Origin of the sequence: Paenibacillus sp. FSL K6-1558 (assembly GCF_038002565.1) — a bacterium.
GTDB lineage: Bacteria > Bacillota > Bacilli > Paenibacillales > Paenibacillaceae > Paenibacillus > Paenibacillus polysaccharolyticus.
The window spans coordinates 115,344-230,686 of record NZ_JBBOCV010000001.1 but is presented as its reverse complement, the minus strand read 5'-3'; the positions used below and the strand labels follow the sequence as shown (position 1 = coordinate 230,686).

Genomic DNA, 115,343 nt, shown 5'->3' with positions numbered 1-115,343 from the left:
AACATACAATATATACCCATAAGGAGAGCATATGGATATTTTATCTTTAGTAACGTACGCAATGATTTCTTCTTTTACACCCGGTCCCAACAATATCATCTCCATGACCCGTGCGAGGGAGCATGGATTCAAGAGCACGTTTCCTTTTATTCGTGGAGTCGCTGCCGGATGCCTTCTAATCATGATGTTATCCAGTTATTTCAACCTTGCTCTATATCAATACATTCCGGCCATCACCCCGGTCCTCAATGTACTCGGCTGTATTTACTTGCTCTATCTGGCTTTCAAAATCATGAGGAGCACATCTTCCAAGAGTGAGTCTGAGCACCATTCGAAAAAGACCCGTTATTCATTTTGGTTCGGATTCAGCCTTCAACTGATTAATCCGAAGGTTATTCTATACGCGCTTACAGCTTTATCCGTGTTTGTCCTGCCCCACGCGCAGTCACATCATCAACTCTTAGGGTATTCGTTACTGCTCACCCTGATTGGAATAATTGCGAATCTGACATGGGCATTGGGTGGACGTTTATTTCAACGGTTCCTGTTAAAATATGAACGCCCTTTTTATATCGTTATGGGTCTTTTATTGATCTGGACCGCGGTTTCGTTGATCACATAAAACTAAAACAAAAGCGTCCACTCATCTAATGAGCGAACGCTAGCTTTGTTTAAAAACGTTACTCCTGATTCCTTCTCCACCATGACCGAGTAGCATGAGCTACATTACTCAACGCAACCGTCTCGCCTATGACCGGTGTAATGACAGATACATTCAAGGCTCGTGCGGCACGAGTTACCCGTTCAGCTGGTTCGTTCCAGGCATGATAGGCGAGGGTGAATGCCCCCCAATGAATCGGAATCAATACATTTCCGCCCACATCCAGATGGGCTTGTACCGTTTCTTCAGGCATCATATGAATGTTGGACCAGCGTTCGTCATATTGCCCGCATTCCATCAAGGTCAGATCAAACGGTCCATACTTGCTTCCAATCTCCTTGAAGTGTGGACCGTAACCGCTGTCTCCACTGAAAAACACTTTCGTTTCCTGCCCAACAATAACCCATGAGCACCATAACGTCGAATCCCGATCAAATAATCCTCTGCCTGAGAAGTGACGAGCAGATGCACAAGCGAATGTTAAACCCTTGAAGGAGAATTCATCACCCCATTGATGCTCCGTAATCTGGCCAGCTGGCACTCCCCATTTGATTAAGCGTTTGCGTACACCAAGAGGAACGATAAAACGATTGGTCTTGCTTTTTAATTTTCGAATAGAAGAAGCATCAAGGTGATCATAATGATCATGAGAGATCACAATCGCATCCAAAGTAGGAAAGTTTTCAGGCTGCATAGGCAGATCCTTGCGGAAACGTTTCGTTCCAACCCACGACACGGGTGACGGCCTGTCACCCAACATGGGGTCAAAGAGTAGTCTGTGACCTTCGATTTCGAGCAGAAAAGCCGAATGTCCAAACCACGTCACCTGTGAATGTTCAGACACCCCCTCTGTTGTAGCAGGTTGATAGTGTTCCATAGGTATATTCCCTGACGGCCTCCGTTCTACATGTCTGCGCATGGAATCTCTCAATATACTTGTGAGTGACTTGATGCTCATTCCGGCGGTCGTTGGAATCTGATTTTCGTATTTCGTCATATTTCACCCTTCTGTTCTCCATACTCCATGGCTAGTCTTGTGGAGAAATGCTAATCTTACTTCATCTTAATTCAACGCTTGCCGATATTCAATTTTGTATGAACCAGAGGAACTACGATGCCGTTAAGCTAGAATTAAGATACTGTTTCCACTCGTATAAGACTGGGCTTATATGATATAGAAAAAACAAGAGAGAGTGTGAGCTATCATGAGCAAAAAATGGCGTAAAAGACTTGTTAAATTTCTGATATTCGACCTGTCACTGATTATTATTCTATTAAGTACCGGATTGATCTATCAGCAGATCAGTTCTTCACAAGATGAAAAAACATTTACACCTCCGGGAAAACTGTATGAAGTACATGGAGATAAAATGCACCTGTATACAGGGGGAAAAGGTGATGTGACCGTCGTTCTTGCCTCAGGTTGGGGAACAGCCGATCCTTATGTAGACTATTATCCTTTGTATGAAAAGCTTGCCCCTAACACGAAATTCGCTGTATACGACCGCTTCGGTTATGGATACAGTGACAGAACCGATAAGAAACGGGATGTAGACACGGTAGCGGACGAATTGCATGAACTGCTACAGGTTTCTGGCCAAAAACCTCCTTACGTGCTCGTTGCTCACTCCCTTGGCTCGTTAGAGACTCTTCGATTCGCGCAAAAGTATCCTGACTTGGTTAAAGGTATTGTGATGATTGACGGCGGAAGTCCTGAATTCTACGAAACGGACCAGGATAACCCGGCTGACACACTTGCTGGTTTTGCGAATCAATTCCGTATCAAATCCGGACTTTTCCGGCTAAGTATGCAAGTCCCGGCGGTCGTTGATGCTTCTAATGCCAATCGCAATGAGCTAAAGCTGGTACCAGAGGATTTGAGAAAAGTAGATAAAACGGCGCTGCTTCTGAACTATAGCAATGCCAACACGATTGATGAGTTACGTAAAATGAAGGAGAATGCCAAAGTCGTTCTAGATCATAAGCAGCCTTTTCCATTCCCTCTCACGATTCTGACCGCAGATTACTTTGGCAAGCCGGAACCGGATTGGGTGAAGACACAGAGTGAATTCAAATCCTGGTCAACGTTGTCCAAACAAATTACTGTCAAAGATACGGAGCATTACATTCATCAATACCACCCGGACATTGTAGCTGATGAAATCCTTCAGATTGTTAAGAAATAATTAATCCGGTGGAATATCAGTAATCATCCGAAAAGGTAGTTCCGGAAAGTAAACAAAAGAGCGATGTTCCCTTACATTAGGGAACATCGCTCTTTTCAAATGATTCATTTCATTTTAGTGCATCGGACTCTGTTGCTTGTCAGCCGAGCCAACCTTCACTCTTCTTACAAATAAAGCAATGACAAAACCAACAAGAGCCAAAATCAACGCAAAGACAAATGCATTCTGTACACCAGATGTGAATCCTGCAAGGATATTTTCCGGACTTTGCGGATTCTCTACACTGCTCAGAAACCGCGTCTGTCCAGCACTCAAAATACTTACGGCAACAGCTGTACCAATCGCACCGGATACCTGTTGAAGTGTGTTCATAATCGCCGTACCGTGAGGGTAAAACTCACGCGGCAACTGATTCAATCCGTTCGTCTGCGCAGGCATCATCACCATTGAAATACCAATCATCATGAACACATGCAACATAATAATCTGGATCAGAGGTGTTGTTGCTTCGATACCTGTGTACAGGAACAAGACCACCGCAACGACCGACATCCCGATAATAACGAGCCATCTTGGACCAAACTTATCAAACAATCGTCCCATCACCGGAGACAAAAATCCATTCAGCAAACTACCTGGCAATAAAACGAGTCCGGCAGTAAGTGGTGTAACAGCCATTCCCTGCTGTAAATACATCGGCAAGATCAGCATGGACGACAGAATCATCATCATACAGATGAAGACTAGAAGCAGTCCCGTCGTAAACATCGGATATCTGAACGCTCTTAGATTCATCACTGGCTCTTTCATACTTAATTGACGGATACTGAACAAGAGCAATGCAACGATACCAATGGCCAACGTGGCAATAACAACCGGGCTGGTCCAGCCTCCGCCAGATTCACCATGTCCACCTGCACTACTGAAGCCATAAACGATGCCACCAAAGCCAAGAGTGGACAGAACAATCGACAACACATCAATCTTAGGCTTGGTCAACTTGGAAATGTTCGGCAGGAACAACAACCCACATACCAAGGAGATTAGGAAGAACGGCAAAGAAATCCAGAAAATCCAGTGCCAGCTCAAGTTAGCCAGAATCAGTCCTGAAATACTCGGGCCGCTTGCTGGTGCAAACATAATAACGAGACCAATCAAACCCATCGCCGCTCCACGCTTTTCAATAGGGAAGATCACCAGTATCGTATTAAACATTAACGGGAGCAACAGTGCCGTTCCCACCGCTTGTAACACGCGGGCTACGAGCAAAATTTCGAAGCTGGGTGCCAGTGCAGCAACCAAAGTTCCTGCAATCGAGAAAATAAGTGACGTTGTAAACAGCTGTCTGGTCGTAAACCATTGCAATAACAATCCTGAAACTGGTACCAGAACACCTAGGACGAGCAGGTATCCTGTAGTTAACCATTGAATCGTAGTTGGTCCAACCTCAAGCAGACCCATTAGTGGTGTCAAAGCGACATTCAAAGCCGTTTCACCAAACAAACCGATAAACCCGCTCAGTAGCATGGCAAACAAAATCGGAAATACCTTATATTGCTGTGTTTCTTGCTGGTCTTTTGCTGTACCAGCCTTCATGGAAGCCTCCACGATCCCATCCTCCTCAAACATATCCTGCGATTTCTATTTTCTCTTTCTCTTGGTACAACTATTGATGCTGCTGGACATTCTTCGCTACAACTGACAAATAATCCGCAGCCGTCAGCATCGGCTGTTTATCCTGATTGGTCAGCGTAATGATCAAAGCGCCTTCCATCAGAGAAATTACGAGCATTGCCGTCTCACGAGCCTTCTCTTCACTAATACCGTCCAACATGAGATGCCTTGCGATAATATCCTGCCACCCTGCAAATACGTTCTGTGAAGCCGTACGCAGCTGTTGACTGATACAGGAAGTCTCTACAGCAGCCCAGAAGCTGAATGGCAGAAAACCCGTATAACCACAGGCTTCGGCTTCATTCGCTGTTTCATAAATGAATTGCCGAATGCCTTCTGCAGTCGTCTCATGGGCTGCAAAAATTTCCTCGAACCTTTGCAAGATATGGGCATTGGCTGATTGAATGCATTCGAGAGCCAGCTCTTCTTTCCCCTTAGGAAAATAATGATATAACGAACCTTTCGGTGTGTTACTCTCCTTAATGATCTGATTCAGACCGGTCGCATGATACCCTTGTGAAAAAAAAAGTCTCGCTGCTGTGCCAACAATAAGATCTCTGGCATTCGACTTTTCACTCAAAGAAAGCCACTTCCTTCAATAAATTATAACAATCGGTCTATATAATTAAAGTCGCTCGCGGGCAACATGTCAATGCTTTTATTTTAAATTTCACGAAAAAATAACACTTCCCTACTATATAGAGACATAAGTAAAACCGTCAGCCTTATCGACATGTAATCGAGAATCAGCTGGCGGTTTCACTTCCTATTGTTACGCTTTATTTACAATCCCAAGTTTCAAGATTTAACTCATTATTAATACTAACTGCGGTTAACGCTCCTAACGATGCTGCCGTGATCGCCTGATACAGTTCAGATGCGGCATCTCCAGCACTAAACACACCAGAGACAGATGTTCTTCCCTGTGAATCAACGACGATGGTTCCTGTCTCCGTCATCTCACAACCGATGATTCGGGGCAAATCTGAACCCGTCTGAAGCTTGGGCTGGAAGAAGATGCCCGTACAAGGAATCCATGTTCCATCACTCAGTTCAACTGCGCTTACCATTCCATCCTCCGATCTGATCGATTGAATAGGAGCTTCGTAAACCTGCACCCCATGACGTGAAAGTTCTTGCTTCTGTTCTGCTTCCAAAAGATTGGTATCCTGGATGCACAGCGTAAATTGACTTGTCCAGCCAGAGATTAGTTTAGCCATATGTAATGCGTGGTTGGCGCTGGTAATGATGACAAGCTCCCGATTCCTGAGTTCCCATCCATCACAGTACGGGCAGACAAATGCGCTTTTTCCGTAGACTTCAGATAAACCTGTAATCTCCAAAGGTAAATCTCTTTTACCAACAGCAAATAAAACCTTTTTCGCGTCATACTGCTTTCCCTCGACTGTTTGAACAACAAAATCGCCGTCATTTCCAGTGATTTCTGTTACCGTATCTGATGCAAATTGCACCGAAGGATACGCAGCGATCTCTTCTTTTGCAATTCTGCGGAATTCCTGTGGACTCACGCCATCTCTAGTTAAAAAGCCGTGTGTCTCTCGGGTAACCCAATTACGAGGTTTCTGATCATCAATAACAAGCACCTGTTTTCGGGCTCTCCCGAGTACCAGTGAAGCGTTAAGTCCAGCAGGCCCTCCCCCCACGATTACGACATCAAATGCATTACGATCTTCATTCATATATAACATCCTTTCCAGACATTTAATATCTCTAATAGTAACAAAAAAAATATTCTCTCTCTTCTGCACACTTGGTACTTAAGAAGCAAAGACATGTGAAATATCTAATAGCGTCCCTTCTAACAGATAGTGGAATCCAGACTTTATGTCTCTTGAACAAGACCATTAGAGATATCTTATATCTACAATACAGTTATTATTTCGTATTTGCAATATCTTTGTTTCATTTCTACAATTAAACGATGACAATCTTTCGAAAATACGCGCGTAGCACAGAACTGTTGTTTTAACAATTAAAAAAGTTCTTGTTTTTAAATTGTTCACAATCAAATGACATTATTATAAATACTAGAATGTAATTTAAATCACAACGCGAATTGAATGATATAATGGACACATATTATATTAAGTACAAACAATAGGAAGTGAGTATTTGAAAACATTAAATAATGAATCACAAGCCAATATCAGCCTGGAGTACAGCTCGATTCCAAAAGTATTTTTAGATACGATCAAAATTGGAATCATCAAGTCCAACTTGATCGCCATGTTTGCAGGTTTAAGTTTAGCTTTATATGTATTTGATGCATCTATCGTTGCTAATATTGTTCCGATTTTACTTTCATTTCTCGGTTCTTCATTAATCATCGGAGCAGCTGGGGTGTTCAACAATCTGTATGACCGTGACATTGATGCGATTATGGAACGTACGAAGAAACGTCCTACCGTCACAGGGCGGGTCGATACCAAGTCTGGTCTGATTCTAGGGTTTACGATTACGTTGATTGGTGCGATTATGCTGTACATTGCATCTCCATCGGCCGCTTTTTTTGGCCTTCTTGGTTTGTTCCTTTACGTCATTCCATATACGATGTGGACCAAACGTACAACGATTTACAACACTGAGGTAGGTAGTCTGTCAGGTGCTGTTCCTCCGCTGATTGGATGGGCAGCCATCTCTCCGGAACTTGGACACTTTGAAATCTGGGCACTGGTCGTAACGATGTTACTATGGCAAATGCCCCATTTCTACGGTATCGCTATTCGTCGCTTCGATGAATACAAGGCGGCAGGCGTTCCGATGTTGCCTGTGGTAAAAGGGATTGGACGTACTTATGTACAAACAAACGTTTATCTGGTATTGCTGTTGCTTTCCAGCTTCCTGTTCTGGCCAATGAGCCCGTTTGTTGCCATCGTGGCTTTTCTGGTAAGTCTGGCTTGGCTTATTCTTAGTGTGGCTACGTTTGACAAGAAAGAAACCAAAAAATGGTCACAGCGTATGTTTATTTTTTCCATTAACCATATCACTATCATTTTCTTGGTTATCATTGCGTATTCCTTGATTGCTTAAAGAAAATAAGACAATAGACATTTCTACCGGGCTTTATTAAAAGTGAAGAAACCGTACAGATCCTACGCCTGCATTCAGGCATGATCTGTACGGTTTTTTGTCATTTTTTTATAACATCTGAATTATCACATTGCTGCTCTATCCGTTTCGTTAAAACCTATACTACCCTGCCTTCACTGGCACCTGCTCTCCCTGCCATAGCAACTGCATTTCTTCATTGCTTTCAAGTAAATCGGCCAGGTTTCCTTCAGCTTCAATACGACCATCTTTCATAACGATAATGTGATCTGCCTTGGTAAGAGCGGCCTTGCGGTGAGATACGGCAATACATGTGACATCTCTCTCTTTAAAGAGTCCGTCCCATACCAGCTGCTCTGTTTCCACATCAAGCGCACTGGACAGATCATCAAAGATAAACAGATCTGCCTCGGTCATCAGCATTCGCGCTGTTGCTGATCGCTGAATCTGACCTCCGGATAACATAACACCTCTTGGTCCTACAGGTGTTTCCAATCCTTGATCCAATTGTCTGATGTCTTTATCCAAAACAGCCAGTCGAATGGCTTTGTCCAGCGCTTGATCTACATTCCCCTGTTTACCTTGAACGATATTTTCTCTGAGCGTGTCACTGAACAGCCTTGGAACTTGAGGCGTATATGCAGCTCTAGGTGGCATAAGAAATGTTGCCGGATCTACGTGCTCTCCATTCCAGAGAATTTCACCCTGTTGCTTGGGCAGAAGTCCAAGCAGTGTACGAACCAGTGTTGATTTACCAGAACCGATGCGTCCTGTAATGACAAGAAATTGTCCCTGTTTCAGCTTGAAGTTGATGTCTTGTATACCGTTTGAGGATTGCTCATAGCGGTAGCTAAGACCATTCACTTCAAGTTCACGCAATTTCTCCTTCGGATTTCTTGCTTCGTTTACTGGCTCTGGCGGCTCTTCATTAAGATAGATTTCCCGTTTCTCCATAATCCGATCCTCTTCACCTGGACGAAAAAGTGTTCGCATCCGATCATAAGACACTTTGAGTCTTTTATGCTGGAATACCATGTATCCGAAAAGTGAAATGCTGAACCCGATATTAACGAGATAACTCGTAAATAAAGCAAAATCACCCACCGTAAAGTGACCCGCCTTCATTTCGGCAGCACACATTAACAAAATAAGCCCGGTACATATACTTAGTACATGCTGATTAAGTGACTTCATCCATTGCTTGAACAGATTGTCTCTTAAGGCAGCCTGGCGCCGTTCTTCATTCAGCCGGTTGAACCGTGTGGAGACATGTTCTTCTGCCTGACCCAGCTTCAGTGCCTGCACAGCCCCAAACGTCTCGGCAATAAAACTGGTAATGCGACCTGTGGCTTCACGATTAACCTGTGCATACTTTCTTGCACGATTACCTGAGAGATTATTCAGAAGCGTTACCACCAAAAGCGGTAAAACAGCAACAAGTGTAATCTTCCAGTTAATGTTGGCCATGATCGCAATGGATACCACTGCAAAAACCAATCGACCCCAAAAATCCACCCATGATTCGATATATTCAACCACTTCATCGACGTCATCCCGGAAACGACTCATCGCTTCACCCGGAGATGCAGGAAGATTCCTTCCCGGCCAGCGCATAATGCCAGCCAGCATATTCGTCCGCAAAATGGCCTGAATATGATACATATAGGTCACCCAAGCATGGAATGCGACAAAGAACGTGCCTACACGGGTCAAGCGGAACAACGCGATAACAATGAGCGGTACAGCAAGCCACATATAGTCAGCCCTTCCTGTTGACGTCCGGTCAAAGAACCACTGCATCCCAAGCCCCATTGCTAGGGGAAGCGAATGAAAGATACACCATAACAAACCGTTAATAAGAAACAAATAAGGCTTAAAGCGAAACAAGCGCCCTATAAATCCTGTTACATTCATGCCAGTTCCTCCTCTTGGCCCGTGACCAGAAGTCGTGCATAATGGGAGGACGGATTATTCGCAAGCTCCACTCTTGATCCGAATTCCAGCAGCTTGCCTCCACCAAGAACCATAATCTTATCCACCTTCTCCAGCGTGGCTAATCTATGCGCAATAATGATACCTGTTGATCGTTTCATTAATTCATCAATAGCAGATTGAAGTAAATTCTCGGTCGCTGCATCAAGCCGTGAAGAAGGCTCATCCAGTATGACCAGACTCGGCTCCGTTAGAAATACACGGGTCAAAGCAAAGAGCTGCGCTTCCCCTGCGGATAATGAAGCACCTCCTGCAGTTAGATGTGTATCCAAGCCTTCCGGCTGTGTATCAATCCAGTGATGTAACCCCAGTCGCTCTGTTGTTTGCTTAATCATGGCATCCGATACTTCTGAATTAAACAAAGTCAGATTGTCACGTAGCGTACCATCAAACAACTGCACATCCTGTGTCACCATCCCCACTCTGCGATACAGAGCCTGCATGGATAACTTCGTAATATCAGTTCCACCGATACGAATCGTGCCCTGATCCAGATTGTACAGACGTAGAAGAACACGGCTCAGACTTGATTTTCCACTTCCCGTTCGACCGATGATGCCTAGCCGTTCTCCCGGTTTCACCGCAAAGGTGATATCCTGAAGCACAGGTTTATCCTCATTGTAACTGAAATACACCTGATTAAACTCCAGTCCAAGCGGGCCATCAGGTAACCTCTCTTCGCTTCCGTCCTCAATCTCGCTTCGTAAAGACAATAATTCGCGTGAACGAAGCATACCTGATTTTGCCTTTTGAAACTCCTGTACCTGATCGCCAAGCAACTCGATAGGTTCATTCAACATCTGGCTGTATTGATAGATCAAAAACAAGGTTCCAATGCTGATCGCACCTTCGATATAGTAGTGCACACCCAGAAGCAAAACGACCGTAACGGATACAATAAACATGACCACCGTGGTGTTCCAAGGGATAACCCTGAGCATCCATGCCTTCCGGCCTTTGAGGAAAACGGTGCGCATCGTACGAAAGAATCGGTTCATCACATATGGTACGTGTCCATTCGCCTGCACGTCCTCAATACCGGCAATTCGTTCCTCAATCAAGCTGAACAAGGAAGCACTGGCGGCGCGCTCATTTTTGGAAGACTCCACTCCAAGATTGCGAATAATGACCATGAACAGAATAGATAATAACGTAAATACGGTCATAACCAGTGCGATTGGCACATTAATCGTAAACATGAATCCCAGAATACCTGCGAGCAGAACAAAACTGCCGATGACCTGTACGATAAACATAGCGAAGAAGTTCGAAATGCTCGTTACATCGCCATCCACGCGTTCAATCATCTCTCCAGGTGTTTTGACGTTATGAAAACGCATATCCAGCCTCAGGCAATGTTTCAGTAAATCTCCACGCATCCGGTTGGTTGCCCGCCAGGCTACATCGTTTCCTAAATAACTGACCGCGATCGTGATCAATTGATTGCTCACGGCAATGAGCAGGAAAAGCCCAGCAAGCTGTGCCAGATCACCCAGAATCCCGCCGCTTGCAGCCGTATCAATGAAACGTTGAATAATCTGTGGATTGAGAAGCTGCAGCCCTGTTGATGTTAACAACATGATCAGCAACACGGCCAGCTTTCCTTTCACCGGCTTTAAATATCGTAGCAGCCATGACATGGAGCGTTTTTCTGTTTTGGGCACCAGCCCCACCCCTTTAATTAAAAATTTCACTCGGATTTATACTTTTTCGCGCGCATAATTATCATTTGAATGTTGAATCTTCCAACTACACTTTTGATTACCTTCGCTATGACGAATCATGTATGAGCGTATTGTAATCAGCAAGGCCTCCCGAAGAAACACATTGTTTGCATGCATTAACCATAGTTTATTCTTCCTTTCTTATGGATATAGATCGAACTTAAGTAACAACTTGGAATCGATTTCAGTTCTTGCTTTTTTCCTTTCACTTTTACTCTTACTCATGCTCCTTTCCATGTGAACCGTCTGGTGGAATGAAAAAAAGCCATAGATGAACGAAGTTCATCTACAGCTTGATTGGATCGAAAAGCCAGCCAGAAAATGTGACATTTCAGCTTCTTCTCTAACATCGCAGTATGAATGAGCGTCCAGACAGGATTGCAGTAAGCTGGACTGTCCAAACATGGTCAATACTCTACCTGGATAATGTCACTATGCTCATGCATATTTAATTATTGGTTGAAGCACCTGCGCTGGCTGATCCATCATTGTTTATCCCACCCGTTCCACATATTTGTTGTTTATTGTATTCGCTCATTCTTTATACGTCAACATAATTATTAACTTAATTGTTATTTACTTCATCTGTTAGATTCCAATTTGTACAGATTCAGGTGTTTGCTTTTCTCTGCTGACAAGTCGCTTATGTGCTATCAGTAGAAAAGGAACCCCGAGTGCAGTCGTTATAGCAATGGGAATAAAGACGGCTAGTCCATTTCCCGCACCAAACTGGCTTAACAGCAACCCACCAATGACCGGAGCCGCAACATTTCCAATATTGTTGAAACCGATTGTACCAAAATACGTTCCTTTCCATTCAGGCTTTGCAATTCGGTCGATAAGCATATCCATCATGGTAAAGAGCAGCACTTCCCCTACTGTAAACAAGATGACACTGATCATCATCAGTACAATCCCTTCGGCTAGACCAAATAACAACAGACTTGCTGCAACAAGCAGATTCCCCAAAATAAGCGGTACAAGCGGCGGTGCATTCCGGAAAGTACGAACGAGTGGATACTGGATGATGAGCACGGTGATTGCGTTGAGTGAAAGCATATACGAGAACATCTGACTTCCATTTTCAAAGATTGGACTTCTCGCCAAATACTGCGCTAACGTAGAGCTGAAGTGGCCATAACCTAACACACAAAACGTCGTCCCAATCAGCACAGGCAAGAATACCCGATCCCGTCCGGTGGTCATGAGGGCTTCGCGCAGACGAGGTGCAATAACCTCTAGACGTCCGGGCAAATTGGCGTGATGCAGTTTAAATTGAAGTCCCAGAATCAGACCATACGCAATATAAACGAGCCCCGAGATCACAAAAGGAAACGTCGATTCCGATGATCCCAGCTGAAATCCGATAATTGGCCCGAACACAACCCCCAAGTTAATCGCTGCATATCTCAGATTAAACACTAGCAGTTTGTTCTGCGGTGAAGTTATGTCAGATAACAACGCTCTTGAGGTTGGCTCAAACACAGCCCGGCACAAACCGTTTAACGTGTTTGCAACAAAGAACACCCATAGATGTTCAGCTGCCGCAAAAATGAAAAATACAGCGGCCCAACTAAATACCGAGACGAGCATAACGATTTTGCGACCGATTCGATCAGAGATATATCCCCCGTAAAAGCTGACGAGCACTCCCGCCAGCGAGCTTACCGCAACCGTGATTCCCGTCTGGGTCGGCGTGGCTTCAAGCACACGTGTCAGATAGATGGACAGAAACGGAATGCTCATCGACGTTACGAGGCGCCCGAACATCGTCCCAATAATAATGGTCCAGGCCAGCGGGTGAATTTGCTTCAAAATATGCTTCATCTTTCATTCTCCTATCTTGCTGCGTTCTCTATCTATCCTGTTGCTGCGAAAAATGGATGAATTCTCTCATCCTCATAGGTATAATTGTAAAGATAAAAGGGGGAAGTAAAAGTGTAATGTTTCATTCTCACTTTTCACCTTTATGGAGGATCTATACACATGGATACGATATACACTCACTTTTTAAGACTTGCTGGCTCTGATATGCTCTCGATTAAGATCAATGAACCTGTACCCGTAACGATTGAGAATCTGTCCTCCATCCTCTGTTGCACTCCACGCAATGTAAAATTCATTCTACGAAAGCTGGAAGATCAGAATTTTATCCATTGGAAACCTGGACGTGGACGAGGCCATCATTCCGAGCTTACACTACTGCGAAGTCTGAATGATGCTTTAGAATCCAACTTTACTGAACTGTTATTCAAAGGCAAACTGAAAGAAGCCATCGAGTTGATTGGAAGTGTGCAAATCGATGACTTGATGCGGGAAAAACTAATGCTTGCTCTTCATGAGCAGATGGGATTTCGCAGTTACACCGAAACCGCCTCTGGCCAGGATACACTTCGCATGTTGAGATCACGTCAACTGGGTGATCTGGACCCGGCTTCGGTTTATACGGCTTTTGAAACCTATCTTCTTGGCCAAATATGCAACACACTGATTACTTACAACGCCCACACCGATACCTTCTTACCCGCACTTGCACATACATGGGAATCTAACAAAGACCATAAAGAATGGGTATTTTATTTGCGAAAAGGGGTTCGTTTCCATGACGGACGTGTGATGACATCTCATGATGTTCAGGCTTCATTAATGCGTTTGTTTGATACAAATTGTTCGTCTTTGTGGCTGTACCGTGATATTAAGCGAACAGAAGTGAAAGGCGATTATTGCATCAGGTTTATATTGCATCGGGCGAACCGTTTTTTTCTGCATCTGTTCAGTTGTATTCGGATGACGGTACTGCCCGCGGATTATGACTCGAACCAGACTTTGGTCGGCACAGGCCCGTTTCAGATCACCGAGATGAATGAAGATGTGATTAAATTGAAGGCATTTGATGCTTATTTTGGTTTCCGTCCTCATCTCGATCAGATCCACATCTGGTTTCTCCCTGAGCCGGCTTCAAGCGACGGTTATTATGATATGTCTGGTACTGACCGGCTTAGTCTGCCTGGAAGCAGTCATGAGCGACCTCATTATATCGACTATCCTGCACTGGGATGTCAGTATATGCTTTTCAACTTCAATGTCCCGGGTTGCCATCATACACTGCCTTTCCGTCAGGCCATGCGCATCGTCTATGATCCGGTCAACCTGGTGAACGATTTGGGTGAAAATCGAATTACACCCGCCAGCAGTTTTCTCCCCTGGAAAAGCGCTGCACAGAGCTGGGAAGCCACATCACTCGTCGATGCCCAAGCATTGCTTGAACAATCGGGTTATCAAGGGGAATCCTTCTTGTTATCTTATAAGAAGAACAAAGATTCCGATGTGGCGGAGTGGATACAACAACGCGGACGCCAAATTGGATTACGGATTGACCTGGAGCCTTTTGACGATTATCTGGATGTCGTGAAGACCTCAGATGCACCTTTGATTCTCAGAGAAGAAATACTGGAGGACGACTGGCAGTATGGCATGATTCACTTTTTCAAAAACCAAAGCAATACGCTCCATGAGTACATGACTCCCGAGCTTCAATCCATATTGGATTCCCTGCTGGATCCCTTTCCACAGCTTCCTCACTCCGAGCGTAGCGATCTTCTGGAGCAGGCTGAAGAATTACTGCGGGAAAATAGCTGGATGTTGTACGGATGTCATATGAACAAAAAAGCGGAATTGCACCAGAGTTTCTACGGCATGCAAACTTCAGAGTTTGGATTCCTGGATATCTCGAAGCTATGGATCAAAAATGCGTAATAAAATAACCCTCAGCCCCGTTAAAATACGGGTGAGGGTTTTATTGAGTATACATCGAATAACAGTTATAAGTTCGGTAAATCCGTTAAAGCCTCAATGTTAGCCTTACCGTTCACGGCCGACGAGATAATCCAGCAGATGTTTTAAAAATGGAATCGGTTTAGGCATTTGACGTAATGCATCCGTAGCAAGACAGTAATGCTCCCACATCGCTTTTTGAGCACCTGTCTCTCCCAGAATGGATACAAAGGTTGAATTGTTATTTCGCTCATCCTGACCGGCAGGTTTGCCAAGGGTTTGTTGATCTCCTCCATAGTCCAGCAAGTCGTCCCTGATCTGAAAAGCAATGCCTGCATGATACGCAAACGCTTTTAGCGCGTCAATCTCTTCTTCCTTTACTTCTGCCAAAATCGCTGGCATAACCAGCGCCGCCTCAAAGGCAATGCCTGTTTTGTAAAAACAAATCGTGTTTAGCTCCTCCAGCGAGAGCAGCTTCCCTTTCGAATCAAGATCCATCGCCTGACCCATACACATATCTTCAGCTTTTATAGCCGAATATTGAATCAGCTTCAGCACCGTTTGCGCATCAAATCGGTTCAATGAAGACTGCTCACGAATCGCTCGCTGAATCAGGAATAGTCCTGTGAGTTCTGCCGTCGCGCTATTATGCAACTGATGAAGCGTCGAACGTCCACGCCTTACCTCGGCATTATCCTGTGTGGGCAGATCATCAAAGATGAGTGAAGCGGTATGCATATATTCCATGGAGCGTAACAACGGCATGATTGCCGACTCGCTAAGCCCGTACTCCTGAACACCCATGACCCAAGTCAGGATCGGACGCAGACGTTTGCCATCCCCTTGCAGACTGTAGTTAGCCGCGTCCATCAGCTTCCCCTTCATTTCGAGCTCTTCAGTAGCTTTGTTAATCTGCAGTTCTACATTGATCTGCTCACGTACCGTTCGGATCGTCTGCTGGAACGACTCTTTCTCTTGTTTATCATTACTGAGCTGCGAAACAACCTGATCCCGTAACAATTTATCCAGAAAGTCCACGTCATCTGCTTTTCGCACCATTTGTTGTACTACTTGATTAAGTCCCGGTTGGGCTGAAGCAAAGATCGTCATGACCTCGTCATACTTCGCCTGACCGAGCCGCTCTCTGCAACGCTTCAGCCCGTTAATCGCACGATCCAGTATAACTTCCCTCGCCTTGGCATTGGAATGGTAGACATCATGGATTAGAAACGAGATGACTGCCCAGTACAGCTCATACGGGTTAATCAAATCCGGACGCAGGTCACGATATTTCAAATAATACGTGTAAGGTGTCACGGCCTCGTCCTGCATATCATCGAACATATCCGCAAAATCATCCGCAAGTTGATTATAAATCCCGTAATGGAAGGTGCGCAGATCAAACCCTTCATCTTCCGGTGCGCTCAGAACAGAACGAACAATCAATCGCGACGACGCCGACTTGATAATGATCGGAATGTACAGCTCTTCATTCGTATAATGCGCATTGGATAACTTCTTGCCACGATCGATCTCCTGCGATTGAAAGAACACATAAGACTGTTCAAAAAAAGTGTGTCGCATCTCTTCATGTTGATAGTTCCGAATATATTCAAAGGCCTCTCGAAGCTCGGAGTGTACATACCGAATCACTTCAAGCTGAGGTCCCTTCCATTCTCCAAGATCAGGCACAATGCCGGTAAGCAGAGCTTGTTGTATCATCGCCGAATACTGTTCCTTTTCCTGTGTAGTCAGCGCCTGAGAATCGAGAAGATCATCCACAAAAGGGTATGTTAAACCGTAGGAATAACCCAGCCTGATGGCTGCATCAAGCTTTGCGATCCGTTCCTCCCGCGGCGTGTCCTCTGTAAGCTCATCATCGACGTGAAGCACGACACCCAGAATAATCTTGATCAGTTTACGTTGAGCCTGTGCCGCATCGAGTTCTGGTGGGATGTTTGCTGCAACATGTTTTAATTTGTCCATCACCCAGATGACTGCCTCTTCAATCTGTTCTCGCTGTCCCCACCGATATAATGCTGCCGGGCTTATGTAGTCAGCCTGACGTTGTTGTTCACTTGCGACACGCATAAAATATGCTTGGGTATCCTTAGCGATACGCTGAATCTTGTCTTTTGTTTTCGGGTTATCCAGCGCCTGCCCCAGATCGCGCATGTAGATATATGAGATGCTGCGATCCAGATAATCATCGATCTTGCCTGTCGCATTGAGCCAATGCATATATTTCTGAATATCAGTGGCATCCGGTTTTCTTTTGCCAGCGAACCAGGATAACCAGCTCCAACGATGGATATGTTTTTTTTGCCAAATTCTAAAATCTTTCGTAAGTGTATCTATATGAGTATTATTCAGCAGTTGCTGAGAGAGTGTCACAAAATACTGAGATGCTTTCTGCTCTGCGTGACGATAAGCTTCATCCGCATTAGCCTCGGCTTTCGTCTGATTCATAAGTACGTTGTTCATCGGTCGATCCCTCAACTTCAGTTAAAGTTAAACATGGTCCGCTCATGTTCATATCCTATATACGGCACTTCGGCCGTTTGGTTACGAAATCGCTAATGTCTGAGAGATAAGAGCGTTAAATTAGAATATCGAAGACCATACTTTAACCGCAGTAATCGCGATCAGAAGAAGCAACCCATATCGAAGTAGCCGCACATTAACCATTGAACTTACTCTCGAACCAATCGAAGCACCAATCAAACTTCCCAGCACCGTGTAAATAATCGGCTCCACCGGAATGTCTCCCGCAGATAACTTCCCAATAACCCCTCCTATTGCAGAGATGAAAACAATCGCAAGGGATGAGGCAATCGTTGTCCGAACCGGAATCTTCAGAACAGTCAACATAACAGGGATGAGTACGAATGCACCTCCAGCCCCGACAATTCCTGAAACGATCCCCACAGCAAGCGAAGTACTTGAAGCAATCATTTTATTAAACGTTAACGGTTGGTCCAGATCCAGCCGCCCCTTGCTCGGTATGAGCATTAAAACGATCGCTATGATCGCCAGAATGCCATAAACCAGATGAATCATACGTTCAGCCAGCATGCCTGAGATAAAACCACCAATTAAACTGCCCACCAGAATACTGCTTCCCATGTACAGTACCAGTTTGGAATCGATCACAGCGCCGCTAGTTTTGCCTGCTTTTGCTTTTCTGCGAAATGCAACTACGCCCGCAAGCGAAGCAAAGAACACTTGAAACATGCTGATGGCTGACACCTGATGAGCCGTGAACGGTTCGAGCCCTGCCATTTCCGGCACATACAGCAGGAGAGGGAAATTGATGATCGCCCCACCAATGCCAAGCAATCCGGAGAAAAATGAACCGATTAGACCCAGTATAAACATGATGAAGAACAGCAAAAGATCCATCGGCTATAACCTTCCTTTCATGAAGATAATACGAAGATACGAAATCAAAAAAAAGATAAAATTTCATTCCAAAAAACATATACAGGACACTTGGATTCGGGTATAATACTTTAAAACCAAGTAATTTAATCAGAAATGAGTGATTAAGCATGTTGAATGTGTTGAAGGCACTTTTTGTGAATACATGTCCTCGCTGTAACGAAAAATTACAAACACATCATGATGAATTATGCTCAGTCAAAACCTGCACTCATTGTCACTATAAAGAAGAAAGTTATGGCTCACTCGGAGTCCGTATTGTGTACGACACCACAAATGGATAAAACGAGTAGCCCTTATATTGTATCATGAACTCCTAAATTTCGGGATGATTCGACACTATTGTATGATGAATTTATTACAAGAATGAACATGAAAAGGCACAGGATGATTACATCCTGTGCCTTTAGTTCATTTTAAATGCAATATGATTTAGAGTTAGATAACCCGTTATTTCGTTTTGAAACTCAGGAAGCCATCATCAACTGCCACTGTTGTACCGTTCATTGCATTCGCGGCATCACTGAACAGGAAGGTCACCACACTTGCTACTTTTTCCGGCTGGATCAACTCTCCGCGCATATGTTGAGTGGCCAATGCATCCTTCATGGCTTTGTCATTTCCCAGAATGGGAGTTTCGATGAACCCAGGCGCCACACCCAACACGCGAATTCCATGCTCGGCCAGTTCAAGTGCACCCGATTTGGACATCATCACTACTGCTGCTTTCGCCGCATTGTAGTTGAAGCTACCTACAGCTGCCACGCTTCCATAGATCGATGCTGTATTAACAATTGTGCCCCGTACGTTTAATTCAACCATTTTCTTCGCGCCATAATACATACCGTAGTATACGCTGTGTTGGTCTACATCAATAACTTTGTGATAGGATTCCGGGTCCATCTCCAGAAACGGCTTTACAAGACCGATCCCAGCGTTATTGAAAATTCCGTTGAATGTTCCATACTTTTCGACAGTCCAGTCAATCAAAGCTTTAATCTCATCACCTTTGGATACATCTACTTTATAAGCTCCGGCTGTGCCACCGGTTGCTTCAATCTCGGTCGCAACCTGTTTGGCTCCTTCTTCGTTAAAATTCGCGACAACGATTGTTGCTCCCTGTGCAGATAGTTGCAGTGCTGTTTCTTTTCCGATCCCGCTTGCTCCACCTGTGATAACAATGACTTTTCCCGTATGTTCGGACATAACATAGATCTCCTTTGCTGAATAAAATTGGTTTCAAGTAACTAAACTAATGTTAGTTACTATATATATGTTTATATTTTAACCATACTAGTCTATCACCTTTTTGTCAAATGGGTCGATCATACGATGCGATTACGATCGACCAGCTTGTTACTAACAAACAATTAATCACCATCTTGGTATTCCCGATTGATACACGGCCAGCATTTTGGATCTTTGTCGTAATTCATATAGTTTTTCTTTCTACAAAATAAATATGCAAAAAAGACGAGCAGCCCTTCCAGATCACCCGTCTTCTGTAACTTTCCTGTTCAAATGCTCTTCAAGGAGAAGGAAAGATTATTCTTATTTTTAATTTAAACTTATTATTCCCTTTGTAATCCGCTCAGCGGTTCCTTGAGGCTGTTGATGTTGTTGATTAATTCCGGAATACCTGTTTTCTCCCAATTCTCAGCGGTAATCCCTTGCTCCGCGATGGAAGTTTCGAATTGGTTCATAACTTCTGTCAGCTGATTGTTATAACTAACCAAATTTTCATGGATGTTTTCTCCAATAGCAGGCGCACTCATCTCCGAAAACTCAGCCGCTTCTGCTTGAATTAAATCAATCTTCTCTTGAATCTGACCCGTTACATCCGGGTTATTGATGGCATCCGTTGCAAGTTGTTGTAACTCGGTTCCAGCACTCGATACCTGATTAATATAATCCGTAGCACCGCTTACATAACTCAAACTTTGATTGGCTTGCTCTACAATCGAACAAGCGGATAGCATCAACATACTGGAGGCCACAATGGCTGTGATCATCGTCCTGTGTCTTCTTTTTCGCCTTCGCATGATTATCTTCCTTTCTTCATCTCAGAATGATGGTACCTTACTTCATGATACTTGTTCACAAAGCTACATTGCAAATCAGCCTGCATAGCCGGACATTCCGATGTATAATAGGAGAATCACACAATAAAGGGATGTCGACATTATGCTTCAGGCCTTGAATCAACGCTTGAACCGCATCATGCCACTGATTACCCCCGCTAGTATTATCATTGGTGTTTTATGCGGCAGTTTTTTATCTTCTTACACGTATTTATCGCCTTGGCTATTTGCCTTCATGACGTTCGCGGGCAGTATTAGTCTGAGCGTACGAGACTTTGTAAATGTCTTGAAAAAGCCTTTTCCGCTGTTTGTTTGCCTTCTGATCTTGCATTTGGCCATGCCTCTTATTGCGCTGGGCATGGGTCATCTTGTGTTTCCAACCGATGCTTATACTATCACAGGACTTGTTCTCGCTGCGGTCATTCCGACGGGTATTAGCAGTTTTATATGGGTAAGCATCTACAGGGGGAATATTGCGCTTACGCTTTCGATTATTCTGATTGATACCTTGCTGGCTCCGTTTGTTGTGCCCGGCGTGTTATCCCTGCTTGTTGGCACAAGCGTCACACTGGATACGGCAGCGATGATGAGCAGCCTATTCTGGATGATTGTTTTCCCTTCACTGCTGGGTATGCTCCTGAATGAATGGACTAAAGGTGGGATCGTTCCTGTATGGGGACCTCGGCTTAATCCATTATCCAAATTGTTTATGGCTTCGGTCGTTGCCATTAATGGCTCGGTTGTCGCACCCTATCTGGCTGACTTCAACTGGCGCTTGGCTGGGCTGGCGGTAATTATCGTTTTTCTGGCATCCTTCGGCTATGCACTCAGTTATTTCATTGCGAGATGGCTAGGTTGGAATGAAGCGGATCAAGTGGCTCTTGTTTTTAACGGAGGAATGCGTAACATTAGCGCTGGTGCCGTTCTTGCAGTTACTTATTTTCCGCCGCCCGTTGCTGTCCCCGTCGTACTTGGGATGGTATTTCAGCAAATGCTTGCTTCCCTTTCAGGGTACTTACTCGGCAGACGTTCTCAGCTATTGCGCAACTCGGATAAAACCTCAGCAGCTTGATATCGATTTTACTTGCAGAAAATGGAATAAAAAAAGGCTCCTGAACTGTCACTTGGAGATGACAGATTCAAGAGCCTTTTCACATTATATAAAAAAAATCGCTTATTTCGGTTGAATATATCCTTCTGCTTTGAGCAGTTCAGCAATCAGTACGGCTCCACCAGCTGCTCCGCGCAGTGTGTTGTGGGACAATCCAACAAATTTATAGTCATAGAGTGAGTCTTCACGCAAACGGCCTGTAGAAACGCCCATGCCACGCTCGATATCACGATCAAGCTGAGTCTGCGGTCTGTTCTCTTCCTCAAAGTACGTAATGAACTGCTTCGGCGCGCTTGGCAGAGCCAGCTCTTGAGGACGACCTTTAAACTGAGACCAACGCTCCAGAATTTCATCTTTGCTCGGTTTTTTCTCGAAGTTCACAAAAACCGTTGCCAAGTGTCCGTCTGTTACCGGCACACGAATACATTGTGTTGTAATCAATGGTGCAGATGCTTTAACGATCTGATTATTCTCTACACTTCCCCAGATACGCAGTGGCTCCTGCTCACTTTTTTCTTCCTCGCCACCAATGTAAGGAATCACGTTATCTAGCATTTCAGGCCAGTCCGTAAAGTTTTTGCCTGCTCCCGAAATCGCTTGATATGTGGAAGCTACAACCTGTGTCGGGTTAAACTCACGCAATGCATGTAGAGCCGGCACATAACTTTGGATGGAACAGTTTGGTTTTACAGCGATAAAACCTGTCGTTGTACCCAGACGTTTTTTCTGAGCTTCAATAACTGCCAAGTGGCCCGGGTTAATCTCAGGAATAACCATGGGCACGTCTGCTGTCCAGCGGTGTGCGGAGTTGTTGGACACGACAGGGGTACCTGTTTTGGCATAAGCCTCTTCCAGCGCCTGAATTTCATTCTTTTTCATATCCACGGCACAGAAAATAAAATCAACCTGGCTGGCAAAAGCTTCAACCTGAGATGCATCTTGCACCACAATGTTTTTCACAGGCTCAGGGATTGGAACCGCTAGTTTCCATCTTCCCTTTACAGACTCTTCATACGTTTTACCTGCCGAGTTGGCACTTGCTGAAATCGCTGTTACTTCAAACCACGGATGTTGATCCAGCAGGTCTACGAAACGTTGACCTACCATTCCTGTTCCTCCGACAATACCGACTTTTAATTTTGCTGACATGGAATCATCATTTCCTTTCGATTTAAGTTAGAACATCTGTTACTGTCATCGTACATGGGATATTTGAAACTTGATTACCCTATCATTCACACTATTCAGGTCCATCCAAAGCGTGTAATCCCAGCTCCGAAAAAACCAAAAAATCCCATCCCCAAGACAAAAGTCTCAGGGACGAGATTGAACACTCGTGGTACCACCCAGATTCGCAAATATGTCGCCATATTCACCTCTTCAAGTATGTGAAGAATAACCCAGCCCCTATATAAGTTAAAGTAGTTATTTACACGAACACTTCGATGACAGAATAACCTTCCAATCGCTGTTATCCCCAGATTTCTTGATTCCCTTTTAGTAAGGGAAAATCCGGTGATAAAGGCGAACGCTTCGCTTCTCCAGGTTTTTTCTGCCCTCTCCGTTTTTGTGTAAAATAAAAGTTCAACTAATCTAGATGCTGTCTTCATCCGTTTATACTCTAGCTCTATAACAGGAGCGCCTGTCACACCATCCTTCAGCGTAAGCCAATTCCGATGTGCTGCTCAGAGTCTTTATTCGATAAAAGGTTCTTTGCTCCTTTTCAGCTACCGGAGCTCTCTGATGAAAGAATGATTTTTATCTACTCGTCTCGTCGTTGCATTTGATATTGCGATTATAATATCAAAATTCCAGTACGGAAGTAAACACATTTTTTAAATTTGCTTGAATTGGATGTAATAAGACAGAATGAAAAACAGCCCTCGCACGAACCGTTCACGCCGAAGGCTGCGTATATGGATTTCAATTGGACAAAAAACGTTATTACATTTTACCCGGGTATTGAGGTTCGTGCACATCATCTGGCACCGTTTCATCAAAGACATCTTGACCCGGATAATCCCGCACTTCACCCTCGTGCAACTCATGGTTCTCATAGTCAAAACGGTGTGCGGTTCTCTGATCTGCTCGCCACGGAGAGCTCTTCCCAAGCGACTCAGACAGCAAGGTTGAACCGTAAGGACCCTCCGGAAATTCTTCAAGCGTAATGTCATTCCGCTGCGACTCTACAGTGGACACGTCTGTGTATTCTCGTCTATCTTCCTGCAAAAACTTCTCTTCCATCACTCGTCCCTCCTGATCGTCTTGAGATGATCAACGCACCTTTATGGTGAGCGAAACGTAAAGTTTTTATGCGTTTTCAATGGAAAACACTGCGTTTCTGGTGCTAATACGACAAGCGAAATCAGCACCTTCATCTACGCCACTTACCAATGGCGCAACGATACCAGCACAACAAACACAAGCAGTCCAAGGATACTGATCCAGGTATCCCGCCTGCTCCAGGACAGAAGTGAGGAACGAGCGCCAAGCGCGCCGTTTTCTCTCACCTTGCGCATCTCCATCGCAATCGTCATATCCTCAGCGCGCTGAAACAACGCCATGATCAGAGGAATAACCATAGGTCCTAAATCTCGTACCCGAACCGTATTTGGCTTCAAAGCCGCTTTTCCGCGTGCCCTTACGATCAGTGAGAACCGTTGCCACTCACTCCAAATCATTGGAATAAATCTAAAAACCAAGGATACAGCCAGTGCAAACGAAGCTACAGGCAGCTTGATTTTTCTCCCGTAAGCCAGCACCCAGTTCAGTCCTTCAACCATGCGTCCATATGGCGTCGTAAGTGAGAACCACAGACTTGCAAGGGTTACGATAAACAAGCGGTAGAGATTAAGTAATGTTCCCTCGGCCTGAGTCAAGGAAAATCCCAGTTGAATCCCGATATCTCCTGTGGTTAAGGTACTTCCCGATAGTGCTGTAGATAGAACAAAAAACAAAACAAGTGGTTTCATCAACTTGATACATCCCATCAGCATTTGTCGAGGCAAGATAGCCAAAGCACCAGCCACAGGAATCAGAGTTAACGTTAGTCCTCCCCAATGATGCTGAAGCATCGCCGCTGTAACAAGCAACATATACAATATCCATTTCAGACGCGGGTCCATTATGCTTTTCAGACGGCTGGAAGAACTGAATGAACTCGAAGAAGGGACCGTTCTTTCGTTACCGCTCAACAATGAATCTGTTACGGCAGAAACAGCAGCTTCAAGTCTATCTGCTTTGGAAATAACCGTTCCAGATGTCCTTGTACATGTCTCTTGTGTCATCGCAACGGTGTCATGGTCATTCTCCGCGTTGAGAGAAGTATCCGTCATCTCCATCCCGGATCTTAACATGGATTCCGCCATTTCTTCAGGAGTCATGGGTTGAGAACTAATCGGTATGCCTGCCTCCCTCAGCTGCGCCGCTAGTCGCATGGATGGAGGCAGACCGATTCCCGCTTGCACTAATATCTCCGGCTGCTGATGCAGTTCCAGCGGCGTCAGGTCTGCTTCCAAACGCCCTTCCCTTAATAATAGTACACGATCTGCATGCGGCAGGAATGTATCCAGGTCGTGCGTCGCAATGACCGCTCCTCCGCCTTCCACACGATGCTCATGCAATGAATCAAGCAGCAACTTGATACTCTGTGCCTCAAGCCCTGCGCTAGGTTCATCTAACAAAAGCCAGTCTGGCTGGGTCACATAACCAAGTGCAAGTCCTAATCTGCGCTTTTCTCCACCACTAAGCGCAAAGGGCGACCTGTCCAAGTGAAAACGTCGCTCTGCATCATCTCCTCTATGCGGGTCCCAGTGTGCCAAGGTTGCTTCGATCCGCTGTTCTTGCTCAGCTTCACTCAAACGATAAGGGCGAAGGGAATATAACAGCTCTCGCTTAATATTTCGGGCAAACAATTGTTGCTCTGGAAACTGGAACACAAGTCCCATCTGAAACAAAACGGACTTAGGTACCTTGCCGTCATGCCACATCGGCTCTCCTGCAAGCGTAATGTCCCCGGAATCCGGCTGCTTAAGACCAGCTATCGTCTGCAGTAGCGTTGTCTTGCCAGAGCCAGTGCAGCCCAGAAGCAGTGTGATTTCACTACGGTTCATTGTTACCGAAATATGATCAAGTAAGGTTCGTTTCGTCTCATCATGAACTCGCACGTATATATTATTAAGTGCAATCACCAACGCGCAGCCTCCTTCGCAAGCTGCTCAGGCCGGAGGGGGTTAACACCCTTCAGTCTTCCCCGCTGTTTCAAGATCAGGCATGTCTTCACTGTGAAAGGCGGTTCCTGCCCGACCTTTTCACAAGGAGATTCAAGCCTTTCATACGGGTTCGTATCTGATGATGCCTCCATAGCTGTGACCTCTGGATAGAAAAAAGTCTCCGGCATGCCGTCATAGACACATTTACCCTTACTCATAGCCATAATCCTATCACATAAGGTCGCTTCTTCTAGGTGGTGAGTAATCCAGATTACTGCCGTACCGTTGCTGGTGACGGACTGCACAATACGTTCTATGCGGTCTCTCGCATCTGGATCAAGCATCGCTGCAGGTTCATCCATAATCAGTACATCCGGCTTGGCCGCAAGGGCTGTAGCAATGTTAAGTAACTGTTTCTGTCCACCGGACAAACGGGCGATCACCATATCCAACGGGTGGTGAAGTCCCACAAGATGTAGCGCTTCTTGTCTACGTCTAGCTTTCTCTTCGCTCGATATATGTAAATGCGATAAAGCAAAATGAAATTCTTCTTCAATCGTATCTCCCAGCACCTGTGCATCGGGCTGCTGTAACACACCGCGAATGGTCAGGTTTGCAGGCACATTTCGCTCTCCGGCGGATAAGGGAATGAAACCAAGCAGCAATCCGGCTAACGTGCTTTTCCCACTGCCATTAGCGCCCACGATACTTAACCACTCTCCCGCTTTGAGATTAAGCGAGACACCGTCCAGTGCCTTTTTAACTTCACCGCCTTCAGTAGCGTAGTGAACACGGACATCTAGCAATGAAATGATAGGTAACTTGTCTTGCATTTCGAAATTAGTCCTTTCACATTCTGAAATTATATGATAATATCCTAATCGTCAACCAAATATAAATAATAAGTTAACAATTATTCTATCAAAATCGAAAGGATTGTACAAACATGAAATTATCTTTGCGAGGTATCGTATTTAGTGCACTTATGGCTGCCATTCTCGTTATTTTCGGATACATAAGCATTCCTCTTGGCTTTTCACCTGTACCCATCACGTTACAAACTTTAGCTGTGATGTTGGCTGGTGGACTGCTTGGGCCACTCTATGGCTTTCTCAGTATAGCCCTTGTCGTTGTACTTACTGGTCTTGGTTTTCCTCTATTACACGGTACAGGCGGTCTTGGTGTGCTACTGGGGCCAACCGGAGGATACGTAATAATATGGCCGTTTGCCGCATTGCTCATGGGTCTATTCCTCTCCAAAGTGCAAATTCGGGGATTCAAAGGATTTTTGTTTGCTTTTATCATTATTGAGTTGTTTGGTTCCCTGTTAATCTATGTTACAGGTGTTCCTTGGCTCGCTTACCGGTTCAGTATGTCATTATCCGATGCCATGATTCAAGGGTTCTACCCTTATATTATCGGGGATCTGATCAAAGCCATCTTTGCCACAATTATCATTGCTCCAGTCCGCATCGTATATCCACCTTCGCGGCTGACAGGTCACATGCACTCTAATGTAGTAAAAGCAAGCTAACAGCAATCTTCCTTCCATAACCAACTATTTAGTATGAACGAACCACAAACAACCGCTACATTTTTCTTGAGCGGTTGTTTGTTTAATATGAAGATAAATTATTGCAATTCTTCCATTAGTAAATCATCGAAATGTGTATCGTTAAGCTAGACTTAGGCTTTACTTGCTTCTGTTCCGACAATTTTCAAAAGCATATCCTTATTGCTTACTTGTCCAGTAGCTTGCGGGATAACATCATTGTAATCTGCTGAATTCGTTACAATAATTGGTGTTACGGTATGATAACCAGCCGCTTTAATTTGTTCAATATCGAATTCCAGCAGCAGATCACCTGCCTTTACTCTATCGCCTTCCTCAATGTAAGAGATAAAATGTTCTCCATCAAGTTTGACTGTGTCCACACCCACATGTACCAGAATCTCCGCACCGGAATCCGAAACAACAGCAAGCGCATGTTTCTTTTTAAAAGCAACGGTTACCGTCCCATCAAAAGGAGCAACAACCCGTCCAGTTGACGGCTCGATTGCAATCCCTTTACCCATTGCGCCTGAAGCAAACGCCGGATCTGGAACCTCGGCCAAATCAACAATTTTACCTTCAATCGGGCTTAATACCGCTTGATCGGAAGTAGCTGTAGCCTGAGCAGATGACTTCGAAGAAGCATCTTTACGAGGTGTAGCCGCTGCTCCAGCAGATGGTGCGGAATCTGCCTTTTTCTCTTCATCATCGACAGGGTCTTTGAAGCCCATGATATACGTTAATACTGCGGAAACAATGAACGATGCCACGATACCGATAATCAAGCCTGGAAAACCTTGACCACCCGGTCCGTAGAAGATTGGCAAAGTCAGCAATCCAGGCGCACCGGAAGCAAAAGCTTGCGTACCTGCCTGACCGATAATGGCACCACCGACGGCACCACCGATAACCCCTGCAATAAACGGACGTTTTAGCGGCAACGTTACACCGTAAATAGCTGGTTCTGTAATCCCGAACAGAGCTGTAAGTGTTGAAGAACCAGCGAGTGTTTTCAATTTTTTATTTTTTGTTTTGAGCATGACACCAAATGCTGCACCCGTTTGAGCAAAGACAGAAGCTGTCGCTGCTGGCTTCACACCGTCCTGACCGTGTACGGCAATGTTATTAATAAATACAGGCACCAGACCCCAGTGTACACCGAAGATCACGAGCAGTTGCCAGCTTGCACCCATTACCGCTCCGGCAAGTAGCGGGCTGAATCCGAATGCAGCCACCATCGCCGATGCAATGCCGTTACCGACATATACACCGAATGGTCCGAAGACAAGCAGTGTGAGCGGCACCATAATAACAAGCAAAAATAGCGGTGTAATAAAGTTTTTGAGACTTTCATGAAGAAGCTTGTTGAAGAATTTCTCCAGCTTGCTCATCACAATAACGGCTAGAATAATAGGAATAACAGTCGAAGCATAACTCATTAGGACTACGGGAATACCGAAAAAGTCTGTTGGCGTTCCGTCCGTTTTCAACTGAATAATCGTTGGATAGATCAATGCACCTGCTATGGTCAATGCAACAAATGCATTACCTTGGAACTTACGTGCTGTTGTAACCGCTAACAGCAACGGCAAGAAGTAGAACAAACTATCTGCTGCTGCATACAGAATGATATAGGTCGTGTCTGTCTTTTCAAGCCAACCGACATTGTTGGCAATCAGCAACAGCCCTTTTAAAATACCTGCTCCCGCCATTACACCAAGGAGCGGTGCGAAGATGCTGGAGATGACGTCAATGATACCGCCTAACCCCTTAACCTTTTTGCTACTTTTTTCTTTACTCGATGAATCATCCAAAATATTGCTGATCTGACCAATCGCCTGGTAGACTTCAGGAACCTTGTTGCCCACGACAACCTGGAATTGTCCACCGTTTTCCTTAACGGCAATGACACCTTCCGTTTTCTCCAAACCTGCTTTGTCAGCCTTGGAATCATCCTTCAATACAAACCGCAACCGAGTTGCACAGTGTACCAGTGATTGTACGTTTTTCTCACCGCCAACCCGTTCAACAATCTCTCTAGCTAATTTCTCTTGACTCATAATTTGCCCTCCTACGTTGTGTCTATAAAATTGAACTGAAAGTCTTTTACACGGTCACTCCGATGACAGAATAACCTTCCAATCGCTGTTATCCTCAGATTTTTTGATTCTTTTTAAAATGGGAAAAATCCGATGATAAAGGCGAACGCTTCGCTTTTCCAGTTTTTTTCTGTCCTCTTCGTTGATGTGTAAATGATAATTCAATTTATATAACAGGCTCCTACCGATTTTTTTGCACACAAAAAACCTAAGCCTTGCGTAAATGGACATAAAATGCCGAAATACACATGACTTAGGTTTTGCCTGCATAACCAGTAACAATCCCAGTTAAATCGTATTCAATTCCTGTTACAAACATAATATTATAATATACCCATTTATGTCAATAATTAAAATGTTAACGGTTCACAACACGTTCGATGTGTACCGTAAGATATAACTTTTCCTCATTGGTGAGTTCATGATCATACTCTTTTTTGACAAACAATGCGATTTTCTCTACACATGCTGCTGCTTCGGGATGTTTCTCCTTAATCATGTCGTAAAAATGATCATAATTGTTGTCATAATGAGTCCCGCTAAGCACTCGCTGGGAGAAAAACTTCAGATGAGTGATAAAACGGAAATAGCTGAGAGACTCCTCATCAAACTCCATTTTGAAATGATACTTGGCGATATTAATAATCTGCTGGATAAACTTCGTGATATTCATCGTCGTAATCACTTCTTCGTTCATTTCCGCATTCACAATATGTAGCGCAATAAAAGCCGCTTCATCTGGTGGAAGCTCAATATTCATCCTACTGTTAATCTGCTCCAGCATGCGAAGTCCCAGCCCAAACTCGGCCTTGTACAACTGCTTGATCTCCCACATCAAAGCATTTTTAATTTCGATTCCCTCATGATAACGCTCGATGGCAAAATGAATATGATCTGTAAGCGAAACATAGATGTTCTCATTCAATTTACGTCCCAAATTGTCACGCGCATGGGCAATCATTTCCTCCACAATCTCAACAAGCTCCATCGGAACTTCACGCAAAAGCGTTTTGAAATTATCGGATGTCTGTTTATTTTTCAAGGCAAATACTTTCTGAATGCGGGTCTCGTCTACTTTATCCCCCGGCTTCTTCTTAAAGGCAATCCCACGTCCCATCACCACAAGCTCTGCCCCGTCGGCCTGATAGATGCTAATGACGTTATTGTTGATAACCTTTGCTATTTTCACTTCAATCCCCCCGTCACGTTCCACTCTCTAGTCGCCAAGATATATCCAATTATGGGCATGCAAAAAAAACCTGGAGCATCACAAAATAAACAAGACGTGGCGGTCTGCTTTTTTTGGTGCTCAGGTTTTGCCTACGCGTGTGATGTAGTAACAATCCCAGTAACGATATATTTGCGTCAAGTATAGCGTGAACTGCGTCATATGTCAACGCTTTCAACGGTCAGACACGAGGAAGTTACATGAATCATGCAACTTCCTGATGCTTGAAGACAGCTGTTTTAAAAAACACTGAGATTAATTGTTTCCCAGGTCTGTACCGCCAGACGCAATGACATTTTTATACCATTCGAAGCTTTTCTTTTTGATCCGAGTCAATTCGCCCTTACCTTCATTGTCACGATCCACATAGATGTAACCGTAACGTTTTCTCATCTCCCCGGAAGAAGCACTGACGATATCGATAGGCCCCCAGCTGGTATAACCGATGATGTTACATCCATCCTGAATGGCTTCACCCATCTCAGCTACATGGCGTTTCAAATAATCAATTCGGTACGAGTCATCGACTTCACCCTCAGGGGTCACCTCATCATGTGCACCAAAGCCATTTTCCACCACAAACAGCGGTTTCTGATAACGGTCATGTAGCTGATTCGCCGTAATGCGGAAACCTTTGGGATCAACCGTCCATCCCCATTCCGATTTGGCCAAGTATGGATTCGCTATGGAACCGAACACGTTGCCACTGGTCATATTTTTGTTCACTTCTGGGTCAGTACTGGTTGTCCGACTGGAATAATAGCTAAATCCGATATAGTCTACCGTGTGGTTTCGCAAAATGTCAGCATCCTGCGGTTCCATCACAATGTTCAAGTTGTGATCCTTGAAGAAACGTTTAGCATAACCAGGGTACTCCCCACGTGATTGCACGTCGATGAAGAAATAGGACTCTCTGTCCTTCTCCATGCCCTGGAATACATCTTCCGGGTTACACGTGTAAGGGTAGAAGCTACCTGCTGCGAGCATGCAACCAATCATGGCATCAGGGATGATCTTATGACAAGCTTTAACGGCAAGCGCACTTGCAACGAGTTGATGGTGTGCCGCTTGGTATTGAATTTCTTTGATGTTGTCACCTTCCGTAAACGCCAGTCCGGCACCAAGGAAAGGAAGATGAAGCAACATGTTGATCTCATTGAACGTCATCCAATATTTCACCTTGTCTTGGTAATGCGTAAATACCGTTTTGGCGTAAGTCTCAAACAAATCAACTAGTTTGCGACTTCTCCAGCTACCATATTTCTCAATCAGATGTACAGGCACATCGAAGTGAGCAAGCGTAACCACCGGCTGGATGCCATGTTTCAACAGTTCATCAAATAGATCATCGTAAAATTGCAAACCCGCTTCATTCGGCTGCGCATCCTCACCTGTCGGAAAGATCCTTGCCCAAGCGATCGATACACGTAATGCTTTGAACCCCATTTCGGCGAAAAGAGCGATATCTTGCGGATATCTGTGATAGAAATCAATCGCTTCATGTGATGGGTAAAACTCGCTAGCGAGCGGTGTAAACGCTGGAACGTTGCCTTTCATAATGCTTCTACGGTTTTCTCCCGTCGGCAACAGGTCAACGATGCTCAGCCCTTTACCGCCTTCAAGGTATGCTCCCTCTGCCTGATTGGCCGCAATCGCTCCCCCCCACAGAAAGTTTTCAGGAAATTTAAATGTTGTCATTTGTATTCTCCTTTCAAATATGTAACTCCATGATCCGCCCCTTTTCTGCCCTCCAGATCTGCCACTTGGAAAATAGAAAAAACCCGAACCAGCCTGTATACACGATAGCGTGTATCACAAGCCAGCTCAGGTTATGCCCGTATTCGGTAACATTCCCAGAAAACATTATGCGGATTAGATAAAACATTACCAAGAAACAGGAAATATGTCAACGCGCGCATTTTAATTAGACATACCTGTTGGCTCATCAAAGGTTTACTCTTTTATGTCAGCCCCGTTTCTCAAATGCTTATAATTTGTAAAATGTAGCACAGTTATCACCAAAAATCAGCTGCCGCTCCGATTCTGGCAAGCTCTGAACATGCGTTTGCAACAGATTGAAAACCTGTGCGTATGTACCAGCTACGGTACATACCGGCCAGTCTGATCCATACATCACTCGCTTTGGTCCAAAGGCTTGAAGCACGGTATTTATATAAGGCGCAAAGTCTTCCTGTGTCCACTTTTTCCATTCCGCTTCGGTGACCATGCCAGACAATTTGCAATAGACATTTGGATATGCCGCAATCGCTTCCATGGTTTCCTTCCAAGGCGAACCGATTCCAGCCTTAATGTCCGGTTTAGCCAGATGGTCAATGACAAAGCGCTGCTGTGGGAACTTTTGAACCAATTCTACCGCATAAGGAAGTTGCTCCTTCGATACGAGCAAATCGTAGGCTAGATCGTGCTGTTCCAGCAGGGCAATGCCTCGTTGGAAGTCCTCACGCAACACGAACTTTACATCAGGCTCGTCCTGAATGACATGACGAACCCCCTTCAGCCACGGGTTAGCCGCAAACTTTTCCAGTTGAGATGATGCTTCCTCAGAGCGTAGATCTACCCAGCCAACTACGCCTTTAATGAAACCATGCTTGTCCGCAAGTTCGAGAAGCCACTCGGTTTCTTCAAGAGTTTGGCGCGCTTGAACAGCTACACAGCCCGAGACGCCGGAATCCGTAAGTATTGGCTCTAGGTCTTCTGGCAGAAATGAACGTTGAATCACACTCATCTCTTCACCGATCCATCCATAATCACGAATGTTATAATTCCAAAAATGTTGATGTGCATCGAGTTTCATCATCAGTGCCCTCCTGTGTTGTCCACGTTAGTTCAGTCTACTAACATTCATATTAATATAAATCAAATGCAGCAGATAAGCACTAATTTTCGAATGAATTTTATTCCAATTGTAATGGTATTTCCTTCCTGTTAACTGTGATATATTTACTGTTCAGAAAACGCTTTCAGTATTTTAGGTTCATCATCTTGATTTTAAAAAAGGAGATGTTATTGATGCCAAAAAAACGAAAGTCCATCCTCTCGATCACCGTTGTTGCCGCCTTGGTTCTGTCTATGTTCTCCACGGCCATGGCCTCTGCTGCAACAAGCTCCCACGAACCCGACAGTAAACCAGCCCCCGTAAGTAAAATGCAAACTTATGTTAATGCAATGGAACCAGGCTGGAATCTGGGTAACTCGCTGGATGCAGTTGGGGATGATGAGACGGCTTGGGGCAACCCGCGCATTACGAAAGAGCTGATACAATCGATTGCCGATCAAGGGTACAAAAGCATTCGCATACCCGTTACCTGGGAAGCGCACATCGGTGACAAACCGGATTACAACATTGACGCGGCTTACATAAATCGGGTTCAGGAGGTCGTAGGCTGGGCGCTTGATGCCGACCTCTATGTCATGATCAATCTGCATCATGATTCCTGGCGCTGGATCAGCACCATGGAGAAAGACTATGATCACGTTCTTGCGCGTTACAATGCCATTTGGACACAGATTGCAAACAAGTTCAAGGATGCACCCGAGAAACTGATGTTCGAGAGTGTCAATGAACCCCGCTTCACCGAAGGTGGCACTACGAATGCAGATACCGGATACCGCATGCTGGATACGTTAAATACTTCTTTTCATCATATCGTAAGATCGTCCGGCGGTAACAATGTTACCCGTCCACTTGTACTGCCTACCATGCATACTTCATCGGCTCAGCCTGATCTGGATGCGTTGAGTCGGACGATTCAAAAGCTGGATGATCCTAATCTCATCGCTACCGTACATTATTACGGGTTCTGGCCTTTCAGCGTGAACATTGCGGGATTTACCAAATTCAACGACGAAGTACAAAAGGACGTTACCGACACGTTCGACCGCGTTCACGATGCCTTTACAGCCAAAGGTATTCCAGTCATCATCGGTGAGTACGGTTTGCTCGGATTTGACCAGCATACAGGTGTGATCGAACAAGGTGAAAAATTAAAGTTTTTTGAATTCGTTGGGCATTACTCACGTCAAAAACAGATGACCACCATGCTTTGGGACAACGGACAACATTTTGGACGCACTAGCTATACTTGGTCAGATCAACAACTGTTTGATATGATCCGGGCGAGCTGGAACGGGCGCTCATCCACCGCAGAGACCGATCAGGTTTATCTAAAACAACATGAACCCGTTCAGGATGTGAAAATTAATCTCCATTTGAATGGAAATCGCTTCTTTTCCCTGAAAAATGGCACAACTGCACTGCTACGAGGTAAAGATTACTCGATTCGAAACGGTGTACTCACTTTAAAATCAAGCCTGCTAACCCGATTAACCGCTGAAAGCAAGCTGGGGGTAAATGCCACACTGACAGCCGGGTTCAGTGCAGGTGCAGACTGGACGTTGAATATTATTCAATACAACACACCTGTTTTAAATGATGCGCAGGGTACAACCAGTGCTTTCGCTATTCCTGTCACATTTAGTGGCGATCAGCTCGCAACGATGGAAGCGACCTATGCCAATGGAGAAAATGCCGGCCCTCAGAACTGGACGTCATTTAAGGAATTCGCCTATACGTTTAGCCCGGATTATGATCGTAACGTCATTGAACTGAAACCTAACTTTTTTAACGAAACCAAAGATGGCGAAATCCAGCTCAAGTTCCATTTCTGGAGTGGTAATGTGATTGAATATACCCTTACGAAAAAAGGCTCCATCGTAGAGGGCGCAACATTAGATTGAATAACGTACAAGTCAACCTTCATACCTTGATTGTAATGAGGATTGAGGAGGAATTGACATGTTTAAACGTGTAGATCGTCTTGCCATTGAATTGCCTATATCGAATAATCCCGACCCCAACGGAGCCAGTGCCGTACAGGAATTGCTTGGTGGAAAATATGGCGAGATGTCAACGCTGAACAATTACATGTATCAGTCGTTTAACTTCAGAGGCAGATCCAAGCTACGTCCCTTCTATGACATTGTTGCCAGTATTACAGCAGAAGAATTCGGTCATGTCGAACTTGTCGCGAACACGATTAATTTGATGCTTGAAGGTTCAACGTCACCTGGCGAACCAGACTCCATACCGCTTCGCATAGCCAAGGATTTACGTATGACTTCGCATTTTATTGAATCCGCGCAGACGGCACTGCCCTATGATTCCATGGGAAGACCTTGGAATGGCTCGTATGTTTTTAGCAGTGGTAACTTGATTTTGGATCTGCTGCATAATTTCTTTTTGGAATGTGGTGCAAGAACACACAAAATGAGAGTGTACGAAATGACCGACAACAATACGGCTCGTGAGATGACAGGTTATCTGCTTGTCCGGGGCGGTGTGCACATTCTGGCATACGCCAAAGCGCTGGAGATTGCGACCGGGGTTGATGTGACGAAGCTGATTCCCATCCCCTCTCTTGACAACAAAGCGTTTGAGACCACCCGCAAATGGGAAGCGATGGGTGAACAAAGACGATTGTACACGTTCAGTGACAAGGATTATCAGCAGATTGCCCAGATATGGAAGGGTGTGCATCCTACCGACGGAGGTAAACTGGAGGCCTTTGCAGGTTTACCGGGTTACGGAGGGCCCATTCCTGAGCTTCCTGATCTACCGGAAGAATTTGCTCCTGGAATATCGCCGGAGGACTTTCTTCAGATTGCAGAACGACTTAAGCGGAATGCCGGATTATAATAGGATTAGAAAAAAGGGAAACCTGCGGAGGATGAATCCACCCGGTTTCCCTTTTTTTGTAGCTCTTATTTTACATGATATCTCCTATTGCGGCTCCGTAAACTCCACCGTCAGTACCTTTTTCTCATTCGCCTGCACGATACCACTTGTTATCGCTCTCACAGAAGCAATAAACTCATTCCCGCTCGGGATCAGCACAGGAGTAATCAACGGCAGTCCAGCCTCCTCGATGATATCCATATCAAATTCAATGAGTAGTTGTCCAGCAAGCACGGAATCCCCGCTTTTCACATGAGTAACAAAGCCTTTTCCTTTCAGACCGACGGTATTGATACCGATATGAACCAGCAGTTGAACTCCTGTCTCGTGCTCTAAAATAACCGCATGTTTACTCTTATCCATGACATGGGCAACAACGCCATCAAACGGAGCATATACTTTGCCTTCGGAAGGCTCGATGGCGAAGCCCTCTCCCATATGTTTTTCCGCAAATGCCGAATCAGGTACCTGCTCCAGTTCAACGAGTGTACCATGGATCGGGGATGCAATCTCAAGTAGTTTCACTTTGGGACGAGATGCGGTGTTGACCGATTCCGTTACCGTTGCCGAAGATGTAGAAGAAGCTATGCCTGATGTGGATGAAGCAGTCGTTGATTCCACCGACGAACTGTTACCGGAAGCTGTCTCTACAGCTTGATCTTTATAACCAAAGAACCATGTCAGTGCAAAAGCAATCGCCATTGCCGTTACGTTGGACAAAATGTACAAAGGCAATTGACTATTCAGATATAGAAGTGTTCCGGGAATTACCGTTACTGCCATACCCGTACCTTGCAGATGAAAGAGTGAAGCGATGAAACCACCAACGGCTCCCCCGATCAGGCCCATTACAAATGGTTTCATATAGCGCAGATTCACACCAAAGATTGCGGGTTCAGTGATACCCAGGAATGCAGATAACGATGAAGGAAGCGCGAGTGCTTTGAGCTTCATATTTTTGGTTTTCAGACCCACCGCAAGACATGCCGCTCCTTGTGCAGCCATTGCACATGTAATAATCGCGTTAAACGGATTGAAGCCCGTTTTTTCAAGCAATTGAATCTCAAGAAAGTTAAAGATATGATGTACACCCGTAACCACAATGATCTGATGGAAAAAACCGATAATAATGCCTGCGATTCCGTAAGGCAGATCGAGTACAGCCGTTGTTCCATGCAGAACCCACTCTTCAAGTGAGTGAAATACAGGACCAATAGCGAATAGTCCTAGCGTAATCATCACCGTTAACGTAATGAATGGAGTCAAAATCAAATCCAGTGCCTCAGGCACACGTCTACGCAATACTTTTTCAAACTTCGCACCGAGTAAACCTACAAAAAAGGCAGGCAGTACCGATCCCTGATACCCTACGACGGGGATAAACCCGAACATATGCAAGGGTTGCGCCGAGCCATCAGCTACAGCATAAGCATTCGGCAGCGCTGGATTCACCAGCATCAGACCAAGTACAATCCCGAGCACGGGGCTCCCGCCGAATACGCGGAATGCAGACCAGGCGACAAGCGCAGGCAGGAATGCAAAAGCCGTATCCGTTAGAATCTGCGTGAACAGCAAAAAGTTTGGCGATATGTCATCAGGCGTTGCGCCGAACCATGCCAGAATTTCATTTTGCGTAAGCAGACCGCGCAGCCCCATGAATAGCCCTGTCGCTACCAGCACAGGAATAATCGGAACAAAGACATCACCAAATGTGCGAATAGCCCGCTGGAATGCATTGCCTTCCTTTTTCCCCTGACTCTTCACATCTTCTTTCGATGTCCCTTCAATCCCCTGCTTCTCCACCTCTTCAAAAATTCGGTTGACCGTACCTGTGCCGAAAATAATCTGATATTGGCCCGAGTTGAAAAAGGCACCCTTCACCTTGTCGATATTCTCAACTTGCTTCTGATCAATCTGCTCTTTATCCTTCACCATAATGCGAAGCCGTGTTGCACAATGTGCAAAGGAGGCGATATTGTCTTTTCCCCCGACAGCCTGGATGACCTCTTTAGCAATACGCTGATTATCCGACATGTTGTCTCATCCCTCTCTCATTCAATCTAAACATTCCACATAACCGCTCTGAAATCCGCCTTGCCTCCGTGTGCAAAAAATCGAATATCCATACTGTCTCGGCTTGGGAAGATTCGGCTAGTGAAGACTTCCTGTCCATCGTTGACAAATATCTCAACCGAGGACGAATCCACAAACATATGCAGCTTGATTACAGCATCTACATCTATATCTTCATCCAAAGTACAGGTGCGAATGGTGCCATTGGCTTCAGATAGTGTCGCACCAGACTGACTGCGATCCAATATAAGTTTGCGCTGAATGCGATCATACTGAATGACCGTTTTCTCCGTATCGCTCGCCCGGAACTCAATGCCCACAAGGTCTGCATCGTTCTGGCTAATCTCACATTGGAGTTCGTAAGCGATACCATTAAAGCCTGCAAAGGATCGGCTTTCATTGCTAAGCGAGTCCTGAGTCCGAATACCTTGCTGATCCTTGCGCAGCTGAGCCATTTCAGGAACAGGTTGCTGAATAAGCTTGCCGCCTTGAATCGATAATTGCCGTGGAATCGTTAAACAATGAGCCCAGCCACTGTCATCTGTGGGATACGCCAGATCAGGAAGTCCCATCCATGCAACCAGGATTCGTCTTCCGTCTGGAGATTGCATCGTTTGCGGCGCATAAAAGTCAAATCCACGATCCAGTTCCTCAAACTCCCCATGTGTGAATTCTCTCGTATCCAGGTTTAGAGGTTCACCAATGAGGTATCCCGATTGATAAATGTTTTGGTAGCGGTCTGATTCGGCCGGAATGCCTTGTGGTGAGAAGATGAGTACTCCTCGCCCTTCAAGCTCCAGATAGTCGGGGCATTCCCACATGTAACCGAAGGAAGACAATGTTGTGCCGATCTCCCCAAGAAACTGCCAATGTTTCAAATCTGCCGAGCAATACAGAACCGTGCATCCTGTCTCATCCGTACGCTGGGCTCCAATGACACCATAATAGACATCTTCGTGTAGCCACACCTTCGGATCTCGGAAATGTTCGGTATATCCAGTCGGTACGTCAGAAATGACAGGATGCTCGAATTTTGTGACTACATTGTGCTCATCCATGAACGCCAAGCACTGAAACGGATGTCTAATCCAATTCTCATCTCGCGTATTGCCTGTGTAGATCAGGTTTAACATGCCATCTTTTTCAATCGCACTTCCGGAATACGCTCCGTGGGAGTCATAAGGAGTTCCGGGTTCAATCGCAATACCAACATTCTCCCAAGTCACCAAATTTTTAGAACGGTTATGATACCAGTATTTCATGCCGTGCTCCGTTCCAAGAGGGAACCATTGATAAAACAGATGGTAGTAACCTTCATAAAAGGAAAATCCGTTCGGATCGTTGAGCAAACCGGTTACGGGCTGAATATGGTAACCCTGTCTCCATGGACATGCAGCGATCTTAGCTTCCAGTGCAGCAATCTCTCCCGGTTCAGCTTGCTCAATCCGCCGATAGAGCTGCTCTCTTGTCATTTTCATACGTCATATCAATCTCCAATCATGATGCAAAATCAGAAGTTCCACTCTTAGAGGAACCGGTTCCAAAGCAGACAAAAAAATAATTCCATACAACCATTGTTGCTGACCGGTGTCATCATTCTCGAACTAAACACTAGAATGGAACCGGTTCGATGGAATTATCATAAAGGATCAATTTATATTTTGTCAACGCTTTCTCGGGGAATTAATTCAACATCCATAACGGTGTGCTGACTTACACGCTCCCCTTTAACCAGCTTGCTAATATGACTTGCGGCGAGTTTTCCGGCCTGCAAATAATGATATTTTACCGTCGTCAATGTCGGATGAATCATTTCGGTGATATCGTATCCGCCGAACCCGGCTACTGACATTTGCTGGGGGATGCGAATTTTTTGAAAGGACGCGGTTTTCATGACGCCCATCGCAATATTATCTGTCGCTGCAACGATAAGAGAAGGTCTGTTTTCTTGCAAAATCTCCGCTGCCGTAAGCACTGCCTCTGACATTTTAAAGCTCGTTTCATAATACCTCACCGTACAATCACTGCACTCGTCAATGGCACGCTTAAACCCTTGTTTACGATGGATACCTACAGCCTGGTCCTTCTCGCTTACCCCCATGTACACGATGTCCCGGTGTCCTTGTTCCACAACGTATTTGCCCATCAGATACCCGGCTTGTTCGTCGTTGTGAATGAGACTATGCAGTAGCTCATGCTGCTGTCCTACCAGTAACACGGGAAGCTGGATGTCTTCTATGGCCTTCAGGTGTGCATCCGTCATTTCAGCGGCAAGCAGAATGATCCCGGACACTTTTTGTCTGGCAAAATCATAAATAGCATCAATCTCACGCTGCATATCCTGACTCGTATTGGCAATGAGCATCTGATATTGCAACCCTCTTAGCTCCTCATCAATGCCGATTAGCGTCTGTGATGTCGCATAGGAATCCAGCCTTGGAACCACTGTACCGATAATGCTGGTCTTTTTTGCTTTGAGACTCTGCGCAAAGGTATTCGGAACATAATTATATTCTTTAATAATACGCTCAATCTTCTGACGGGTATCTTCGCTGACCGAGCCGCCATTTAGGAAACGGGATACGGTACTCTTCGCCACGCCTGCCATTTGAGCAATATCTGAAATCGTTTTATTCATAAGAAACTCCTCTAGTGTCAATAAAATCATCCATTTATGTATTATAACTCGAATCGCGATCCTCAGCGAACATGAGTAGGATAACATAGCAAAAAAGCCCGGTTCACGCAGAAGCACACGACGTCGTGTGCTCCATACGAATCGAACCCAGCTTGGTAAAGTCATTTTGTAAACACATACGTATAAAGAGATCAGGAACGGATAACTTTCCGTTCTGCCAGCAAACATTGAGTTCAAACCTCAATAATAATCGGTAAAATCATCGGCCTGCGCTTGGTTTGTGCATAAATGTAATGACCAATCTCATCCTTCAGCTTCCGTTTGATTACATTCCATTGATTAACCCCGGCACCTGTTAATTCATCCATGCGGTTAACGACCCGTTCATGAATCTCCTTCATGAATTGTTCTGAGTCCTTCACAAAAACAAAACCTCTGGAGATGATCTCCGGGGAGGCAACCATTTGTTTTTCTGTTTTGCTAAGCGTGGTTACAATGACTAGCATCCCATCCGATGATAGCTGCCTGCGATCCCGAAGCACAACATTGCCAACGTCACCGATAATAAGCCCGTCCACCAAGCTGTTACCTGAGGCAATCTTCGGACCCAATGAAGCTGTTCCGTCTCTGTATTCCACCATATCTCCATTATTAACGATAAACACATGACTTTGCTCAATCCCAACAGATTCCGCAAGCAACCTGTGCTGATACAACATTCGGAATTCACCGTGAATGGGTACCAAATAATCCGGCTTCATCAGCGTAAGCATCAGCTTCAGCTCTTCCTGACTGCCATGTCCTGATACGTGCATGCCCGCCGCTCCGCTGGAGCCATAAATCACACGAGCGCCCAGAACATACAAGTTGTCGATGACATGGGCAAGGTTTCTTTCGTTGCCAGGTATAGCTCCTGCTGCAATGATAACCGTATCTCCCGATTCAATGCTAACTTGAGGATGCTTGCCCGCAGCCAGCCGGGACAAAGCAGCCATCGCCTCCCCCTGACTTCCCGTACATAACACTACCACCTGCTCACGCGGAAACTGTCCTGAATCAACGGCCTCAATCAATAGCCCGTCAGGAACATCGAGATATCCGAGTTCACTTGCAACATTCACGACGTTAATCATGCTTCGTCCAAGCAGTGCAAGCTTGCGGCCAGTCTGAAATGCAGCATTCACGATCTGCTGAACTCTGCTGATATTGGATGCGAAGGTAGAGATAAACACTTTTTGCTTCGCACGAATAAAGGCATCCAGAATATGATCTCCGACAACACGTTCTGAAGGAGTGAAACCCGGTCTTTCGGCATTGGTACTCTCGGAAAGAAGCACATGCACCCCTTGTTTCCCAATCTCAGCCATGCGGTGTAAATCCGGGAAAGGGCCGTTTACAGGGGACATATCAAATTTGAAATCGCCCGTGTGAACCACATTGCCTGCCGGCGTCTGAAAGAAAATACCCAGACAGTCCGGAATACTGTGACTCGTTGCGAAAAATGAGACGGCGATGCTCCCTAGCGTGATCTGAGAGTTTGCGTCAATGGTGTGCAGTTCAGATTGGCGCAACAAGTTATGCTCTCTTAATTTCAACTCAATTAGACCTCGTGTTAGCCTGGAAGCATAGACGGGGATATTGATTTGTTTTAAAAGATACGGAATTCCACCAATATGGTCTTCATGTCCATGCGTGACAACAAGGGCCTTTACTTTATCCTGATTTTCGAGCAAATACGTCACATCCGGCACGATGAGATCAATGCCCGGCATCGTTTCATCGGGAAACTTCGAACCACAGTCAATCACAATGATGTCTTGATCATATTGAATCAAATACATGTTTTTACCGATTTCATTCACGCCGCCCAGTGCAGCTATATATAGTTTGTCATGAGCAAACTTCAAAATGCTTTCACCCTCCTCTGTATAGTGATTCTCAATTTCTTTATGTGTATTCCTAGTATGGAAATAAACGCTTTGGTTATGCACAACAACGGATATATGCCAAAAAACCACGTACGGAATTTTCGTTCCGACGTGGTTTATGAGAGTTAGTTAATTTATATGACCAAATGAGAATTTAAGTTTGTTATTAAACAAGAAAAAAAATTCTTGAAACAAGGCTTAATTAGCAACTACTCTGTATTTTATATTCGTTTATTATCCTTCTTTTTTCTCTTTAAAACTAACCATGTAATAACAACGACTAGTGCAATTAAAAAAATAACGGCTCCAGATACACCCACTACAATTATCGTATCTACACTAGAGATACCAACCCCACCTCTCCCTTTAAAGACCTCTTTGATCATTCATTAAGGACCTAGTTATAGTATGACAAATATTGGGCTTGCAAGCTACCATTCAGCTGTCGACAAATAACATCGATCAAGCTGTATGATCAAAATATTTTATATGTAAACAAAAAAACCCTGTAATAACAGGGTTTTCTCAATATTTTACCTTATTTGAAGTATATCCTGCTCATAGGATTTAACTTCTTTAATCCACTGCTCACGGACAGGCACACCTTGCTGAGCACAATAGTAGTCCCATACTGCGCCAAATGGATAGGATTTGAACTCCTCCGTCAAGGCCAGGCGTGTCGTGTAATCTCCATCCAGTTCCGCCTGTTTTAAAGCGTCTACCGGTTCCAGCATAGCTCGCAGCAAAGCTTTAATTGTATTACGGGTGCCGACCACCCATGCTGCCACACGATTAATACTGGCGTCAAAGAAGTCCAGTCCGATATGGGTTGTGCCGAGAAGCTCATGACGTACCAATTCACGGGCAATTTCAAGCAATTCGTCATCCATAATAACGACATGATCGCTATCCCAGCGCATCGGACGACTAACGTGAAGCAGAATACCACTCGTAAACAATGCCAGAGAGGACAGCTTGTTAGATATCACTTCTGTTGGATGAAAATGACCAGCATCCAGGCAGATTAACGTATCATTTTGCAAACCGTATCCCATATAAAACTCATGTGAGCCGACAACGTAAGCTTCAGAACCAAGACCAAACAGCTTGCTTTCAACCGCATCCAGATTATGCTTCGGATTCAGTGGTTCTGCAAATACTTCGTCCAAGGATTCCTTCAAACGTTTGCGGGGAGCCATCCGGTCAACAGGGGTGTCCTTGAATCCATCCGGTACCCATACGTTGGTCACACAGGTTTGGCCCAATTGTTCGCCGAAATACGCACCAATTCGCCGTGAAGCTTTGCAGTGATCAATCCAGAATTTGCGAATCTCCGGATCAGGATGACTAAGTGTGAAGCCGTCGCTTGATTTTTCATGTGAGAAACACGTTGGGTTGAAGTCCAGTCCAAGCCCGTGCTCTTTCGCCCACTTTACCCAATTTTCGTAATGTCTTGGCTCGATCTGATCCAGTTCCACTTGTTCGTCTGTATCCGCATAGATCGCGTGCAAATTGACTTTATGTTTACCGGGAATGAGAGCAAAAGCTTTCTCCAGATCCGCACGAAGCTCCGCAGGGGTTGTTGCTGCGCCCGGATAGTTTCCCGTAACCGATATACCACCCGTCAGTTCACCTTCCTGGTTGAGGAAACCTCTGACATCATCTCCTTGCCAGCATTGTACGGATACTTTAATATCTGCAAGCTTATTTAATACATCGTCTGTATTGATGCCGTGTTGTGCATACAAAGTCTTCGCAGCTTGATACGCTTGTTCCACTTGATTTTGCATCAATCTAACCTCCCTTAACGTGTAAATGCTGCTGGTACACCACCATCAATGGTCAGCATACAACCTGTTGTTTTCTCCGATTTCGATGAAGCGAAGAAGGCGATACCTTCCGCGATATCTCTCGGATAGATGTTAACGAGCAATGTCGTGCGTTTGCGATAATATTCTTCCAATTGATCCGGTTCAATGCCATATGCGGCCGCACGCTCGTTTCTCCATGAACCGTTCCAGATCGCGGAACCTTGCAAAATGGCATCCGGCAGAATAGTGTTGACACGAATACCATATTCACCGCCTTCTGCTGCAATACAGCGCGCCAGATGGGCTTCGAGTGCTTTCGCTGAGCTGTAAGCAGAGGCACTTTTACCTGCATATACCGAGTTTTTGGAGCCGATGAAGACCATGCTTCCACCGATGCTCTGCTCTTTCATTAATTTGAACGCTTCGCGAGCGACCAGGAAATAACCTGTGCCCAGCACACTCATATTCAGATTCCATTCCTTCAATGAAGTTTCGTCAAATGGACTGGATGTGGCCAGGCCCGCATTATTCACGATGATATCCACACCACCGTATTGCAGAGCCGTTTCTGCATAAGCTGCCTGTACCGCTTCTTCATCTGTCACGTCCATCTTGAGCGCGTATGCACGATTGGCACCATATTGATCGTTAATTTCCTGTGCTACCTTCTGCGCGCCTTCCAAATTCAAATCTGCAAGCACAACATGGGCGCCTTCCGAAACGAGTCTGCGTGCTGTTTCACTACCGATACCACCTGCACCACCCGTAATAAACGCTACTTTGCGAGAAAACTCCGTCTCTGCAGGAGCCAGCGACAATTTATATAACTCCAGCGGCCAGTATTCCACATTGTAAGATTCATTCGCACTGAGCGAAACGAATTTACCGAGGCTTGTTGCCCCACGCATAACTGCAATTGCCCGATGGTACAGCGCACCGCTTACTTGTGACAACGCCCAGCTTTTGCCGGTATTAATCATCCCTACGCCCGGAATGAGAATAACGCGAGGAGCGGCTTCGAACATTACGTCGCCTTCATTTTTATTCTCCTCAAAATATTGCTTGTATTGCTCTTTGTACGTAGCAATGCCTTCCGCCAGCTTGGCTTTCAGTCCGTCAATATCATCCGCATTCGGCGTCCAGTCAATGAACAGCGGCACCACTTTGGTATGCACCAGATGATCCGGACAAGCCGCGCCAACCTGAGACAACTGTGGAGAATCCGTTCCACCTGCAAAAGCAAGCACATCATCCTGATCGTCAAAGGACAAAATCATTTTTTTGCTGTCCGACACCGCTCCGCGAATGACAGGCATCACCCGAGCAGCAATCTGACGACGAACTTCAGCAGGAAGTGCAGGATGCTTCACGCCGCCAAACAGATTAGCTTCATTGACACGTGCCTCGATGAATGCTTCCGCTTCATTAATGATTTTGATCGTCTGAGCGTAACATTCCTCAGAGGTCTCTCCCCAAGTCACCAGACCATGTTTCTCCATAAGTACAAGCTCGGCATTCGGATTGGCGAATACGCTTTCAGCAATCATCTTGGACAGTGTAAAACCTGGGCGCACATAAGGAACCCATACAAAACGATCGCCATATATTTCACGTGCCAGCTCTTTCCCGTTATCCGCACAGCAGAGGCTGATAATTGCATCCGGGTGTGTATGATCCACATGTTTGTACGGAAGGAACCCATGTAACAACGTTTCAATGGAAGCTCGCGGATGTTTCGCATCAATCATGCAATGCCCAAGGTATTCAACCATCTCTTCATCCGACATCGAGTCACGTTCCATGAGGGGGCCGATATCTTCAAGCGCCAGTCCGGTAAAATGTTTTGCTTCCATGGAACCGAGATCCGATCCGCTCCCCTTCACATACATCACTTCGACATCACGACCACGAAAATCCTTTACTGTTGTTTTAGTAGATGTGTTACCCCCATAAATATTGCAGACCCGACGATCTGCTCCGATCAGATTAGAGCGGTAGACTAATTGTTCAAGCCCTGTTGTTTTCTCTGATGCCTTCGCTGCATTCCATAAACTCTGTACCATTTGTTCCCCTCCGATAATGTTTGTTTTCTTCCTAAAACGAGTTTATCATCTTTGTTTTGTTTTGAAAACAAAAACTTTATCAGGAAAAACAAAAATATACAAAGAATCTAAATAGATATCTCCTTCAACGGTGTTCCTTCTTTAGAAATGTGCAAAAAACAAACAGGACATCGCACTATAGTTCATGCTTTGTCCTGTTCTTTGCCGATCACATTTTGTTTTATTTTTTCATTAAATTTGTTATCTATTGAAATATCCCTGCTTTTTGGGACGTATTTTTGATTCCGTATGTGTCATTAACTACCGTATTGCCATAACTTGTGAGACTTCCGTTCGGACCGGTAGCCAGATCCAGATAACCCAGACCGGAACTGTTGCCGTACCATGACCATGCAAGCCAGCCTACACCCTTCTCTTGTCCATATCTCATAATGGCATATTCATCCACATCACCATTTGTGTGATATCCACCGAACTCACCAATGATTACTGCAAGTCCTTTGTTCAGCACATTCTCCATATTAGCTTTCACCGTTGCCGCATCCTTACCTGCATATTCATACATATGAATGGAAAACACCGTATTTTTGAGCGTATCTGTTGCGAATACGCTTTGACCATAATCGACAATCGATTGTGGATATTGACCCCAGCCTGCAGCATCAACAATCAAGGTATTTTTGATGCCTGCGTTTCTGAGCTTCGGAATAGCCTTTTTGTAACCGTCTGCCCAAGCGCTGCCGTTCCAGGTTCCATACCATTCGTTGGCGATATTAACGATCACTCGATCTTCCTTGCCAATCAACGCTTCTTTGATGCTGATCCAGTAATTCACGGCTGCATCCAGCGAGTTATAATCGTCTTTGCCTGTTGCATCATGAACTTCAAGCACGGCGATCATCTTATTCTGATTGACCAGATTGATTATGTTTTTAACTGAATTCAGATCATCTTTGGTGTACAGTGTTCCATTCGAGAGAACAATTCGTACCGTGTTGGCGCCTGTTTTCGCAATAGCAGGTATGGCTGTATTCAGATCATTTTTGAACCAGGAATGGCCGTGATTGATTCCTCTCATGACAAAAGGCTTGCCCGTCGAGTCATATAACTTGTTCCCGCTTACATAAAAACCGGATGCAGCAGCTGCCTTGGGCGTAACACTCCCCAGAGCCATGAACATGAGCGCAGCAATCAACGTAAAGATCGTACATTTCTTCAGATTGACCATTCGTTTGAAACCTCCTGTTATGTTTTTATTTTAATTCACTTTGCACTAACAAAGCGAATCAAAACCATGAGCGTATTTGCACCTTCGCTGAACAAAATCTTTTCAAATTAACTTTAGAAGCAGAATCAATATAAAGTTTTTAAATTAAAAAAATTACTGTCTAAATAAACTTATCGTTAAAGTAATATATTTATCTTAAAATGAAAACGCTTACCAGTCAATTGTTTTTTCCATTTTCAGGTTTTTGTTTGAACAATAAAAAGACTTTTACTCCATACGGACAGAGTAAAAGTCTTTGGAACACACTCAGGAAAACTTTAGAGCCACTCGGTAATGCGGTACAATTCGAATGTGCTCAAACCTGCCCAGTTCTACACCGTGGAACCTCTCCACATACGCTTGATTCACAAAATGCTCTGTCTTTCCCTTACGAAGAGGTGTTATTAATAATCTCAGAGCGTGGTCATGTAATAAATGCCGGGATTGCTTCAGTCCAATGTTCCAAGTGTGACCATACTGGATATGATCCGTCAATAACTGTTGTTGAATGTAGGCTGCCGCCACATCCCCTTCATAATCAATCTCCACAAACAGGTCATGAACCTGTTCAGGCCAGCAGGTATTTATTTTTAAAGAAGCTGCATGCTCTTTCGGATAATTGATCTCCACTTCCGGCTGATATACAGGTACCTGCAAAGTATAGGTTACAAACCACTGTTGCTGCTGCATCCGGGAGATGATTGTATATTCAGGGGCCGTTATCCTCTCAGGTGCAGGATATATGGAAACCTCGATCTCACTCTGTTCAACAGACGTGCTTATCAACTGCTCATTTTGTTGGTATATATGACTGCTACTGATCACCAATCTTTTTTCTCCACCTAGTTCAAAAAGATAACTTTGCAAGGCTTCCTCACGCGTTAACGTAACGATACGAATCACTTTCCCATCCATCGTGCTAACACTAAAGCCATCATTTTTGCCAGCCACCGGATGAAGGACGTACTTCCCATCCTGTTCACGGACTGTACCTGCTGTCATTTGCACACTTTCTACAGAGGATGCATCAATTACATATTCGGGAGTCATGCCTTCATGAGCATAAAAGACAGCCGTAAGCTCCTCTTTTACCAGAAATTTAGTCAAAGGTTGAACCGTAGCACTTATAAGCTTTATCTCCCCGAGATCCAGATGAAAAGGCAAGATTACTGCTTTGCCAGAATTCAATTGCATGGTGCCCTCTTCATAAGGATACACCGCATATCCTTGAGAGGTAAGAAGCTCCAGTCGAATGTCACGCGCCGGCATATGAATATGATCCTGATAGTTATTTATAAAAAGAAATCCTGCTCCTGACCGCTGGCGGACCGACCAACGCAGATCCATCGTATTTTCTGGCGCAATAGTCAACTGATCCTCAGAAATGACACACCCCATAGGTGCCAACTGCTCCCCATATGCATCCAAGAACATGGACAAACTTCGGATTCGATCATACGATTCTCCGATACGTCCAAACTCTCCAAGGGGTGCTTGATAGTCGTATGTCACCTTCGGTAATCCACGTTCGTTCATGTACGTTTTGCGACCAACGGGATTGGAACCTCCGTGATACATATAATAACCCACCATATTGCTACCATTCGCCAGCTTAACAATAGTCATCGCCTCTACACTGTCTGCATCGACCACAGGGCGGGCATGATAACTAACCTGCATTCCGCCGGCAAGTTCGCAATAGGCCGCTGGGTAGTGTTTACTATCATAATCCACTTCTTCTGCAGGATTCAGATGCAAGTCACGAAACAGATACTCTTTGCTGGGAGGCTGATTAGGTATCCATGGCGTATATGCATATCCTGCAAGCATAGGGAGCGTTCCTTGCTCAGGTACTGCCGCTTTGCCCCATGCTGTTGCTGTGTAGAATATGGGATTCATACCCGCGTTTTCCGCAATACGGCGAAGCAGCTCCATATGTTCTTTTCCATCACGTCCTGAAGAGATATATTTATCCTGCGAATAACTCCACGAATCCATTGGCGCACCAGCATGCATATATTCATTCTCCAGCTGAATACCGATAATCGGCCCGCCATCTTGATAAAAACAGCCTTCAATCTGACGAGTAATCTCCTGATATAACCGTTTCGCATAGAATAAATACCCCTCGTCATTAGAACGGACCTCAAATGCATAGTTGAACAGCCAATCCGGCAAACCGCCATTCCGAACTTCTCCGTGACAGAACGGACCAATCCGAAGAATTAAAGCCAGCTCATGTTTACCACATAACTCCACAAACTGCCGCAAATTCAAGTTACCCGACCAATTAAACTCTCCCTCCTGCTCCTCATGAAAATTCCAAAAGATATAGGTTGCTACGATATGCACTCCCCCTGCTTTCATCTTCAACACTTCTTCTTCCCATTGAAGATAAGCAAATCTTGAGAAATGAAATTCCCCGACGACCGGAATATACGGTTTATCATTATGCATCATATAAAAATTAGTGAAATCATAGGACTCTCCGCGCGTGTTGTAACCTCCATAGCCTTCCATGTGACCCGGTTGGATCAGTTTATCCTCGGCTTCCAATGTGTAGCGAATACAACGATGTGAACAAAACTTGTCGTCTGGTTCGTTGATGTGCTTACACATATCGGCGTTTATCTTATCTTTCATTTTGGGAGATCAACTCTTTCTTCAATAGAATAGGCAGGATGTCACGATGTGAAAATCCAATTTAAATCCCTTTTGCCAAAAGTAAAAATGCCTGCTGATGATTTGCATTGTTTTCCAGCACTCGTTGCAATTCCTGTGAAGCTTCCTGTTTCTTACCCAGACCGAGGAGGCCTAAAGCCCGCATATAATGGCAGTGCTCTTTGTTTCGCTGATCCAGATCATCATCGAATACAAGGAAGTCTGGCAAAGATACGGCAAAATAATCGATCTGAATGGAGTCATGCATATGCCGTTCGGCGTAATCAATCAGTTTGTTAAAACGTCTGTTTGTTTCCTTGATATCGCCCAGTTTCTTCCAGGCAAGTCCCTGATAAAATATAGATTCTGGTGGCTGGTCGTTATAAAACATCGCACTTGCTGGTTCATGCAAACCTGTGCAAGCTCTGCGGAAGCTCTCTTCAGCGGCAGCAGTCTGCTGCATCTGTTCATATGCACAGCCCAGAACATAATAAAGTGCATTGTCTGCACTGCCTTCAAGCTTGCCTTCCCCCAGATTTTCAGGATACTTCTGAGCTCGAAGCAACAATTCTATAGCTTCTTCTGGATGCTTTTCCGTGAGTTTTTGCTTAGCAAGTTCCGTCAGAGCCGTCACATACTGACCCGTAACTTTACCTTCTCCGCCCTCCCATGGATGAAATGTTCTTGTTTGCAGTGCATTGTAAGCCTCCTGATGATGACTTAACATATTCAACAACGTAACCCACTCGATGTATAAGTCATCCCGTTGATGTACCAGCTCCATCTGAGCCTCAAACCGCTGCAATCGTTCTGCTGGAGGGCATCCAAGCTTCTTCTGTAATTGATCCAACTCGTAGAATACACGGGCATCCTGCGGCTCCAGCCGAAATGCTTCCTCCAGCGAGATCAACGCTTTATCAGGCTGATTCATCTTGTTGTAATAAGCCAGACCTAGATTTCGGTGTACCGTAGGGAAGGCCGGGTTTATTTTACAAGACATCTCCCAGTGGTTTATCGCATCCTCGTAACGTTTGTGGTCGTAGAGCCAGTTACCCATATAATAATGTGCATGTGCATCCTCTGGGTCCGCTTCAAGCGCATCTTGAAGAATCATGCATTCGAACGGTGTATTCGGAAAACAATACTCCGTCTCTGCGGCACTCGCCTGTGCCTGACATTGAGATGCCTGATCCAGTTGATCCAACTGCCGATACAGATATGCCTGAGCATAACCAAGCATCGGGTATGGTCTAGTCAAATCGGATTCAATTGTGGAAAGTACACTTCGTGCTTCCTCCCACATGCCACTCTCTGCATAATCTGCAGCCAAGTGCAAGTAATTGTGAACATCCCCGCTCATCATCCGCAAGAAATACTCCTTCGCCTGCTCCGCAGACAATAACATCAGTTCATATGCCGTGCCATATTCCATCGGGTCTATATCCAGTGTTTCACGAGCAAACGAAATGGCTTGTGAGTTACACCCCCTTTTTCGAAGCAATGATGTCTTCAAGTGACGTGCTTTGAGATTTCTACTGTTTCGAATTAGCGCACATTCAATGTGTTCGAGTGCCTGTGCATACTGATCCTGAGCTACATCAATCTGGGCGAGAGTAAAATATCCGATATCCTGAAACTGTGCCGACCAAACGGATTTATATATTGCATCATAGGCTTCTTTCATCTTTCCTTGAAGCTTCAAACTCAAACCAAGCTGGTAATAAGCCTCACTATCATACGGATTGGTGTTTTTCCATGTGAGGGACTGAACGGCCTGTCTAAAATGAGTCTCTGCCTCCTGAAATAGGCATCTTCGTAAGAGTAAAGTCCCATATGCAACATTCAAGCGGATGTCAGTACGATCACGTTTCAGTCCTTCTAGATAATATAATTCCGGTTCATAGGTTGCATGTCGATACTGCTCCAGATGAAGACCTGCGAGATAGAGCTGTTCGTTGGTCTGGATCTCTGAGGGGAGCGGTAGCGGCTTCGCAGGATCAGGCACTTCCTGAATGCGCGTCTGTTCTGGCTGATACGCCACAAGTACTCTTCCCTCTTTTGTACATACACTCAGTTTTAATTGATGCCATTCTTCCTCTTCATTCCATGGGAATGTACCTGTATAAGATTGTGTTGGCGAGATATCGCATATGTCTTCAAAATAATTCCCTGCAGCACCCTTTACTTTAATAGAGACTTTCTCATAATTAGCTGTCGCGTAAACCAGAATCTTGGCCGTTCCCGTCTGCTTATCCAGCGCCAGATTAACCGCTGCGTCAATCGTTGCATTTTTTACTACACCGACATCTTTGTAAGGCATGAAATATTGAGTAAAAGACTTGCTTTCATATGGCTGTAGCCAACTAAAATCAGGCTGATTATCCGTAAAAATGCCTGTCATCAGTTCAATATACGGCCCATCTTCATCCGTCAATTGCCTGTCCCATGCTTTGCCGAAATCCCCATTACCCCAGGTCCATTGTTTCTTGCCTGGAGAGATATGATGATTGGCAACATGTAACAGCCCTGCCTGTAAACGATGATCATATCCACCTACAAAGTTATATTCGGACTTGTATGCCATGTAGGAAGTAGGCACCGGAATATTCTTGTACCGCGAAATATCCACCCCCTCCGAATAATCCATCTTATAATACGTTCCTGTAGCAATGGGAAATCGGGAAACATCACGTTTACCATGATCCATTACGGCGTTTACATCTGGTGGAAACACAGATTGCGTATCATCGTTCGCAGCGACCGCTGGATTAGCCCACCATAGAAACGTCTGGGGTTCACTTGTCCGATTGTATACTTGGGAATGAATCTCCAGGTAAGCTCTCCCGGGATACAAAGTAAAACCAGTCGTCACCTTGGTACCGTACATTCGATCGATCTCACCCACCCATACAGTAGCGCTTCCGTCCTTATTGCTACTATAAGTGCAATCTACTTTGCCAAATGTGTTTGGCCTATGGTGCTGTGGCCAGTTGAACTCAATGCCTCCTGATATCCAAGGCCCAGCAAGACCAACCAAAGCAGGTTTGATCACTCGGTTGTAATAGACGAAATCATACTGGTTTGTCAGATCCAGCGCACGATAGATACGGCCACCGAGTTCTGGCATGATCTCGATGCGGACATATTCGTTTTCAAGAATAATCAATCGATACGATTGCAGTTTCGCCTCATTCTCGATTCGATCAATGACGGGATAAGGATATACCTTACCCGAACTGCCCTGATAGATTCGTTTTTCAAGAAACATTGGATTTTTATCGGGTTTACCTGTGCTATACGTTGGAATGTCTCTATTCTCTTCCCAGATCCGAACGGACGTCTCTGCACTAACCTGCTTCAATTCCAAATTCGCTCACTCCTTGCTTCGAGATAGGATGATCATACGCTTAGATAAGCGAGACTGACATTGACATTTAACGGTTAATGATGGACGATCTTCGGATCATGACTGGAATGTTGCATGGCAAAAAGAGTACCCGATCACCTCTGATTACAGTGACCTGATACTCTTTTCTTGTCGACATTAGGTTATGGGTTCAATTACTGAATTCGCATTACATATATTCTACCTTTCTACCCCGTTTACTTGCGTCTGGCAAAGTCCACAAATGTGAACTTGTCCGGTCGATGCCGTGATTCCGTATACTGGAACTGGCTAGTATCTTCTAAATACACCTGACTTCTCACGACAACAACATTGTGAAAACCGTCAAGATCAAGTAACTCGCGATCCTCAGCCGTAGGCTCCTCCACCAAAATTTCTTTCTTGGCATAAGAAATCGATAGCCCAAGCTTCTGTTCAATATACTCATAGATGGAGTCATTACAGATTTCCTGGTTCAGCCCCGGAATTAAGCGCTGACTGATGTAGTCTTTGTCCAGAATGACATGTTCTCCATCCACAATGCGAACACGATTGATCTGCCACACTTGTTCATTCAGACCAAAGCTGGTCTTTTGGCTGAGCGTCTGATCAATCCCTTGTTCCTCAAACAGCTTCACAACCGTTTGTGCGCGGTGTCCCATCTTTTGTGCGAGCTCCTTAAAGCTAACGAGACCTGACACGGGAAAATCAATTTTACGGATATCCAGTACAATGGAACCCTTACCTTGAATCTTCTGAATGTAACCTTCTTCATATAGCATTTTCAGTGCTTTACGTATCGTTTCTCTGGATGTTTGATATCGTTCTGATAAATCCAGTTCTGATTGAAGCAGTGTGCCCGCTTCGATGTCTCCGTTCCGAATACGTCCAGCGATATCTTCGTATATTCGGATAAATTTATTATTCATTTTTCATCACCATAATTCATTACCTTTTTTGAAACCAATCATAACATTAAAACCAATTCAAAGGGAATCTGCGTCGCTGGCAATAACCTGCATCAGTTTATTCAAACGGAATATTAACGCGGCCGCTTCAGCTCTACTCAACGCTTGTAATGGGCGGAAACTGCCGTCCTCGTATCCGTTAATCATATAAATACCTGCTAACTCCGCGACCTCCTCCCTGGCCCAGTTGGAGACATCGACCTGGTCAGTGAATGTCTTATGTGAGGTGATCGGCTCGCTTCTAATCTGATGAACCACATTGGCTATAATTTTGGAGGCTTGCTCGCGAGTCACCAGAGCATGTGGAGCAAATTTTCCATTCCCCATACCTTGTACAACATCACGCTCGGCTGCTGTGTTGATCTCAGGTGCAAACCAATCCGTGTCATTCACATCCTGAAAAACATGTGATGGTTTCAACGAGATATCCAGCCTCATTAAACGCACAATAAGTGCTGTAAACTCTGCTCGAGTAATGGGGCGACGCGGTTCGTAACGCGTTGAGCTTACCCCCTGTATAATATTGTGCTCAGCAAGCCAAGTAATCTGGTCTTTATTAAACGTTTGGTCAATATCTAAAAAAGCAACTCGCCTACTTGTTATTCCTCCAGGCTGAGTATTCGTTGTATCCTTATCTTTTTCCTCATTCTTGTCCTTGGAATCATTATCATTGGTACTGGTGTTATTTCCTGCACTTCCACCGTTCGATGAAACTACTGGAACCGAAATGGTTACTGCTGCTACGCTTTTCTTCTCACTTGCCTCACCAGCCGTATTTTCCGTCCACGCTGAAATCTCGTAATGACGTTCTGCATCTAAGCCTTTCCAGACATATTCTCGCTCTTGACCGCGATAAATCTCCTGATCCTTATAAGCAACTACAACAATCTCATTTTGGGTTTCCAATCTCCACGTAAGCAGGATACGATCAGGCCCTTTTGCGGTGGCTGTAATCGATTCAAGCAACGAGGGTAACGTTTCAAATTCCAGCACCTTCATGCCTTCACCTTCACCGGCCTCATTATAAGGAATAATACTAAAATCATCATATTTTGCAGCACTAGTCAATCCGGTAATTTGAAGTGACGTTTCAGCTGTTGTTCCGACTACTTCTTTATTTTGATAAATCCGATAACCCTCTGCACCGGGTACAAGTTCCCAAACCAGCGTCGCACCAGATACGGAGCGGTCCTGCACAATTGGCGGTACATTTAACTGACCAGGTAAAGTCACAGCTTGCAGCATAAATCCGTCATCACTTGTGCCCGAAGCGTTGATCGCTCGAATAACATAGTTGTATCGTGTTCCGGGCTCAAGATCCGTATCTTCATACCTTGTCTCCTTAGCGCTAATACGGGCAATCTCCAGGCCATTCCTTTCAATTGAAAACTGCTCGGCACCAGCCGCACGTGTTTCTTCCAATAGAAGATGTACTTGATCCTTGGTGGCTTTATATGCAACTTTTATCGGGAAACCCGGCTTGGTTAAGAGGGAATAGCTTCTTTTGTCCGATGCAGTCTGCTCACCATTTTCCGTGTATACCTCAAGCTGATATTGTTTGCCCGCCTCCAGTCCATCAACTACATATTCTTGATTCCGTCCCCGATATCGCTCCACACCATCCAATACAATCACAAACGTTTCGTTAGGATAGGAAAAGTCCCACTCCAGTTTGATATGATCAGATTTTGGAAAGACTCTCATATCGAGCGAATCAATGCGAGGCAATGTATAAAAAGGGGCAACCAAAATTGCGGCGCCTTCTCCTGCCGAGTTGATCGGAATGACTTTAATTTTCTCGTACACGTCCGCACTACTCATGTTCGTTAACCTGAACTCAGTCGTGTTAGCGTCATCTAATCTAGTAACTTCCTCATCATTAATGCGAACAATGTAGCCTTCTGCCCCCTGTATCTTAGGCCAGACCAGTACTGCATCTTCTTCCCCAATCTCTTGTGCACTCAACACTTCATCCACCGTTGCTGGCAAGGTTCTCACATCAAGGTTAAATCCGGTTTCACTCTCACCCGATGTATTAAATGTATGAATGGAATAAGTATAGTGCTCTCCAGGGACGAGCCCACTGTCTTCAAACTGCTTCTGATCTGTCTGATTTGCAGAAATTCTGGCAATCTCGACACCATCCCGCCGAATGATAAATTGCTCCACACCTCGAACAAAAATTTCTGATAAATCCAGCTTGACTGACCGATCTGTGAACTGCTCTACACTGGCAGTCTGCGGCGCTAAAGGCTTCGTTAACGTTTCAATCTGAACAGGTTTGGAGCGCTGTCCCTGCTCATTTACAGCCACAATTTCTAATCGATACAACGTGCCGTCCTCCATACTCACGAGATGTGCATGAGGCTCAGATACACTTGTGACCTCACCTGTGGCCTGGTTTCGAATTTCATAGGCAACAGCCCCAGTGACCGCTTCCCAGCTTATGTCTTGTGAATAGGTTCCTGAAATCACTTCAATCGTGTCTGTTGTGAGCGGTAGCGTTTGTGTCATCGTTCTGATCGTCAACGGTGCACCGGTACCACTTGCATTCACTGCACGGATAACGTAAGTGTACATTGTGCCCGGTTTCAAATGTTCTTCTACAAACTGAGTTTCGCTTGCTTACATACGAGCCACTTCTCGCCCATTACGTTCAATGATATATTGATCAGCTCCACGTACACCCGTATGAGTAAAATCGAGTGAAAGCCCATTCTCGGTTACGTCACGTACATCCACCTTCTCCGGTTTAATCGGCAAAGTCAGAAACGATACTTCTGCTGCTTCAGAACGGGAGGACTGCCTGTTGACCGCAAATAGCCTATAATGATGCCATCGCCCAGCTTCAAGCCCTGTAATTACGGCATCTGTATCCATGCCTCTGTATACTTCTTTATCCTCTTGCAATATGACATATTCAGAAGCTCCCGGAACGGCAGACCATGACAAACGGGTGACATGTACATCTGGTTGCATCGTAATGTTCGTTGGACGACGAGGTTTGGACAATCGCACAAGCTCTGCTTGTGCACCAGCACCCGCTGCGTTTACCGCTTGCACCTGCAACGTGTATTCTTGGCCGGGTAACAATCCCTCCGCCCTATATTCGATATCGGACGTTCTGCCTGTCTCTACACCATTAATCATAACGATATACATCTCTGCTGTAGGAACAGCTTGCCAGCGAATACCGATCTGCGTTTCTTCCGTTAAGCTGACCTGTAATCCTTCCGGCCTCCTTGGCAGCGTCAGAACAGTGCTCGTTACGCCCTCACTATACCCCGCAGCATTCCCTGCTTGCACTTCATACGTATACAGATTGCTACCTGACAGGTGCTTAACAGTCAGCTCTGTACCCGACATCTCGTATGTTTGCCCATCAATGGTCACGCGGTATTTGTCTGCTCCAGCCACAGCTTCCCAGCTCAACGTCGCTCCCTGTTCCGTAGCCCTTACAACGTGAAGTCCTATTGGACTTTTGGGAATAGTTAGTCCCGTTATTGAACTACTCATTCCATGCCCAGCTCTGTTTACCGCCCGAACTTCCAGTTGGTACGCCGATCCCGGATTCAGATTTGTCAGTGTCCATGCATTCTTGTCAGCTGTAATCTCGCCCACTTTCTCTCCATTACTCCATACCTCATAAGCTTCTGCTCCACGAACGGCTTCCCAGTTCAGATGCAAACTTGAGTGCGAGGCATCCGTGACGTGTAAACCCGCCACCTGCGCAGGCAACGTTCTTAGCAATGGTAAACTCGCATAAGGACCTGAGCCTGTTTCATTTTCTGCAACAACGGTATAACTGTAATCTGTTCCACTTTCAAGTCCAGCATCCTTGTAGGAGAGTTCCCCTCCCTCGTAAATCATATCTCCGTTACGTGCAAGTGCATAATACGTAGCCGATGTTACGGACTCCCACGTCATGGAGATATCATGCTCACGAATCTGCACTGCTGTGAACTCACCCGGAGCGGCAGGTAGACTCATAAATGCGGCTACACAACTTGCACCAGCACCACTCGCATTCATAGGCGTAACAGATATCGTATGAACCATTCCGGGAGCAAGATTGCTAATGTAAGGAAGACTTTCCGGATCAGTGATGGTTTGTTCAAAAACGATTCTTCCGTTAGAATCCGTAGCCGTCACCCGATATGCTGTGGCTCCTTGTACGTGATCAAAGTCTACTTTAGCCAGACTTGGCTCTGCGTCCACTTTTTGTATGCGCATCTCAGTTGGAGATGGCGGTAAAGTTAAAACACTCACAATCGCCGGCTCACTTACACCCGTATGATTTCTTGCTCTCACTTCATACTCATAAACTCGCCCTCCGCTCAATGTGTCATTAACTAGACTATTGTTCGGATATTGCAGTGTCCAGGATTGCCCGGTCGTTCTATTTTTGATTTCATATTGGTAACCTGAAGTGTAAGTTTCACCTGAAGGTAAATCAGCTGTTAGTGTTACCGATGTTTCACCAACCGTACTCCTCTGGACTTGAGTTGGTTGATTAGGCTTCCGTTGAATTCGATAAGGAGAAGATGTCACCTGAACGGTATTGCCTGCTCTGTCAGCGGTCTTGGCGTAGATGTACCAAGTACCTTCAGACGATATGGATATGCTCTGCTGATCGGATTCAGCCTCCAGCCAGTCTCCTTGAGCTTCTGCCTGAGCTGTAATCTGATAGAAACGTTGTGTTCCATCTATGCCGGAATGGCTGTCTGCGAATTGTACGGTAGCCGTTATATTTTCATCAGTCCAAGCCGCTCCCTCAGGAGTAAAGCTAATATTCGGTAGAGTTTTATCCACATACACCGTCCTGCTGACTTCTCTGCTCACATTACCGACTGCATCCTTGGCCCGAGCATAGATTACAGTTGCTCCATCTGTATTGACCGTACCTTTATTTCCGGTCGTATATGGCTCATTTTCCAATCGATATTCATATGTAATTTCTCTATCATCCACACTTCCAGCGATCGTAAACTGTACAGCTTCTTTACTCCAGCCGGATTGGCTCAACGAGATCTCCGGTTCTGTCGGAGCCGTCTTGTCGATCCGAGCCGTGGCTTGCGCCAACATACTTACATTGCCTACTCGGTCAAATGTACGAGCATAAACTACGGTTTCACCTTCATCTTTAATCGTGACCTCACCTAAATAATCTAACCAAGGCCCATGCTCTGTTAACCGATACTGCGTTTTGCTTGTCCCGCTTCCTTCATCTGTACCACTTGTAATGACAAAAGATACATCCTCTCTCGTCCAGTCGGCTTCGCTTAATTGGATCACAGGTTGTTCAGGTGCTGTTTTGTCAATTCGGGCAACGGTTGACGTCAATGCACTTACGTTCGAAGCTCGATCTATACTGCGTGCGTAAATTTCGGTTACGCCCTCATCTTTCAGAATGAACGGTGTTTTGTAATCGATCCATTGCGTACTCTCACCAACTCTATATTGTGTTAAGGCGATACCACTTGCATCATCCGTACCTTCCGTCAAGGTAACGACAACCGATTCCTTCGTCCATTCCGCTGGATTCAAGGAAATCAACGGCGGGGTTGGAGCCGTCCGGTCAACTCGTGCAGTCACACGGCTTTCCTGACCCAAGTTCCCGAATGCATCCACGCTCCGTACTGTGATTGTTGTACTTCCCTCATCGTTCATAGTGAATGGCCCGGTATATTCTCTCCATTCACCATTGAGGCCAATCTTCACTTCCGTCTTCTGTGTTCCACTCCATTGATCAGTCCCCGCTTCAACCGTGACAAGAACCTCTTCTTTTGTCCACGTTGAAGGGGTGAGGGTAATGGAAGGAGCAGAAGGTCCGGTTGTATCTTTCATAATCTGCCCTGCCAAGACAAAGGCTGTCTGAATACCTTCAGCATTCAAAGCTGCTACATACAGTTCATAACGTCCATCCTCCATTCCTGTTAAGGCTGTAGTCATCGAGGTAGAAGTCGTCGTTGATGATTGAAGCACTTGTCCATTCACATTGCGGATTTCCGTTTTGTATCTGGTACCGGCAGGATTACCGTTTGTAGTCCAGCTGGCTGTTACGTTATTTCCGATTTGTGAAGCAGCAACATCCGCAGGTGGATTCGCAAGTGTGTATTTGGAGGATGTAGCTGAGTAGCCCGTATAAGCACCGCTTGAATTTTTCGCGCGTACGGCAAACGAATAACTTGTATTGGGTGTTAGACCCGTCAGCTGTCTCGTGTTGGATGTTCCTGTATCGTAGGTCTGATTCGTTGTCATATTTTTCAGTTCATACGTTACAGAAGCATCATTTACTCTTTTATCCCAGTTCACCGTCAGATCATTATTATTCACCAGGGTATACGTCGGAGTTCCGGGTACGACAAAACTTCTGACCAAGAAGTTAACTGTTCCCGCGGAGGATACTCCGCCCTTATCGTCCATAACCCATACTTGCAAGTAATGAGATCCGTCCGGCAATGTATCGGGCAAGGTATAACTGGTGTTAAAAGCCTGGTTCGAACCTGTTGCCGTTATTTGCGTCAGAACATTCTCAGGCCCGCCGTCAATGGACCACTTGACCGTTAACAGATCGCCTGCGTCGTTATCCCGTGTTGTACCTGAAATCTGCAACTGTTCCCCTTTGTAATACGTTTGACCTGATGCAGGTGCTGTTAATGTAAAAGAAGGCGGAACGTTTTGTGGCCCAATGCCTACAATGGTTGAAAATTTCCGTGATCCCTGATTAGCCGTTGATCTCGCGTCCCACCAGAACTGAGCTGCAGTATCACTCGCATTCACGATCTGTCCAGGTGTATAGGCTGATGGAGCTGAGCCCCCTGTCAACTGGGCACTATCCGGGCTTTGATATTGTCCCATGAATACACGGTCAGCATTAACGACGTTGTACGTGTTGGCATAAAAAGCCGTCACCTGTACGCCTCCGCTATAATTGCGCCACCCGTTCTGAATGACTTCAAAAGGAGAAGCATCGTTGCCGTTCACCATCGTATCCCAATAAAAAGTCCCCCCGAGATTCAGCGCTGAGCCGCTTCGATTTATCGCTTCCAGTTCCACCTTCATATATCCGCCTTGAGATGTCGCATTTACGATGGAGACTCGCAAAATATACTCTACATTGTCTTTTTGTCTGGACATCTCGATGACATTGTTGTTAATTCGATAATAATTCAGCGGCAATGATTTGAAATTGATTGCTGTGCCATGATGGTCAATAATTGTCGATACATTACCGGTGTCACCTCCGTAAAAAACGTTCGTATTTGGTAGTAATACGATTCGGTATTTTCCATCACTGTTCATCTCCACTTTCACTTTGGAGGATTGTACCGCCTTTAATGAGGCTGTATCGGATACCACCCCAATATTCTCTACCGTTGCTGCCATTGCCGTGCCCGCTTGGCTCCATTCAGGTATTAATGACTGAGGCGACAATAATGCAAACGCCAGCATCACTTTAGACATTTGCTCCGCTTGCTTTTTCAACCGTTTTCTTGAGTTTTTCAATACCTTGCTCTCCTTTTTGTGCACACAAAAAAAGGAGGCACCCCAACCAAGGAACAATGTCCTGAGTTGGGGTGCCTCCCCTAAAGTGTTATTTTTTTATTGATTATAACGATTCGGAAATCGAATGTAAATACCTGGAATGGGAACGTGTATAAAAAGTCATTCTCTATCGAGTTTTACTTTCCATCTCTGATTTTAAGCAACGCCTCGTCCAATGTGCTGACAACAAGGTCACACCATTGATCGAATTCAGGGTCCTCCATCTGTAATTCCGGGTGCTCCAGAATATGCTCAATCGTGCTGCGAATACCCTGATCCGCCCTTGTTGTAGCTACAAATTCAGGAACCAGTCGTTTCAGTTTGCTGTTGTCAAAAACAACCGTGTTGGCCTTATCTCCAAGCAAACCACCCCTGAAATCCAAATCACTGCTAGCCGCCAAAAAATCCGATGGCACATGAACCGCATGTAACTTGACCCCGAGTACATCAGCAATGATTTCATGAATCTGATTCCATGTGACAGACTCATCCGAGGTGATATGTACAGCCTCACCGATGGCGTGGATGTTGCCCATTAAGCCGATAAAGCCTTTGGCAAAATCGGTGTTGTGTGTAATCGTCCATAACGAAGTGCCGTCACCGTGAATGATCACTGGTTTATTTTCAAGCATACGCTTTAGAACCTGCCAACTTCCCTTCTCACCATGTACACCAAGCGGTACGGACTTATCCCCGTAAGTATGGCTTGGACGAACTATGGTCACGGGAAAACCTTCATCCCGATATAATTTCATCAGGTAGTCTTCACACGCAATTTTATTTCGGGAGTATTCCCAGAATGGATTGGATAATGGCGTTCCTTCGGTAATTCTGTAATCCGACAGCGGCGTTTGATAGGCCGATGCGGAGCTTATAAAAATGAACTGCTTGGTCTTGCCTTGAAACAAACGATAATCTCTCTCCAGCTGAGCGGGTACAAAAGCAATAAAGTCCGCAACGACATCAAATTGTAAATCGGCAATCAGATCGGCTACCCGTTTTTCGTCATTAATGTCGGCTTGAAGAACCTTGACTCCTGCAGGCAAATTGTCATTATGATTGCCGCGATTCATCAAATACAATTCACAGCCTTGCTTGGCAAGCATCTCGGTAATCGCTGTACTTATTGTGCCTGTCCCTCCGATAAATAGCGCTTTCATTGCTGCACCTCCAGATCGATTATGTTCCCCGTTCATGATATCATGCAGGCCAAAAAGGAGCAAAGTCCGGTTGAACGAACTCTGCTCCTCTGTATGAGTTGAACTAATGATATCTGGCGTACATTCCCTATCCGTTACGCTGACTCTTTAAATAACCTTAATCGTACCATAGATCATGTACATCCCGCAGTGAAGCTCGTATTCTCCTGGGGCGACGTTCTGATCGACCGTGTAGTAGTTATCTCCCTTTTGCATATAAAGATCCATGCCTAACTTCTCTGCAGCGACAGATTTGACATGTGTCACGCTTCGGGTCAGGATGAAATTAATTTTCGTAGGCACTCCAGATTTCACCTCAATGACATTCGGCTCAAATCCATCGTTGCTCACGTTCACATTAATGACCTCATATCCTTTCAAATCCTCCGGTGTCTCGATCTTTGCTGTTACTGAACCGCCTGATCCCGGGGATACGTCCTTACCCATGAAATATACAAAAAATCCACCGAGCAGAGCAACTACAGCCACGCCCAGAGTTAAGAACGGCCACGCTTTTTTAAACCAGCTATTCATATACACACTCCTTATTCCGTTGTCCCATCTTCATTCGTAAGTGGATGGATGTACTCTACAAGCATACCCCATTATGCACTTAATGAAAATGACCCCTCTGGGCTATCCGGAATATACAGGTGTGCTCCGACTTCGCCGTGCCCTCATTTTATACAATTCTGGCAGAGCCACACCAATCAGTACGATAACGACACCGAACCATTGTAGAGCGCTAACATGCTCATGTAGTACGATGGAGGATAATAAGACGGCAACCGGAAGTTCGACCGCACCCAGAATCCCCGCCATATCTCCACCAATATGAGGTACGCCGATGGCGAACAGCACTGGCGGGATAAAAGCTCCAAAGAATCCAAGTAACAATCCAAACACAAGCAGTTGACTCCAGATTAGACCGTTAAAGAGGAACGTCGGCGGGAATAAAATGCAAAGCAGAATCAATCCGCCTGTAACCATCCAAGCACTCCGAAATGCCGGGTGTGCAGAAGGAACTGCTTTACCGCTGAATAATACAAACAAGGAGTAGCTAACTGCTGCCATTAATCCGAGCGCAATCCCGATCCCACTTACATTACTAATGCCCTGTTCCAGAAAACCTGCTGCCAGCAAGGTTCCACCAAACAAAATAAAGAGGGTCAGGAACGTGATTTTATCTGGACGCTGCCGTTTGCTAATCGCCTGAATCAGCACGCTGATCCATGTAAATTGGAAGAGCAGGATGATCGCAAGCGATGCCGGAATGTAACGTAACGATTGATAATACACGAGTCCGGTAATTACCGTTGGCGTTCCAGCCGCCATCAGCATCAAACGCTGTTTCCAAGTTAAACGTGTGAAGACGTTTGAAGGACTAGCCGATGTAACCTTTACTTGGCCACCAGCCGGTGCTTTGCGTTTAGCTCTAAAACGCGTGTATAAAGCCAGCATCCACGACAAGATGAAACCGGTAATCAGCTGTGTTCCCACAACCTCACCAAGTTGATATCCCTGGCCATACGCCAGTACAACAATGGTGGACAGAATACCATAACTCATCGCGCCTGCAAGGACTGACAAATAATATTTCATGTGTAATTAACCTCCCGATGATTCAATAATGCGCCCCGTGTCCGGGTTCATGTAAGGTCACAACCACGTATTAAATGCAAAAAATCCTAACTCCGAGCAAGGAATATGTTGATTCCTTTGCTTCGTAGTTAGGAAGTATAGGCTTCCCGTAGAGACCCTCGCCCTGTGTACACTTTCGGCCTGCGAGGTTATACGAAATGAAGTATGCAATTTAACTATCGCTCATGTGTGACGACTTTTCATATATTACATGGGAGGTCAAGTGGTGTCAACCCATTTCTTTTCAATTTTAAACGTTAAAAAATGAAAGCTTAACATGGCCACTCTCATTTGTTCACTCCAATGTCTCCTCTAGCTGTCCCACTCCAGCGTCTTTTGCAATCCTGATTTCAATCCTTCGAGATCCAGACCATCTACTGCAAAAGCTTCACGAATCAAGGGCGGTGCAATAAACTCATCATATTTGCCAAGATACGGTGCTTCGTCCTCAGCAAGCAAATCAGATGCATCCTGGGCCGTTCGACACTCACTCATCATCTCGGCTAACAAGGTTCGTTCGTCCACTTTGCCTGATACCACAAAATAATATGGTTCCATCGGCACAACGGAACGCAAAGCGAGCCTTTCAGACAAATTATGTTTCATCAACCGCTCCAGCGTGCGAAACGATTTGCTACCCACCCAAGGCAACACATACATGGAATCCCCGCCTGCCGGAATGACAACCTGTTTGAGCAATCCGCTCTCGCGAGCCAAGCGACGTGCACGCTCCAAGCGGTTCACCGCTTGTGGAGACAGATACGGGTAGATCACGGATTCGGACAGCACCTCGCGCATTTTTTGTACAACCGCCGTATGAATATCTCCTCCTGCACCAAGCCACAGTGTATCGACTTTGCCTTTCGCGGACTTCACGTACACGGCCTTATGCTTGTGATCCACTTCTTCCACCTTCCACAGCTTACCGGCGAGAGAGAAACAATAGCCTGGTGGCGGCACGGTCGTGATCGACCCGATTTCTTCCGAGCCGTTCAGTACTTTATGCTCTTCATCGTCCTTGAACACGGCATAGAAGCGGTAGTTGTTTACAATCTTTTCACCCGTGAGTCCGATAATCAGCGTCTGTTCTTCCGTCCATTGCAGATGATCCGTCGCGATCAGGTAATTCAGGAACGTTTGATATTGATCCGGTGTAATCTCTGAAAAAGGCGCCAGGGAGAGGATTGCGGCAGCAAGCTCTCTTGGCTCAGCCTCCCCCATACTTTTTAACATGCTCATCGTCTGGTGATAAAGAACCCCAATAGGCATTTTCCGAGCTTCAAGTGGCTCTACCCATTTGGTTTTAACGTACAGCTCAATCACCGCTATTGCACGCATTAATGTCCATGGCATACGGGCCGGCAGCTGTGCTTCCTCGTCTTCTTCCTCCGGGCATACAAAAAGCATCTCCGATGCCATATCATCACGCCTACCCGAGCGACCCAGCCGCTGAACGAAACTCGAAGCACTATAAGGTGCGCCAAGCTGAACGACACGCTCCAATTCTCCCAGATCAATGCCAAGTTCCAGCGTAACCGTCGCAGCAGCGACAGCCGGACCCGGACCTGTCCGCAAAGCCGCTTCGGTTTCTTCTCTCAGCATGGCCGATATACTTCCATGATGCACATGGAACACATCCCGTTCTTCTCTGCGTGCTGCAACACGGCGCATCTCCAGAATCGTGACTTCCGCATCCGTGCGGCTGTTGGTGAAAATCAGAGCCTTTTTGCGATGTGTGCTCTCATAAATGAAGTCGTAATAGGCTTTACGCGCATGATGAAGCTGCTCAGCCTGCTCTTCGTTTTGTGCATCCGGGAATGAAAAATGCTCCACCCGGAGCCGCAGTTTACGTCCGCCTGGGGAGGATACGACATCAACTCCTTGCCGTGTTCCCGCTGCAAGCCAAGCTGTCGCTGCTTCATAATCGCTAAGTGTAGCGGATAATCCAACTCTTCTAGGAGCACAGCCAGCCATGCGTTCAATTCGAGCCAACTGGCTTAACACCTGAATGCCCCGATCCGCTCCCATGAACGCATGCACTTCATCGATAATGATATAGCGCAGATCATGAAAAAGCGCAGGAATCGCATTCGGTCGATTCATCAACAGCCCTTCCAGCGATTCGGGCGTAATCTGCAACACACCTGACGGATTTTTCATCAGCTTGGTTTTCTCAGCCTGCGGCACATCACCATGCCAGTGCCAGACAGGAATATTGCCTTCCGTGAGCAAGTCTTTGAGTCGTTCGAACTGGTCATTAATCAGTGCTTTTAAAGGGCCAATATACAGAATGCCCACCGATTTGGAAGGCTGGTCATAAAGTTCAGTCAACGCGGGAAAAAAAGCGGCCTCCGTCTTGCCGGAAGCCGTCCCCGCCGCAATCAGCATGTGGTGCGGAGTGTGAAAACAAATGTTACACGCTTCAATCTGCGCAGGACGTAGCGATTCCCATCTTTTTTTATAAATAAATTCCTGCACAAACGGAGCCAGTCTATAAAATGGATTTGGGTTCTCACTCATAGTTCGAACTCCGCAAGAAAATCATCAAGCTCATCGGATTCCTTTTGGGAACCCTTGGCTCCACGAGCCAAACCATCGGAAAGAGCCGCACGCTCACCAAGTAACTGCTCGTAAGTCACATCAGGATTCTGATGTAGCGTATGCAACACATCCATAAAGTCACGCACCACTTCTCGTGTTGTCAAAAGTTCATCCGCACCCAAACGATTCACAGCCATTTGCATAAAACCTACTAATTGTTCATCGCTCAAGCTAGCGGTATATGCAAAATGAAGGGCATGAATCTGGCGTAGCTTTTGTAGCAAAATCAAAATTTCTTCATGCGACAACATCGTGAGTTTGATAATGGGGCCCGTATAATTCGCATACGCACTTGCGGCATAACGACCGTCAATAAGTCTGGATCGAAGCGCTTCATAGCTGTACAAACCACGGCGTTCATCCTCCACAAATTGAGGGGTTCCCCCCACAAAAATGCCCAGATGCTCGGCTTTCCCCTGCATCGTATCATTAAACATCGTTAGCAACTTCTCGTAGTTGCTTTGACGCGAAACGCTGTTTGTAATTTTATACAGATTCACAGCTTCGTCGATAAAGAGTAACAGCCCTTTGTAACCGATACGTGCCGTAAATTCAGACCATAATTTGAAATAATCATACCAGTTATCATCATCGATAATGACACCCACGGAAAGCTCTTTCTTCGCCTCCGTTTTGGTCGCGAATTCACCCCGAAGCCAGCGGAGTGCAGACTGTTTCAGGTCATCATCAGCAAGTTTGTAACCGTTCCAGTAAGAGGCCAGCACTTTGGCAAAATCAAAACCGTGAACCAAGTTCTGCATTTCACCCGTCACGAGGTAAATCTGTTTTTCTACCTCCAGCGGTAACGCAGGATCATCTGGACGTATATTCAACTGGGTCATCGCTGTTTGCTGCAAGCCTGCAATCCATTTTTGCAAAATAGGCTCCAAAGCCCCACCATCCGGGCGTGTTCGTGTAGACAAGCGTGTCATCAGCTCACGATAAGTTGCCAGACCTTGCCCTTTTGTGCCGACAAGTCTACGCTCTGGAGAAAGATCCGCATCCGCAACCACAAACTCACGATCCATCGCATAATTTCGAATCATTTGCAAAAGAAAGCTTTTACCGCTACCATAACGGCCAGTAATCAGTTTAAATGCTGCACCGCCTTCAGCAATGTTATCCAAGTCTCGCAAGATCGCTTCCACTTCCGGCTTTCGCCCTACAGCAATTTGCTCCAGTCCAATCCGTGGCACGACGCCTGCCGTTAATGAATTCACAAGTGCGGTGGTCAAACGTTTTGGAATCTTAAGCTGGTTTGGTTGATGTTCTGTCTTTTGATGTTCATTCACTGTATGCTCAGTCATGTCAATCACCTCTTCACATGTTCAAATACATCAATATAATCAGCAACGATTCGGTCACCATCCACCAGCAGATCTCCGATGGTTTCCATAGCGATATCGTTCATTTCATCTAGCAAAAGAGCTGGCATCGTTCCCGTTTCTTCGGCAAGCCGCATCAAATCACCATCCGGATGTTCACCAAGCAAAGCATGGATGGCTCTTACATGCCGGGCATCCAACCTCTCGGCAAATTCCCGCCACTCCTCTGGTACATGGGCTTCCGCAGCTTCGTCCCATATAAGCACTTCATTCCAACGATCCGAACTCATGGATGGCTGACTCCCGTTGTCTAGGATCGATAGTGAACCACTTTGCTGTTCTTGGAAAAGCGGCTCATCCATTCCGTGTCTTTCATTCTCGTCTGCGTTTTCTTCAAGGTCAGATTTAGCATTATCCGATTCGGAATTTGCGCTATCTTCAATGCTCAACGCCTTACGCACATATTCGCTATCCTTCTGCAAAGAAGCCAGTTTGGCCGTATCAATCTGAATGACTGGCGCAGTTACAGCCTCAGCTTGTTCCATGGCAAAAGCTCTTTCCAGATAACGCTCAATCACACTGGCAAGCTCAGGCTCCAGCGTTTTACCTCGCAGACGGCCCCGGAAGCCTAACAGTTCACGCAGCTTATTTTCCGTACAGCGGTAAATCCCGATTAACCTCTCCACAAATTCACGTTCCAATATGAGAGGAACATGAGTGAACGTAACAAATCTGCCGTAAATGGACTCGTCATATACCGCTTTATGAAACAGCGTGCGTTTAACCGTCTGCTCGGCTTTCGATTCAAGCTCAGGCAACAGCCCTCTTTGTTGCGTCCGCTGCAAATACGAATCCATCACAGCCATCACTTTGGGCACATATCGTTCCATTAATTCTTTGCCGCCATCCCGGTAAAAGGCATTTAGCGTAACATCATAGTCAAAATACCATTTCAGCATATCCAGCGTTACCTCAGCGACATTATCCTGTAACACCCGTTCTAACTCCTTGTCCATCAATGATGCTGGCAAATAACCACCCGAGAGCATCATCACATCATGAAGCAATGTATGAAGATCGTGAACCAGAACGTAATCGACCATCCACTCCTGCATATAAACATGAAGCTGAGGAAGCCGCTCTCGGTAATTCAACCATAATTGTTTTAATTTGTGATAACCATCCTCTGGATGTAACCAGCCGATCCCGTTAATCAACTCGTAAACATGAACAAACAGATACGACAGGTCGACATCCAGGTATCTTTCCTGGCGTACCTGCGTTCTCCAGTACAAATACCATTTCAGCTGTGCGTCATTCATCACCCCATACGTCGGCCAGTAACTCATAAATGGAACAGGTGAAGTTTCTTCTCCCGTAACTTCTGCAAGGCGTCTAGCTTCCTCCACAAATCGCTTCTCCGAAGACAATACAGCTCCCTGCGACTTGTGTGGTTGACGAGTCTGGTTCTCTATAGATGAACGATCAGGTATACGAATCGAGGTTGTCTCTGTATCTTCACTTAGATCAATCTCCATGAATTCCAGCTGTTCCGAATGATCTCTCATGGAATTGAATCCACCTCTTTCAGGGCAAAATACGAACACGTGTATCCATACGCAACATTATAACACTTGTGTAGCTTCTATGGGCGGCAAAATCATACTTTCTTTTCACACAAAAAAGAAGGCATCACTGCCCTCTTCTCTATTTTGTATTTCCTATCTATTTTACAGGTAATTGAATCTCTTTTTTTGATACACAGTGCGGACTTATCCGTTCAACTCAAACCACCCGCGTACGATTTTTGCCTTCATCCTTGGCTTGAGACAGGGCTTGAGTAGCCAGCTCGATCAAATCACTTGCGACAGTATTCTCATCAGGAAGCAGAACCGCCCCGCCAACGCTGACGGTAACCACACCACTCTGACCCGTGAGCTCTCGCTGGATATGCAGAGCAAGCACATGTTGCCTGATCTCCTCAGCCAGTTCCATTAAATACGCTGAGGTTGTGTCTTTTAATTTCAGCATAAACGTACCTCCGCGTTGGCGGGAAATGACAGCGTTATGCTGTTCGCTAACCACCGTTAACACCTCGCCAATCCACTGTAAACAAAGGTCGCCACCTTGCAGGCCATACGCCGTATTATAAGAACGGAAATCGTCAATATCAATGATCAGCAGCCCCAGACTACAGTTATCCTGCAAGCAATCCTTCCAATCCCCTTCGAGTTGTTGCTTGAACACCGTTTGAACCGGCATATCGGTTAACGGATCGGTGGTCAGGTAATTGCGTAATTGGTTTGTTGTATCGCTGTAATCATCCTGCCCCTGTTGTGATGTTCTGCTGCGAAGCAACAACATGACGGAAGGTTTGCCTGCATGAACAACGGAGGCCATTGTAATCTCAAAGAGCGAAGACATGCCAGAAGCTGTTGTAAAATACAACTGATTGTTCATCAAACTTGTGATGTCGAGCTGCAATTTTTCAAAGTCTTGCCGTATTATGTCCCGTGTATTATCAGGCAAAAAATCGTTAAAACTCTTCCCGATCAGACTGGCTGTATTTTCATATCCAAACAGTTCGGCCGCCATCCTATTACAGTAAATAATCCGCCCTTCGGTAAGTGTGAAAAAGGCAACAGGCGAGAAGTCCATCAATTGCAAATAACGTTGCTCGTTTCGCTTCAAAATACGGGCATTCTGAAAAGCGTGCTCCTCCGCTTGAGCCAGCTGATTTTCCGTCTGACGACGCACAATAGACTTTAGCAAAGGTAATATGCTCAGTTCTCTCGTTGTCCATGGATAGGAGGTCGATTGCACAACCTCCCTCCATTTTTCAAACGATTTCCGCGGAGACAAACGTACACCATCATCCGTCTTCAGCACGGCTTTCGCCGGATCACCAGCCCATTCGACCACCTGAACTACCTCGGGACGGAACCATAACATATAGTTGTGGTGACCCGGTGAGATGGCAACATAAATAACCCCGGAGGCTACATCTTGATATCGCTTGGCTGTCTCGTATTCCAGACTCAGCTTCGACGTGTGATAGCTGTGATCCTCTGCCTGTCCAGCCAGCCATCCGGCCAATTCACGAATCTGTCCATTTGTCGGAGTCTCACCGAATAACAGCAACTTGTCCTGGTAACAAATTGCCGCACCGGATGCATTCATTAACCTAAGAATGGTTTCCTGCTCTCCTTGCAGCTCTTCCACCACTCGCGCCCGGCTTGTATTGCCGATGAAAATGTTAACGATCCGCGTAGCAGCCTCACGGGAGTTGATCTCTGCCTGGTAATCATCCAGCTGTTGACGCTGGAACAATTCATTAGAGAAAAAGGCTCCCAGGAAGTTACACAGATTACGAACACGATGCGGGACGTATCTTGCAGAATAATGATGACACGTAATGAGTCCCCAGAGTTGATTATCATGGATGAGCGAAATGGTCACGGTAGCTCCCACGCCCATATTTTGCAAATATTCAATATGAAGCGGAGATACACTCCGCAACACAGACAGACTTAAATTCAAAGGTTTGCCTGTAAGGGGCTGCAACGTTGGTACGATTTCAACAGGCGTATAATCCACGTTGACAATGGTACGTAGCCAGTTACGAAGATACAGTTCCCTTGCTTGCTTGGGAATGTCCGAGGCCGGATAGTGATGCCCTAGAAATGGTTCGAGTTCCGGTTCGCGCGCTTCCGCAATCACTTTGCCGTTCCATTGCTCGTCAAATTCATAGATCATGACTCTGTCATATCCAAGCATTTCTTTGACTTGTTCAGCCGCAATCTGGCTCGCATCCACGCGGCTGTCCGTGCTTTTGATTCTTCCGAAGAAACGGGATATCCATTCAAAATCGTTCGATTCGATGTTTTCTTTTTCATAATAAGGCTCGATTTCAAGAATTAACAGACCTTCGCTCTCATGCAGGACCGTTGAAAAAACTTTCTCTTCCCCTGCCACTTCTATAATCAGATCCATATAATGCAAGTCTGACGTTACAGCTGCGTTCGAGCGGTTGTTCAGGAGCTTGTTTACATCTTCTTCAGCGATCAAGTCGCTTAGAGGCATACCTAAAATATCTGAGTAATCTATGCCCAGATGATCCTGTGTATTTTGGCTACACTGCACAATGGTTGCTGTCCCTTTGGGATCGATAGCCAGAAGCACGCCATGTGGCTGGATAAAGCCAGGAATATGAATAGGCTCCTTATCGCAGTTATTCAGGTCGATCGGATCATTGGTATATGTCCCTTGCGGGAGTAAGGTGCGGTTAAGCAGACTCATTTCTTGCCTCGACCTAGGTTCAGCCATGAACTTGAATATCCCCTCTCAGCATGTGTTGTTTCATTGTTACAGAACTTACGTCGGGTAGCTAATCGGGTGTTTTTGGCGTAATTCTTACGTATTAATCCACTGATCCAGTAGCCTGAATGTCTCCGAAGCCGTATACAAAACGCTGTCTTCATCCTCGGATGTCTGAATCGATTGTTGTAACAATTCCACAAACTCGCTCCATCTCGTGCGTGTCTGTGTGCCGTATGCGTTGAAATATTGCAGTCCACGATCTGCTTCTATAGGCAAAAATTGTGACAAACGTTTGGTCATGATCTGACCCCCGTTCGTTGAGCCCTCAATGACATAGAGATATCCGAACAGTCGTGCAGGTGTAGAAATGTCGGGTAAATCCTTGTGGCTACATTGTGGAATCTGCTTGATCTGCTCCTCGCTTAAGCCAAGATCCCTCAGATCTTGTTCTAATAAACCAGCCTTGCCTCTTACCTCGATATCCAATCCTGTTTCCGCCCAAAAAGACTGCGCTATCGCTTGATCCTCCAAAGGTTTTAGGAAACCGTAGAATTTCTCCAAATACACTCTATATTGTTCAATCGTTATGGTCGAATCCATAATTGCTTTCGCATAGGGGTTCTGTTCTACTTGTCTATGATAATGTGCTGTCTCACTCTTCAGGCGTTCCATAATACTAACTGCCGTCATGTCGTTATCCCCTTTCGTATCGTGATGTGAATCCAGGCTATGATTAGCGTAAAAATCTATTGCGAATATAGTAAATTTTACCTGATTCAAAAAAGACTCTATGTAAGTATACGGTTTCTCGTATCAGAAAACTACATGAATTCAAGAGGCTTGTGAGCTGGTTGTAAACTTACGTTGTTAGGTTAACTGCGGAATTGATGGATGTGCTGTAAGCCTGGGTTAAACATAGGGTAGACACGGACCTGAGCATGCCTAGAGCACCGTAGAGTCTATCTGAAAATCGTTCATTTTCAGGGTAATGAAGTATCGTATGTATAGCTGGTTTTTACCTATGAAGATGATACACTAACACTATATCCTTATTTTGGAGGAATGAAGCTAATGGAAATTAAAGATATGACAGGACCTAAGGAACTCACGGTTCAAGAGATTATACTGCACCTCACAGAGGGGATAACACTTCCGGAAAATACAGTGGATCAGCTGATCACGGGTTCACCGAATCAGTTTGTGACTGGCATTGTAGTTGCTTTTATGCCTACACAACAGGTCATTGAACAGGCTATTCAGGTCGGAGCTAATCTGATTATTGCCCATGAATCCCCATTTTATAATCATCACAGTGCGACCGACTGGCTTGTGAACAATTCCGTTTATACGGATAAAAGAACATTGATCGACCAAGCAGGCATTGCTCTTTTTCGTTGCCATGATATAATCCACCGTTTCGAGCCAGATGGCATTACAGATGGACTCATTCAGGAGCTTGGCTGGATTACATATCTGAGCGGGCGAACGGCAGAGTCGGATATAGTTACATTTCCAGAAGGAATGACCGTTCAGGAAATTGCTCAACATTTAAAGCAACGTCTGGGTATTGACTATGTCCGCATTGCGGGCAATTCTGAAATCGTTTGCAGACGCGCTGCCGTTCTGGTTGGATTTCGTGGAAATGGACCCGTCACGATACCTCTTCTTCAGAATGAACAGGTGGATCTGATTATCGCAGGGGAAGGATTTGAATGGGAAACGCCTGAATATGTTCGTGATGCTGTGCAGCAAGGTAAATCCAAAGCACTCATCATGGTTGGACATGCCGAAAGTGAGGCCCCGGGAATGAAGCTTTTGGCGGACAGACTGAAGGAGTCTTTTCCAGAGACCAAAATTACTTTTGTGAAGGAACAGCCTGTATTTAAGGTGTTTTAACGTTAGGCTAGGTTAGAGAACATATTGAACTACAGCTGACATACCTTTTTACGTAACTTGTCTCATTTATAAACCTGACGATCCTCAGTGAAGCTATCTCCTCCATTTTTCCACATATCCAGCGTTTTGACTTCGTTTGGTGGAATAGCGTTCCTGGGATCGTTAATCCACTTCTTTCTTCCTCCCCTTCCTACCTTCCATAGCTACTTCTTTTCTTGCTTTTCTGGAATATCCTGAAGCTTTAGTGTACGCTAGATGCTGTAAATTTCAGACTCAGGACATTTGTCCTTGGCTGTTTGGAGATATTTATCATTTAATAGAAGTCGAAGTCATGCATTGAAGGAGTGTACGGAGAAAGATGAGAGGGATTATTTTTGCCTTGCTGGGCGGAGCCTGCATTACGCTACAAGGGGTTGCTAACACCAGAATCAGTACAGATATAGGCACATGGCAGGCCGCCTCGATCACCCAGTTAACGGGATTTATACTCGCGGCGATCATCCTGATGTTTGTGCGGGACACCAATCTTCAGGGAATTAAACAGGTTAAACCGATGTATCTCGCCGGAGGAGCATTTGGTGCGGTTATTATTTTCAGTGAAGTCTCCGCGATTCAGCAAATTGGCGTCACTTTTACGATCTCGGCTTTGTTGATTGCCCAATTGTTTCTAACTTTTTTGATCGACAGCAACGGATGGTTTGGCGTGCTTAAACAAAAAATGAAACTGCCGCAATTCCTAGGCATTGCTCTAATGATCGCCGGTGTCATCATTATGAAGCTGTAGTTTCATTACAATTAACGCAGAGGTGAGAACCGCATGGAAGAGATTCATCAATCCCAGCAAATTATGGACTATTTGAAACAGTATCAATTGGAGGCGGTTTTTCACGAACACCTACGTCCTCATATGACCCTATGTCAATTTGAAAAATGTGAGCTCATCTGCCGCGAAGGCGAAGCTTCCGAATACTTATATGTCCTGGTAGAGGGGAAAATTAAAATTTTCACCACCTCTCCACAAGACAAAACACTCGTGCTCTGTTTCAAAACACCGCTTGAAGTGGTGGGAGATATCGAATATGTGCGTGAAAGTAACATCGTTAACACCGTTCAGGCGGTGTCCCCTGTTGTAATGCTCCGTATTCATTACCGCTGGCTTACTGAGCTTGCCAGTGATTACGCGCCATTACTGCAATTTTTGCTAAAAATCATCTCACACAAGTTTTACATTGATTCGAACTTTTCGAACTTTAATCTGATGTATCCAGTAGATGTTCGCTTAGCCAGTTATCTGTTATCCATCTCAACGGATGAAGGCGGAACCGTACTGCATGAGGAACTGGATGCTTTTAACCTGACGGACATCGCCAACCTGATCGGCACCAGTTATCGCCATTTGAATCGGGTGATTCAGAAGCTATGTGCTGACGGTTATATTCAACGGGATCAAGGATTAATCCGCATTAAAAATCGTGCAGGCCTTAGACACATTGCGGGACACAACATTTATGAATAAGGAGTTAGGACATACATGATCATTACAGGTATTTTACTTGCGCTTCTGGCAGGTTCACTGGTCAGTCTGCAAACGATATTTAATAGTAAAGTCAATGAACGCACCGGTTCATGGTCGACCACAACGATGGTGTTATTTACCGGATTTATTGCTTCTTTTGTAATCTCCTTACTCGTTGAAGGAAAAAATACATTTAGCATTCAGCACATGCAATCGTGGTACTGGCTGAGCGGTGCGATTGGCGTAGGTGTCGTGTTCTGCCTCGTTCAAGGCATGAAGTTGCTCGGCCCCACTTATGCAATCTCCATCGTATTAACCTCTCAGTTAAGCTTCGCTTTACTATTTGATTCGATGGGCTGGCTTGGTCTGGAGCAAATTCCGTTCTCATGGAACCAACTTATTGGTGTACTTGTCATTGTAGGTGGCATCGTGCTCTTCAAATTTGGCGGACTGAAAAAAGAGACATCCGATTCATCGGATAAGCAAGCCCACACTGTGCCGAGTAAATCTTAATATAAATCAAAAGAGACCTCCAATATGTCATTTTAGACATATTGGAGGTCCTTCATTTTCAATACTATAAAATTATCTCCTATTCTCATCAAGGGTAACTACCTGAAATTTTTAACACATAGAAATAAAAAAGTCATGCCCATCAGGCATGACTTCATCTCTTTTCATAATCTAATTTGTTTGACATTTGGTTATATAAACCCCTCATTCAATATGCAAGGGCTGGTTTTATTCTGTCTTCAGACTACCATCAATATCGATAAATGAAACAACCTTATCGTTGTTATTGAAGTTAATAGTGTTAGCTCCGTACTGCCAGCTGTTATCATATAAGATGGCTGAAGGTGTTCCCATAGCCTTAATAACATCTTCTTTGCTAGAACCAATTGTCAGGTCTGGAGCGTTAGGCTCTTTATATCCTAAAGTAACCTTTAGAAAAAGATTATGGTTTCTCCATGCCTTAACTTCTCCTTTTGAATCGAAACAAATATAAGACAGTTTATCATCATAAAACCACCATACTTCATTACCAATAGTAATTTCTCTACCTTTACCCTTTTCACCCATTAGTGATAGAACTTCTTCTTTAGATGAACCAATAGTAAAGTATTGAGATGGATCAAATGTATTAACGAATTCCGTTGTATTAAAGTTGAATAAGTACTCCTCTGTGCCATTCACTACTATTATCTCGTTTATTCCCGCCTTAAGCCAGAAAGTATAGGAGACCTTATCATCATTCCAATTATGATTTTGTCCCTCTAATAGTTCTCCATTCCAAAATCCGTAAATAAATTCAGCATTAGGTTTATAAATTGTTAGGACGAGTTCATCTCCTTCAACTAGATCTTCAACTGTTTCCCCATCCTTTATGCTGAATACATCGTTACTTCCACGTCTAGGCAAATAGTATTCGGCTTTCAGTTCAAAAATGTGCGTAGATTGTTGTATTTTTGGCTCATCATTTTCGTTTTGTGTTGAAGCTGATGAGGAATTCTCAACATTACTACTTACAGCATCAAATCCACTCTGTCCGCTATTTCCGAATCCTGCTTGGCCTGAGCTATCCTTAACTTGCGGTGAATCTGGTACTGATTTACTACTGGAATTACCACCAAAAACACCACCTGAACTGATTGTATTTGAGTTCGTAGCAGTGATAGTTTCTTTTCCATCACTCAAAAATATCAGCCAAATGAAAGAAGCTATTATAATGAATCCATATATTGTTGAAAAATTCTCACGTTCTTTAATAAAGTTCCAAAATCCATCAAAAAAGAATCCAACCTTATCAAGGAAAGTTACAGTTGTCTCTGGAATCGGTTCATCCAAGAACCAACTTTTGTACTTACGTTTACTATACATGTGACCATGAGTATAATCACGATTCAATTGCAATCTTGCTTCTCTACCAATGGAGGCAGCATAACTTGATGATGAGGTTTGTCGAACATATTGGTCGAACAAAGCATTATGGGGATAGACATTACCTAATTTATCTGGTTTCTGTTCTTCTGTTGCCAAAGATAAAAATGCTTTTAAAGAATCATTTCGAGCAATTGCCCGAAGTGCTATTTCTTTTAAGTGACGCTTCGAGTACCGATTTAAGTTCTTATACTCTTCAATTATTAGCTCGTTCAACTCGATCTCTTTCCTCATTGCTTCTCTTACGTCAAGCTTCGCTATTTCCAATAAACTTTCTTTGAGCATTATATATATTCCCCTTGAGATCGTCGATGAGACAACTCTTTTATTGAATGATTAAGTAAACTTTTACTCATTTAATAAATCTAACTAGTATAGACGGAAGCTAATCCTCCCATCTCACCAATATAACATCAATATTTATAAGATCAGATGATAGCAGATGTATGAGATGGGGAAATAACTACATGCCTATATCTCTTTTTATTAGAAAATATCGTTGCAATCAAATGACTGTTAAGCCACTTGAACAAAGAGTTTAGTGATGTTAGCACCAATTTTATCAGCCTCAGGAGTATTTAGTTTTCCATTCTAGCCTTATGACATATGTACATTTTATTTAAAGCTTCTTTAGTTCAATAGTCAACTCCTTCAAGGAAGTAAGAATATTCTTATTGAATAATTCAGATTTCTATTTTTCGTATTGGTTATTAATATCATTATTTGTTATTTGTCAGTTTAGTTACTAAACTTCAAATCAAAAAAACTCACTTTTTGTGTAATAGTTTCACACAAAAAGTGAGTTTTTTTTGAACAACAGGAATACGAAAAATTAATGTTAATCATCCTAATCCCCGCCAAAAAACTTATTGTACATCATCGCTAAAAACTAATTGGTAAACAATAAGCCGTTTATTGAGTACAGAAATGATACATAAATGCTAAATATTTAATAGGTTTTATTCAATCCTTACACAAACTCCACGTTATGATATACCTGCTGCACATCTTCCAGGTCTTCGAGCGCATCGATCAGCTTCTCAAACTGAACTTGGGCATCCGCAGGCAGTTCAATGTGGTTTTGCGCCAGCATCGTCAGCTCGGCTACCGTGAACTCGTTCACACCCGCAGCCTTAAACGCTTCCTGTACCGCGTGGAATTGATCCGGTTCTGCGTATACGATAACCGCTTCATCTTCTCACTTTTTGTATGAAATTTTATAAGTTTATCATACCAAATTATGAATGATTTTACCATCATAGTTCTTATGTACATCTTCAGTCGTGTTAACCTATTCTCCAATAGCAGCGTTGATAACCACTCATTTTACAATCACTTTAAATTTAAGTGAAAAGAAGTAACATCTTACTGGGAATACTTAGGTGGGAGGTTACGTGGCACTTGGTTCCATGTACGTCCCACCCTCAGTTCTGAGTGAGTTACACCCACTAATTTTCCAGAACTTTTTGTTATGTTCTTTGGACAAAGAACACAAAGTAAAAATTAGTAATATTTCTGATTAACAGCAACAAGATATGCAATATCGTGTAGACTTCGATAAACAATGAAATTGACAAGAAAGTTTGACTTTGATGTATTTGAAGAATAAATGCTATAAAGAAAATGAATGTCAATAAAAATACTTGAACTATCAAGATATAAACGAAGGTGATAAGCATCCATTGATACATTGATATTATTTTGTTACGTACAAGCCTATCGTTAGATAGTTTATCTTTGAGAAACTTTATAGTAGCATTATCACTTGAAACTAAAATTGTGACACAGGAAATAGTAAAACCGATCAATATTGCAAGAGCATTCGGTAGTATATCTCTTAATTTCATAATAGCTCTGAATGAATCACCATACAAAAAATATATTAAAACGGATAAACCAGAAACGATAAGAGGAAGTATTATCTCATAATTCCTTTCATTGCGCTTCAATGTTGCATAGTAATCAACAATAGGATACAACCATTCACCGTAGATTATTTTTCCCATCATGGAGAAGTACCTGTTATATCCAATACCTCAAACATCTTCTCAAAAATTGAGTCAGTATTAACAGTACCATTATCATCAAGTTCTGTAACTACGTAATCCACTTTTTTGAAAGGTTCGCTATCAATTCTAAGTGGATTATTACTTGAATCACGACCATAAAGTCTTATTCGACTTACTTTACTTTCATTTGCTGTAATTGAATTAAACAATTTTCTAAATGTTCGCTTAGCCATAGACTCCTTAGGTTTAGCTTTCATAGTGACTAAAACTTCTTCTTTCATTGAATGGTCTTCTTCCTCAATCACACCCATAGCTTCACTTCCTAAATGAACTTTGCTAGTGATAACTTCGGCTACTTTAATGTCTTCCATCGTTTCAAGCATTGCTAAGAAGTTTTCCGAAGGAACTGTACCATAAATAATCTTTAAGTTCTTAGGTCTGCTCAAAGAAGTCAGATACTCTTTTAATTTTTTATTAAGATAGTTAGTAATTTCATTTATTGTAACGCCGTTTCTTCTTTCCTCTAAGAGCAGACTAGCTTCATATGATGAAATTCTTATACAAAGGTGAGTCTTCTCCTTCTCACCTTCGTGTTGCTTTTTGTCACTATTCCTTTCACTACCATCCCTACTAGACATGTATTCTGGGCTATGGTTATACTTACATGATTTAAAAACAATTCGAACCACAAAATCAGCATGGAACGAAGTAACAGCATACCGATCTATCGCTACTGCCTTGTTGTGTCTAGGTATATTTATCACTTGTTCATGAGAAGGAAGTACCATTACATAATCGATAAAATCTTTAAAGAACGCTCTATCAAAAAAGCGTTCTACCTGACCTCTTTTTTCAAATTCGAAGTTATAGTAACCTACTTTTCTGTTTTGAGTGCTCATAATATCCCTCTTCCCCTTTAGAATAATACAGATATCTCCCAATCCATATACTCTTGAGTAACTATACTCACTTTTTTTCAACCTTATTACTCATCCAAATTGTTAATGCTCTAACCTCTAATAATCGTTCTTCAAACACTTAGTTAGTAGCGATTACGATTAAAATCATTAAAAACTTTCTCTCTCGCTTTTGTAACTTTATACCAATCGTACTGAGCATTGCATTTATTTTTGATGCTTTCCCAAGTTTCACTTACATAAACAATGAATTGTTGTTCTTTATTTTTCACTGATACAAATCTACTATGCTGATAATTTCCACCGAGAATATGTAGAATCAATCCACTTGGTAATGCAGTACTCTCAACGAACTCGAATGAAAACTCTACACCATGGGGTGAATTATCGGAGAAGTTAGTAAGCTTAATTATTACTCCATCCATAGGGTTTTCATCATCATCATAATAAAGACCAATGACCAATTGTTCCCCAAGTGTGCCCTTCTGTTTAGCATTAACTAGCCTAGTAATAGTAGACCTACTTAAATTCGATCTCAAAAAATTATCGTTGTAATCTCCTTCAAGAAGTTCATTCCATATCTTTCCATATTTCCGATTCTTTGCACTAGCGTGGAAGACTATGAATGGTTGATCTTCATTAACTTTTCTACTGTGATTAGAATCAAAATTAAGGGTCTTCTCTACAACGCTCTCGTCTCCCCCTCTAATCCAGCCTTTAAATTTGTATTCTGTAGAGTCTTTTGAAAGAAACTGATTAATAGAAAGAGTTATTGCGGTAGCTATTTGATCAATGTTTTCTGGAAAAACGACCATTTTATTACGAACAAGAGACTTGAATTGTTCGTATTTTTCTTTATAATCTTTTTCATACACGTTGATATTTATTTTAGCACTTTTCTTATTTGCCAAAAATTGATCTGTTAAAACAACTGCAAACACTGGAATACCTTTTGTCAGAGCATACTCATATTCAAGTTGAGTATAACTTTTTCCGCTCTCAGGTTCTAAACTTCCGTATCTACCACCTAAAATAAGCAACAAAATGTCTGACTCTTCTATCCAATTCTTGATAACCGCCCACTGTTCCTTATCGCCTGCCGTAAAGAGTTCCATTCCAGCTGGAATATGACCAGCTTTCAATATACTTTCAACCGCCCTCTGTCTCTCTTCAATTAAATCAGTGAACGTTGAAGACACAAACACCTGCAATTTCTTTTTCATCTAACTCCCCTTCTCTAACAATATTTCAGTAAAATAACACTTTAATAATATCACGTGTATGTATTTGAAGGTATATAATTCTATCTATTACTAAATTATAAAAGAACACAAGTTGTAATTTCTATAATTTAACCAAGTTTAACGCTATACGTATATCAAAACCTCACTTATTTAGCTGACTTCTTCTCGCATAAGAATTCCAATATTTTCAAACTTTTCTTGTAATGCTTTAGTACTTACAGCCACCAGTATAGTGTATACTTAGTGTATATTTTCAGTAGAAATGAGGGATTAACTATGAACAATGATAATAAGTATGAAGAATCAAAAAATAATATCGATACAAATAGTGCTACTGAAAAGAAAAGATTAGTTGACATAGTTGGTATCTTATCCCACTCTATTTCAGAGCAAACACATGCACAAATAAAAGGTAAATTATTCGATCAAATTAGAGAGGAAGCCATCACTAAATATCTCCCCAAAAAAATACCTAGAGCTAAAACATGCCATAAAGAAACAAATTCATAGAAGAATAACTATCATAGCCCCTATATTTAGAAAGGAAGGCCAAGGTCGAATTAACTTTGGTCTTCATCATGTTACTATCTTTCACCCCATTTCCCCACATCTTTAATCCAACAGTTACAAAAAAATCTTTTACATTGCATGCAGTTTATATTTTTTAACATTATTTCACATATAATAATGATTAATTCTTCCCCCTCCCTATCTTTCTTTAAGTTTTTAACTCAGAGTTAAAAAAAGACCTTATTAGCAACTGAATTGCCAATAAGGTCGGTACGTTATTTAGTATTTTTAAAATGCATCTATATATTCATTCTTTACCAATTTATCTAGCGCTTTTACTTATCGTTGATACCTAAGCGCTCTTTTAAAGCATATTGTAACACTTGTGAGAAATTCAACTTTTCTTTCGCTGCTGCTCTTTCTAACCATCTTGGAATCGAAACGTTCTTTGTAATCGATTTGTTCATCATCTCATCTCTAATTGACCCCATTCGAACTTCAACAAGTGTTATGAATGAATCTACAGGTAAATTAATACTAACTGGTTCCGATGGCTTTGGAATGTCTTCTTCATCTTCCTCTAGACCATATAAATAAAGTTCCAAGCATTCACGAGCCATTCGTAAAGCCTCTTCAAGATCATCACCCTCAGTTACTGCTCCATGTAAATCAGGAAATGTCACTGTATATCCGGCAACTTCGTCTTTTTCAAAAACTGCTGGATAGATGTACTTATCCATATATATTCTTAACCTCCTTAGGAGGGGCTCTTAAAGCCCCGCCTGTTCGAGAATTCTTTTCGTTGTTTTAGCCTTTAGTTCCCTTTTAGGATGAGGTACTGTTACTAGGCCACGTTTTATATGATGTTTAAAATGATGATGACTACCTTTGACCCTTACTAAGTACCACCCATCCACTTCAATTAGTGTAATTATACCCCGTGATGAGTAGATCAATAAATATCCTCCTTCCCTACATCAACAATAACATGCATAAATTATGCACGTCAAATTTTAAAATGCATCATTTTAATCTCGTAAAAAAACTTGATTAACTTAATTATATGTATTTTTTTAATTTAATAAAAATTCGATTCTAGCCTTATTTTCAACAAGAGTTAGCTGACCATTACAGACTGTAAATACTCAAACTGTTACTAACAATTAAATTACACTTAAAACAGCTGACTATGGCTCGTATTGTATCCTTCTTGTCGTATTTGTTTCCGAATGGTAAAAAAGAAACGTTTAATGCGATTTTTTATCAAAATGAAAATTTCACTAATCATAAAATGTCACTTCGTAATATCTCAGATTTTTCCTTTCTAGTAAATAAAAATTATGATAGAGTAGGTTTATGGGACTAAAATAATTTAGATTGAGGGATGAATCGTGATAAAAGACCTAATGAAAGCAGAAAAGCAAAAGTATCAAGTCTTTTTAACGTTCAAAGATGGAACAAACTATGTAGGTGAAATTTCGCTTACCTCCGATAAAAATCATGTTAAGATAAAGAATGCTCATGAAACTGTATGGATTCCTTTAGATGAAATAGTGCATTATTCAATTACTATTTCTGTTGCATTTTAATCAATAGTGTAAAGTATTTAAGTAACCTGACAACTAATCAAACCAATAAGTTAAATAAGATTCAAAATAAAGCTATACGATACGCATAGACGTTTCGAATAGCTTTATTTTGAATCTTATATGTTATATTTTATTCCCATACATGTATTGCACCCTCTTTAGTTAGAACAGCAATGAAGGACTTGTCTTCATTCAATATCACTGTTCTAGGCTCCCCATCAATTAAAAACAAATCAGTGTTAGATTTCTTTGCACTAGACAAAGTTAGATCAGTGATTTCAATTATTATATGTTTATCAGAATAGGAAGTTTCTTTTCTGAATTCAACAAAATAGTTACCTATAATTCTGGAGTTGTTATAAGGTCTGTGTTCGTTTAATTTTAGCTTAGGAAACTCCTTGGTTTTATTAATAGTATCTAAAATTTGTACATTTCCTTCTTTACAAGATACAAGTAAGTCCACATTAGTTATAGCACAGATATTTTCATTGTAAATAGAATACTCTTTTATATACTCAAAGTTTTTATTGAAAACTAGAAAGCGATCATAGTTATAAACGAAAATCTCTTCAGTGCTTTCACTAAAGAGAGGATATTGCTTTCGTACGAAGAATCCCTTCTTGAACTTATACATCTTCTCTATTTTCTCGTCTAATAACGATGCAAACATCAACTCGACTTTATCATGAAAAATAATATATTCACCAGAATCAGGGAAGTAAGCCTTGACTCCCTTATCAAACTCTTGTTTATATATAACATCTCCTAAGAAATTATATAAGTAGTAAGCATACTGATCGTTCAATAAGCCAACAGTAAGTACTGTGTTTTTCATACTGCTGTATCCTATAATTAGAAGTTCATCACTTTCACTTCCTAACTTAATGGTCTGCAATTTCTCTCTATTTTGAATATTCCACTTGGTTAAATTATTCTGATTATCAAATGTTATCAAATGTCTTTGATCTTTTGTTAATGACATCCAAGAATAGTTGTCTTCCATGTTCTCTTCAAACTTATTTGTGTGATTTCTGGTATAACTCTTCGGAAAAGTTACTTCCTTCTGTTCAATTTTTGCCCATAATTTTTCAACAATCAAATTCTCATTATATATAGAGAATTTAATGTGAATAAAACAATTTTTATCATTAACTAATTTAAAAATTACTTCTGCTTCACTTCTATTTAACCTCAGTAAAAAAGATTCTCTCATTAAACCGATTTTAGAAAAACGAACCCAATTAAACCATTCAACCTCTATATGAAAGAAGTCCTCCATTAATGCATGTGGTATAACTTCGACTATTTTAGCAGCCAATAAATCCACCCCAACATGCTCAACTATACTTCTAATAAAGTGTTTATGATCTAGATACTTTCTCTTAAAGACCTTCTCCAATAATTCAATTTGGAGAATTCCTCCTCTAGTTAGATTAGCTGCGGGTGCATTATTGTATGTGGCGTTTTTATTAGTTAATGCGACACTTTTCAATTTTAATAGAAAGCGTCCTTCAATAGACGCTTTCATACAAGGTATTTGTCTATTGGCTGACCATTCCATATCTTTAACAATGCTAGAATACAGTTCCGTGATATCTACCTCATCATTCTTCTCATCAAGTTTATTTATGTATTCCTCTAAGCTTTGGATGAAAATTTGCGTGAATTGTCCATTGCTATCATCATCTAGGCTATATGCATTCTCATCATTAGTTCCTGAAATAATCACCTTACCCTTTCCTTTAATATCTAACTGTTTACTAATGGCAGAATCAATTGAATTAGCACTTGTACTCCTTGTAAGATAGCCGCTTTTACAACAATCAACTAGAACAAGTATTGATTTAGCAGGGGAATCCCCAATCCATTCTGTTAAAGTATTCATCTCAATTTTATTAAATTCATGACTATCATCTGTAGAATCTGATGCAATTAAATATCCCTTTTGATTATAAACGTCTCCATGCCCAGCCCAATATAAAATAAGAGTATCCTGGGAATCGCAATTCTTTAAAAAACGTTCTACTTCTAACTTTAAATATTGAGAATTTGCTTTATCCCCAGTAACTTCTTGTATATGGAAATCATCAAAGTTCTTATCGAACATTTCACTCACAGTTTTAACATCATTCTCTACACTAGCTAAATCTTTAAAACCATCGTATTTATATTTATTTACTCCTACTATTAAAGCCTTATTCATTTAATATTAATCCTCCTAAGACAAAAGCAAATTAAAGTAGCTTTATTATATCATTGAATTTCAGTATTTGATGATTTCTTTCACAATCGAACTTGTAGACAAAATAAGATTCTAAATCAATATTCATATTTCATTTTATTTCACTTTTGTAAATAATTGTATTTTGATTATTTATGATGTATAATGTTATTCAGATTAGTCCGCGCTGATAAATCAATCCAATAAAAGTGGAGGGGTTGTTTTGATGATTTTCTTATCTTTGGATTTCAAACGTGATGACTTTAACTCTAGGGAAGAGTTCAATTTTTTCAAAAGGCTTATGAACAACAAAGAATTCAAAAACTTTTGTATCTCGTCTGCTCTCAAAGAGACGGAACGTTTATTCAAGATCGATCCAAACATGTTTAAGCAAAAAGAATTAAGTAAAGATGAGATTTTTGAAAGACTAAAACGATTGAATGAATACAATTAAGGAAGTGAAACGCTAATTATGAGCAAAGAATTCACAGAATTTCTTCTTCAGAATAAGTCAAAAATACTGAATAAAATTCCGGATAACAATTGCATTTATACTGTCACTACAGATATCTCTCTAGCAACACACTGGAGAACCACCGAAGAAACTAAGGCTGGAACAAACGTGACCCTTGGTAAAGTGTACCCCGTTCTTTATCACAGACACGAACAAGAAGAAGTTATCGTGGATGATGCTGGTAAATTATCGTTGATTTATTTAGTACACAAAGGAGAATTCCTGATCCTAGATCAGAACTAAGTAATCCATATGCACTACACACAAAAGAAAAAGAAACCGCTGAGAAATCAGCGGTCAGGTTAAACAAATTTGCGATATATTACAACTAAAATATAAGAAATTAAGTAGCATGACAATGCCGATCCTAAGAAATTTGAGATGTTAAATTCAAAGTTTTCAGCAACACTCATTACTTTAGATATACTTAGGCTACCAGTAACAGGTTCAGCTACCCTAAGTGAAAGAAAAGGGAAAACTGCTCCATAATTGTACTCATTAAAAAAGGTTTCATGATTAACTGTATAGTCAGCTGGACGAAGCAAAGAAACAATCATAAGAATACTTGCGATGATCCAGTAATGCTTATTATTTAGATACTTCATCCAGCACCACTCACCTTTAACTGTAATTTTGAATAGAACTGTGGATCAAGGGCTATCTAAGCAGTATATGACTGGAGAGTTTAACCTTATCCATCGAAATTAGCCACATCGTTTTAACTCTCAACTTCTTAATAGCCCTGCTGAAAATGTCGATCAGTGGGATTTCTAATATGATTGTATTAAGTAGTATGTAATATCACCCTCGCTTAATAAGTACGCTTATTACTCCGTACCAGTGGTTCGCTTGACTAAATGCATTAATCGCCTTCTTGTCTTTCTTCAATATTTCTTTTTTTTCATTCAAGAAGTCTACTGTAACGCAAGGTCTTTTGGTATCGTTTACAATCAACTTAAGATAGACCCTCTTCACTTTATCGTTACTAGTAGTTTTCTGTCCAGACAATCCACCAATCATAGCCCCTACTCCACCAGCAAGCACACCACCCACTACTGCACCTCCTATTTGGCTACCTCTTGAAGTTTGAGTTAGTTGTACTTCATCCGCTACCAATTCTAATTCTAAAACATCTCTTGAAGGAAATACTCTAATTTCAGAATCGATTATACAAAGCCTATTAGTTAGTTCATCAATAGAAATGGCTATGTCATGTTTTTCGTTTACAAACACTTGAGAAGAAATGAAATCTGGTATTTCACTTAGCAATTCCCCCAATTTTTCTCTCCTTGATTCTTCAATTCTTTTCTTAGCTTTTTCGTCAGGTATAGAGCCTTTTCCTATAAGAACGATTGCAAGAATAAATGTAATAAATACGAAAATTCCATGAAAATCATTCTTTGTTAGAAAGCGAAAAACCAAATAGAAAAAAAATAAAAATAGTATCACTCCAGCAATTGCTGCAAATCTTTGAAATCCAGTGGCATTCCTATCCTCCTCTCCCTTAATTGCTTCTTCATTTACTCTCAATAAGCTTTCTGTTGTTTTCATACAAACACTCCTACATATAATTAAATTATTTGAAGATAGTTTGATTTTAACACGATTAAATGTATATTTAAACCATTTTGAATCATATAGTGTGCAGAAATTAATCATTATTGAATATGATAATGATTACTAAAAGGAGAAATTCCTTTGCACATTGAAGCTATTTTCGGAAAAGTACTTAAAAGTCTTCGAATTAGAAACGATTTATCCCAAGATAAACTCGCTGAACTCTCAACACTTGAGAGAACGTTCATATCCAGGATAGAACGTGGTAATAGTCAACCATCATTAACTACTATATTTGAGTTGGCTAGAGCATTGAATATTAAGCCTTCAGAACTTATCCGAATGGTAGAGCTGGAGTACGAATCAAATACCTAACACAAAACCAGAGCCCTAAGGCTCTGGTTTTGTGTTGTTAGCTAAATTTGTGCTTGGGTCGATCTGTTGGTGTGCAGTGAGCTTCTGACAGCTTAGGTATGATTTATAAAGTTATAACCATCCCCCTTGTCATATAAAATTCAATAAAATCTCTACTCCTGTAAATAGTTTAGTATTAGCGGAATCTCATTAAAATCATTAATCCAAATAACATTTAATCCCAAGTTGTTAAAATCGCGTTCAACAAGTAGCTCTTCGGCAAGTAAGGTTTCATCTACAACTGATTTATCTATCATGAGATAACGCAACTTTTCTACAAGAGATTCAAAGTCTTCATCCTCTGTAGAGATCAGTTTTTCTAGAAGAGTTTTATCGTTTGAAATCTCTTTTATTTTTTGAGCTTTATACAAGCGAGGAAATATTATAAAATGTTGCTTTCCTTCCCTACTTGATCTAGAAATATCTAAAATCCTGCGAGTATTTGGATCACTTAAAGTTGAACCTATAAAAAGACAGGTTTTCTCTCTAAACATATTTAATTGGAGAACATTAGACCATTCATAAGGTTTCATATATTGTTCGTGATATTCGTCTTCACTAAACACAATGTTCTCACTACTAAACTCATTACTGTAGGGAAGATATCCATGCACATGGTAAACTCCAACAGATAAAGGTGTTACTCTCTGAGAGTCCTTCCAAATTGAGGTGTACTTAATATTGCATAATTCAAGATGTGACTCTAAAAGATCATCGTAATTATAAGTGACTACGTTACCTACAAGTCTTCTCTGGTTTAAATCGCTCTTATTAATAACGTCAGAAATTGATTTTAATAAATCTGAAGTACGAGATGAATTATTGTACAACCATTTGTGCACGTATGAGATAAAGTTATCTTCTAAGAGCAATTTTGCATATTTTGTTCTAACCAATAAATTGTTATTACCTAATCTTTGAGTAAGCTGCCAATAAGAATGAGGATCACTTTCTATATCTTCAATACTAATCCCTTTGCTTAACAATGCTTCAAAATACACTTTTGAGACCAGTTCTGTCCAACTAGGGAGATTAGCCGACATTGAAACACCAGCACCCAAGAATAGAACAAGCTCTCCATCTTTGTACTCTTTCTTTAACTTGTCCTTTGTATAATTGTTACTATAAATTATCTGATCTTCTCGATGTTGAGGATTAGTAATTGCTCTTGAAAACTCTTCCCTTATAAAACTAACAAAAAACTCTCTATTATACCTAGCAAAAATATGAGGGTGTTTTTCCAATAAAGGATTTATTTGTCTTGATCCCCATATATGAATATCAGAAGTTATGATGTGAGCAAAGCTCTTTTTGAAGCTTTCAATAATAGTTTCATCTAGATTCGTGATAAGAATTGCATTTCGTATTATTGATTCTTCCCTCATCTCTTTCATAACGAAGCGAACTCTTTTTTCTATATTTTCATCTAATTTGTAACTAAGCATCATATCATCTACGTTAAAGTATTCAATCTGTATTGCTATCGGACCTACTAGATCAAACACCTTAGATTGTACAACTGTATAGTCCAGATTGGTTATACTCCCAGATGGTGATAAGCTTTCGCATTCTTCTTTCATTATCTCGGTAATTAATTGAAAAAAATTCATGTCAAGATTGTTCAGAGTCTTCACCCACTTTAATCTTGAATTTTCTCATTAATTTTTCTAATGATCTTTTATCTAAGAATTTAATATCATCTTCATCCAATATCTTGTCTAGTTTATTTATGATTTTCGTTGCTTCCTTTATTTTGGTTCTTCTTTTTGCATACTCTATGTTATCCAGTAATCTTTCAATAGATGTTGGGTCTGGAATTTTAAATGTTATTTTTTCAGGGTTTTTAGCAATCATTTTAATCTCATTAAACAATGTTTCGGCTCTTTGCCCTACACCAGTAATTGTACACCACCCTTTACTTCTAGTCATAGCAGTAAAGGCAGTATTCCGGAGTTGGACAATATCAAACCCTCCTAAAATCGAATCAAAACCAACAATGTAAACAACAGATGCTTCGTTTCCTTTAGCACGTCTAATCCCACTAAATGTAACTTTACTATCAACTCTAAATACGTTTGTTGCAGTATCTTCTCCAACAATTATCATATCAATGCCTTCCATTGATAGACTACGTTTAAGAGCTTCTCCGTATCCCTGGTAAAAACGATTGTCAACACTAATCACCAAGATATCATTTGGCGAGAGTTCGTCTTCAGTAAGATTTCGCTTAATTTCGTTTGCAACCCAGTTAATTTCAGTTTTCATTTCCTGAAACACTCTCATCTTCAGAACGTTCTCATAACCTACTAGTTTCTCAATATTATTCGGTGAATTTTCAAACGGTCTTCTCATTGTTACTTCTTCACCGATTTTAAATTCACCACTAACAATTTCATAGCCTATATCTTCCCATCCACCTTCTGATGGAATGAATTGGATTGCTCCTTCTTTTCTGAATAATCCCATTCCAAAAAAATGAGCAGCTACTAATACTGGTCTTGGATTTCTATAACAATGGAATAAGATAAAATCTTTTTCTATCCCATCTGGATAAGTACCTTCTAAATTCACTAATGCTTCTCCATGTTCATTTTCTCCGAAAATTTCTTTTGCAGTTGGAATATTTAAGTTATTTAAACTTTGCACTTCATCATAAGCCCAAATGAATCTCTTTGGTTCCAATAATATGTGATGGCAGAAACGAAAAAACTCAAATTCAAAATCTTGTGCTTCATCCATCAATAAAGCATCAAAATTAGGATGGACTTGATTCTCATTGATCAGCTTCAAACAGCTATTTCCAAGTAGAGAAGTATTACCAAACATGCTCTTGGCCTCAGCAAGACCTAATGGCTTTTGACCATATTTCTTGCACATGTAACTGTATAAACCTTCTTGATTTTTGCTTCCCCAACCATGCAAGACGTGAAGCTTATCCCAATTTGGCTTGACGTTTGCAAAATGAAGAGTAAATCTTTCTATGTAATCTTTGATTTGATTATATAAACTTTGGGTCGAGAACACATAAACAATCTCCCATTGAGGATTTGCGATATGCATTAAAGCAGCCTTCATTGTCATTACTATAGTTTTACCAGAACCAGCTAGCCCTCTAATTCGTTGAGGCCCTTCAGGAATTTGTCTTGCCACTTTTTCTTGTTCAAGATCAAGGAGGCTCATTGAAGCTTCAAGTTTCTGTAGGATAGCTTTTTTAGAATCTGGAGATGCTTCTCCCTGTCTAATGAGAGATTCCATAACTCTCCCACCTTGAACTATTGCCTTAACTACACTCCAATCTTCTTCAGTAATAGCTGTACCCAAGTTCTCAAGCTCCGAAAATAAGACTGTATTAAACGATTCTTCTAATAGATCATCCGAACATACTATAAATATCCCATCAGCATCTACCTCTAACTCATTCCATTTGGCTCTATTCAATGACGGAAGAACCATAACTGGAATTCCATGGTACTTCTCTTTTCTTCCGTTTCTCAAATCATTTCTAAATTTATTTCTCATATTTTCATATTTATTAAAAAGATTATCCATTGATTGATTTAAATACTCTATGGAAGTAGTATCGTTCCAATCAACAATATCCATTGATATAAATCCTAATCTATTATGAACCATAAAAATATCAATTACTGATTTATTCCTATTTCCACTACTTATTTGGTAACTCTCATAACAAAATCCATCATAATCCTCAAAAAAAACTTTAATCTTCTTCCATACCCATAACTTGCTATCAAAATCTCTAAATCCTGTACTCATTAAAAAATCCACAAAATCACCCCATTAATTGCTTAGTTGTGTTAATTATAACATGAACAGTAAAATGAATGAGTAAAATATCCCATGACTTTTCACCTATATATTTGAGTATTAAATGAAATCTGGATTTCATTTAAGTAAACTCACTTAATTACGTTAACGCATTAACGTATAAATCCCGTAAATAATCAGACTAAATTTACTGACAATTATAGACCCAAATACTTATAAGTAAAACGCTAATGTTATACATAAATTTAGTTAGACGTAGTTTTTAAAGGTTTTGCCATCTGATGTTCACTCTAACTTAATCCAATTATACTTCTAATCGTTATGTGCAACTACAAGAAACGAACCTTTCAATGATAACTGTGAGCATTTAATGTATTTTTCAATTTTCATTCGTCCAGGATGTCTTGGACGCTTTGCAACAGTCAATATGTTCTTATGTTTTTCTGACTTCAATATGTATACAGACTTTAACTTCTTGTGTTTCTTTATAGATTCATACACATAGCTTACTTCCTTATTATGATCAGCCGCAGCTATTCCTTTAGGTACATTCCCCCAAGCTAAAATAATATAATTCGAATTAAAGATCGCCTCATCAATGCTCGTTTTATTCTTTATAGAACTGTATTCTCTCTCACAATCACTAATTTCACTTAAAAGGCTCTTCAATTTTGTTGAGTTAGGTTCATATAGACAGAATAAATTAACTACAATTACCTTTCCAATTTTCTTTTGCAGTTTCTTAGCTGCAAAGTTGAGTACATTATTTACTGTTGTGTCCGATTGATTCTTATCTGCCTTGCTTGGGTTCATCATGATATAAGTCATTATATTTTCATAATTTTTATTTATAGGAATAGTCAAGCTATATCTAGCGGCAATTTGATGTGATAGAGATTCGAATTCACAATCAATATTAGTATTAGTCACAAACTTTGGATATTCCATAAAACACCTCTCATTTATATAATGATTTACTTACACCACCTATACCTCAACCATTTCAAAATCAGATACATCTAAAGCTATAAGATTTTCTAATCTTTTAGCACATCATTGTAATAACTGCATCTACGAAGCAATTATTTTTTAATAAACATCTCAATTTCTCACTTTTGACTGTAGTTCTGAGACTCTCTTCATTTGATCCAAGATATAGTCTTTAAAGACAGGTTGTAACTGATTAAACAACGTTATCACTTCTTCGATTTCCTTCCTGTTAGATTCTCCAGCTACTATCATTTCACCTTCACCAAAAAGCAGCCATTTTTCATTAACAGAATAGCGCTCACATAAATGTTTGATAAAAAGTTCTTTGGGCTGAACACGATTGTATTCTAAATTGCTTATTACATCTCTGCTCACGCCTAATTTCTCACCAAAAACACTTTGAGATAATCCAAGATATTTTCTAATAGCTTTTATTCTGTTATGCACTATTCCGTTCCACCTCTTCTTTAGGTTTCAGATACTGAATCAACATTACAACACAAAAAAAATGTAGTCAACACAATACAAACGCGTTTTTTTGTGTTGACAACTCAATTAATTAGAAATATACTGTGTTAAAAGCACGATAACAGTTAAAAAATGCTTTTTACTAGGGGGAACTATCACATGGAAATTAATAAAACTCTTACTCATAATAATTCAGTATCAGCGTATGCCTATGAAGGCTCAACACGCTCGATACAACAACTAAAAAAAACTTTGGTCGCTCGTGAACTCATTATTACCTTTGACAATGGAGAAGCAATGCTACAGGAGGATGTGAGACTCGCTACAGGTGAAGATATTAATTGGTGGGCGTGTGTTAGTGATGAGATACCTAGAGAAAAATTTGTTATATGCCAAGACGGAGTATACATATGGAAAGAAATTCGTGAGTGGGATGGAGAAGATTTCGATGTAGTAGATATGAGGTTTGAGAAGATCAGCTAACTATAGAGCGTTTGTGCTTTAATAGCTCTTGAACTTCTAGAGCGTAAGCGAGAGCTACCTACTTATTCCTTTTCTGTTTAGTAAGTTTTTCTTTTTATCTGTTTTTATGTTTATACTTAGCAAAAACGAGTCAAATTTCACTTCATTTTGAGATTTCATTTTCAGAATCCAGTTAAATTTGACTCTATTTTTAATTTGTTACACAAAAATCTTGTCAAATTTGACTCTATTTCGAGTTAATCTAAAATATTTGAATAATCTTTAATCTCTTTCTTTTCATATGTGGGTTCGTAGTCAATATAATCCTGTATGTAAAGTGAGCTCATTATATCATATGTCTCTTTTTGAATATCTTCCCTTTTCACTCTACTCTCTTCTTTAGCTAATATTTTTCGTCCTTCTTTTTCAAGTTCTTTATACTTACTAGGATTTTTTTTTCCTAAGGCATGAAAACGTTTATCTCCTAATTCTTTTGTTGCTTCAAATTCTGTTGTATGCCACACATACCAACAATCTGGTGTAAGCCAGTCTGAATTTAAAAGATTTGTAGTGTCTATTCTAGGATCATGACTGTGCGATGCAACTTTTTTTAATTTAGCAACTATATTAATTTGTTTATCGATTTCCTGCTGAGTTAAATTGCCATCCTGCCTTCTTTCACGTTCTTCGCGCTCTTCTGCACTCACAGTTTTGTACTTATTCGGCAATTGTCTTGGGTTTCCTTTTTCATCAGCATAGTATTCACCTGAAATCTTATCAATTAAATTTAACTCGTTAGCCTCATTTAAGTACTTAGCTGCTGTATTTTCACTGGAGTCTAGGACACATGCCCATTCTTCAAAACTGATCCGATAATCAATACTCTTACGCCATTCTGAGTAGATTAGAATTCTGAGAAACCACGGGTTACCGTTACATGATTTAAACATCTCTTCCGAGACTCCTACCCACCCTTGATGTTTAATCACTTTTGTCTTTTTTGGTAAATAGCTTTCTGCAAATTTCTTAGCATTAATACCGTTTGCATCAGGAATTTTAATAGTCAATAAGGTATCATACTCAACTGTATCTTCATTATATTTAATTTCTATATATCCTTTCTCATGGAGTGATAACAAAAGGCGTCTGATTTCATTCCTGTTATCACTTTCTTTCTTCTTATTCACTTTAGTTTTTATAGGGACTTGTTTACTTAATGTGACAATGGTTGTCTCGACCGTTCCCCACCAATAACTGTGATGAGATTGCATACTTAGCATATAATAAATAACGTAAGCATATATATCTTCTTTTGGCACAAATAACTCTTTCTTATCAAACGCGCTCATTAGCATTGGAAATGCTGCAAATGGTGGCTTTTTAGTTTGTTCATCATTCATTTACTTTTCTCCTTATAAAATACACCTATTTTACTTTACACTGGTACAGTACACTTCTTTAATTAATTTCTTTATAGCGCTGACTATATATTTTTAAATAACCATCCAATTCTTCTGTTCGTTTAAACTGCCAAAACTTATCTAAAGTTCTCTCATGTAAACCTGAACAAATATAATTAACATTCATATCCATTCGAAGAAATTTGAATAACTTGAAACTATAGCAATAGAAATATTCGTCTTTGTTCTCCATACTACGTACTCCTCCCACTAATGCTTTATACTAACTTTTTTTGATTTGAATGCCGCTTACACCTAACTGTAGTTGAGTTTTTTCAATGATGATTTCTTCATCTGTTTTAATGTCAAAAATAGTTTTGGATAGATTCCATACCATTCTATACTTGCATCCACCATCTGTTTTTGGCTCACCTTTAATAGTTTGAATAAGTACACCAATTCCGTTTCCAGCATCGATTACTGATCCATGATCAACCTGATTTAGAACATTAATAGGAATGTGATATCTGCGAATTAAATCCTCCTTTGCTTCACCTATTCTTGAATAGTTCATCTTGTCGTTTAGCCTCAAATCTTTAATTACATATACTTCACATTCACGCGATGCACCATCTGTCACGTTTTTCCAATATGGAAGAACTTGAAGATTTACTTTCTCGTAACCCTTTTTGGAATCAATTCTGTCTAAAGTTGGTCTATCTTTGTATATACCACTATTCACAAAAATCATGGATTGTTTTATCCAACTTTCACGAAAATTGTCGTCATTCCAAAGGTCAGACCAAAACTCCTTTGCACTCATGTAACAACAAGTTACATGAGCATAACCATCTTTGACATACTCAGGTTGACTTCTTCTAAACGCAGCTTCGCATGATTTTTTCAACAGTTCTAAAGCTGGATTTACTTGGTATTTGCGCTTTCGTGATTCCTTCTGATAGGCAGCACTGCACTCTTTGCAATAGCCGCCCTTACCATCTTTAGTCTGAGAAGAGTTGTTAAACTTTTCAAGTGAATAATACTGTTTGCATTTGCTACACTTCTTTCTATTTTTCTTCATAAAAATATCCTCCCTTTATGCAAAAACTGCTGACATTCCTTTTACATTTGCATCTGTGAAATCTACTGTTCCCCTAAATTGTGTTTTTCCGTAAGTAGATGCTTTTACAATGATGTCACCCATTGTTGATTCTAGTGAAATGTTTGCAGCTGCTTGTGATAGTCCCCCTCTTTTCTCTCCTCTGTAATAAAAATCAAGTGAAGAGAAGTTTCCACTATCAACGCTTACTCCGTTCTTTTCTCCCCACAGATTGTAAGAGTTGAATCCATTACGCGATATCTCTATCCTGTCTGCATTTGCCTCAGCTGTTCTGATTGTTCCTCCAGTGATAATTGAACCATTAATAGTTCCTGAAAATATTCCATCCACTGCTACTAACTTTCCATCCATACTCACTTTAAAGTTAGCGCTTTCAAACAGGTTATGCCCTAAATAAATCCCTCTGTTGTCTGCCTTGAAAATGTTATTACCTGATCCTATAGCAATCGTACCTCCATATATATTAGGAGAAAAGATTTGCGTTGCATCAATGTATGTAGACTTAATGTATTCTGGTACTACTGGAATAAAAGGCTGGTTTGCAACCTGATCCCATGAAATACTTGCATTTGGCCCCATTTTTACATTTCTACCTAGATACATGATAGAATCCCCTGCTATATTCGTAGATACCATTAGGAGTCACAACATGAAGAATCGTATCTCCCCCAACATCTTTGTTAAAGCTGTTGATGTATTTGAACAAATCAAACACTGTATCAATGATGTTGTTTTGATCTACCTGATTGTTTAGAAAAAATGATAATACTGCCTCTCTATCCTCGCCTCTAGCAGTTACCACCGCTTCAGTTGTTTTACGTGTCTTATCTTTATGACAATACTCAATAGTTCCAGTTTCATTTTTGAACACATCATAATAACCTATTACAGTTGATAGTGGACAAAATTCAGGTTTATCCGATAAATACATTGGATTTTCTTTTTCAAATTGTTCTAGAACTTCTTTCAAAACTTTTTCAATGATTACGCTAATCTCATCAATCCTTGTGTCATATCTCACTCGTTCTGAGACTTTTACTCTTAGAATTTCACAATAGTCCTGTGCACCTGAACAGAACATTGAGACATATTGTGTAAGTGCAGTTACCTTCACGTGGTTATCCCTTACCAATTCGTTATTTTTAGTGACTCTTCCATCTCCAGCGATAATTGCAAACTTGCTACTAGGATTATTAAGTGCAATACATAAACTCATAAACGCTCACTCCCTTTATTGTTATCGATGTACTCTTTGTATTTTGCAATTTTCTCTTTGGACATGTAGTTTCCTCTGTTCTCAAAATGACTTATAGTTACGGGATGTACCCCTAAATATTCAGCCACATCTTTTGATTTAATACGTTTTCCCAATCTCTTTAACCTGTAAATTTCTCGTTCTTTCAATTTCACAATTATTCCTCCTAATTTTCTGAACGCAAAAAAACAGAGACTTTTGTCTCTGTTAGCGTCTATAATCTATAGTATATAAAGTACTTTTTGATTTCTTGCCCTTACATTACTATCTCATTATTATATACTAAAATATATACCTTGTCAAATATTTACAATTGGTATATTTTCATTACGTTTTCTTGCCCTCCTCTTATGATTAACATTTTATATATTGTTAAATCTCCATATACTCATTACAAGACGCTTCTTCATACAGTTCATGTAATTCATTCACAATTTGTCTTTGCGCATCCCACTGAAGTTTTAAATGCTCTACAAAGTTCTTATCAGGATTCTTTCTAGGAAGAATATACATCTGTTGGATGATCTCATACTTAAGTCTAGCTTCCTGCCACTTAATACTTGCTTCGAATTCTTTTCCGTAGTAGGCAGCATATTTGTCACTTATTCCTTCTCCGTCTTTATTGTCTGTATAGAGAAGTAGATTCCTTTTCCCTACATAAACATGCTTTTTAGGCGTTACCTGTCCCTTTAAAACTGCAATGTATAATGTTTGAAAACGAGTCTTCTCTTGAATAATCTCAATGAATTCATTAACAACTAAATTTCCTTCCTTAAATATAAACTTATCGGCAGTCAGTACATCTCGATCCATTGCCAAAAGTTTTGAGTCGTGTATAATCCTCACTTGCACGTATGCACAACCTTTTAGCTCAATATCCTCAGTAAATGTAGAGAAAATAAAGGAGTAATTCTGTAGATTCCTGTATCCATACCAAGGAAAAACATTTAACTTCACTATGCTATGCGTCCCACTAAAGTTAAATATATTACTCATTAATAATGCACCTGTCCTTTGTAATAAAGTTTCAAGGCTGCTGTTTCTTTGACTCCCTACAGATTCATAAGGGGACTAGTTGTTTTAGCCAATTCCAATATTTGTTCATCTTGAATTGACTGAAGATATCTGTTAGTTATTATAGTGGACTCATGTCCTAATAATCTGCTTAGACTATAAACATCTAATCCCAATCTTAATTGTTTTTGAGCAAAATAATGTCTAAGTGTGTGGGGGCTACAACGAATATGATCTCGAATTTTAGCTTCATTTCCTGCTTTCTTCATCATAACTTCAATTGCTGTAACAGTTAAAATCTTACCATTTTGAGACAAGAAAAAATTGGAATCAGTCATGAATTTATCCTTAAAATAAGCCTCTTTCATTCTTTCGTACTTGATGATGTATTTCTTAAGAAAAGGGGAAATGTACAAATTTCTTTCTTTGTTTCCTTTGCCATGTATCTTAATGACACTTTCTCCTACATCAAGAGAGCCAAGTGAACATAATTCCAAATTTCTAATCCCTAAGTCTACAAAGAACATCAGTATCAATTTGTTACGCATACTCAAGTAGAAGTCACCTTTATATGCGTTGATTAAACGTTTTACTTCATCATCGTTGAAGGTTTTTATAAGAACTTTAGGTTCTTTCATCCATTTCAAACCTAATACTGGATTGCGCTTTTCAGCAATATACCCTTCATCCACAATAAAGTTAAAGAATGAACGAATATTTTTTTGTATTCCATTAATATATGATTCTGATAATCCTTTCATTTTTAAGTTCATAAGGTATGCTTTGATGTGAGAGGTGTTAATCTCTTCTACTTCAACAACTGAAAATTCATTACATAAGTAATTTAGAAACGCCCGATTGTTGTTTCTGTACCCTTTTATAGTTCTGATACTATAATTCTTAATCTCTAAATCAAAAAGAAACTCTTTATAGACATCTTCAAACAACATAAAAAACTCACTCCTCATATGGATATTTCCCATACAAAAAGTGAGTTAAATACAATCCTGATTAGAAAAACGTACATCATCACAAGAATCACTTGGAGATAGCATGTATACCCTCGCTGAGTGACAAAATGGATGATTGCTGAACTTTTTCAAATCCCTAACTGGTTTAGAAAGACTCTAAACCGCCACTATCACCGCAGTCGCTTGCCCGCTCACACAAACTCCACGTTATGATATACCTGCTGCACATCTTCCAGGTCTTCGAGCGCATCGATCAGCTTCTCAAACTGAACTTGGGCATCCGCAGGCAGTTCAATGTGGTTTTGCGCCAGCATCGTCAGCTCGGCTACCGTGAACTCGTTCACACCCGCAGCCTTAAACGCTTCCTGTACCGCGTGGAATTGATCCGGTTCTGCGTATACGATAACCGCTTCATCTTCATCCACGATATCACGAACGTCTACATCTGCTTCCAACATGACTTCCAGCACTTCTTCCGCATTTTTACCTTCAACGCCGATGACTGCTGTAGGATCAAACATGTAAGCAACGGAACCACTCACACCCATGTTGCCCCCGTTTTTGTTAAACGCAGAACGCACTTCAGGTGCTGTACGGTTTACGTTATTCGTGAGCGCATCCACGATGACCATCGCACCGTTTGGCCCGAATCCTTCGTAACGCAACTCTTCATAGTTCTCATCGCCGCTGCCTTTTGCTTTTTCCATCGCACGGTCAATGATGGCTTTAGGTACGTTATACGTTTTGGCACGCTCCAGAACGACCTTCAGTGCACGGTTCGCTTCCGGGTCCGGTTCGCCCTTTTTCGCCGCTACATAGATCTCAACGCCAAATTTCGCATAGACCCGGCTTGTGTTTGCGTCTTTTGACGCTTTCTTTTCCTTAATATTATTCCACTTACGACCCATATCGTTTCCGCTCACTTTCAACATGTAATCTGCTTTCTACTTTGTCATTATATCGTGTTGCGCTTGGTTCAACAAGTTCATCTCATCAAACGATTCTGCTTCTGAGAAACAAAAAGCACTCCGTAAGGAATGCTTTTTGGGTAAACGTCAAGTTACGCGTGGAACTGTCTTCCGTCCAGCACTTCAGGCACATAACCCGCACGGATCACGAAATCTCCGAAATGCTCGCCTTCATTGCGCTCTTTGGCATATTGATTAATCATCGGTGTCAGTGTGTCCAGAATCTCATTTTCACCGATATTTTCGCGGTACAATTTGTTCAGACGATGACCTGTAAAACTACCACCGAGATAGAAATTGTACTTGCCTGGTGCCTTTCCGATAAAAGCAATCTCTGCCAGCATCGGTCTGGCGCACCCATTCGGGCAACCTGTCATACGAATGACAATCTCTTCATCCCTCAAACCCGCTTCATCCAGTACAGGCTCCAGTATGTCGATCAAGGATGGCAGGTAACGCTCGGACTCAGCCATGGCAAGACCACAGGTTGGGAGTGCGACACAAGCCATGGAACTTCTGCGAAGTGCTGAATAATGCGCGCCATCCGTCAGATTGTATTGTTGCATCAATGCTTCAATCTTTTTCTTTTTCTGACTGCTAATGTTACCTATGATCAGGTTTTGGTTCGCCGTCAGACGGAAATCTCCGGTGTGTATTTTGGCAATTTCACGCAAACCCGTCATGAGCGGATAACCATCTACATCTTTTACCCGTCCATTCTGAATGAACAACGTGTAATGCCATTTGCCATTACTGCCTTTCACCCAACCATAACGATCCCCATTATGGTCAAAATGATACTCACGTGCCGCTTCCAGACTCCAGCCAAGACGACTCGTTAACTCATCAACAAACCACTCCAGACCATGGTCATCGATTGTATATTTGAAACGCGCATGTTTACGAACCGCACGATCCCCGTAGTCACGCTGAATCATGACCGTTTTCTCTGCAACATCAATCATCTGCTCCGGCGTGCAGAAACCAATAACTTTGGATACCTGAGGATATGTCTTCGAATCTCCGTGAGACATGCCCATTCCTCCGCCAACAGATACGTTGAACCCTTGCAGTTTGCCGTTCTCTACAATGGCGATAAAACCGAGATCCTGTGAAAATACATCCACATCATTGGAAGGCGGTACCGCGATACCAATTTTGAACTTACGTGGCAAGTATACTTTGCCGTAGATCGGTTCAACCTCTTCGTCCGAATCCTGGGAGTCAATGATCTTCTCCCCGTCGAGCCACAGCTCATGATATGCACGAGTTCGCGGATCGAGATGATTACTCACCTGACAAGCCCATTCATACACTTCGGCATGAACTTCAGACTGATTCGGATTCGGGTTGCACATCACGTTACGGTTAACGTCTCCACATGCAGCGAGTGTACTAAGCAAAGAGTCATTGACCTCACGAATCGTATTTTTGAGATCCCATTTCAACACCCCGTGCAACTGAAACGATTGCCGAGTGGTCAGACGGATCGTCTGATTCGCATATTTATGGGCAACACGATCCATCATCAGCCACTGCTCCGGCGTTACGATTCCCCCGGAAGCACGCACACGTAGCATGAACTGATATGCAGGCTCCAGCTTGGATTTATTACGCTCATTGCGCAAGTCACGATCATCCTGCATGTAACTGCCATGATGTTTCATCAGCCGGTTATCATCTTCGGGAATTGAGCCGGTAATGCGATCGGCCAGTGTCTCCGTGAGACTTCCACGCAAGTAATTGCTCTTGATCTTTATATCTTCCACATCGCTGTTGGTACGTTGCGGATTAAGTAAGTTATTATAAGCCATGCCGCTTTCTCCTCTCGTTTCTGCGGAATATAACCTTTCGGCTTAGCCTTGGATTAATACACATCCCGCTGATAACGTTTCTCCTGTTGTAACCGTGTCATGTATTCCACAGCCTGCTCGGATGACAAGCCGCCTTCCTGCTGTAGAATCGTAATCAGCGCCGCATGTACATCATGAGCCATTTTTTTCTCATCGCCGCAGATATACACGCTTGCTCCATCCTGAAGCCATTGGTACAATTCCTTGCTATGTTCCAGCATACGGTGCTGTACATATACTTTCTGTTCCGTATCACGAGAGAAGGCAACATCCATTTTCGTCAGAACGCCATCTTTGAGCCAACGCTGCCACTCCGTTTGGTAAAGGAAGTCTGTAGAGAAGTGCTGGTCCCCGTAGAAGAGCCATGTTTTTCCTTCTGCACCCGTTTCTTCTCTTTCACCAAGGAAAGAGCGGAATGGAGCAACCCCTGTTCCAGGTCCAACCATAATGATTGGAGTATCCGAATTCTCGGGTAATTTGAAGTTGGGATTATGCTGAATATATACTGGCAAAGTGTCACCGGCTTCGATACGTTCAGCGAGATGTACCGAGCATACGCCATAACGTTGTCTGCCACGTGCTTCATAACGTACAGTCCGAACCGTTAGATGAACCTCGTCCGGGAAAGACTTCGAACTGCTTGCAATGGAATACAGACGTGCTGGTATTTTCCGAAGAACCGCTAGAAATTGAGCGGCTGGAATGCCCTTCAGTGCGTAGTCCTGAACCACATCTAGCAGATCGGAGCTATTCATGACGTTACGGAATTCGGAATCATTGGCGAGCAATGCTGTTAATTCGTTTCCTGAACTCAACTTGGCGAGTTGCTCTGCCACCGGTTTGGTTACTGCTGTAATCTCGTAATGACGCAGCAGTGCTTCGTAAACCGATACTTGATCTCCATTTTTGTTCACCGTAACCCGTTCGTCTGCGTTCCACCCCATAGCTGCAATTAATTCATCCACGAGGCGCGGATGGTTTTCCGGGAAAACACCCAAGCTATCGCCCGGCTCATAATCCAGATTGGAACCTTCCAAAGACAGCTCAATATGGCGTGTCTCACGATCCGATCCTCGGCCGTTCAAGTTGAGATTTTCCAGCACCTCTGCCTTGAACGGGTTGGTACGGTTGAATTCCGATTCTCCACTGCTTACCGCTGCTGTGATTGCTTCACTGGTTACCGCACCGGCTGTAGTTGCTGCGCCGCTAAGCGAAGCAAGCACATCGTTCATCCACGCCGCAGCCGGCTCATCAAAATCAACATCGCAGTCTACGCGCGGAACCAAAGCTGTTGCGCCCAGTTCCTGTAGTCGTTTATCAAAATCCTTACCCGTTTGACAGAAGAACTCATAAGAGGTATCTCCAAGCGCCAATACGGAATAACGAAGTCCGTCCAGCTTTGGAGCACGTTTGCTATTCAAAAACTCATGAAAAGGAATTGCATTATCCGGCGGTTCGCCTTCTCCATGTGTGCTGACCACAATCAGAAGATTTTCAATTTTCTTCAGTCCGTTCGGTTTGAAATCTCCCATGGATGACAAGGTTACTTGCAGTCCCTGTTCTTCCAGCTTCTTACCGAGTTTTTTCGATAATCCAATGGAATTCCCTGTCTGGGAACCGTACAGCACCGTAACTTCACGGGAAACGGCAGGAGCACTGACCGGCGCTGCTACCGGATTTTGTCCAACTTGCCCAATAGTCTGTGCTGTTGCCAAACCTGCTTGATACGCTGCAATATACCCACCAAGCCAGAGTCTTTGTCCGTCCGTTAATGTAGGAATAAGTCGATTGAGCAATTCTACCTGCTCTTGATTAAAAGGACTATTTGTCACTTGAAGTTCCACCATCTGCCACCTCACGCATTACTTCGATTTTAATTCCTACTAAAATGATCATATTAATTTCTTCTCTCTAGAACCTAACACACCGGGGGGTGAGGGTCAATTTCAATGATTTTATACCATTTATCAGTTTCACTGATAAAGGAACAAAACGTGAAAATCACCTCGTTGCAAATACATCAACAACAATCGACAATGAACAGCAAAAAAAGCTTGCTTTGACCTGACTTCAGGTGAAAACAAGCTTCTTTCTATTTTATAAGTTACAGTGATTCATCACTTTTTCCAGACCAGCTTGCTCATCATTGCATAGATCAGCGTAGCAGATTCGGCTCGGCTGGCTTCAGCCGCAGGTTTTACTTCACCGTTGTAACCACCTACGATGCCCAGGTTCACAAGCGCAGCTACACTTTCTCTTGCATACGAGTTGATCTGAACTGCGTCCCGGAAACGGGCAAGATCAGTTGCGGAAGAATTCTGTGCTTCATCATCAATGAGTCCAGCCGAAACAACCGCTCTTACTGTTAAGGTCATCATCTCCTGACGAGTAATCGTGGACTCTGGCTTGAAACGTCCATCTCCAGCCCCATCCGTAATACCGAGTGATCGTGCTATGTTAACGGCCTTATAATAAGAAGATTGTTCATTCACATCCTTGAATGGTTCAGTAGAACTCCCGTTTAGGCCGAGCGAAGCTACAAGCCACTGCACATATTGCCCGCGTGTCATATCTTGCTTTGGATGAAGCTGTCTGGTGTCCTCACTACCTGTTGCATCCACCACGCCCCGAACAGCGAGTGCCTCCATCGCTTTTTGTGCCCATGGTACTCCGGCTAGATCCGAAAAGTTCTCTTCCATAGATAAGGCAGCATATGCACCAGTCAAGGATAAAGCATTTGCAGAAAATATAATCTCACCGCGTTGCGGATCGTAATAACTCTGTGGCAGCGGTTTGATTTCCCCGCTTGCTCCCATTTGCACAGCAATCACTTTATCAGCGACGGTATCTTTCGAAGAGGTATACGGTAATTCAATTGAAATCTCTCTATCAGGCATGAAGTTCTGATGATTAAGGCTAAATTCGATTTGCACACCATGTCCTGCTCCCAAACGATCCGTTATCCCTTGCGAAAGCGGTGTGCGGATCAATCGAATAATTGCCGTACCCTCATTGGTTCCCTCTTTTGGCAGCAAATCAGCGGGAAGCTCAACCGTCGCAAACGCAGACACGATACGGAAAACATCGGATTTCTTCTGCTCCAGCAGGGATGAAACTGGCAGGGCCAGCTCATATGCAGCCGCTTCCGGAACAGACTTCAAGCGAAATTCAACCAGACGTTGACCTGTGCCTGTAAGAGGTGCGGCTTTGACCGCAGCTTCAATCGCTGAAGCATCCACTTTGGACTGTGCATTTCCTTCTGGAGCCGAAGAGGCTTGCAGTTCAAGAACAGCGCGGTCCTTTTCTGTGACAGGTTGAGTTGACGACTGCGATTGAGTTGTGCCTGAGGTACCATTATTGTTGCCTATCTGACCACCGTTGCCCGGGTTTGAACCATTTCCATTATTGCCGCCTGAGCTATTCCCTGATCCTCCGCCAGAATTCCCTCCTGAATCATTGCCGCCTGGAGATGTTGTACGTGCAGGCACTTTAATGATCAGAGGCGTCGTTATCGCTTTGCTCCCATCGGAGGTTCGTGTGATGGCAAGTTCAATCCAGACCGTCGTCTCACTCGCTGGTAAAATAATGCTTCCGTCCAGTTGGACTACAGTCGGAGCTGTGCTTGAATGAACGGATGCCATGAAACCTTGAGGCAACACTGGCAGTTTAATTTTTGCAGAAGCCGTCGTTGGCTGTTCGAGTGTTGTAATGCCTGAAGCCACGTCAGCAGCCGTCTGGCGAGTTGTTGTGATTTGATAAGGATCAGACAATCCTTTGATGGATTGGCTTGCATCGTCCAGTGCCTCGACTTTGTAATAGTAAACCGTATCTTCACTCAGCCCAGAATCCGTATACTCTGGAAGCGCGCCGGAATAAACTATTTCGTAAGTTCCTTCTTCTTGATTCGAACGATACAGCTTATAGGTTGCCGCACCGTGTAATGTATCCCAGCCAAGTGTTACACTTGAAGCAGTGGTGGAAACAGAGTCCAGACCCCCGCTACCGTAACCAGGGGACGATATATCAGGTTTCACAATCATGATCCAGCTGATCAGCGGGTCCTGGGAAGCAGTATTACGCACCGTGATTTCCAGTTTACCGTCTGACACTTGAATACCCTTTTGCGCCCGAACACTTGCAGGGATATAGGTAACCGCCCCGGTATTCGTACCGTTAATTAACAAATCCGCACGGCGTGAAGTATTCGTCCACGGGTCATTGAATCCCGCATACACATCATATTCACCATTTGGCACATCAAAACTATACGTCAAATCCTTGCCTTTAGGCGAGTTGCTGACATTGCCGCCATTCAGATAACGAACGGTCGAGAATATATCACCGCCGTTCGAACCGGAAGGCAGCGCATCGGCACTAACATATCCCCAGGATTGACCATTAGCCGGCGCATACATCTGATCTATAATTCCCGGATGCATGAGCTTATCTTGCATATAACCACTCATCAGCTTGTAATCTGCCGTATCATAACCACCGCTGTTCACAAAATATAATGTATTCTCGGGAATGACATACACACGAACTGCCTGTGTTTTGTTGTTATACTCAGGGGTCGTGATCTGTAGCGTAAGCGGTCCAGGCTTGGAAAAATCCTCCGCTGTCATCGCACGATGATTAATCGTCCAGACGGCTGGCGTTGAAACGAGATTATTTCCATCACGCACCTTTACCGTGGAAGGAAGCACTGGAACTTCGCCAAGCTTCACGGCTTCAGGCAGTTTATCTGCGATATCTACCTTACCCATGGAATTCAACAGATCGGGTGTCCAACTGTTATACCACTTGATCGCAATGTCTGACCCTATACCGAATTCGATTGGCAAAAACACGTACTTGGCTGCATCATTGGCGAAATTGCCTCCGTTCCACATATCTCCTACATAAATAAACTTGCCTTTTTCCGGATCAACCGGAATGACTGAAGTTGCCTGTGTACCAAATGCCTTCCCGGGATCAGGATCACTCGGCAGTGTGCGGACAAACGGATTTGTCATCGCCGACCAAGGTCCGAAGATATGATCCGCGACCGTAACTTTGTTCTCATTAGGAGCCCAGCCTGTTGCACCCGATGTGATAATATAGTATTTGCCCTGATACTTGAACATGGCCGGTGCTTCTCGCTGTCCACCCGGGAATACCCGGACATAGTCTACGCCGTATTCCGCCTGATATACGCTATCGCGAACAGGATTGCCTTTATCATCCTTAAGACCTTGCTTATGCCAGCCTGTGACGTCACTGTAATCCTCGGTGAGCTTGGAAATGTATAACGTCAGATTTTCTTCGCTGGAGTAGATCAGGTAACCCGTGCCGTCATCATCCTTAAATAGCGTCATGTCACGGGCCATACCTCTGTCACTTGGGAAATAGTCCTTCTCGCCTTCAGGAGCCATGTCCATACGGTAACTTTTCTGATATATAAAAGGTCCAGCAGGTGAGTCACTGGTTGCATAACCGGCCTTCGCTTTACCGTAATTCGCATTATTGTTGTAAGGGTCCTTGTCTCCATCCATATGAGCCCACATGACATATTTTTTCGTTTTATCATTGTAAATGACCTTTGGCCGTTCGATAATCCGTCCTTTGCGAATATCGGCCCAGATGTCCACACGATCCTCGCGACCTGCATAGAGTTCCTTGATTAACGGGTTTGTGTCAAAATCATCCATCGATTGCAGCATCGTCAATGCCATGCCTTCGTCTGTCCAGTTCATCAGATCTTTGGAAGAATAGGCACGCACCCCTGCAGCTGGCCACCCCCCGGTATGATATTCGCCATACCAGTAATATTTTTCTGTTTTTTCATCGTAAAAGAAACCTGCGCCATGAGCATCAATCGGTTTGCCGTTTTGATCCGGCCACATTTGTCCTGGCGTAATACTTGTGCGCACCGTGGATACACCAAGCGGTGCAGATACAGGAGTGTCCATTCCGTCCACTTTGGCCTGAATTGTATAAAAGTATCCCGTGCCCATCGTCAAACCTGTATCGTCTAACGAAGTAGACTTCCCTGTGTAGACTTGCTGATACGTCCCCGAAGCGCTTGTCGCCTTCGAAACCGTGTAGGAGACTTCCGATCCGGGAAGTGCAGCCCATCCTAAGGAAATGGACGTATCCGTTATAGCAGTAACACCAAATCCTGAAGGAGAATCTACCGTGTACGTCTGCGCTTCCGCTGTACTAAAGGCCGATTCACCCGCAGCATTGTACGCCGTCACCCGATAACTGTAGTTCTTTCCAGGCTCAAGTGCCTGATCTGTAAAAGACAATAGGTTGCCGTCATATACCTGTTCATAATCTTCCGTTCCTTGCTCGGCGCGAACGACACGATAACCATTCGCCTTACTGACCGTATTCCAGCTCAATTTGACACTTGTCGCTGTCAACGCTGTCGCCTTCAAGTCCCCCGGTGCCTGTGGTGCCTCGGCAGCCGTTTTGGCTTCAAGCGGGACAGACCACTGTGACTCGGTTAATGCCCCGTAGTCATAGGCAAGTCTGTAATAATAGGCTGTATCCGAGCTTAGTCCTTCATCCACATAACTTGTTGATGACATCTGACTTACATAAGAGTAGCCGCCTTCCTCTGTGTTCGAGCGATACAGACGGTAACCCGTTGCCCCTTCAATCTCCGGCCAATGCAATGAAATTGAAGATGCCGTCTCTCCATCCTTTGCAAGCACAGCTTCATTCACTCGAGGCGGCTCCGCAATCATTACATCATCAATATGTACGGTCTGCCACTTATTTCGAATGCCAACGGTACCGGTTGCAATAGATGTATCGTTCAGATCAAAAACCAATCGGTCCATCCCATTTTCGACGATATAACCGCGGATGGAGGTCCCCGATACCGACACTTTAAGCGTATACCATGTATTTTTACTGAATGCATACTCCACCGATTTTAGCGCGGTATCTGCGCCATTTACTCTTTTGCTGAAAACGAGTTTGTTGCCGGGCACCTGCATTTGGAAATAGTAGTAGTTGCTCTTGTCTTGAAACCGCGGCAAAATACCGGGAAATCCCTCACCCGCTCCTGTATAAAAACGCATCGACACTGTCTTGTCCGGTATGGGCTCCCCCGTTGTGATAAAACCTTCATCGGTCCCATTTTGAAAAAGAACCTGGTTGGCTTCGTCCGTCGGATCTGATGTCACTTGCCACTGGCCTGAGATCACATGCCATTCTGGTGAAACGGTATAGTCCCCATCGGAAAAATCGTCTTGAATTAACAATCCGGGAATAAGAGCTCCATCTGCAAGAACCTTGTTCGGGTACATCAACGGTCCTGAAGATAACATCAGTGCAGCGGATAATAGAATTGCAACCGGTTTTCTCAGTTTATCCAATCTCGATTCGCTCCTTTGCGCCTGAACATATAAGCAGGTTCCTTACATATTCAGCGTAGTGGTTAAACACGCCCTAGTACACATGAATCAGTCCATTGGGCCTCAGACCATGCTTCTTCCGCTGATCACACCTCCCCATTCAATGAAACCGGTTTCATTCAAGAGCAAAAAAAGCCCCGTTTACTCAGGCAGGTGCAATCATGCACGTTACGGAGAACCGAGAACCGTTTCTTTTTTGCCCATGTCGTAAAACAGGTTTCTTAAACACAAAATGTAACCGCTTTCTAGAATTAGAATATCGTTTGCTTTTAAGGCTGTCAACCATTCTTTTGTCCTATTTCATCCTCCGTCTAATATGACAAAAAACGCGTATTCCACATGCTCTATGCAAGTGAAATACGCGCCTTTTAGAATACTTTGGTCGTCCAGGATTCACAGTTCCATGTGTCTGTCACGACGTCACGGTAAAATTCAGGTTCGTGTGAAATCAGCAAAATGCTGCCTTTGTACGCTTGAAGCGCACGTTTTAACTCATCCTTCGCATCCACGTCCAAGTGGTTCGTCGGCTCGTCAAGCACAAGCAGGTTGGTCTCATTGTTGATCAGCTTGCAAAGACGCACTTTCGCTTTCTCTCCACCACTGAGAACTGCGACCTTACTCTCGATATGTTTCGTTGTCAGTCCGCATTTGGCAAGTGCGGCACGAACTTCAAACTGGGTATAGGAAGGGAACTCCTGCCAGATCTCTTCAATACACGTATTGTAGTTGGCATCCTTCATCTCTTGCTGGAAGTATCCGATCTCCAGATGTTCTCCGCGCTGGACATTGCCTTCCAAAGGCTGAATTTCACCCAAAATGCTACGCATCAGGGTAGTTTTACCGATACCGTTCGCACCAACAAGCGCAATTTTCTGGCCGCGCTCCATACGCAAATCAAGCGGTCTGGACAACGGTTCGTTATAACCAATAACCAGGCCTTTCGTTTCAAAAATAAGCTTGCCTGACGTTCTCGCATCACGGAAGTTGAACTGTGGCTTCGGTTTCTCCTTGGCCATCTCGATGACATCCATTTTGTCGAGTTTCTTCTGTCTGGACATCGCCATATTCCGAGTGGCAACGCTGGCTTTGTTACGTGCTACGAAGTCTTTCAGGTCTGCAATCTCTTGCTGTTGACGCTTGTACGCCGACTCCAGCTGTTGTTTCTTCATCTCGTAGACTTCCTGGAAGTGGTTGTAATCGCCCACATAACGCGTCAGGTCTTGATTTTCCATGTGGTAAATGAGGTTAATTACGCTGTTCAGGAACGGAATATCATGCGAGATGAGAATAAATGCATTCTCATATTCCTGCAGATATCGTTTTAACCACTCAATATGCTGTTCATCCAGATAGTTTGTCGGCTCGTCGAGGAGCAAAATATCCGGTTTTTCCAGCAATAGTTTGGCGAGCAATACTTTGGTCCGTTGTCCACCGCTCAGGTCATTAACGTCCTTGTCCAGACCAATGTCGGTCAAGCCCAGACCACGCGCGGTTTCGTCGACTTTGGCATCGATCATGTAAAAGTCCTGGTTCGTCAGTGTATCCTGAATTGTACCTACATCCTCAAGCAATTGCTCCAGTTCCTCTGGCGTAACGTCGCCCATCTTGCCGTACATGTCATTCATTTCCTGTTCCATGTCAAACAGGTATTGGAATGCGCCGCGCAGCACATCGCGAATCGATTGTCCTTTGCTGAGTACCGCATGCTGGTCGAGATAACCTACACGCATACGTTTGGACCATTCCACTTTACCTTCGTCTGGCTGTAGCTTACCTGTAATAATATTCATGAAGGTCGATTTACCTTCTCCATTCGCCCCGATCAGACCAATGTGTTCGCCTTTAAGCAAGCGGAATGAAACGTTGTTAAAGATAGCACGATCACCAAAACCGTGACTTAATTTTTCTACATTTAATATGCTCATTCATGACACCTTTTCTATATAGACTTAATTCTTTGTATATTATAAGCGTTATCTGCCGCACAACTCAACGCCCTATTTAAAAAATGTGATGTTCCATTTGCCTTATCCCGGCGTATGCGGTAAAATTTTGCCTTAAACGAATTACAACCATTATATAGAACGGAGCTCTCAGCGAGAGCATCAGGTGAAAGTCATGATTGAAGTAAAACAGTCCAAGCTGGGTGACGGCGGTGAGTTTAATCGCGGGGTATTTGCTACAGTGGATATTGCAAAAGGTAAACTGATCCATCAGGCCCCCGTGGTGCCTTATCCGAATGAAGATCACGAACATATTGAGAAAACGATTCTGGAGGATTACGTCTTCGAATACGGTGCCAATCATACCGCGATCCTGTTAGGATACGGCAGTCTGATTAATCATTCCTACGAGCCTAATGCCACGTATGATATCAACTTCGAAAATCACACCTTTGATTTCTATGCTTATAAAGACATCAAGGCTGGCGAAGAAATCCTCATTAACTATAACGGCGAAGAAGATAATATGGACCCGCTATGGTTTCTGGACGATTACGAAGAACGTATGCGCGAAATGCAGGACAAGGAAGAACAAGACGACGAGCCTACTCAGGAATCCGAGAAAAAATAATGCGTAGTTCTGCTCTCTAATTCCGGTTTTATGGTTGTTCAGAGCATATATAAAACGTCATGCTCACTCACTCATTAAGCTTGAGTATTCATTGAGAGAAGCAAAAATACAAGAAAGCCAGTTTCCAATAGAGAAACTGGCTTCCTTTCTTTTTTATGCCATTGGATTGCATGTTCTTGTGACAACTCATCCTCTTCGCATAGTATAACTTTACGATAATGTTCATGCACCATTCCCTGCTTAATCATGGATCGGTGGATCGGTATGCAAGTCTGCATCTGGTGCAGTGTATATCCATCTTGTAAAAGCAACTTCAAACCCGGCCCGTTTGGGCGAGCAAAGGAACGGTCCTGCCTGCTTATCGGTTGGATAAGCAAATCTCGCCACTCGAATCGTACGCCAAGGATGCTCATCTGTACGCGCACGAATGACAACGGATTCCTGGTGATACGATGCACGAATGGTAACGATTCGTCCCCCCCACTCCGGTACAGGTGAGAGTGACCAATCTGAAAATTGATCTGTGACAACAGCGCCCACATGCACAATGCCATCATTGACTTCAACCCCGGCTTTAATCCACTGATGTTCTCCATGCCACAGCATTAATCCCGCCTGATCATATAATTCTGTAAAAGAACTTAGATCAAACGAAACTTCAACAGCTTGTTCCCCATCCCACGGCGCAAGCAAGGCATGGCCATTTCGGTGACAGAAACCATAGAACGTCTCTTCCCAAAAATCGCTGCCCTCCTGAGC

At 43.0% G+C, this 115,343-nt stretch carries 84 protein-coding genes, 1 pseudogene and 1 riboswitch (1 of these 86 only partly in view); of the genes and pseudogenes, 18 read left to right on the top strand and 67 right to left on the bottom strand.

Annotated elements, in window-relative coordinates:
- Positions 1-61: 61 nt before the first annotated feature.
- A complete protein-coding gene (locus tag MHI38_RS00890; protein WP_445667200.1) occupies positions 62-622 on the top strand; it encodes a LysE family transporter in 561 nt (186 codons plus the stop codon).
- A 58-nt stretch (positions 623-680) separates the two neighbouring features.
- Here the strand turns inward: MHI38_RS00890 and MHI38_RS00885 are convergent, their stop codons facing one another.
- Positions 681-1,658, bottom strand: coding sequence for an MBL fold metallo-hydrolase (locus tag MHI38_RS00885; protein ID WP_154984134.1), 978 nt, complete (start codon positions 1,656-1,658; stop codon positions 681-683).
- 208 nt (positions 1,659-1,866) lie between these two features.
- Here MHI38_RS00885 and MHI38_RS00880 point away from each other — a divergent pair, with 208 nt between their 5' ends.
- Entirely contained in the window at positions 1,867-2,847 is a 981-nt protein-coding gene (locus MHI38_RS00880) for an alpha/beta fold hydrolase (protein ID WP_154984135.1), read from the top strand.
- A 114-nt stretch (positions 2,848-2,961) separates the two neighbouring features.
- Here the strand turns inward: MHI38_RS00880 and MHI38_RS00875 are convergent, their stop codons facing one another.
- From MHI38_RS00875 to MHI38_RS00865, 3 genes are all read right to left on the bottom strand, one after another.
- Entirely contained in the window at positions 2,962-4,443 is a 1,482-nt protein-coding gene (locus MHI38_RS00875; RefSeq protein ID WP_154984242.1) for a DHA2 family efflux MFS transporter permease subunit, read from the bottom strand.
- 70 nt (positions 4,444-4,513) lie between these two features.
- Positions 4,514-5,101, bottom strand: a complete 588-nt coding sequence (locus MHI38_RS00870; RefSeq protein WP_154889367.1) for a TetR/AcrR family transcriptional regulator — start codon at positions 5,099-5,101, stop codon at positions 4,514-4,516.
- A 199-nt stretch (positions 5,102-5,300) separates the two neighbouring features.
- Entirely contained in the window at positions 5,301-6,221 is a 921-nt protein-coding gene (locus MHI38_RS00865; protein ID WP_154984136.1) for an FAD-dependent oxidoreductase, read from the bottom strand.
- 433 nt (positions 6,222-6,654) lie between these two features.
- Here MHI38_RS00865 and cyoE point away from each other — a divergent pair, with 433 nt between their 5' ends.
- Entirely contained in the window at positions 6,655-7,572 is a 918-nt protein-coding gene (cyoE, locus tag MHI38_RS00860) for a heme o synthase (protein ID WP_253494804.1), read from the top strand.
- Positions 7,573-7,734: 162 nt separating this feature from the next.
- On the opposite strand, the gene MHI38_RS00855 is transcribed toward cyoE, so the two are convergent.
- The 3 genes from MHI38_RS00855 to MHI38_RS00845 form a co-directional block, all read right to left on the bottom strand.
- Positions 7,735-9,504 (bottom strand): ABC transporter ATP-binding protein, encoded by a 1,770-nt coding sequence (locus MHI38_RS00855; RefSeq protein ID WP_341180834.1) that lies wholly within the window; start codon positions 9,502-9,504, stop codon positions 7,735-7,737.
- Positions 9,501-11,246 carry an ABC transporter transmembrane domain-containing protein gene (locus MHI38_RS00850; RefSeq protein WP_154984138.1) on the bottom strand — a complete coding sequence of 582 codons (1,746 nt, stop codon included), beginning with the start codon at positions 11,244-11,246 and terminating at the stop codon, positions 9,501-9,503. Before MHI38_RS00850 ends, MHI38_RS00855 begins: the two co-directional genes overlap by 4 nt.
- A 648-nt stretch (positions 11,247-11,894) precedes the next feature.
- Positions 11,895-13,133, bottom strand: a complete 1,239-nt coding sequence (locus MHI38_RS00845; protein WP_341180833.1) for an MDR family MFS transporter — start codon at positions 13,131-13,133, stop codon at positions 11,895-11,897.
- 159 nt (positions 13,134-13,292) lie between these two features.
- Here MHI38_RS00845 and MHI38_RS00840 point away from each other — a divergent pair, with 159 nt between their 5' ends.
- Positions 13,293-15,062, top strand: a complete 1,770-nt coding sequence (locus MHI38_RS00840) for an ABC transporter substrate-binding protein (protein WP_339838713.1) — start codon at positions 13,293-13,295, stop codon at positions 15,060-15,062.
- 105 nt (positions 15,063-15,167) lie between these two features.
- On the opposite strand, the gene MHI38_RS00835 is transcribed toward MHI38_RS00840, so the two are convergent.
- The 4 genes from MHI38_RS00835 to MHI38_RS00820 form a co-directional block, all read right to left on the bottom strand.
- A complete protein-coding gene (locus tag MHI38_RS00835) occupies positions 15,168-17,564 on the bottom strand; it encodes a polyprenyl synthetase family protein (protein WP_445667199.1) in 2,397 nt (798 codons plus the stop codon).
- A gap of 120 nt (positions 17,565-17,684) precedes the next feature.
- Positions 17,685-18,482 carry a sulfite exporter TauE/SafE family protein gene (locus MHI38_RS00830; protein WP_154889379.1) on the bottom strand — a complete coding sequence of 266 codons (798 nt, stop codon included), beginning with the start codon at positions 18,480-18,482 and terminating at the stop codon, positions 17,685-17,687.
- 489 nt (positions 18,483-18,971) lie between these two features.
- Positions 18,972-19,727, bottom strand: a complete 756-nt coding sequence (locus MHI38_RS00825) for an SDR family NAD(P)-dependent oxidoreductase (RefSeq protein ID WP_341180832.1) — start codon at positions 19,725-19,727, stop codon at positions 18,972-18,974.
- A gap of 365 nt (positions 19,728-20,092) precedes the next feature.
- On the bottom strand, positions 20,093-20,533 hold the full coding sequence (locus MHI38_RS00820) for a DUF6376 family protein (protein ID WP_154889383.1): 441 nt from the start codon (positions 20,531-20,533) through the stop codon (positions 20,093-20,095).
- Positions 20,534-20,705: 172 nt separating this feature from the next.
- Between MHI38_RS00820 and MHI38_RS00815 the strand changes: the two genes are divergently transcribed.
- The gene (locus tag MHI38_RS00815; protein WP_090924034.1) at positions 20,706-21,674 is read left to right on the top strand and encodes a bile acid:sodium symporter family protein; all 969 of its coding nucleotides are present in this window, start codon (positions 20,706-20,708) and stop codon (positions 21,672-21,674) included.
- Between the two features lie 102 nt (positions 21,675-21,776).
- Here the strand turns inward: MHI38_RS00815 and asd are convergent, their stop codons facing one another.
- From asd to MHI38_RS00795, 4 genes are all read right to left on the bottom strand, one after another.
- The gene (gene asd / locus MHI38_RS00810) at positions 21,777-22,862 is read right to left on the bottom strand and encodes an aspartate-semialdehyde dehydrogenase (RefSeq protein ID WP_090924033.1); all 1,086 of its coding nucleotides are present in this window, start codon (positions 22,860-22,862) and stop codon (positions 21,777-21,779) included.
- A gap of 795 nt (positions 22,863-23,657) precedes the next feature.
- A complete protein-coding gene (locus MHI38_RS00805; protein WP_154889385.1) occupies positions 23,658-23,957 on the bottom strand; it encodes a hypothetical protein in 300 nt (99 codons plus the stop codon).
- Between the two features lie 143 nt (positions 23,958-24,100).
- On the bottom strand, positions 24,101-25,903 hold the full coding sequence (locus MHI38_RS00800; RefSeq protein ID WP_186809672.1) for an ATP-binding cassette domain-containing protein: 1,803 nt from the start codon (positions 25,901-25,903) through the stop codon (positions 24,101-24,103).
- The gene (locus tag MHI38_RS00795; protein ID WP_154889389.1) at positions 25,900-26,757 is read right to left on the bottom strand and encodes an ATP-binding cassette domain-containing protein; all 858 of its coding nucleotides are present in this window, start codon (positions 26,755-26,757) and stop codon (positions 25,900-25,902) included. The genes MHI38_RS00800 and MHI38_RS00795 overlap by 4 nt, the downstream gene beginning before the upstream one ends.
- Positions 26,758-26,870: 113 nt before the next feature.
- On the opposite strand from MHI38_RS00795, the gene MHI38_RS00790 reads away from it, so the two are divergent.
- A complete protein-coding gene (locus MHI38_RS00790) occupies positions 26,871-27,458 on the top strand; it encodes a biotin transporter BioY (RefSeq protein WP_154889391.1) in 588 nt (195 codons plus the stop codon).
- Positions 27,459-27,610: 152 nt separating this feature from the next.
- On the opposite strand, the gene MHI38_RS00785 is transcribed toward MHI38_RS00790, so the two are convergent.
- The 4 genes from MHI38_RS00785 to MHI38_RS00770 all read right to left on the bottom strand — a co-directional run bounded on the left by MHI38_RS00785 (position 27,611) and on the right by MHI38_RS00770 (position 33,618).
- Positions 27,611-29,536 (bottom strand): beta-glucoside-specific PTS transporter subunit IIABC, encoded by a 1,926-nt coding sequence (locus tag MHI38_RS00785; RefSeq protein ID WP_341180831.1) that lies wholly within the window; start codon positions 29,534-29,536, stop codon positions 27,611-27,613.
- Between the two features lie 397 nt (positions 29,537-29,933).
- Positions 29,934-30,764 (bottom strand): BglG family transcription antiterminator LicT, encoded by an 831-nt coding sequence (gene licT / locus MHI38_RS00780; RefSeq protein ID WP_090924027.1) that lies wholly within the window; start codon positions 30,762-30,764, stop codon positions 29,934-29,936.
- Positions 30,765-31,058: 294 nt separating this feature from the next.
- Positions 31,059-32,501: a 6-phospho-beta-glucosidase gene (locus MHI38_RS00775; protein WP_308721871.1), complete on the bottom strand. Its 1,443-nt coding sequence runs from the start codon at positions 32,499-32,501 to the stop codon at positions 31,059-31,061.
- Positions 32,502-32,790: 289 nt separating this feature from the next.
- Positions 32,791-33,618, bottom strand: coding sequence for an amidohydrolase family protein (locus MHI38_RS00770; protein ID WP_341180830.1), 828 nt, complete (start codon positions 33,616-33,618; stop codon positions 32,791-32,793).
- Between the two features lie 215 nt (positions 33,619-33,833).
- Between MHI38_RS00770 and MHI38_RS00765 the strand changes: the two genes are divergently transcribed.
- Positions 33,834-35,561 carry a cellulase family glycosylhydrolase gene (locus tag MHI38_RS00765; protein ID WP_445667198.1) on the top strand — a complete coding sequence of 576 codons (1,728 nt, stop codon included), beginning with the start codon at positions 33,834-33,836 and terminating at the stop codon, positions 35,559-35,561.
- Between the two features lie 58 nt (positions 35,562-35,619).
- Positions 35,620-36,519: a manganese catalase family protein gene (locus tag MHI38_RS00760; protein ID WP_308721874.1), complete on the top strand. Its 900-nt coding sequence runs from the start codon at positions 35,620-35,622 to the stop codon at positions 36,517-36,519.
- Positions 36,520-36,603: 84 nt separating this feature from the next.
- On the opposite strand, the gene MHI38_RS00755 is transcribed toward MHI38_RS00760, so the two are convergent.
- From MHI38_RS00755 to MHI38_RS00660, 20 genes are all read right to left on the bottom strand, one after another.
- Positions 36,604-38,592: a sucrose-specific PTS transporter subunit IIBC gene (locus MHI38_RS00755; RefSeq protein WP_154889401.1), complete on the bottom strand. Its 1,989-nt coding sequence runs from the start codon at positions 38,590-38,592 to the stop codon at positions 36,604-36,606.
- A 26-nt stretch (positions 38,593-38,618) separates the two neighbouring features.
- Positions 38,619-40,109 carry a glycoside hydrolase family 32 protein gene (locus MHI38_RS00750; RefSeq protein ID WP_154889403.1) on the bottom strand — a complete coding sequence of 497 codons (1,491 nt, stop codon included), beginning with the start codon at positions 40,107-40,109 and terminating at the stop codon, positions 38,619-38,621.
- Between the two features lie 176 nt (positions 40,110-40,285).
- Entirely contained in the window at positions 40,286-41,269 is a 984-nt protein-coding gene (locus MHI38_RS00745) for a LacI family DNA-binding transcriptional regulator (RefSeq protein WP_154889405.1), read from the bottom strand.
- A 233-nt stretch (positions 41,270-41,502) separates the two neighbouring features.
- Positions 41,503-43,176: a ribonuclease J gene (locus tag MHI38_RS00740; RefSeq protein WP_154889407.1), complete on the bottom strand. Its 1,674-nt coding sequence runs from the start codon at positions 43,174-43,176 to the stop codon at positions 41,503-41,505.
- 554 nt (positions 43,177-43,730) lie between these two features.
- The gene (gene rhaA / locus MHI38_RS00735) at positions 43,731-44,987 is read right to left on the bottom strand and encodes an L-rhamnose isomerase (protein WP_341180828.1); all 1,257 of its coding nucleotides are present in this window, start codon (positions 44,985-44,987) and stop codon (positions 43,731-43,733) included.
- A 14-nt stretch (positions 44,988-45,001) separates the two neighbouring features.
- A complete protein-coding gene (locus MHI38_RS00730; protein ID WP_341180827.1) occupies positions 45,002-47,071 on the bottom strand; it encodes a bifunctional aldolase/short-chain dehydrogenase in 2,070 nt (689 codons plus the stop codon).
- 244 nt (positions 47,072-47,315) lie between these two features.
- A complete protein-coding gene (locus tag MHI38_RS00725) occupies positions 47,316-48,251 on the bottom strand; it encodes a glycoside hydrolase family 5 protein (protein ID WP_260510882.1) in 936 nt (311 codons plus the stop codon).
- A 354-nt stretch (positions 48,252-48,605) separates the two neighbouring features.
- Entirely contained in the window at positions 48,606-50,981 is a 2,376-nt protein-coding gene (locus MHI38_RS00720) for a beta-galactosidase (protein WP_341180826.1), read from the bottom strand.
- 61 nt (positions 50,982-51,042) lie between these two features.
- Complete coding sequence (locus tag MHI38_RS00715) at positions 51,043-54,366, bottom strand: DUF5107 domain-containing protein (protein ID WP_445667197.1); 3,324 nt, start codon at positions 54,364-54,366, stop codon at positions 51,043-51,045.
- A 236-nt stretch (positions 54,367-54,602) separates the two neighbouring features.
- Positions 54,603-55,313: a trehalose operon repressor gene (gene treR, locus MHI38_RS00710; RefSeq protein ID WP_154889417.1), complete on the bottom strand. Its 711-nt coding sequence runs from the start codon at positions 55,311-55,313 to the stop codon at positions 54,603-54,605.
- A 57-nt stretch (positions 55,314-55,370) separates the two neighbouring features.
- A complete protein-coding gene (locus tag MHI38_RS00705; protein ID WP_341180825.1) occupies positions 55,371-57,932 on the bottom strand; it encodes an S-layer homology domain-containing protein in 2,562 nt (853 codons plus the stop codon).
- Between the two features lie 45 nt (positions 57,933-57,977).
- A complete protein-coding gene (locus MHI38_RS00700) occupies positions 57,978-62,861 on the bottom strand; it encodes an OmpL47-type beta-barrel domain-containing protein (protein ID WP_341180824.1) in 4,884 nt (1,627 codons plus the stop codon).
- A 176-nt stretch (positions 62,862-63,037) separates the two neighbouring features.
- Positions 63,038-64,060 (bottom strand): SDR family oxidoreductase, encoded by a 1,023-nt coding sequence (locus tag MHI38_RS00695; protein WP_154889591.1) that lies wholly within the window; start codon positions 64,058-64,060, stop codon positions 63,038-63,040.
- Between the two features lie 147 nt (positions 64,061-64,207).
- Positions 64,208-64,633 carry a cupredoxin domain-containing protein gene (locus MHI38_RS00690; RefSeq protein WP_154984154.1) on the bottom strand — a complete coding sequence of 142 codons (426 nt, stop codon included), beginning with the start codon at positions 64,631-64,633 and terminating at the stop codon, positions 64,208-64,210.
- A gap of 102 nt (positions 64,634-64,735) precedes the next feature.
- Entirely contained in the window at positions 64,736-65,701 is a 966-nt protein-coding gene (locus MHI38_RS00685; protein ID WP_339838665.1) for an EamA family transporter, read from the bottom strand.
- A 105-nt stretch (positions 65,702-65,806) separates the two neighbouring features.
- A riboswitch (purine riboswitch) is annotated at positions 65,807-65,917 on the bottom strand.
- 135 nt (positions 65,918-66,052) lie between these two features.
- Complete coding sequence (locus MHI38_RS00680) at positions 66,053-68,260, bottom strand: DEAD/DEAH box helicase (RefSeq protein WP_341180823.1); 2,208 nt, start codon at positions 68,258-68,260, stop codon at positions 66,053-66,055.
- Positions 68,257-69,648 (bottom strand): ATP-binding protein, encoded by a 1,392-nt coding sequence (locus MHI38_RS00675; protein WP_154889427.1) that lies wholly within the window; start codon positions 69,646-69,648, stop codon positions 68,257-68,259. The genes MHI38_RS00680 and MHI38_RS00675 overlap by 4 nt, the downstream gene beginning before the upstream one ends.
- A 5-nt stretch (positions 69,649-69,653) precedes the next feature.
- Entirely contained in the window at positions 69,654-71,234 is a 1,581-nt protein-coding gene (locus MHI38_RS00670; protein ID WP_341180822.1) for a TerB N-terminal domain-containing protein, read from the bottom strand.
- A gap of 217 nt (positions 71,235-71,451) precedes the next feature.
- The gene (locus MHI38_RS00665) at positions 71,452-73,992 is read right to left on the bottom strand and encodes a diguanylate cyclase domain-containing protein (RefSeq protein WP_154958723.1); all 2,541 of its coding nucleotides are present in this window, start codon (positions 73,990-73,992) and stop codon (positions 71,452-71,454) included.
- An 87-nt stretch (positions 73,993-74,079) separates the two neighbouring features.
- Positions 74,080-74,676 carry a biliverdin-producing heme oxygenase gene (locus MHI38_RS00660; RefSeq protein ID WP_154889433.1) on the bottom strand — a complete coding sequence of 199 codons (597 nt, stop codon included), beginning with the start codon at positions 74,674-74,676 and terminating at the stop codon, positions 74,080-74,082.
- A 381-nt stretch (positions 74,677-75,057) separates the two neighbouring features.
- Here MHI38_RS00660 and MHI38_RS00655 point away from each other — a divergent pair, with 381 nt between their 5' ends.
- The 4 genes from MHI38_RS00655 (at position 75,058) to MHI38_RS00640 (ending at position 77,911) form a co-directional block, all read left to right on the top strand.
- Complete coding sequence (locus MHI38_RS00655; RefSeq protein WP_260510859.1) at positions 75,058-75,882, top strand: Nif3-like dinuclear metal center hexameric protein; 825 nt, start codon at positions 75,058-75,060, stop codon at positions 75,880-75,882.
- A gap of 358 nt (positions 75,883-76,240) precedes the next feature.
- Positions 76,241-76,666 (top strand): DMT family transporter, encoded by a 426-nt coding sequence (locus MHI38_RS00650; RefSeq protein ID WP_090924008.1) that lies wholly within the window; start codon positions 76,241-76,243, stop codon positions 76,664-76,666.
- A gap of 33 nt (positions 76,667-76,699) precedes the next feature.
- Positions 76,700-77,398, top strand: coding sequence for a Crp/Fnr family transcriptional regulator (locus MHI38_RS00645; protein WP_154889435.1), 699 nt, complete (start codon positions 76,700-76,702; stop codon positions 77,396-77,398).
- 18 nt (positions 77,399-77,416) lie between these two features.
- The gene (locus MHI38_RS00640; protein ID WP_154889595.1) at positions 77,417-77,911 is read left to right on the top strand and encodes a DMT family transporter; all 495 of its coding nucleotides are present in this window, start codon (positions 77,417-77,419) and stop codon (positions 77,909-77,911) included.
- Between the two features lie 228 nt (positions 77,912-78,139).
- Here the strand turns inward: MHI38_RS00640 and MHI38_RS00635 are convergent, their stop codons facing one another.
- From MHI38_RS00635 to MHI38_RS00620, 4 genes and pseudogenes are all read right to left on the bottom strand, one after another.
- Entirely contained in the window at positions 78,140-79,621 is a 1,482-nt protein-coding gene (locus MHI38_RS00635; RefSeq protein ID WP_341180821.1) for a hypothetical protein, read from the bottom strand.
- A 685-nt stretch (positions 79,622-80,306) separates the two neighbouring features.
- A pseudogene (locus MHI38_RS00630) lies at positions 80,307-80,534 on the bottom strand (YebC/PmpR family DNA-binding transcriptional regulator); the annotation flags it as partial.
- A gap of 807 nt (positions 80,535-81,341) precedes the next feature.
- Positions 81,342-82,244 (bottom strand): hypothetical protein, encoded by a 903-nt coding sequence (locus MHI38_RS00625; protein WP_341180820.1) that lies wholly within the window; start codon positions 82,242-82,244, stop codon positions 81,342-81,344.
- A 143-nt stretch (positions 82,245-82,387) separates the two neighbouring features.
- Positions 82,388-83,485 (bottom strand): DUF4062 domain-containing protein, encoded by a 1,098-nt coding sequence (locus MHI38_RS00620; protein WP_341180819.1) that lies wholly within the window; start codon positions 83,483-83,485, stop codon positions 82,388-82,390.
- Positions 83,486-83,782: 297 nt separating this feature from the next.
- Between MHI38_RS00620 and MHI38_RS00615 the strand changes: the two genes are divergently transcribed.
- On the top strand, positions 83,783-84,016 hold the full coding sequence (locus tag MHI38_RS00615; RefSeq protein WP_341180818.1) for a hypothetical protein: 234 nt from the start codon (positions 83,783-83,785) through the stop codon (positions 84,014-84,016).
- 335 nt (positions 84,017-84,351) lie between these two features.
- Here MHI38_RS00615 and MHI38_RS00610 read toward each other — a convergent pair whose 3' ends face one another.
- Together MHI38_RS00610 and MHI38_RS00605 are read right to left on the bottom strand one after the other, a co-directional pair.
- On the bottom strand, positions 84,352-84,756 hold the full coding sequence (locus MHI38_RS00610) for a type II toxin-antitoxin system HicB family antitoxin (RefSeq protein WP_341180817.1): 405 nt from the start codon (positions 84,754-84,756) through the stop codon (positions 84,352-84,354).
- Between the two features lie 30 nt (positions 84,757-84,786).
- Positions 84,787-84,972, bottom strand: a complete 186-nt coding sequence (locus tag MHI38_RS00605) for a type II toxin-antitoxin system HicA family toxin (protein WP_445667196.1) — start codon at positions 84,970-84,972, stop codon at positions 84,787-84,789.
- Between the two features lie 450 nt (positions 84,973-85,422).
- Between MHI38_RS00605 and MHI38_RS00600 the strand changes: the two genes are divergently transcribed.
- Complete coding sequence (locus MHI38_RS00600; protein ID WP_341180816.1) at positions 85,423-85,605, top strand: hypothetical protein; 183 nt, start codon at positions 85,423-85,425, stop codon at positions 85,603-85,605.
- A 130-nt stretch (positions 85,606-85,735) separates the two neighbouring features.
- Here MHI38_RS00600 and MHI38_RS00595 read toward each other — a convergent pair whose 3' ends face one another.
- Complete coding sequence (locus MHI38_RS00595) at positions 85,736-87,808, bottom strand: caspase family protein (protein WP_341180815.1); 2,073 nt, start codon at positions 87,806-87,808, stop codon at positions 85,736-85,738.
- 490 nt (positions 87,809-88,298) lie between these two features.
- On the opposite strand from MHI38_RS00595, the gene MHI38_RS00590 reads away from it, so the two are divergent.
- Entirely contained in the window at positions 88,299-88,583 is a 285-nt protein-coding gene (locus MHI38_RS00590; RefSeq protein ID WP_341180814.1) for a hypothetical protein, read from the top strand.
- 59 nt (positions 88,584-88,642) lie between these two features.
- On the opposite strand, the gene MHI38_RS00585 is transcribed toward MHI38_RS00590, so the two are convergent.
- Entirely contained in the window at positions 88,643-88,945 is a 303-nt protein-coding gene (locus MHI38_RS00585) for a hypothetical protein (protein ID WP_341180813.1), read from the bottom strand.
- Positions 88,946-89,141: 196 nt separating this feature from the next.
- Positions 89,142-89,891, bottom strand: coding sequence for a hypothetical protein (locus MHI38_RS00580; protein WP_341180812.1), 750 nt, complete (start codon positions 89,889-89,891; stop codon positions 89,142-89,144).
- 147 nt (positions 89,892-90,038) lie between these two features.
- On the opposite strand from MHI38_RS00580, the gene MHI38_RS00575 reads away from it, so the two are divergent.
- Positions 90,039-90,272 (top strand): helix-turn-helix domain-containing protein, encoded by a 234-nt coding sequence (locus MHI38_RS00575; RefSeq protein WP_341180811.1) that lies wholly within the window; start codon positions 90,039-90,041, stop codon positions 90,270-90,272.
- Between the two features lie 152 nt (positions 90,273-90,424).
- Here MHI38_RS00575 and MHI38_RS00570 read toward each other — a convergent pair whose 3' ends face one another.
- The 4 genes from MHI38_RS00570 to MHI38_RS00555 form a co-directional block, all read right to left on the bottom strand.
- Positions 90,425-91,921 carry an SIR2 family protein gene (locus tag MHI38_RS00570; protein ID WP_341180810.1) on the bottom strand — a complete coding sequence of 499 codons (1,497 nt, stop codon included), beginning with the start codon at positions 91,919-91,921 and terminating at the stop codon, positions 90,425-90,427.
- A gap of 1 nt (position 91,922) precedes the next feature.
- Positions 91,923-94,100 (bottom strand): DEAD/DEAH box helicase, encoded by a 2,178-nt coding sequence (locus MHI38_RS00565; RefSeq protein WP_341180809.1) that lies wholly within the window; start codon positions 94,098-94,100, stop codon positions 91,923-91,925.
- Positions 94,101-94,412: 312 nt separating this feature from the next.
- Positions 94,413-95,048 carry a DUF1643 domain-containing protein gene (locus tag MHI38_RS00560; protein WP_341180808.1) on the bottom strand — a complete coding sequence of 212 codons (636 nt, stop codon included), beginning with the start codon at positions 95,046-95,048 and terminating at the stop codon, positions 94,413-94,415.
- 153 nt (positions 95,049-95,201) lie between these two features.
- Positions 95,202-95,537, bottom strand: a complete 336-nt coding sequence (locus tag MHI38_RS00555; RefSeq protein WP_339838609.1) for a helix-turn-helix domain-containing protein — start codon at positions 95,535-95,537, stop codon at positions 95,202-95,204.
- Between the two features lie 180 nt (positions 95,538-95,717).
- On the opposite strand from MHI38_RS00555, the gene MHI38_RS00550 reads away from it, so the two are divergent.
- Positions 95,718-96,041: a hypothetical protein gene (locus MHI38_RS00550; RefSeq protein ID WP_341180807.1), complete on the top strand. Its 324-nt coding sequence runs from the start codon at positions 95,718-95,720 to the stop codon at positions 96,039-96,041.
- A 236-nt stretch (positions 96,042-96,277) separates the two neighbouring features.
- On the opposite strand, the gene MHI38_RS00545 is transcribed toward MHI38_RS00550, so the two are convergent.
- The 13 genes from MHI38_RS00545 to MHI38_RS00485 all read right to left on the bottom strand — a co-directional run bounded on the left by MHI38_RS00545 (position 96,278) and on the right by MHI38_RS00485 (position 113,935).
- On the bottom strand, positions 96,278-97,420 hold the full coding sequence (locus MHI38_RS00545; protein ID WP_341180806.1) for a hypothetical protein: 1,143 nt from the start codon (positions 97,418-97,420) through the stop codon (positions 96,278-96,280).
- Positions 97,421-97,478: 58 nt separating this feature from the next.
- Positions 97,479-97,673: a hypothetical protein gene (locus MHI38_RS00540; protein ID WP_341180805.1), complete on the bottom strand. Its 195-nt coding sequence runs from the start codon at positions 97,671-97,673 to the stop codon at positions 97,479-97,481.
- 30 nt (positions 97,674-97,703) lie between these two features.
- Positions 97,704-98,501 (bottom strand): hypothetical protein, encoded by a 798-nt coding sequence (locus MHI38_RS00535; protein WP_341180804.1) that lies wholly within the window; start codon positions 98,499-98,501, stop codon positions 97,704-97,706.
- Positions 98,502-98,516: 15 nt separating this feature from the next.
- A complete protein-coding gene (locus MHI38_RS00530) occupies positions 98,517-99,176 on the bottom strand; it encodes a hypothetical protein (RefSeq protein WP_341180803.1) in 660 nt (219 codons plus the stop codon).
- A complete protein-coding gene (locus MHI38_RS00525; protein WP_341180802.1) occupies positions 99,130-99,756 on the bottom strand; it encodes a hypothetical protein in 627 nt (208 codons plus the stop codon). The genes MHI38_RS00530 and MHI38_RS00525 overlap by 47 nt, the downstream gene beginning before the upstream one ends.
- A complete protein-coding gene (locus MHI38_RS00520; RefSeq protein ID WP_341180801.1) occupies positions 99,753-99,950 on the bottom strand; it encodes a helix-turn-helix domain-containing protein in 198 nt (65 codons plus the stop codon). Before MHI38_RS00520 ends, MHI38_RS00525 begins: the two co-directional genes overlap by 4 nt.
- A 217-nt stretch (positions 99,951-100,167) precedes the next feature.
- Positions 100,168-100,791, bottom strand: a complete 624-nt coding sequence (locus MHI38_RS00515; protein WP_341180800.1) for a hypothetical protein — start codon at positions 100,789-100,791, stop codon at positions 100,168-100,170.
- A gap of 56 nt (positions 100,792-100,847) precedes the next feature.
- Entirely contained in the window at positions 100,848-101,759 is a 912-nt protein-coding gene (locus tag MHI38_RS00510) for a tyrosine-type recombinase/integrase (RefSeq protein WP_341180799.1), read from the bottom strand.
- Between the two features lie 212 nt (positions 101,760-101,971).
- Complete coding sequence (locus MHI38_RS00505) at positions 101,972-102,688, bottom strand: YebC/PmpR family DNA-binding transcriptional regulator (protein ID WP_154889597.1); 717 nt, start codon at positions 102,686-102,688, stop codon at positions 101,972-101,974.
- Between the two features lie 152 nt (positions 102,689-102,840).
- Positions 102,841-104,562 (bottom strand): assimilatory sulfite reductase (NADPH) hemoprotein subunit, encoded by a 1,722-nt coding sequence (gene cysI / locus MHI38_RS00500; protein ID WP_341180798.1) that lies wholly within the window; start codon positions 104,560-104,562, stop codon positions 102,841-102,843.
- 53 nt (positions 104,563-104,615) lie between these two features.
- The gene (locus MHI38_RS00495) at positions 104,616-106,445 is read right to left on the bottom strand and encodes an assimilatory sulfite reductase (NADPH) flavoprotein subunit (RefSeq protein ID WP_341181887.1); all 1,830 of its coding nucleotides are present in this window, start codon (positions 106,443-106,445) and stop codon (positions 104,616-104,618) included.
- A gap of 273 nt (positions 106,446-106,718) precedes the next feature.
- Positions 106,719-111,971, bottom strand: coding sequence for an S-layer homology domain-containing protein (locus MHI38_RS00490; protein ID WP_341180797.1), 5,253 nt, complete (start codon positions 111,969-111,971; stop codon positions 106,719-106,721).
- Between the two features lie 407 nt (positions 111,972-112,378).
- Positions 112,379-113,935, bottom strand: coding sequence for an ABC-F family ATP-binding cassette domain-containing protein (locus tag MHI38_RS00485; protein WP_154958728.1), 1,557 nt, complete (start codon positions 113,933-113,935; stop codon positions 112,379-112,381).
- Between the two features lie 193 nt (positions 113,936-114,128).
- Here MHI38_RS00485 and MHI38_RS00480 point away from each other — a divergent pair, with 193 nt between their 5' ends.
- Positions 114,129-114,584: an SET domain-containing protein gene (locus MHI38_RS00480; protein WP_341181886.1), complete on the top strand. Its 456-nt coding sequence runs from the start codon at positions 114,129-114,131 to the stop codon at positions 114,582-114,584.
- 74 nt (positions 114,585-114,658) lie between these two features.
- Here MHI38_RS00480 and MHI38_RS00475 read toward each other — a convergent pair whose 3' ends face one another.
- Together MHI38_RS00475 and MHI38_RS00470 are read right to left on the bottom strand one after the other, a co-directional pair.
- Complete coding sequence (locus MHI38_RS00475) at positions 114,659-114,832, bottom strand: hypothetical protein (protein ID WP_336122575.1); 174 nt, start codon at positions 114,830-114,832, stop codon at positions 114,659-114,661.
- A protein-coding gene (locus MHI38_RS00470) for a DUF1349 domain-containing protein (protein WP_341180796.1) crosses the window boundary here: on the bottom strand, positions 114,825-115,343 show its 3' portion. The gene runs 90 nt beyond the window's last position; only the last 519 of its 609 coding nucleotides appear in the window; the start codon falls outside the window, past its right edge — the gene reads right to left on this strand; its stop codon occupies positions 114,825-114,827. Before MHI38_RS00470 ends, MHI38_RS00475 begins: the two co-directional genes overlap by 8 nt.

Coding starts and splice junctions, on each gene's coding strand:
- MHI38_RS00890 (WP_445667200.1), top strand. CDS start 62: ATGATTTCTTCTTTTACACCCGGTCCCAACAATATCATCTCCATGACC.
- MHI38_RS00885 (WP_154984134.1), bottom strand. CDS start 1,658: ATGACGAAATACGAAAATCAGATTCCAACGACCGCCGGAATGAGCATC.
- MHI38_RS00880 (WP_154984135.1), top strand. CDS start 1,867: ATGAGCAAAAAATGGCGTAAAAGACTTGTTAAATTTCTGATATTCGAC.
- MHI38_RS00875 (WP_154984242.1), bottom strand. CDS start 4,443: ATGAAGGCTGGTACAGCAAAAGACCAGCAAGAAACACAGCAATATAAG.
- MHI38_RS00865 (WP_154984136.1), bottom strand. CDS start 6,221: ATGAATGAAGATCGTAATGCATTTGATGTCGTAATCGTGGGGGGAGGG.
- MHI38_RS00855 (WP_341180834.1), bottom strand. CDS start 9,504: ATGAATGTAACAGGATTTATAGGGCGCTTGTTTCGCTTTAAGCCTTAT.
- MHI38_RS00845 (WP_341180833.1), bottom strand. CDS start 13,133: ATGAAGCATATTTTGAAGCAAATTCACCCGCTGGCCTGGACCATTATT.
- MHI38_RS00840 (WP_339838713.1), top strand. CDS start 13,293: ATGGATACGATATACACTCACTTTTTAAGACTTGCTGGCTCTGATATG.
- MHI38_RS00835 (WP_445667199.1), bottom strand. CDS start 17,564: ATGAACAACGTACTTATGAATCAGACGAAAGCCGAGGCTAATGCGGAT.
- MHI38_RS00830 (WP_154889379.1), bottom strand. CDS start 18,482: ATGGATCTTTTGCTGTTCTTCATCATGTTTATACTGGGTCTAATCGGT.
- MHI38_RS00825 (WP_341180832.1), bottom strand. CDS start 19,727: ATGTCCGAACATACGGGAAAAGTCATTGTTATCACAGGTGGAGCAAGC.
- MHI38_RS00820 (WP_154889383.1), bottom strand. CDS start 20,533: ATGATCACAGCCATTGTGGCCTCCAGTATGTTGATGCTATCCGCTTGT.
- MHI38_RS00815 (WP_090924034.1), top strand. CDS start 20,706: ATGCTTCAGGCCTTGAATCAACGCTTGAACCGCATCATGCCACTGATT.
- asd (WP_090924033.1), bottom strand. CDS start 22,862: ATGTCAGCAAAATTAAAAGTCGGTATTGTCGGAGGAACAGGAATGGTA.
- MHI38_RS00805 (WP_154889385.1), bottom strand. CDS start 23,957: ATGGAAGAGAAGTTTTTGCAGGAAGATAGACGAGAATACACAGACGTG.
- MHI38_RS00795 (WP_154889389.1), bottom strand. CDS start 26,757: ATGCAAGACAAGTTACCTATCATTTCATTGCTAGATGTCCGTGTTCAC.
- MHI38_RS00790 (WP_154889391.1), top strand. CDS start 26,871: ATGAAATTATCTTTGCGAGGTATCGTATTTAGTGCACTTATGGCTGCC.
- MHI38_RS00785 (WP_341180831.1), bottom strand. CDS start 29,536: ATGAGTCAAGAGAAATTAGCTAGAGAGATTGTTGAACGGGTTGGCGGT.
- MHI38_RS00775 (WP_308721871.1), bottom strand. CDS start 32,501: ATGACAACATTTAAATTTCCTGAAAACTTTCTGTGGGGGGGAGCGATT.
- MHI38_RS00770 (WP_341180830.1), bottom strand. CDS start 33,618: ATGAAACTCGATGCACATCAACATTTTTGGAATTATAACATTCGTGAT.
- MHI38_RS00765 (WP_445667198.1), top strand. CDS start 33,834: ATGCCAAAAAAACGAAAGTCCATCCTCTCGATCACCGTTGTTGCCGCC.
- MHI38_RS00760 (WP_308721874.1), top strand. CDS start 35,620: ATGTTTAAACGTGTAGATCGTCTTGCCATTGAATTGCCTATATCGAAT.
- MHI38_RS00755 (WP_154889401.1), bottom strand. CDS start 38,592: ATGTCGGATAATCAGCGTATTGCTAAAGAGGTCATCCAGGCTGTCGGG.
- MHI38_RS00750 (WP_154889403.1), bottom strand. CDS start 40,109: ATGAAAATGACAAGAGAGCAGCTCTATCGGCGGATTGAGCAAGCTGAA.
- MHI38_RS00745 (WP_154889405.1), bottom strand. CDS start 41,269: ATGAATAAAACGATTTCAGATATTGCTCAAATGGCAGGCGTGGCGAAG.
- rhaA (WP_341180828.1), bottom strand. CDS start 44,987: ATGCAAAATCAAGTGGAACAAGCGTATCAAGCTGCGAAGACTTTGTAT.
- MHI38_RS00730 (WP_341180827.1), bottom strand. CDS start 47,071: ATGGTACAGAGTTTATGGAATGCAGCGAAGGCATCAGAGAAAACAACA.
- MHI38_RS00725 (WP_260510882.1), bottom strand. CDS start 48,251: ATGTTCATGGCTCTGGGGAGTGTTACGCCCAAGGCAGCTGCTGCATCC.
- MHI38_RS00720 (WP_341180826.1), bottom strand. CDS start 50,981: ATGAAAGATAAGATAAACGCCGATATGTGTAAGCACATCAACGAACCA.
- treR (WP_154889417.1), bottom strand. CDS start 55,313: ATGAATAATAAATTTATCCGAATATACGAAGATATCGCTGGACGTATT.
- MHI38_RS00705 (WP_341180825.1), bottom strand. CDS start 57,932: ATGTACACTTACGTTATCCGTGCAGTGAATGCAAGTGGTACCGGTGCA.
- MHI38_RS00695 (WP_154889591.1), bottom strand. CDS start 64,060: ATGAAAGCGCTATTTATCGGAGGGACAGGCACAATAAGTACAGCGATT.
- MHI38_RS00690 (WP_154984154.1), bottom strand. CDS start 64,633: ATGAATAGCTGGTTTAAAAAAGCGTGGCCGTTCTTAACTCTGGGCGTG.
- MHI38_RS00685 (WP_339838665.1), bottom strand. CDS start 65,701: ATGAAATATTATTTGTCAGTCCTTGCAGGCGCGATGAGTTATGGTATT.
- MHI38_RS00680 (WP_341180823.1), bottom strand. CDS start 68,260: ATGAGTGAGAACCCAAATCCATTTTATAGACTGGCTCCGTTTGTGCAG.
- MHI38_RS00675 (WP_154889427.1), bottom strand. CDS start 69,648: ATGACTGAGCATACAGTGAATGAACATCAAAAGACAGAACATCAACCA.
- MHI38_RS00670 (WP_341180822.1), bottom strand. CDS start 71,234: ATGAGAGATCATTCGGAACAGCTGGAATTCATGGAGATTGATCTAAGT.
- MHI38_RS00665 (WP_154958723.1), bottom strand. CDS start 73,992: ATGGCTGAACCTAGGTCGAGGCAAGAAATGAGTCTGCTTAACCGCACC.
- MHI38_RS00660 (WP_154889433.1), bottom strand. CDS start 74,676: ATGACGGCAGTTAGTATTATGGAACGCCTGAAGAGTGAGACAGCACAT.
- MHI38_RS00655 (WP_260510859.1), top strand. CDS start 75,058: ATGGAAATTAAAGATATGACAGGACCTAAGGAACTCACGGTTCAAGAG.
- MHI38_RS00650 (WP_090924008.1), top strand. CDS start 76,241: ATGAGAGGGATTATTTTTGCCTTGCTGGGCGGAGCCTGCATTACGCTA.
- MHI38_RS00645 (WP_154889435.1), top strand. CDS start 76,700: ATGGAAGAGATTCATCAATCCCAGCAAATTATGGACTATTTGAAACAG.
- MHI38_RS00635 (WP_341180821.1), bottom strand. CDS start 79,621: ATGCTCAAAGAAAGTTTATTGGAAATAGCGAAGCTTGACGTAAGAGAA.
- MHI38_RS00625 (WP_341180820.1), bottom strand. CDS start 82,244: ATGAGCACTCAAAACAGAAAAGTAGGTTACTATAACTTCGAATTTGAA.
- MHI38_RS00620 (WP_341180819.1), bottom strand. CDS start 83,485: ATGAAAAAGAAATTGCAGGTGTTTGTGTCTTCAACGTTCACTGATTTA.
- MHI38_RS00615 (WP_341180818.1), top strand. CDS start 83,783: ATGAACAATGATAATAAGTATGAAGAATCAAAAAATAATATCGATACA.
- MHI38_RS00610 (WP_341180817.1), bottom strand. CDS start 84,756: ATGGATAAGTACATCTATCCAGCAGTTTTTGAAAAAGACGAAGTTGCC.
- MHI38_RS00600 (WP_341180816.1), top strand. CDS start 85,423: ATGAAAGCAGAAAAGCAAAAGTATCAAGTCTTTTTAACGTTCAAAGAT.
- MHI38_RS00595 (WP_341180815.1), bottom strand. CDS start 87,808: ATGAATAAGGCTTTAATAGTAGGAGTAAATAAATATAAATACGATGGT.
- MHI38_RS00590 (WP_341180814.1), top strand. CDS start 88,299: ATGAGCAAAGAATTCACAGAATTTCTTCTTCAGAATAAGTCAAAAATA.
- MHI38_RS00585 (WP_341180813.1), bottom strand. CDS start 88,945: ATGAAGTATCTAAATAATAAGCATTACTGGATCATCGCAAGTATTCTT.
- MHI38_RS00580 (WP_341180812.1), bottom strand. CDS start 89,891: ATGAAAACAACAGAAAGCTTATTGAGAGTAAATGAAGAAGCAATTAAG.
- MHI38_RS00570 (WP_341180810.1), bottom strand. CDS start 91,921: ATGAATTTTTTTCAATTAATTACCGAGATAATGAAAGAAGAATGCGAA.
- MHI38_RS00560 (WP_341180808.1), bottom strand. CDS start 95,048: ATGGAATATCCAAAGTTTGTGACTAATACTAATATTGATTGTGAATTC.
- MHI38_RS00550 (WP_341180807.1), top strand. CDS start 95,718: ATGGAAATTAATAAAACTCTTACTCATAATAATTCAGTATCAGCGTAT.
- MHI38_RS00545 (WP_341180806.1), bottom strand. CDS start 97,420: ATGAATGATGAACAAACTAAAAAGCCACCATTTGCAGCATTTCCAATG.
- MHI38_RS00540 (WP_341180805.1), bottom strand. CDS start 97,673: ATGGAGAACAAAGACGAATATTTCTATTGCTATAGTTTCAAGTTATTC.
- MHI38_RS00535 (WP_341180804.1), bottom strand. CDS start 98,501: ATGAAGAAAAATAGAAAGAAGTGTAGCAAATGCAAACAGTATTATTCA.
- MHI38_RS00530 (WP_341180803.1), bottom strand. CDS start 99,176: ATGGTATCTACGAATATAGCAGGGGATTCTATCATGTATCTAGGTAGA.
- MHI38_RS00525 (WP_341180802.1), bottom strand. CDS start 99,756: ATGAGTTTATGTATTGCACTTAATAATCCTAGTAGCAAGTTTGCAATT.
- MHI38_RS00515 (WP_341180800.1), bottom strand. CDS start 100,791: ATGAGTAATATATTTAACTTTAGTGGGACGCATAGCATAGTGAAGTTA.
- MHI38_RS00510 (WP_341180799.1), bottom strand. CDS start 101,759: ATGTTGTTTGAAGATGTCTATAAAGAGTTTCTTTTTGATTTAGAGATT.
- MHI38_RS00505 (WP_154889597.1), bottom strand. CDS start 102,688: ATGGGTCGTAAGTGGAATAATATTAAGGAAAAGAAAGCGTCAAAAGAC.
- cysI (WP_341180798.1), bottom strand. CDS start 104,562: ATGGCTTATAATAACTTACTTAATCCGCAACGTACCAACAGCGATGTG.
- MHI38_RS00485 (WP_154958728.1), bottom strand. CDS start 113,935: ATGAGCATATTAAATGTAGAAAAATTAAGTCACGGTTTTGGTGATCGT.
- MHI38_RS00480 (WP_341181886.1), top strand. CDS start 114,129: ATGATTGAAGTAAAACAGTCCAAGCTGGGTGACGGCGGTGAGTTTAAT.
- MHI38_RS00475 (WP_336122575.1), bottom strand. CDS start 114,832: ATGATTAAGCAGGGAATGGTGCATGAACATTATCGTAAAGTTATACTA.